This window comes from Serratia sp. CY27727, assembly GCF_052169275.1.
In the GTDB taxonomy this organism is placed as follows: domain Bacteria; phylum Pseudomonadota; class Gammaproteobacteria; order Enterobacterales; family Enterobacteriaceae; genus Serratia; species Serratia sarumanii.
Genome location: NZ_JBJNLB010000005.1, coordinates 1 through 113116 on the forward strand (window position 1 = coordinate 1; position 113116 = coordinate 113116).

104 protein-coding genes, 4 tRNA genes, 1 rRNA gene and 1 other RNA gene (1 of these 110 cut by a window edge) are annotated in these 113116 nt (G+C 60.5%); 29 read left to right on the plus strand and 81 right to left on the minus strand.

Annotated elements, in window-relative coordinates; translation table 11 throughout:
- The 5 genes from ACJ8HB_RS14095 to pepQ all read right to left on the minus strand — a co-directional run.
- A 16S ribosomal RNA gene (locus tag ACJ8HB_RS14095) occupies window positions 1–211 on the minus strand; the annotation flags it as partial.
- A 391-nt stretch (window positions 212–602) separates the two neighbouring features.
- The gene (hemG, locus tag ACJ8HB_RS14100; RefSeq protein ID WP_047569749.1) at window positions 603–1136 is read right to left on the minus strand and encodes a menaquinone-dependent protoporphyrinogen IX dehydrogenase; all 534 of its coding nucleotides are present in this window, start codon (window positions 1134–1136) and stop codon (window positions 603–605) included.
- Window positions 1137–1157: 21 nt separating this feature from the next.
- Window positions 1158–2609, minus strand: a complete 1452-nt coding sequence (trkH, locus tag ACJ8HB_RS14105; RefSeq protein ID WP_004934492.1) for a Trk system potassium transporter TrkH — start codon at window positions 2607–2609, stop codon at window positions 1158–1160.
- Window positions 2610–2644: 35 nt separating this feature from the next.
- Window positions 2645–3259: an IMPACT family protein gene (locus ACJ8HB_RS14110; RefSeq protein WP_033636713.1), complete on the minus strand. Its 615-nt coding sequence runs from the start codon at window positions 3257–3259 to the stop codon at window positions 2645–2647.
- Window positions 3259–4590: a Xaa-Pro dipeptidase gene (pepQ, locus tag ACJ8HB_RS14115; RefSeq protein WP_047569753.1), complete on the minus strand. Its 1332-nt coding sequence runs from the start codon at window positions 4588–4590 to the stop codon at window positions 3259–3261. Before pepQ ends, ACJ8HB_RS14110 begins: the two co-directional genes overlap by 1 nt.
- 430 nt (window positions 4591–5020) lie before the next feature.
- Here pepQ and fadB point away from each other — a divergent pair, with 430 nt between their 5' ends.
- Both fadB and fadA read left to right on the plus strand, forming a co-directional pair.
- Window positions 5021–7210 (plus strand): fatty acid oxidation complex subunit alpha FadB, encoded by a 2190-nt coding sequence (gene fadB, locus ACJ8HB_RS14120; protein ID WP_047569755.1) that lies wholly within the window; start codon window positions 5021–5023, stop codon window positions 7208–7210.
- A 10-nt stretch (window positions 7211–7220) separates the two neighbouring features.
- Window positions 7221–8384 (plus strand): acetyl-CoA C-acyltransferase FadA, encoded by a 1164-nt coding sequence (fadA, locus tag ACJ8HB_RS14125; protein ID WP_025304928.1) that lies wholly within the window; start codon window positions 7221–7223, stop codon window positions 8382–8384.
- Window positions 8385–8556: 172 nt separating this feature from the next.
- On the opposite strand, the gene fre is transcribed toward fadA, so the two are convergent.
- The 3 genes from fre to pepE form a co-directional block, all read right to left on the minus strand.
- Window positions 8557–9258 (minus strand): NAD(P)H-flavin reductase, encoded by a 702-nt coding sequence (fre, locus tag ACJ8HB_RS14130; RefSeq protein ID WP_004934474.1) that lies wholly within the window; start codon window positions 9256–9258, stop codon window positions 8557–8559.
- A gap of 50 nt (window positions 9259–9308) precedes the next feature.
- Entirely contained in the window at window positions 9309–10805 is a 1497-nt protein-coding gene (gene ubiD, locus ACJ8HB_RS14135) for a 4-hydroxy-3-polyprenylbenzoate decarboxylase (RefSeq protein ID WP_025304926.1), read from the minus strand.
- Window positions 10806–10891: 86 nt separating this feature from the next.
- Window positions 10892–11617 (minus strand): dipeptidase PepE, encoded by a 726-nt coding sequence (gene pepE / locus ACJ8HB_RS14140; protein WP_033636709.1) that lies wholly within the window; start codon window positions 11615–11617, stop codon window positions 10892–10894.
- A gap of 246 nt (window positions 11618–11863) precedes the next feature.
- Between pepE and rfaH the strand changes: the two genes are divergently transcribed.
- Complete coding sequence (gene rfaH / locus ACJ8HB_RS14145) at window positions 11864–12352, plus strand: transcription/translation regulatory transformer protein RfaH (protein ID WP_004934466.1); 489 nt, start codon at window positions 11864–11866, stop codon at window positions 12350–12352.
- A gap of 45 nt (window positions 12353–12397) precedes the next feature.
- Here rfaH and hemB read toward each other — a convergent pair whose 3' ends face one another.
- The 12 genes from hemB to udp all read right to left on the minus strand — a co-directional run bounded on the left by hemB (window position 12398) and on the right by udp (window position 23018).
- On the minus strand, window positions 12398–13420 hold the full coding sequence (gene hemB / locus ACJ8HB_RS14150; protein ID WP_033636707.1) for a porphobilinogen synthase: 1023 nt from the start codon (window positions 13418–13420) through the stop codon (window positions 12398–12400).
- 14 nt (window positions 13421–13434) lie between these two features.
- Complete coding sequence (gene tatD / locus ACJ8HB_RS14155; protein WP_033636706.1) at window positions 13435–14217, minus strand: 3'-5' ssDNA/RNA exonuclease TatD; 783 nt, start codon at window positions 14215–14217, stop codon at window positions 13435–13437.
- Between the two features lie 53 nt (window positions 14218–14270).
- On the minus strand, window positions 14271–15041 hold the full coding sequence (gene tatC, locus ACJ8HB_RS14160; RefSeq protein ID WP_033649673.1) for a Sec-independent protein translocase subunit TatC: 771 nt from the start codon (window positions 15039–15041) through the stop codon (window positions 14271–14273).
- Window positions 15042–15044: 3 nt separating this feature from the next.
- The gene (gene tatB, locus ACJ8HB_RS14165; protein ID WP_033649672.1) at window positions 15045–15614 is read right to left on the minus strand and encodes a Sec-independent protein translocase protein TatB; all 570 of its coding nucleotides are present in this window, start codon (window positions 15612–15614) and stop codon (window positions 15045–15047) included.
- A gap of 3 nt (window positions 15615–15617) precedes the next feature.
- The gene (tatA, locus tag ACJ8HB_RS14170) at window positions 15618–15881 is read right to left on the minus strand and encodes a Sec-independent protein translocase subunit TatA (RefSeq protein ID WP_033636704.1); all 264 of its coding nucleotides are present in this window, start codon (window positions 15879–15881) and stop codon (window positions 15618–15620) included.
- Window positions 15882–15961: 80 nt separating this feature from the next.
- On the minus strand, window positions 15962–17593 hold the full coding sequence (ubiB, locus tag ACJ8HB_RS14175; protein ID WP_047569760.1) for a ubiquinone biosynthesis regulatory protein kinase UbiB: 1632 nt from the start codon (window positions 17591–17593) through the stop codon (window positions 15962–15964).
- Complete coding sequence (ubiJ, locus tag ACJ8HB_RS14180; RefSeq protein ID WP_033636702.1) at window positions 17590–18198, minus strand: ubiquinone biosynthesis protein UbiJ; 609 nt, start codon at window positions 18196–18198, stop codon at window positions 17590–17592. The genes ubiB and ubiJ overlap by 4 nt, the downstream gene beginning before the upstream one ends.
- Before the next feature lie 13 nt (window positions 18199–18211).
- Window positions 18212–18967: a bifunctional demethylmenaquinone methyltransferase/2-methoxy-6-polyprenyl-1,4-benzoquinol methylase UbiE gene (ubiE, locus tag ACJ8HB_RS14185; protein ID WP_025304918.1), complete on the minus strand. Its 756-nt coding sequence runs from the start codon at window positions 18965–18967 to the stop codon at window positions 18212–18214.
- 78 nt (window positions 18968–19045) lie between these two features.
- Complete coding sequence (gene rmuC / locus ACJ8HB_RS14190) at window positions 19046–20593, minus strand: DNA recombination protein RmuC (RefSeq protein ID WP_033636701.1); 1548 nt, start codon at window positions 20591–20593, stop codon at window positions 19046–19048.
- A gap of 140 nt (window positions 20594–20733) precedes the next feature.
- Window positions 20734–21264, minus strand: a complete 531-nt coding sequence (locus ACJ8HB_RS14195) for a DedA family protein (protein WP_033649669.1) — start codon at window positions 21262–21264, stop codon at window positions 20734–20736.
- A gap of 79 nt (window positions 21265–21343) precedes the next feature.
- Window positions 21344–22126 (minus strand): tyrosine-protein phosphatase, encoded by a 783-nt coding sequence (locus tag ACJ8HB_RS14200; protein ID WP_033636699.1) that lies wholly within the window; start codon window positions 22124–22126, stop codon window positions 21344–21346.
- Between the two features lie 130 nt (window positions 22127–22256).
- The gene (gene udp, locus ACJ8HB_RS14205; protein ID WP_004934432.1) at window positions 22257–23018 is read right to left on the minus strand and encodes a uridine phosphorylase; all 762 of its coding nucleotides are present in this window, start codon (window positions 23016–23018) and stop codon (window positions 22257–22259) included.
- A gap of 488 nt (window positions 23019–23506) precedes the next feature.
- On the opposite strand from udp, the gene ACJ8HB_RS14210 reads away from it, so the two are divergent.
- Window positions 23507–24334 carry a dienelactone hydrolase family protein gene (locus ACJ8HB_RS14210; protein ID WP_033655132.1) on the plus strand — a complete coding sequence of 276 codons (828 nt, stop codon included), beginning with the start codon at window positions 23507–23509 and terminating at the stop codon, window positions 24332–24334.
- Window positions 24335–24418: 84 nt separating this feature from the next.
- On the opposite strand, the gene metE is transcribed toward ACJ8HB_RS14210, so the two are convergent.
- A complete protein-coding gene (metE, locus tag ACJ8HB_RS14215; protein ID WP_170943492.1) occupies window positions 24419–26707 on the minus strand; it encodes a 5-methyltetrahydropteroyltriglutamate--homocysteine S-methyltransferase in 2289 nt (762 codons plus the stop codon).
- A gap of 90 nt (window positions 26708–26797) precedes the next feature.
- Between metE and metR the strand changes: the two genes are divergently transcribed.
- Window positions 26798–27742, plus strand: coding sequence for an HTH-type transcriptional regulator MetR (gene metR, locus ACJ8HB_RS14220; RefSeq protein ID WP_033649667.1), 945 nt, complete (start codon window positions 26798–26800; stop codon window positions 27740–27742).
- A gap of 21 nt (window positions 27743–27763) precedes the next feature.
- Here the strand turns inward: metR and ACJ8HB_RS14225 are convergent, their stop codons facing one another.
- Complete coding sequence (locus ACJ8HB_RS14225; protein WP_033649666.1) at window positions 27764–28624, minus strand: carboxylate/amino acid/amine transporter; 861 nt, start codon at window positions 28622–28624, stop codon at window positions 27764–27766.
- 151 nt (window positions 28625–28775) lie between these two features.
- Here ACJ8HB_RS14225 and ACJ8HB_RS14230 point away from each other — a divergent pair, with 151 nt between their 5' ends.
- On the plus strand, window positions 28776–29105 hold the full coding sequence (locus ACJ8HB_RS14230; RefSeq protein WP_047569765.1) for a hypothetical protein: 330 nt from the start codon (window positions 28776–28778) through the stop codon (window positions 29103–29105).
- Here the strand turns inward: ACJ8HB_RS14230 and ACJ8HB_RS14235 are convergent.
- The 12 genes from ACJ8HB_RS14235 to ACJ8HB_RS14290 form a co-directional block, all read right to left on the minus strand.
- Entirely contained in the window at window positions 29086–30042 is a 957-nt protein-coding gene (locus ACJ8HB_RS14235; RefSeq protein WP_047569768.1) for an AEC family transporter, read from the minus strand. The genes ACJ8HB_RS14230 and ACJ8HB_RS14235 overlap by 20 nt on opposite strands.
- 60 nt (window positions 30043–30102) lie before the next feature.
- Window positions 30103–30840: a glycerophosphodiester phosphodiesterase gene (gene ugpQ / locus ACJ8HB_RS14240; RefSeq protein WP_047569770.1), complete on the minus strand. Its 738-nt coding sequence runs from the start codon at window positions 30838–30840 to the stop codon at window positions 30103–30105.
- A complete protein-coding gene (locus ACJ8HB_RS14245) occupies window positions 30840–31910 on the minus strand; it encodes a sn-glycerol-3-phosphate import ATP-binding protein UgpC (RefSeq protein ID WP_047569772.1) in 1071 nt (356 codons plus the stop codon). The genes ugpQ and ACJ8HB_RS14245 overlap by 1 nt, the downstream gene beginning before the upstream one ends.
- A 5-nt stretch (window positions 31911–31915) precedes the next feature.
- Window positions 31916–32761 (minus strand): sn-glycerol-3-phosphate ABC transporter permease UgpE, encoded by an 846-nt coding sequence (ugpE, locus tag ACJ8HB_RS14250; protein WP_047569775.1) that lies wholly within the window; start codon window positions 32759–32761, stop codon window positions 31916–31918.
- A complete protein-coding gene (gene ugpA / locus ACJ8HB_RS14255) occupies window positions 32758–33645 on the minus strand; it encodes a sn-glycerol-3-phosphate ABC transporter permease UgpA (RefSeq protein ID WP_015376293.1) in 888 nt (295 codons plus the stop codon). Before ugpA ends, ugpE begins: the two co-directional genes overlap by 4 nt.
- 78 nt (window positions 33646–33723) lie before the next feature.
- A complete protein-coding gene (ugpB, locus tag ACJ8HB_RS14260; RefSeq protein ID WP_033636688.1) occupies window positions 33724–35043 on the minus strand; it encodes a sn-glycerol-3-phosphate ABC transporter substrate-binding protein UgpB in 1320 nt (439 codons plus the stop codon).
- A 188-nt stretch (window positions 35044–35231) separates the two neighbouring features.
- Window positions 35232–36419 carry an aminotransferase-like domain-containing protein gene (locus ACJ8HB_RS14265; RefSeq protein ID WP_047569778.1) on the minus strand — a complete coding sequence of 396 codons (1188 nt, stop codon included), beginning with the start codon at window positions 36417–36419 and terminating at the stop codon, window positions 35232–35234.
- 44 nt (window positions 36420–36463) lie between these two features.
- Window positions 36464–37165 (minus strand): high-affinity branched-chain amino acid ABC transporter ATP-binding protein LivF, encoded by a 702-nt coding sequence (gene livF / locus ACJ8HB_RS14270; RefSeq protein WP_033636687.1) that lies wholly within the window; start codon window positions 37163–37165, stop codon window positions 36464–36466.
- Between the two features lies 1 nt (window position 37166).
- Entirely contained in the window at window positions 37167–37937 is a 771-nt protein-coding gene (gene livG / locus ACJ8HB_RS14275; protein ID WP_033636686.1) for a high-affinity branched-chain amino acid ABC transporter ATP-binding protein LivG, read from the minus strand.
- Window positions 37934–39217, minus strand: a complete 1284-nt coding sequence (locus tag ACJ8HB_RS14280) for a high-affinity branched-chain amino acid ABC transporter permease LivM (RefSeq protein ID WP_047569780.1) — start codon at window positions 39215–39217, stop codon at window positions 37934–37936. The genes livG and ACJ8HB_RS14280 overlap by 4 nt, the downstream gene beginning before the upstream one ends.
- Window positions 39214–40140 carry a high-affinity branched-chain amino acid ABC transporter permease LivH gene (livH, locus tag ACJ8HB_RS14285; RefSeq protein WP_047569783.1) on the minus strand — a complete coding sequence of 309 codons (927 nt, stop codon included), beginning with the start codon at window positions 40138–40140 and terminating at the stop codon, window positions 39214–39216. The genes ACJ8HB_RS14280 and livH overlap by 4 nt, the downstream gene beginning before the upstream one ends.
- 117 nt (window positions 40141–40257) lie before the next feature.
- Window positions 40258–41373 carry a branched-chain amino acid ABC transporter substrate-binding protein gene (locus tag ACJ8HB_RS14290; RefSeq protein ID WP_033636684.1) on the minus strand — a complete coding sequence of 372 codons (1116 nt, stop codon included), beginning with the start codon at window positions 41371–41373 and terminating at the stop codon, window positions 40258–40260.
- A 405-nt stretch (window positions 41374–41778) separates the two neighbouring features.
- Between ACJ8HB_RS14290 and panM the strand changes: the two genes are divergently transcribed.
- Genes panM through ACJ8HB_RS14305 form a run of 3 tightly spaced genes read left to right on the plus strand, consistent with a single transcriptional unit; the run spans window position 41779 to window position 45444 of the window.
- Window positions 41779–42171 carry an aspartate 1-decarboxylase autocleavage activator PanM gene (gene panM, locus ACJ8HB_RS14295; protein ID WP_047569785.1) on the plus strand — a complete coding sequence of 131 codons (393 nt, stop codon included), beginning with the start codon at window positions 41779–41781 and terminating at the stop codon, window positions 42169–42171.
- Complete coding sequence (locus ACJ8HB_RS14300) at window positions 42168–43385, plus strand: DUF3142 domain-containing protein (RefSeq protein ID WP_047569787.1); 1218 nt, start codon at window positions 42168–42170, stop codon at window positions 43383–43385. Before panM ends, ACJ8HB_RS14300 begins: the two co-directional genes overlap by 4 nt.
- 43 nt (window positions 43386–43428) lie before the next feature.
- Window positions 43429–45444, plus strand: a complete 2016-nt coding sequence (locus ACJ8HB_RS14305; protein ID WP_094860102.1) for a hypothetical protein — start codon at window positions 43429–43431, stop codon at window positions 45442–45444.
- 62 nt (window positions 45445–45506) lie between these two features.
- Here ACJ8HB_RS14305 and rpoH read toward each other — a convergent pair whose 3' ends face one another.
- From rpoH to ftsY, 4 genes are all read right to left on the minus strand, one after another.
- The gene (rpoH, locus tag ACJ8HB_RS14310; RefSeq protein ID WP_004934345.1) at window positions 45507–46364 is read right to left on the minus strand and encodes an RNA polymerase sigma factor RpoH; all 858 of its coding nucleotides are present in this window, start codon (window positions 46362–46364) and stop codon (window positions 45507–45509) included.
- Window positions 46365–46681: 317 nt separating this feature from the next.
- Window positions 46682–47635: a permease-like cell division protein FtsX gene (gene ftsX, locus ACJ8HB_RS14315; protein ID WP_033636680.1), complete on the minus strand. Its 954-nt coding sequence runs from the start codon at window positions 47633–47635 to the stop codon at window positions 46682–46684.
- Window positions 47625–48296, minus strand: coding sequence for a cell division ATP-binding protein FtsE (ftsE, locus tag ACJ8HB_RS14320; RefSeq protein WP_004934337.1), 672 nt, complete (start codon window positions 48294–48296; stop codon window positions 47625–47627). The genes ftsX and ftsE overlap by 11 nt, the downstream gene beginning before the upstream one ends.
- A gap of 5 nt (window positions 48297–48301) precedes the next feature.
- The gene (gene ftsY / locus ACJ8HB_RS14325; RefSeq protein ID WP_094860103.1) at window positions 48302–49954 is read right to left on the minus strand and encodes a signal recognition particle-docking protein FtsY; all 1653 of its coding nucleotides are present in this window, start codon (window positions 49952–49954) and stop codon (window positions 48302–48304) included.
- A gap of 242 nt (window positions 49955–50196) precedes the next feature.
- On the opposite strand from ftsY, the gene rsmD reads away from it, so the two are divergent.
- On the plus strand, window positions 50197–50817 hold the full coding sequence (gene rsmD, locus ACJ8HB_RS14330) for a 16S rRNA (guanine(966)-N(2))-methyltransferase (protein WP_033636678.1): 621 nt from the start codon (window positions 50197–50199) through the stop codon (window positions 50815–50817).
- The gene (locus ACJ8HB_RS14335) at window positions 50807–51079 is read left to right on the plus strand and encodes a DUF1145 family protein (protein WP_004934327.1); all 273 of its coding nucleotides are present in this window, start codon (window positions 50807–50809) and stop codon (window positions 51077–51079) included. The genes rsmD and ACJ8HB_RS14335 overlap by 11 nt, the downstream gene beginning before the upstream one ends.
- A gap of 3 nt (window positions 51080–51082) precedes the next feature.
- Here ACJ8HB_RS14335 and ACJ8HB_RS14340 read toward each other — a convergent pair whose 3' ends face one another.
- A complete protein-coding gene (locus ACJ8HB_RS14340; protein WP_047569794.1) occupies window positions 51083–51439 on the minus strand; it encodes a DUF2500 domain-containing protein in 357 nt (118 codons plus the stop codon).
- A 159-nt stretch (window positions 51440–51598) separates the two neighbouring features.
- Between ACJ8HB_RS14340 and ACJ8HB_RS14345 the strand changes: the two genes are divergently transcribed.
- A complete protein-coding gene (locus ACJ8HB_RS14345; RefSeq protein WP_033636676.1) occupies window positions 51599–52225 on the plus strand; it encodes a lysoplasmalogenase in 627 nt (208 codons plus the stop codon).
- A 42-nt stretch (window positions 52226–52267) separates the two neighbouring features.
- Here ACJ8HB_RS14345 and ACJ8HB_RS14350 read toward each other — a convergent pair whose 3' ends face one another.
- A complete protein-coding gene (locus ACJ8HB_RS14350) occupies window positions 52268–52645 on the minus strand; it encodes an AprI/Inh family metalloprotease inhibitor (RefSeq protein WP_038874139.1) in 378 nt (125 codons plus the stop codon).
- 55 nt (window positions 52646–52700) lie between these two features.
- Window positions 52701–54164 (minus strand): serralysin family metalloprotease, encoded by a 1464-nt coding sequence (locus tag ACJ8HB_RS14355; RefSeq protein WP_047569797.1) that lies wholly within the window; start codon window positions 54162–54164, stop codon window positions 52701–52703.
- Between the two features lie 681 nt (window positions 54165–54845).
- Between ACJ8HB_RS14355 and ACJ8HB_RS14360 the strand changes: the two genes are divergently transcribed.
- The gene (locus ACJ8HB_RS14360) at window positions 54846–57164 is read left to right on the plus strand and encodes a zinc/cadmium/mercury/lead-transporting ATPase (protein ID WP_047569799.1); all 2319 of its coding nucleotides are present in this window, start codon (window positions 54846–54848) and stop codon (window positions 57162–57164) included.
- Window positions 57165–57283: 119 nt separating this feature from the next.
- Here ACJ8HB_RS14360 and ACJ8HB_RS14365 read toward each other — a convergent pair whose 3' ends face one another.
- From ACJ8HB_RS14365 to tusA, 3 genes are all read right to left on the minus strand, one after another.
- Window positions 57284–57499 carry a type II toxin-antitoxin system RelE/ParE family toxin gene (locus ACJ8HB_RS14365; RefSeq protein ID WP_052133471.1) on the minus strand — a complete coding sequence of 72 codons (216 nt, stop codon included), beginning with the start codon at window positions 57497–57499 and terminating at the stop codon, window positions 57284–57286.
- Window positions 57499–57696: a type II toxin-antitoxin system RelB family antitoxin gene (gene relB, locus ACJ8HB_RS14370; protein WP_033649649.1), complete on the minus strand. Its 198-nt coding sequence runs from the start codon at window positions 57694–57696 to the stop codon at window positions 57499–57501. The genes ACJ8HB_RS14365 and relB overlap by 1 nt, the downstream gene beginning before the upstream one ends.
- A 61-nt stretch (window positions 57697–57757) precedes the next feature.
- Window positions 57758–58003 (minus strand): sulfurtransferase TusA, encoded by a 246-nt coding sequence (gene tusA, locus ACJ8HB_RS14375; protein WP_025304890.1) that lies wholly within the window; start codon window positions 58001–58003, stop codon window positions 57758–57760.
- Between the two features lie 220 nt (window positions 58004–58223).
- Here tusA and ACJ8HB_RS14380 point away from each other — a divergent pair, with 220 nt between their 5' ends.
- The 3 genes from ACJ8HB_RS14380 to ACJ8HB_RS14390 all read left to right on the plus strand — a co-directional run bounded on the left by ACJ8HB_RS14380 (window position 58224) and on the right by ACJ8HB_RS14390 (window position 60003).
- The gene (locus tag ACJ8HB_RS14380; RefSeq protein WP_033636672.1) at window positions 58224–58883 is read left to right on the plus strand and encodes a 7-cyano-7-deazaguanine/7-aminomethyl-7-deazaguanine transporter; all 660 of its coding nucleotides are present in this window, start codon (window positions 58224–58226) and stop codon (window positions 58881–58883) included.
- Window positions 58884–58924: 41 nt separating this feature from the next.
- Window positions 58925–59359 carry a GNAT family N-acetyltransferase gene (locus tag ACJ8HB_RS14385; RefSeq protein ID WP_047569800.1) on the plus strand — a complete coding sequence of 145 codons (435 nt, stop codon included), beginning with the start codon at window positions 58925–58927 and terminating at the stop codon, window positions 59357–59359.
- Between the two features lie 80 nt (window positions 59360–59439).
- The gene (locus ACJ8HB_RS14390; protein WP_033636670.1) at window positions 59440–60003 is read left to right on the plus strand and encodes a DcrB family lipoprotein; all 564 of its coding nucleotides are present in this window, start codon (window positions 59440–59442) and stop codon (window positions 60001–60003) included.
- Window positions 60004–60038: 35 nt separating this feature from the next.
- Here ACJ8HB_RS14390 and glpC read toward each other — a convergent pair whose 3' ends face one another.
- The 3 genes from glpC to glpA are packed head-to-tail and all read right to left on the minus strand — an operon-like array spanning window position 60039 to window position 64142.
- A complete protein-coding gene (gene glpC / locus ACJ8HB_RS14395) occupies window positions 60039–61238 on the minus strand; it encodes an anaerobic glycerol-3-phosphate dehydrogenase subunit GlpC (protein ID WP_033654019.1) in 1200 nt (399 codons plus the stop codon).
- On the minus strand, window positions 61235–62503 hold the full coding sequence (glpB, locus tag ACJ8HB_RS14400; RefSeq protein ID WP_047569803.1) for a glycerol-3-phosphate dehydrogenase subunit GlpB: 1269 nt from the start codon (window positions 62501–62503) through the stop codon (window positions 61235–61237). The genes glpC and glpB overlap by 4 nt, the downstream gene beginning before the upstream one ends.
- Complete coding sequence (gene glpA, locus ACJ8HB_RS14405) at window positions 62493–64142, minus strand: anaerobic glycerol-3-phosphate dehydrogenase subunit A (RefSeq protein ID WP_047569806.1); 1650 nt, start codon at window positions 64140–64142, stop codon at window positions 62493–62495. The genes glpB and glpA overlap by 11 nt, the downstream gene beginning before the upstream one ends.
- A 364-nt stretch (window positions 64143–64506) precedes the next feature.
- Here glpA and glpT point away from each other — a divergent pair, with 364 nt between their 5' ends.
- Window positions 64507–65862 (plus strand): glycerol-3-phosphate transporter, encoded by a 1356-nt coding sequence (glpT, locus tag ACJ8HB_RS14410; RefSeq protein ID WP_033636663.1) that lies wholly within the window; start codon window positions 64507–64509, stop codon window positions 65860–65862.
- An 82-nt stretch (window positions 65863–65944) separates the two neighbouring features.
- On the plus strand, window positions 65945–67024 hold the full coding sequence (gene glpQ / locus ACJ8HB_RS14415) for a glycerophosphodiester phosphodiesterase (RefSeq protein ID WP_041037198.1): 1080 nt from the start codon (window positions 65945–65947) through the stop codon (window positions 67022–67024).
- 54 nt (window positions 67025–67078) lie between these two features.
- On the opposite strand, the gene yigL is transcribed toward glpQ, so the two are convergent.
- The gene (gene yigL, locus ACJ8HB_RS14420) at window positions 67079–67876 is read right to left on the minus strand and encodes a sugar/pyridoxal phosphate phosphatase YigL (protein WP_047569808.1); all 798 of its coding nucleotides are present in this window, start codon (window positions 67874–67876) and stop codon (window positions 67079–67081) included.
- A 4-nt stretch (window positions 67877–67880) separates the two neighbouring features.
- Entirely contained in the window at window positions 67881–68924 is a 1044-nt protein-coding gene (gene pldB / locus ACJ8HB_RS14425) for a lysophospholipase L2 (RefSeq protein WP_094860105.1), read from the minus strand.
- Between the two features lie 148 nt (window positions 68925–69072).
- Here pldB and rhtB point away from each other — a divergent pair, with 148 nt between their 5' ends.
- On the plus strand, window positions 69073–69693 hold the full coding sequence (rhtB, locus tag ACJ8HB_RS14430; protein WP_025304879.1) for a homoserine/homoserine lactone efflux protein: 621 nt from the start codon (window positions 69073–69075) through the stop codon (window positions 69691–69693).
- Between the two features lie 47 nt (window positions 69694–69740).
- Here the strand turns inward: rhtB and rhtC are convergent, their stop codons facing one another.
- Genes rhtC through pldA form a run of 3 tightly spaced genes read right to left on the minus strand, consistent with a single transcriptional unit; the run spans window position 69741 to window position 73128 of the window.
- Window positions 69741–70361, minus strand: a complete 621-nt coding sequence (rhtC, locus tag ACJ8HB_RS14435) for a threonine export protein RhtC (RefSeq protein ID WP_016929486.1) — start codon at window positions 70359–70361, stop codon at window positions 69741–69743.
- Between the two features lie 12 nt (window positions 70362–70373).
- Window positions 70374–72206, minus strand: coding sequence for an ATP-dependent DNA helicase RecQ (recQ, locus tag ACJ8HB_RS14440; RefSeq protein WP_033636658.1), 1833 nt, complete (start codon window positions 72204–72206; stop codon window positions 70374–70376).
- Between the two features lie 43 nt (window positions 72207–72249).
- The gene (gene pldA, locus ACJ8HB_RS14445; RefSeq protein WP_039568129.1) at window positions 72250–73128 is read right to left on the minus strand and encodes a phospholipase A; all 879 of its coding nucleotides are present in this window, start codon (window positions 73126–73128) and stop codon (window positions 72250–72252) included.
- A gap of 203 nt (window positions 73129–73331) precedes the next feature.
- Between pldA and ACJ8HB_RS14450 the strand changes: the two genes are divergently transcribed.
- Window positions 73332–73802, plus strand: a complete 471-nt coding sequence (locus ACJ8HB_RS14450; RefSeq protein WP_033636656.1) for a thioesterase family protein — start codon at window positions 73332–73334, stop codon at window positions 73800–73802.
- Between the two features lie 65 nt (window positions 73803–73867).
- Window positions 73868–74755 (plus strand): EamA family transporter RarD, encoded by an 888-nt coding sequence (rarD, locus tag ACJ8HB_RS14455; protein ID WP_033636655.1) that lies wholly within the window; start codon window positions 73868–73870, stop codon window positions 74753–74755.
- A 16-nt stretch (window positions 74756–74771) separates the two neighbouring features.
- On the opposite strand, the gene corA is transcribed toward rarD, so the two are convergent.
- Entirely contained in the window at window positions 74772–75722 is a 951-nt protein-coding gene (gene corA, locus ACJ8HB_RS14460) for a magnesium/cobalt transporter CorA (RefSeq protein ID WP_004934262.1), read from the minus strand.
- 445 nt (window positions 75723–76167) lie between these two features.
- Here corA and ACJ8HB_RS14465 point away from each other — a divergent pair, with 445 nt between their 5' ends.
- The gene (locus ACJ8HB_RS14465; RefSeq protein WP_060424199.1) at window positions 76168–76641 is read left to right on the plus strand and encodes a WbuC family cupin fold metalloprotein; all 474 of its coding nucleotides are present in this window, start codon (window positions 76168–76170) and stop codon (window positions 76639–76641) included.
- Between the two features lie 46 nt (window positions 76642–76687).
- On the opposite strand, the gene uvrD is transcribed toward ACJ8HB_RS14465, so the two are convergent.
- From uvrD to lptM, 6 genes are all read right to left on the minus strand, one after another.
- On the minus strand, window positions 76688–78850 hold the full coding sequence (gene uvrD / locus ACJ8HB_RS14470; RefSeq protein WP_033649640.1) for a DNA helicase II: 2163 nt from the start codon (window positions 78848–78850) through the stop codon (window positions 76688–76690).
- A gap of 78 nt (window positions 78851–78928) precedes the next feature.
- A complete protein-coding gene (gene yigB, locus ACJ8HB_RS14475) occupies window positions 78929–79645 on the minus strand; it encodes a 5-amino-6-(5-phospho-D-ribitylamino)uracil phosphatase YigB (protein WP_033649639.1) in 717 nt (238 codons plus the stop codon).
- Complete coding sequence (gene xerC / locus ACJ8HB_RS14480; protein WP_016929495.1) at window positions 79645–80556, minus strand: tyrosine recombinase XerC; 912 nt, start codon at window positions 80554–80556, stop codon at window positions 79645–79647. The genes yigB and xerC overlap by 1 nt, the downstream gene beginning before the upstream one ends.
- The gene (locus tag ACJ8HB_RS14485; RefSeq protein WP_047569813.1) at window positions 80553–81266 is read right to left on the minus strand and encodes a DUF484 domain-containing protein; all 714 of its coding nucleotides are present in this window, start codon (window positions 81264–81266) and stop codon (window positions 80553–80555) included. Before ACJ8HB_RS14485 ends, xerC begins: the two co-directional genes overlap by 4 nt.
- Window positions 81263–82087 carry a diaminopimelate epimerase gene (dapF, locus tag ACJ8HB_RS14490; protein WP_047569816.1) on the minus strand — a complete coding sequence of 275 codons (825 nt, stop codon included), beginning with the start codon at window positions 82085–82087 and terminating at the stop codon, window positions 81263–81265. Before dapF ends, ACJ8HB_RS14485 begins: the two co-directional genes overlap by 4 nt.
- A gap of 71 nt (window positions 82088–82158) precedes the next feature.
- Entirely contained in the window at window positions 82159–82365 is a 207-nt protein-coding gene (gene lptM / locus ACJ8HB_RS14495) for an LPS translocon maturation chaperone LptM (RefSeq protein ID WP_004934241.1), read from the minus strand.
- A 78-nt stretch (window positions 82366–82443) separates the two neighbouring features.
- Between lptM and cyaY the strand changes: the two genes are divergently transcribed.
- Complete coding sequence (gene cyaY / locus ACJ8HB_RS14500) at window positions 82444–82764, plus strand: iron donor protein CyaY (RefSeq protein ID WP_033649637.1); 321 nt, start codon at window positions 82444–82446, stop codon at window positions 82762–82764.
- 36 nt (window positions 82765–82800) lie between these two features.
- On the opposite strand, the gene ACJ8HB_RS14505 is transcribed toward cyaY, so the two are convergent.
- Window positions 82801–85353, minus strand: coding sequence for a class I adenylate cyclase (locus ACJ8HB_RS14505; protein ID WP_019452546.1), 2553 nt, complete (start codon window positions 85351–85353; stop codon window positions 82801–82803).
- 316 nt (window positions 85354–85669) lie between these two features.
- On the opposite strand from ACJ8HB_RS14505, the gene hemC reads away from it, so the two are divergent.
- Genes hemC through hemY form a run of 4 tightly spaced genes read left to right on the plus strand, consistent with a single transcriptional unit; the run spans window position 85670 to window position 89695 of the window.
- A complete protein-coding gene (gene hemC, locus ACJ8HB_RS14510; protein WP_004934233.1) occupies window positions 85670–86611 on the plus strand; it encodes a hydroxymethylbilane synthase in 942 nt (313 codons plus the stop codon).
- A complete protein-coding gene (hemD, locus tag ACJ8HB_RS14515; RefSeq protein ID WP_049195197.1) occupies window positions 86608–87348 on the plus strand; it encodes a uroporphyrinogen-III synthase in 741 nt (246 codons plus the stop codon). Before hemC ends, hemD begins: the two co-directional genes overlap by 4 nt.
- Window positions 87349–87370: 22 nt before the next feature.
- Entirely contained in the window at window positions 87371–88495 is a 1125-nt protein-coding gene (gene hemX / locus ACJ8HB_RS14520; RefSeq protein ID WP_060424195.1) for a uroporphyrinogen-III C-methyltransferase, read from the plus strand.
- Between the two features lie 3 nt (window positions 88496–88498).
- Complete coding sequence (hemY, locus tag ACJ8HB_RS14525; RefSeq protein WP_033649634.1) at window positions 88499–89695, plus strand: protoheme IX biogenesis protein HemY; 1197 nt, start codon at window positions 88499–88501, stop codon at window positions 89693–89695.
- A gap of 726 nt (window positions 89696–90421) precedes the next feature.
- Here the strand turns inward: hemY and ACJ8HB_RS14530 are convergent.
- The 20 genes from ACJ8HB_RS14530 to trxA form a co-directional block, all read right to left on the minus strand.
- Window positions 90422–90550, minus strand: a non-coding RNA gene (locus tag ACJ8HB_RS14530) — RtT sRNA.
- A 32-nt stretch (window positions 90551–90582) separates the two neighbouring features.
- Window positions 90583–90659: transfer RNA gene (locus tag ACJ8HB_RS14535), tRNA-Pro, on the minus strand.
- Between the two features lie 74 nt (window positions 90660–90733).
- Window positions 90734–90820 (minus strand) — tRNA-Leu (locus ACJ8HB_RS14540).
- A gap of 41 nt (window positions 90821–90861) precedes the next feature.
- Window positions 90862–90937 (minus strand) — tRNA-His (locus tag ACJ8HB_RS14545).
- 59 nt (window positions 90938–90996) lie between these two features.
- Window positions 90997–91073 (minus strand) — tRNA-Arg (locus ACJ8HB_RS14550).
- A 135-nt stretch (window positions 91074–91208) separates the two neighbouring features.
- Window positions 91209–92612 (minus strand): bifunctional threonine/serine APC transporter ThrP, encoded by a 1404-nt coding sequence (gene thrP / locus ACJ8HB_RS14555; protein WP_094860106.1) that lies wholly within the window; start codon window positions 92610–92612, stop codon window positions 91209–91211.
- A 365-nt stretch (window positions 92613–92977) separates the two neighbouring features.
- On the minus strand, window positions 92978–93718 hold the full coding sequence (wecG, locus tag ACJ8HB_RS14560; protein ID WP_033636645.1) for a lipopolysaccharide N-acetylmannosaminouronosyltransferase: 741 nt from the start codon (window positions 93716–93718) through the stop codon (window positions 92978–92980).
- A gap of 14 nt (window positions 93719–93732) precedes the next feature.
- Window positions 93733–95100: an ECA oligosaccharide polymerase gene (wzyE, locus tag ACJ8HB_RS14565; protein WP_094860107.1), complete on the minus strand. Its 1368-nt coding sequence runs from the start codon at window positions 95098–95100 to the stop codon at window positions 93733–93735.
- Window positions 95097–96182, minus strand: coding sequence for a TDP-N-acetylfucosamine:lipid II N-acetylfucosaminyltransferase (locus ACJ8HB_RS14570; protein WP_033636643.1), 1086 nt, complete (start codon window positions 96180–96182; stop codon window positions 95097–95099). Before ACJ8HB_RS14570 ends, wzyE begins: the two co-directional genes overlap by 4 nt.
- The gene (gene wzxE, locus ACJ8HB_RS14575; protein ID WP_094860108.1) at window positions 96179–97429 is read right to left on the minus strand and encodes a lipid III flippase WzxE; all 1251 of its coding nucleotides are present in this window, start codon (window positions 97427–97429) and stop codon (window positions 96179–96181) included. The genes ACJ8HB_RS14570 and wzxE overlap by 4 nt, the downstream gene beginning before the upstream one ends.
- 1 nt (window position 97430) lies before the next feature.
- Window positions 97431–98561, minus strand: a complete 1131-nt coding sequence (gene rffA / locus ACJ8HB_RS14580; RefSeq protein WP_033636640.1) for a dTDP-4-amino-4,6-dideoxygalactose transaminase — start codon at window positions 98559–98561, stop codon at window positions 97431–97433.
- Window positions 98548–99279, minus strand: coding sequence for a dTDP-4-amino-4,6-dideoxy-D-galactose acyltransferase (rffC, locus tag ACJ8HB_RS14585; RefSeq protein WP_094860109.1), 732 nt, complete (start codon window positions 99277–99279; stop codon window positions 98548–98550). Before rffC ends, rffA begins: the two co-directional genes overlap by 14 nt.
- Entirely contained in the window at window positions 99257–100138 is an 882-nt protein-coding gene (gene rfbA / locus ACJ8HB_RS14590) for a glucose-1-phosphate thymidylyltransferase RfbA (RefSeq protein WP_047569833.1), read from the minus strand. Before rfbA ends, rffC begins: the two co-directional genes overlap by 23 nt.
- 49 nt (window positions 100139–100187) lie before the next feature.
- A complete protein-coding gene (gene rffG / locus ACJ8HB_RS14595; protein WP_170943493.1) occupies window positions 100188–101261 on the minus strand; it encodes a dTDP-glucose 4,6-dehydratase in 1074 nt (357 codons plus the stop codon).
- The gene (gene wecC / locus ACJ8HB_RS14600; protein WP_047569835.1) at window positions 101252–102514 is read right to left on the minus strand and encodes a UDP-N-acetyl-D-mannosamine dehydrogenase; all 1263 of its coding nucleotides are present in this window, start codon (window positions 102512–102514) and stop codon (window positions 101252–101254) included. Before wecC ends, rffG begins: the two co-directional genes overlap by 10 nt.
- Complete coding sequence (gene wecB / locus ACJ8HB_RS14605) at window positions 102511–103641, minus strand: non-hydrolyzing UDP-N-acetylglucosamine 2-epimerase (protein ID WP_041037227.1); 1131 nt, start codon at window positions 103639–103641, stop codon at window positions 102511–102513. The genes wecC and wecB overlap by 4 nt, the downstream gene beginning before the upstream one ends.
- An 86-nt stretch (window positions 103642–103727) precedes the next feature.
- Window positions 103728–104780 (minus strand): ECA polysaccharide chain length modulation protein, encoded by a 1053-nt coding sequence (gene wzzE / locus ACJ8HB_RS14610; protein ID WP_047569837.1) that lies wholly within the window; start codon window positions 104778–104780, stop codon window positions 103728–103730.
- A gap of 20 nt (window positions 104781–104800) precedes the next feature.
- On the minus strand, window positions 104801–105898 hold the full coding sequence (wecA, locus tag ACJ8HB_RS14615) for a UDP-N-acetylglucosamine--undecaprenyl-phosphate N-acetylglucosaminephosphotransferase (RefSeq protein ID WP_049233749.1): 1098 nt from the start codon (window positions 105896–105898) through the stop codon (window positions 104801–104803).
- Window positions 105899–106194: 296 nt separating this feature from the next.
- A complete protein-coding gene (rho, locus tag ACJ8HB_RS14620; protein WP_004934188.1) occupies window positions 106195–107454 on the minus strand; it encodes a transcription termination factor Rho in 1260 nt (419 codons plus the stop codon).
- Window positions 107455–107854: 400 nt separating this feature from the next.
- Window positions 107855–108181, minus strand: a complete 327-nt coding sequence (gene trxA / locus ACJ8HB_RS14625) for a thioredoxin TrxA (RefSeq protein WP_033636629.1) — start codon at window positions 108179–108181, stop codon at window positions 107855–107857.
- Window positions 108182–108312: 131 nt separating this feature from the next.
- On the opposite strand from trxA, the gene rhlB reads away from it, so the two are divergent.
- Entirely contained in the window at window positions 108313–109599 is a 1287-nt protein-coding gene (gene rhlB / locus ACJ8HB_RS14630; protein ID WP_004934183.1) for an ATP-dependent RNA helicase RhlB, read from the plus strand.
- Between the two features lie 5 nt (window positions 109600–109604).
- On the plus strand, window positions 109605–111101 hold the full coding sequence (ppx, locus tag ACJ8HB_RS14635) for an exopolyphosphatase (RefSeq protein WP_033636627.1): 1497 nt from the start codon (window positions 109605–109607) through the stop codon (window positions 111099–111101).
- Window positions 111102–111278: 177 nt separating this feature from the next.
- Here ppx and rep read toward each other — a convergent pair whose 3' ends face one another.
- On the minus strand, window positions 111279–113116 hold the 3' portion of the coding sequence (rep, locus tag ACJ8HB_RS14640; protein WP_033654001.1) for a DNA helicase Rep. The gene runs 187 nt beyond the window's last position; 1838 of the gene's 2025 nt are visible here — the last part of the coding sequence; the start codon falls outside the window, past its right edge — the gene reads right to left on this strand; the stop codon is at window positions 111279–111281.

Below are 113116 nucleotides of genomic sequence, written 5' to 3' on the forward strand. Positions count from 1 at the left end.
CGAAGGTCCCCCTCTTTGGTCTTGCGACGTTATGCGGTATTAGCTACCGTTTCCAGTAGTTATCCCCCTCCATCAGGCAGTTTCCCAGACATTACTCACCCGTCCGCCGCTCGTCACCCAGGGAGCAAGCTCCCCTGTGCTACCGCTCGACTTGCATGTGTTAAGCCTGCCGCCAGCGTTCAATCTGAGCCATGATCAAACTCTTCAATTAAAAGCTTGATTTGCTTCCACTCGAGAAGCGATGCTCAAAGATTTACTGCATGAATTTTACTTCAGTTAGTCACTCTTCAAGACTTGATATTTTTTTGCATCCGAAGATGCTGGATATCGTCTTGTGGAGTGCCCACACAGATTGTCTGATAAATTGTTAAAGAGCAGTGCCGAGAAACTCATCGGCGCGGGCTGCGTATATTACGCTTTTAGCCCGGAGAGTCAAGCGTTTATTTCGCTGTCTTCTCGCTGACCCGGCGGCTTGTCAGTCGTTGTTCCCGGTCAGTGGAGGCGCATTATAGGGAGTTCTCGGCAGGCCGCAACCCCTAAATGCAAAAAACTTTTCAAGCGCGGATTTTTTCGGCAAAACGCTGGCCAAACCCGCGTTTTTGTCACTTTTCGTACGGGATCTGGCTAAATTCCTGGGCGAAACGATCGACCTGCTGCCAATCGGTGTACTCCACTTCCTTACTGGTATCCGTTTCACCACCCGTCATACGCATAATAAATTGAATCATGATGCGGTCGAACCAGCGATAGCGCGGATAACGCAATGCGCCGGCAAACACCGCGCACTGTTTTGGCTGCCACGGCGAAGCCAGCAGAAACTTGCGGGTATAAGCGTTGGTTTGCGGCGAGCGCTTTTCCGGTTTGCGCGCCGTCAGGTTCACGGCAAAGAACGCGCTCGGCATTCGATTCAGCTGCTCGGCATGACGTTTGACGAATTTATCCAACACCGGGTTAAAGTGCCCGTAACGGATAGAAGCACCGATCATCACCAGCTGATACTGATTAAGGTCGACCTGTTCCGCCTGCAGCAGATCGATCACCTCACAGCGCAGCGTATCCTGCAATTTGCTTGCTATATAAGAAGCGATAGCACGTGTTTGCCCGTCACGGCTCGAATAAAGTATCAATGCCTTCATGGCGTACTCCTTATATCAGGCTCACTCACGCCAGAAGGTTGGCGTAAACAGCACCAGCAATGTAAACACTTCCAGGCGCCCGAACAGCATCGTCACCACCAGGATCCACTTGGCCGCCGCCGGCATCGTGGTGAAGTTATCCGCCACTACGCCCAGGCCGGGGCCGAGGTTATTCAGCGTTGCCGTCACTGCGGCAAACGCGGAGAAATCATCAACGCCGGTAGCAATGATCGCCAGCATGCTGACGATAAACACCAGCGCATAGGCGGAGAAAAATCCCCACACCGCCTCCAGAATGCGTTCCGGCAGCGCGCGGTTGCCCAATTTGATGGTATAGACCGCGTTAGGGTGCACCAGCCTTTTCAACTCACGCGAGCCCTGCAGGTACAACAGCAGAATACGGATCACCTTCAGGCCGCCGCCGGTCGAGCCGGCGCAGCCGCCGATGAATGCCGAACACAACAACAGCATCGGCAGGAACAGCGGCCACTTGGCGATGCTGTCGGTCGTAAAACCGGCCGTGGTCGCCATCGATACCACCTGGAAGAACGCCTGATTGAGCGTTTCCATACCGCTCTTATAGACGCCATGTCCCCAGAGCACCAACGTGCACACCACCACCAGCGTCAGCTGGACGAAGATGAACATGCGGAATTCAGGATCGCGCCCATATACCTTCAGACTGCGGCCGCTGAGCAAAGCGAAGTGCAGGCCGTAGTTACAGCCGGAAATCAGCAGGAACACGGCGATGATGGTGTTGATGGTCGGACTGGCGTAATAACCGATACTGGCGTCGTGGGTAGAAAAGCCGCCGATGGCGATGGTCGAGAAACTGTGGCCGATGGCATCGAACACCGACATTCCTGCTCCCCAGAGCGCCAGCGCACAGGCTACGGTCAGCAACACATAGATTAGCCACAGGGTTTTGGCTGTTTCGGCGATGCGCGGGCGCATTTTGTTATCTTTCAGCGGCCCGGGCATTTCTGCCCGATACAGCTGCATGCCGCCGACGCCGAGTATCGGCAGTATCGCCACCGCCAACACGATGATCCCCATGCCGCCCATCCATTGCAGCATTTGGCGATAGAACAGAATGGCCTTCGGCAGCGAATCCAGTCCCACCAGCGTCGTCGCACCGGTGGTCGTCAGCCCCGAGAAGGATTCAAAGAAGGCGTCGGTCAGCGACAAGTTGGGCCGTTCAGAAAACAGGAACGGCAATGCCCCCACGCTGCCCAGCACGGTCCAGAACAGCACGACGATCAGGAAGCCTTCGCGGGGTTTCAGTTCGTGTTTCTGTTTGCGGTTCGGCCACCACAGCATCAGACCGATGGTCAGCGCCACGAAGAAGGTTTGGCTGAACGCGCGCCCCGCCCCATCGCGGTAAATCAATGCCACCAGGCCAGGAATAAACATCGTCCCGGAGAACAGGATGACCAGCAGACCAACGATACGGGTTATGGCGCGAAAATGCATTTCAGCACGATCCTTAGCAATTCAATTGGGAGGAATTATTGCGAAATGGGGGTTAATTGCAAATTACCGCGACTAAGATCACGCAATTTATTCCCAAACAGCTCGACCTCGGTGGCCGGCAACGCCAGATGCAGCACGACGGCGGCGCCGTATTCGCCCTGCAGGATCCGACCTGCGGTTTGCTGCAGCAAGTTCTCCACCAACGCCAACTGCGCATAGTCGCACTGCAAGATATATTCGGCTTCCGGCACCTTTTGAGTCAACGCCAGCTGCTTCAACGCCTGTTGAACACCGTTGCCATAGGCTTTCACCAATCCGCCGGTGCCCAACTTGACGCCGCCGTAGTAACGAACGACCACGGCGGTCACTTCCCCGATGCCGCTGCCCATGAGCTGCGCGAGGATCGGTTTGCCGGCGGTACCCGACGGCTCTCCGTCGTCGGAGAATCCCAACTGCTGCGAGTCATCGGGGCTGCCGGCGACGAAGGCCCAACAATGGTGCCGCGCCGCCGGGTGTTCATCCCGCACCTGCTGAATAAACGTCTTTGCCGCTTCTACCCCGCTGGTCGGCGCCAGCAGGGTGATAAAACGGCTCTTCTTTATTTCTTCGGTAAAGCAGGTTGCTTCCGCCGGTATCGGATACGGCCGCATCAGGCCAGGTTCAGATCGCGCGTCATGTTCTCGATGCGCTTTTCGTGGATCACGATGTTGTCTTCGATGCGGATGCCGCCATACGGCTTCAGCGCATCGATGCGATCCCAGGCGAAGTGCTGCTTGAACTCACCGCTGCGCCACGGCGCCAACAGAGACTCGATGAAGTACAGACCCGGCTCGATGGTCAATACCATGCCCGGCTGCAACACGCGGGTGCAACGCAGGAACGGATACTTGGCTGGCGCCGCCAGATGGGTGCCTTGCTCGTCCTGCATAAAGCCGGCGGCGTCGTGCACCTGCAGGCCCAGCGGGTGGCCCAGCCCGTGCGGCAGGAACGGCGTGGTGATGCCCGTTTCAACCATCGCCTCTTCGCTGAGGCCGTTCACCAGCTTGTGATTCTTGAGCAGCTTGGCGATGCGCTGGTGCATCTGCACATGGTAGTCGGTATAGCGCACGCCGGTTTTGATAGTGTCGATCAGCGCCAGCTGTTCACCGTTGAGATCTTTCACCAGATGGGCGAATTCGCTGCCGCTTTGCGCTGCGTAGGTGCGCGTCAGATCGGCGGCGTAGCCGTTGTATTCCGCGCCGGCGTCGATCAGGAAACTCAGGGATTCGGCCGGCGGCTGATGATCCAGCTTGGTGTAGTGCAGTACCGAAGCGTGTTCGTTCAGCGCCACGATGTTGTCGTAAGGCACGTCGGTATCGCGGTGGCCTGTCGCCGTGAGGTAGGCCAGATTGATGTCGAACTCGCTCATGCCGGAGAGGAAGGCTTCATGCGCCGCACGATGGCCGGTTACCGCCGTCTTCTGCGCTTCGCGCATGCAGGCCAGCTCATAGCCGGTTTTGATCGAACGGTGGAAATCCATGTAGTTCAACACCGCTTTCGGGTTGATGTTTTCCGAAGGGATGCCGAGATCGCGGGCGCGCTGTTGCGCATAACCGATATAGCCCACGCGCTCGCGCTGCGGCGGAAGCTGCTGGGCGATAGCGTCGGCGTTGGCCAGCGGCATCAATTCAAGGGATTTGGTCCAGAAACTGTCCGGCAGCGGCTCTACACTGTGCCAGTAGTCGACCGGGGAGTAGAACCATAGCTTTGGCTTGTTGACGCCATCAATCCACAACCAGCAGTTCGGCACCGACGTCACCGGCACCCAGGCTTTGAAATGCGCGTTCACTTTGAACGGATAGCTATGGTCGTCCAAAAATACCTTTTGCAGTTCACCGGAGTGAATCAGCAGCGCATCCAACTTGTTGCGCTCCAGCACTTCGCGCGCGCGTTTTTGCAGCTCTGCCAGGTGGTCGTTATACAAAGAAGCCAGCGTTTCCATCACATTACCCTTATGCCTTAGCACGAAAGAAGTCATCTTAACACAGCGCTCCGGCGCACCAACCTCATCGCGTTGGGCATGCGGAGCAGCTCGCAATTCCCGGCAAATGCCGTTACATCCGCAGTTTAACCTTAGCCAGCCGAGTGCCATCGTCAGCCCTGCATCGTCGTCGCCATGACCCCAGCCGCCTTATTCATGCCTAACCTCGCCTGAATGATAAATCGCCGCTGGCAAGTGTATGAAGGCCGACAACCGCCAGCAAATGCCGATAGCACATAAAATATAACTTCGTTTTAAATCAAAACGCTAACTTGGTGAGATGTGATCAGACCAGCAAATATGCAATCTCTCATTTGCATATTTTTAACATAAAAACCACACTCCTCATCATCTGGTCATACCAGATCATACGCTGATTCAGGAGATAGACATGCTCTACCAAGGCGAAACATTACAACTGCACTGGCTCGATAACGGCATCGCCGAGCTGGTGTTCAACGCACCGGGCTCGGTCAACAAGCTGGACACCCGCACCGTAGCCAGCCTGGGCGAAGCGCTCACCGTGCTGGAAAACCAGCCTGAGCTGAAAGGGCTGCTGCTGCGTTCCTCCAAAGCCGCGTTTATCGTCGGCGCCGATATCACCGAATTCCTTTCTCTGTTCGCCGCACCGGCTGAAAAGCTGCAAGAGTGGCTGGTGTTCGCCAACAACGTCTTTAACCGACTGGAAGATTTGCCGGTGCCGACCATTTCGGCCATTAACGGCTATGCGCTCGGCGGCGGTTGCGAATGCATTCTGGCGACCGATTTCCGCGTCGCCTCACCGGACGCGCGCATTGGCCTGCCGGAAACCAAATTGGGCATCATGCCGGGCTTCGGCGGTTCCGTCCGCCTGCCGCGCCTGCTGGGTAACGACAGCGCGCTGGAAATCATCGCCGCCGGCAAAGACGTCAGCGCCAAAGAGGCGCTGAAAGTCGGCCTGGTGGATGCGGTGGTGGCACCGGAAAAACTGGCCGAAGCGGCGCTCAACATGCTGCAACAGGCGATCGACGGCAAGCTGGACTGGCGCGCCGCGCGTCAACCTAAGCTGGAGCCGCTGAAACTCAGCCCGATTGAAGCGGCGATGAGCTTCACCACCGCCAAAGGCATGGTGCTGCAGACCGCCGGTAAACATTACCCGGCGCCGATGACCGCGGTGAAAACCATTGAAGCCGCCGCCAAGCTGGGCCGCGATGAAGCGCTGCAACTGGAAACCGCCAGCTTCGTGCCGTTGGCGCGTTCCAACGAAGCGCGCGCGCTGGTCGGCATCTTCCTCAACGATCAGTTCGTGAAGGGCCAGGCGAAAAAGCTGGCCAAGAATGTGGATGCGCCGAAACAGGCGGCGGTGCTGGGCGCCGGCATCATGGGCGGCGGCATCGCTTACCAATCGGCGCTGAAAGGCGTGCCGGTGATCATGAAAGACATCAGCGACAAGTCACTGACGCTGGGCATGAGCGAAGCGGCCAAGCTGCTCAATAAGCAACTGGAACGCGGCAAGCTGGATGGCCTGAAAATGGCACAGGTGCTGTCGACCATTCAGCCGACGCTGGACTACGCTGGTATCGAACGCGCGCAGGTGATCGTCGAAGCGGTTGTCGAGAACCCGAAAGTCAAAGCCGCCGTGCTGTCGGAAGTGGAAACCCTGATCGGTGAGGACACCGTTCTGGCGTCGAACACCTCGACCATTCCGATTAATCATCTGGCAAAATCGCTGAAGCGCCCGCAAAACTTCTGCGGCATGCACTTCTTTAACCCGGTACACCGCATGCCGCTGGTTGAAATCATCCGCGGCGAACAGACCAGCGATGACACCATCGCCAAAGTGGTGGCCTACGCCAGCCGCATGGGCAAAACGCCAATCGTGGTGAACGACTGCCCGGGCTTCTTCGTCAACCGCGTGCTGTTCCCGTATTTCGCCGGCTTCAGCCTGCTGCTGCGCGACGGCGCCGACTTCCGTCAGATCGATAAAGTGATGGAAAAACAGTTCGGCTGGCCGATGGGCCCGGCCTACCTGCTCGACGTCGTGGGCATCGACACCGCGCATCATGCGCAGGCGGTAATGGCCGCCGGCTTCCCGGATCGCATGAGCAAAGACTACCGCGACGCCATTGACGTGATGTTCGACAACCAGCGCTTCGGTCAAAAAAATCAGCTGGGCTTCTACCGCTATAGCCAGGACAGCAAAGGCAAGCCGCGCAAGGACAACGACGAGCAGACCGATGCGCTGCTGGCCGAAGTGAGTCAATCGCGCCAGACCATCAGCGACGAAGAAATCATTGCGCGCATGATGATCCCGATGATCAACGAAGTGGTTCGCTGCCTGGAAGAGAAGATCGTCGCCAGCCCGGCGGAAGCCGATATGGCGTTGGTTTACGGCATTGGCTTCCCTCCGTTCCACGGCGGCGCGTTCCGCTACCTGGATACGCTCGGCACCGCCAACTACGTTGAGCTGGCCCAGCGTTACGCACACCTCGGCGCCCTGTATCAGGTGCCGGCCGGTCTGCGCGCCAAGGCCGAACGCAATGAAAGCTACTACCCGGTGGCGACACCGCTGTCCGACGTCGCTACCCGCCAACCGGCATGAGGTCATAAAGATGGAAAACGTAGTTATTGTTGATGCCGTACGCACGCCGATGGGCCGCTCCAAGGGCGGCGCCTTCCGCCAGGTGCGCGCCGAAGATCTCTCCGCTCACCTGATGCGTGAAGTGCTGAGCCGCAACCCGGCGCTGGACGCCGCCGAGATCGATGATATTTACTGGGGCTGCGTGCAGCAGACGCTGGAACAAGGTTTCAACATCGCCCGCAACGCCGCGCTGCTGGCCGAGATCCCGCACCGCGTGCCGGCGGTGACCGTCAACCGCCTGTGCGGCTCTTCGATGCAGGCGCTGCACGACGCGGCGCGCGCCATCATGGTTGGCGACGCACACGTCAGCCTGATCGGCGGCGTGGAACACATGGGCCATGTGCCGATGAACCACGGCGTGGACTTCCATCCGGGGCTGAGCCGCAGCGTGGCCAAAGCCGCCGGGATGATGGGGCTGACCGCCGAAATGCTGGCCAAGATGCACAACATCAGCCGCCAGATGCAGGATGAGTTCGCCGCCCGCTCCCACCAGCGCGCGCATGCGGCGACGCTGGCGGGTTACTTCAAAAACGAGATCATACCGACCAACGGTCACGACGCCGATGGCGTGCTGACCCGTTACGATTTCGATGAAGTCATTCGCCCGGAAACCACTGTCGAAAGCCTGTCGGCCCTGCGCCCGGCGTTCGATCCGGTCAACGGCACCGTCACCGCCGGCAGTTCTTCCGCCCTGTCGGACGGCGCTTCCGCCATGCTGCTGATGAGCGAATCGCGCGCCAAAGCGCTCGGTTTGAAGGCGCGCGCCCGCATCCGCTCGATGGCGGTCGTCGGCTGCGATCCTTCCATCATGGGTTACGGCCCGGTGCCGGCCAGCAAGCTGGCGCTGAAACGCGCCGGTCTGAGCGTGCAGGACATCGATCTGTTCGAGCTGAACGAAGCGTTCGCCGCCCAGTCGCTGCCGTGCATCAAGGATCTGGGGCTGATGGACAGCATCGACGACAAGATCAACCTGAACGGCGGCGCCATCGCGCTCGGCCACCCGCTGGGGTGTTCAGGCTCCCGCATCTCGACCACCCTGTTGAACAACATGGAACGTCGCGACGCGCAGTTCGGCCTGGCGACCATGTGCATCGGCCTGGGCCAGGGCATCGCCACCGTCTTTGAACGCGTTTAGCTGTGTCTATCTTGGGATGACCGCGTCACCACTTCAAATCGCGGCATCCCGCCAAGTTTAGTTGCCGTTCTTCCCGCCTGTCAGGGGCGGGTTTTTTATGCCTGACGTTTGCCGGCGCCCAAATAAAAACGGGGCGACCCTCGGCCACCCCGTTCACTGCGCATCGCATCGGTCAGATAAACGAAAACGCGTCACCGAACATATGCGCTTCCAGCGCGCCGCGCTCGGCGCAGAAACGCTCACGGGCGATTTTCGCCATCTCGAAACGCCCGGCGATATAGATGTCGTGCTCCGCCAGCGTGCCGAAATCCTGCAGCACCGCGCTGAGCACGGTGCCGCTGCGGCCGCGCCATTCGGCTTCCGGCTGCTCGACCACCGGGATCACCTTCAGATTCGGATGCTGCAACGACAGCGCTTCCAGCTCGCTCAGATCGTACAGGTGCTTCAGCTCACGCCCGCCCCAGTAGATAGAAATATCGCGATCGGGCTGCTGCTCCAACGCGGTCAACAGGATTGAACGCGCATAAGAGAAACCGGTGCCGCCGGCAATCAGCACCAGCGGACGGCTACCCTCTTCCCGCAGCCAGGCATCGCCGTGCGGCACGTCGACGGTGATCGCCTGCTCTTTCAGGATGCGATCCATCACCGCCATAGCGTACAGATTCAGCTCCGAAGCGCCGATGTGCAGCTCGATATAATCTTGCTGCGTCGGGGTTGATGCCAGCGAGAACGGGCGCTTGTCGCGCTCGTCCATCACCACCATCAGATATTGCCCTGCCTTGAAAGAAAACGGCTGCTCGGGCACCAGACGTACCCGATAAACCGTATCGGTAATGGCCTCTACCGAGGTCACTTTACAGCTCAATATTGTCATGCGTTCCCTCTGTCGGGTCATCAATGCAAAGCTGAGAACAGGGCCTGACGCTACAGCGTCGGTTCCCTGTCACTGAAGATTGCGAGCTCATCCCAGATTTCGTCGACGCGCGCACGTACCTTTTCATCCATCTGAATCGGACGGCCCCATTCGCGATCGGTTTCACCCGGCCATTTATTGGTGGCGTCCAGCCCCATCTTCGAACCCAGGCCGGAAACCGGTGAGGCGAAGTCCAGATAGTCGATCGGCGTATTCTCCACCAGAACGGTATCCCTTGCCGGATCCATTCGTGTGGTGATCGCCCAAATTACGTCGTTCCAGTCGCGCGCATTGACGTCGTCATCGCAGACGATAACAAATTTGGTGTACATAAACTGCCGCAGGAACGACCAGACGCCCATCATCACGCGTTTAGCGTGGCCGGCGTACTGTTTCTTCATGGTCACTACCGCCAGGCGGTACGAGCACCCTTCCGGCGGCAGATAGAAATCGACGATTTCCGGGAACTGCTTTTGCAGAATCGGCACGAACACTTCATTCAATGCCACGCCCAGGATCGCCGGCTCATCCGGCGGGCGGCCGGTGTAGGTCGAGTGGTAGATCGCGTTGCGGCGCTGGGTGATGTGGGTGACGGTGAACACCGGGAACTGGTCGATTTCATTGTAGTAACCGGTGTGGTCGCCGTAGGGACCTTCCGGCGCCATTTCACCCGGCTCGATATAACCTTCCAGCACGATTTCAGCGCTGGCGGGCACTTCCAGATCGTTGGAAAGGCACTTGACCACTTCGGTTTTATTGCCGCGCAGCAGCCCGGCAAAAGCGTATTCAGACAGGGTATCCGGCACCGGCGTCACCGCGCCGAGGATGGTGGCGGGATCGGCGCCCAGCGCCACCGCAACCGGGAAACGCTCGCCGGGGTGCGCCTGGCACCACTCCTGATAATCCAGCGCGCCGCCGCGATGCGACAGCCAGCGCATGATCACTTTATTCTTGCCCAGCACCTGCTGGCGATAGATGCCGAGATTTTGCCGTTCCTTATGCGGGCCGCGGGTCACCGTCAGCCCCCAGGTGATCAGCGGCGCGGCGTCTTCCGGCCAGCAGTGCATCACCGGAATACGGCCCAGATCGACGTCCTCGCCCTGCCATACCTGCTCCTGACAAGGCGCGGATCCCAGCACCTTGGTCGGCATGTTCAGCACCTGCTTGAACTTCGGCATTTTATCGAACAGATCGCGGAAGCCTTTCGGCGGCTCCGGCTCTTTGAGGAACGCCAGCAGTTTGCCGACTTCGCGCAGCGCGCTGATGTCTTCCTGCCCCATGCCCATCGCTACGCGATTGGCGGTGCCGAACAGGTTGCACAGTACCGGCATGTCGTAGCCTTTCGGGTTTTCAAACAGCAATGCCGGGCCGCCCGCCCGCAGGGTGCGATCGGCAATCTCCGTCATTTCCAGGTAAGGATCGATCGGCTGGCTGATGCGTTTTAGTTCCCCTCTCTTCTCCAGCAACGAGAGGAAATCGCGTAAGTCACGGTATTTCATGCTGATCATTATAACGGCCAGTGGGGAGGGCATTATAAGCCCTCTTCACGGTTGTTGCTGCAATTTTGTTAACGCCGCCCGCCATCGGGTAGCCCTCAGCCGCAGTTGAACGGCACCAGCGCAGCCAGCGCACGCGTATCCTGATATTCGCGCGTCTCCTCGCCGTGGCGGAACACCTTGAAGCCCTGCCCGTTGGCGCTGAAGTAACGCAGCTCGTTGCCTTCAACATGCAGCAGGCTGCCTTCACGCAACGCCACCACCGATTCGCTCGGGTTGATCGCGCAGAACTCCGCCAGGCGCTCGTCACGGGTTTCGCCCATGTGGCCGCTGATATGCGCGTCGATGTAATGCGGGTTGATTTGCACCGGGAACAGCCCCAGCGCCGGCAGCACCACGCTGCAGCGCACCGGCATATCATTGGTGGTGCGAATGCTCGGCGTGGCCACGTTGCAACCGGCGCTCCAGCCGACGTAAGGCACTTCACGCTCGCGCACCGCGCGCTGGATGGGCACGATCAGGCCTTGCTCGTGCAGCATTTGGTTCAGCAACCAGGTATTGCCGCCGCTGACCAAAATGCACTCCGCCTGCGCGATCGCCGCCGCCGGCGAAGCGGCGTGGTGGATACTGGTGACTTCGATACCCAGCGTTTGCGCCAGCTCCTGCGCACGCTGGTCGTAGTCGTAACGGATCAGCGCATAAGGAATAAAGACGGCGGATTTGATGCCGCGACGCGCAATCATCGCCAGCAGTTGGCTTTTGGCATACCCCAGCAGCTCGGCTTCGCCAGACAGCTTGCCGTTGCTCAACAGAAACAGCTCCATTTATCTTTCCCTCGGTCAAAAACGATGAATAGCGTCACAGCCGGTAGCGCAACGCCTTGCCATACTGTGACGGTAACAAATTTTTAGCCCTCTGTTATACCAGCGCCGTATCGATAAGTGTGTGACCCCTCGCTAATAGCCGAATATTCATAGAGATAGGTGATGTTACACGCTGAAACTTGCATCACTATGTATCCGGAAGCGCTTTTGATATGCTTACCGGCTGGCAGAAAGGCATGTGAAATTATGGAATCCTGGTATCTACTTTATTGCAAACGCGGTCAGCTGTTGCGGGCGCAGGAACATCTGGAACGGCAGCAGGTAAACTGCCTCAGCCCGATCATCACGCTGGAAAAGATCGTGCGCGGCAAGCGTATCGCGGTCAGCGAACCCCTGTTTCCCAACTATCTGTTTGTGGAGTTCGACCCGGAGCGCATTCACACCACCACCATCAGCGCCACCCGCGGCGTCAGCCACTTCGTGCGCTTCGGCGCGCTGCCGAGCGTCATCCCGAGCAAGGTGATCGATGAGCTGCGCACGCACGCCAGCGAAACCTATGTCGATCCGGAAACCCCGCAGCCGGGGGATACCGTCCTGATCGTCGACGGCGTGTTCGAAGGGCTGCAGGCGATCTACACCGAGCCGGACGGCGAGGCGCGCTCCATGTTGTTGCTGAACCTGATCAACAAACAGGTCAGCCAAAGCATCGACAACCGACAGTTCCAGAAGATGTAATGCAAAAGGCGCCCTCAGGCGCCTTTTTGTTGGCTCATTTCACGCTTAGCGACGCATCGCATCGTCATGCAGCCACTGGGCGACACGCTTGGCGAAGTAGGTCAGCACGCCGTCGGCGCCAGCGCGTTTGAAGCACATCAACGACTCCATCACCGCAGGCTGCTCCTGCAGCCAGCCGTTCTGAATCGCCGCCATATGCATGGCGTACTCGCCGGACACCTGATAAGCGAAGGTTGGCACGCCGAAGGTATCCTTCACGCGGCGCACAACGTCGAGGTACGGCATGCCCGGTTTCACCATCACCATATCCGCGCCTTCCTGCAGATCCTGTGCAATCTCCTGCAGCGCTTCATCGCTGTTGGCCGGATCCATCTGATAGGTCTTCTTGTTGCCACCCTTCAGATTGCCGCTGGAACCCAGCGCATCGCGGAACGGGCCGTAGTAACAGGAAGCATACTTGGCGGAGTAGGCCATAATCTGGGTGTTCACCAGACCCTGTAATTCCAGACGATCGCGGATCGCCCCGATGCGGCCGTCCATCATGTCACTCGGCGCCACGATTTCCGCGCCCGCTTCGGCATGGGAAAGCGCCTGACGCACCAGGATGTCTTTGGTCACGTCGTTAATCACATAACCCTGCTCATCGATTACCCCATCCTGCCCGTGCGTGGTGTAGGGATCGAGCGCTACGTCAGTCAGAATGCCCAGCTCAGGCACCGCGTCTTTCAGCGCGCGCACCGTGCGCTGCACCAGCCCTTCCGGGTTATAGGCTTCTTCCGCATGCAGCGATTTCAGACCTGGCTCAATCACCGGGAACAGGGAGATCACCGGCACGCCGAGTTTGGCGATGGTTTCCGCTTCCTTGACCAGCAGATCGATCGTCATGCGCGATACGCCCGGCATCGAGGCCACTTCTTCCTGACGGTTGCTGCCTTCCATGACAAACACCGGATAAATCAGGTCGTTGACCGTCAGTTGGTTCTCGGCCACCAGGCGGCGGCTGAAGTCATGACGGCGCACGCGGCGCATACGGCGACCAGGGAAGGTGCCCGGAAATGCATAGCTCATAGTTTTCTCCTAGCTCAAACCAGCCGGAATAGCCGGCGGGCGTTCTCATCGGTTTTTTGCCCCAGCCATTGCGGCTCTTCCTGTCGCCAGACGGCGACCTGATGCACGATATGGGGCAGGAAACAGGGTTCGTTGCGGCGAGATGCGGGTTTAGGCTGTAAATCCCGGGGCAACAGATAAGGGGCGTCAGTTTCCAGCAGCAGACGCTCGGCCGGGATCTGCGGCAACAGGGCGCGCAATTCCAGGCCGCGCCGCTCGTCGCAGACCCAACCGGTAATCCCGATCGACAGGCCCAGCGACAGGCAGCGGGTTAATTCTTCGGCGGTGCCGGTGAAGCAGTGCACCACGGCCGCGGGCAGTTTATCCAACCACGGCGTCAGTAGCTCGGCAAAACGTGCGTGTGCGTCGCGGCAATGAAGAAACACCGGCAGCGCCAACTCCGCCGCCAGCGCCAGTTGCGCGGTGAACGCCGCTTCCTGCTGCGCGGGCGTCGAGAAATTGCGGTTGAAATCCAGGCCGCATTCGCCGATCGCCGCCACTTCAGGGCGCGCGGCCAACGCATAAATCTGCTCGGCGGTGTGTTCATCCCAGCCGCTGGCGTAGTGCGGATGCACGCCGGCGGTAGACCAACAGTAGCCCGCATGTTGCCGCGCCAGTTCGGCGGCCTCGCGGCTCTCCGCCAGATCGGTGCCGGTAATCAACATCCCCGTCACGCCCGCGGCGCGGGCGCGTTCCACCACCGCCTGGCGATCTTTGGCGAATTGGCTGCTGGTGAGATTAACGCCGATATCAAACATGGTTTTTTCCAAAGCAAAAGCCGCCCAGTGGGCGGCTTAGCAATCAATGTGGATCATGAGGCTGGGGGTTCGTCACCCTCGTCTTCTTCTTCCGCTTGCGGACGACGCTTGCCGGTATAGAAGCGAGCGAAGAATACCCCCACTTCAAACAGCAGATACATCGGTATTGCCAACAGGGTTTGCGAGAACACGTCCGGCGGCGTCAACAGCATGCCGACCACAAACGCGCCGACCAATACATACGGCCGTTTCTTCTTCAGATCTTCCGGCGAGGTGACACCACTCCAGCACAGCAGAATGATGGCGACCGGCACTTCGAAGGCGACGCCGAACGCCATAAACAGCGCCATGACGAAATCGAGGTAGTTTTTAATGTCGGTCGCAATGGTCACCCCCATCGGCGCGGTCTTGGCAAAGAAGCCAAAGGCCAGCGGGAACACGATGAAGTAGGCGAAGGCCATGCCGAGGTAGAACAGCAGGCTGCTGGACACCAGCAGCGGCATCATCAGGCGGCGTTCATGCTTGTACAGCGCCGGCGCGATGAATGCCCACACCTGATACAGAATCATCGGCGCGGAGACAAACACCGAGACGATCATGGTCAGCTTGATCGGCGTAAAGAACGGTGACGCCACGTCGGTGGCGATCATGCTCGCCCCGGCCGGCAACTGCTTGAGCAGCGGTGCAGAAACCAGCTGGTAGATGTCGTTGGCGAAAAACACCAGCACCACGAACACCGCCAGCACGCAAATAATCGAGTTCAACAGCCGCTTGCGCAGCTCTATCAGATGACTGATAAGGGGTTGGGTATCTTCAACAGCCATGTATTAACGATCGCCACTAGGTTGGTGAGACGCTGGGGTTTTATCCGCAACAGGTTCGACAGGTGCCGGCGCGGTTTCCACCGGTGCTTTGGCCGGTTGCGCCGCCACGGGCGCAGCCGGGGACGCAGCCGCAACGGCCTCAGGCTCCGCTGCCGGTTTTGGCACGGCGGCGGGCGCGCTGGCGCGGGTTGCCGCTTCCGCCGGCGTCACGCCGTCGTGCAAGGCTTCCGGATCGATGGCCTGCGGGTTATGAATGGTGTTCGCCAGCTCTTCTGTCTCGCCCCGGTAGGTGCGTTTCAATGATTCCGCCGCGTCTTTCAGCTCATCCATCGATGCCTTCAGTTCCGGCGTCAGGTTCTGCAGGCCGGCCTGTTCGGCTTTTTTCAGGCTGTCCTGCAGCTCCTGCAGCTTCAGTTCCTGAGACAGTTCGTGCTGCACCGAGGCCGCCAGCGAGCGCAGCGCGCGGATCCAGCCCGACACCGTTCTGACCGCGACCGGCAACCGTTCCGGCCCAAGAACAATCAGGCCGATCACCAGCACCAGCAGCAGCTCACTAAACCCAATGTCAAACACGGTTTATACCTGCTCTTTGTTCTTCGACTCTTCCGGTTTCACTTCCGGCTGCTTATCAGTAATAGGCTTGGCCGCGAAGTCAGCGTCATCCAGGCTGCTTTTTTCAGCCGTGTTGGGGTTCGACGGCGTATCGTCGCCGATCGCCTTTTTGAAGCCCTTGATCGAGGCGCCGAGATCGGAGCCCAGCGTGCGCAGTTTTTTGGTGCCGAACAGCAGCACCACGATCACTGCGATGATCAACAATTGCGTAATACTAATACCGCCCATTTCAATTACCTCTAATTTTAAAGGGTCTTTTAAAGCCAGCCCGCATTATAGGCTCGGCCTTACCAGAGTAACGAATTAAATCAGGTGGTTCGCTTCCAGCCAATCACCCAGCATACGATGCCGGCGGCCATCATCCAGGCGGGAAACACCTCGATTTGCCCCAGCAGCAACAGCGTACCGCTTACTAACAGTGTAGCGCCAACGCCGAACAAATAACGTGACTGCCCCTGACGAACCCGCTGAGCCTGCATTTGGTTGGTCAGCTTATCAACGCTTTGTTGCAACAGTTTATGCTGCTGCAGGCTGTCGTAAAACAGCTCGGGCAGTTCGGGCAGCTTCTCCGCCCAGAACGGCGCTTTCTCTTTCAGCGCGCGCACCACGGCAGGAATGCCGACCTGATCGCGCAGCCAGCTCTCGAGGAACGGCTTGGCGGTAGTCCACAGATCCAGCTGCGGGTAGAGCTGGCGCCCCAGCCCTTCAACATACAGCAAGGTCTTCTGCAATAACACCAGCTGCGGCTGCACTTCCATATTGAAGCGGCGCGCGGTGTTGAACAGGTTGAGCAGCACGTTGCCGAAGGAAATTTCCGCCAGCGGCTTCTCGAAAATCGGCTCGCACACGGTGCGAATGGCGAATTCGAAGTCTTCCACGTTGGTGTCGCGCGGCACCCAACCGGAGTCGACGTGCAGTTCCGCCACCTTGCGGTAATCGCGGTTGAAGAAGGCGATGAAGTTTTCCGCCAGATAGCGCTTGTCATCCTTGTTCAGCGAGCCGACGATGCCGCAGTCGATGCCGATATAGCAAGGATCTTCAGGATGTTCGTAGCTGACGAAAATATTACCGGGATGCATGTCCGCATGGAAGAAGCTGTCGCGGAATACCTGGGTAAAGAACACCTGGACGCCGCGTTCCGCCAACAGTTTCATGTTGGTGCCCTGCCGTTCAAGCGTGGCGATGTCCGAGACCGGAATGCCGTAGATGCGTTCCATCACCAATACGCTTTCACGGCAGTAGTCGGAATAAACTTCCGGTACGTACAGCATTGGGCTGCCGTCGAAATTGCGGCGCAGCTGAATGGCGTTGGCCGCTTCGCGCAGCAGGTTCAATTCGTCCAGCAGGGTTTTCTCGTACTCGCGCACCACTTCACGCGGGCGCAGACGGCGGCCGTCCGGCAACAGCTTCGGCACCCAGCCGGCCAACCGGTACATCAGCCGCACGTCGGCCTTGATGATCGGCCCGATATCCGGCCGGATCACCTTCAGCACCACTTCCTGGCCGGTGGTTTTCAACCGCGCGGTATGCACCTGCGCGATCGAGGCAGAGGCCAACGGCTGCTGGTCGAAATCGCCGAACCAGGTTTCCAGTGGGCCACCCATCGCCAGCTCGATATGTTTACGCGCCAGCGCGCCGTCGAAAGGCGCCACCCGATCCTGCAACAACGTCAGCTGATCGGCAATGTGCGGCGGAAACAGATCGCGACGGGTCGACATCATCTGGCCGAACTTGATCCATACCGGCCCCAGCTCCTGCAGCGCCAGCCGCAGACGTTCGCCCAGCGGCTTGTCCTTGTGCCGATTCGGCATCCAGAACAGCAGACGGCGGCCAAAGCGCAGCGGCAGCGTCAAACGCATTTTAGGGATCAGTTCGTCCAGCCCATAGCTGAGAAAAACGCGGACGATAAAATACAAACGGCGCAGTTCGCCTGGGGTCATCGCTTGCCCTCCAACTTGTCCATGCGGGCAAACAGCGCTTCCGCGCTGCGGGCGAGAGCATCAACTTCTTCGTTGAACCACACCACTTCCAGTGGCCCCGGCGCCAGGCGCCACTCTTCCGTCAACGTCTCCGCCATGTCCTGCTGCCGGCGCATAAAGCCGGCTTTCAGCAGCGAGGCGCCTTTTCCCAGCGCCTGCGTAATGCCCTGGGCGGCGATATCGCCGATGTAAGGCGCCAGCCACTCCGCCGGATCCCACTCCGCCAGATCGAGCAGACCAACCAGCTGTTGCACCACCTGAATATCGCCTTCCACCGTCAATTCGCCGCTGCGCATCAGCACCGGCAACTGCTGGCGATCGCGCAGCTTCAGTAAGACGGGAATGCGGCTGCGCACCGTGCAATCGGCGCTGTCTTCGGACTGCCCAAGCACGTCTACGCGCAGTTCGCTGAACACCAGCACCAGCGGTGAAGCCAGCTCTTCCAGTTCGATGCGCAGCACCTTGCCCGCCAGGCGTTGGCGAGCGGCTTTCATGCTGCGATCGCGAAACAGCAGGTTATTCAGCGAGGTTTCCAGCGCAGCGGTCAGCAGAGGGGTAAACAGCATCGGCATCTCCCTCTCAGAACTTGAAGCCGCGATGCAGGGCGACAATCCCACCGGTCAGGTTGAAATAGGTGACGTTTTCAAAACCGGCGTTGCCCATCATGCCCTTCAGGGTTTCCTGATCGGGGTGCATGCGGATCGATTCCGCCAGGTAGCGGTAGCTGTCTGGATCTTTCACCACCAGCTCGCCGATCTTCGGCAGCACGTGGAAGGAGTAGGCATCGTAAGCCTTGCTCAGCGGCGCCAGCAGCGGCTTGGAGAACTCCAGCACCAGCAGGCGGCCGCCCGGCTTGAGCACGCGGAACATCGAGCGCAGCGCTTTGTCTTTGTCGGTGACATTGCGCAGGCCGAAGGAGATGGTGATGCAATCGAAGTAATTGTCCGGGAACGGCAGCGCTTCGGCGTTGGCCTGCACGTAATTGATGTTGCCGACGATGCCGCGATCGCGCAGCTTCTCGCGCCCCATCTTCAGCATCGAATCGTTGATGTCCGCCAGCACCACCTGCCCCTGCTCGCCGACCATGCGGGAGAACTTGGCGGCCAGGTCGCCGGTACCGCCGGCCAGATCCAGCACGCGCTGCCCGCGGCGCACGCCGCTGCAGTCAATGGTGAAACGCTTCCAGATGCGGTGGATGCCGAACGACATCAGGTCGTTCATCACGTCATACTTTGCCGCTACCGAATGAAAAACGTCCGCCACCATGGCCTGTTTTTCGTCTCTAGCGACGGTGCGAAAACCGAAATCGGTGGTTTCCTGCGGTTGATCTGCCATTGTCCTGCCTGCTATTCAGTCAATTTTGTGTGGATGAGTGTACCAGAAGCTCGGAGAATACCCCACCTCGCCACGGCCTCAGCCGTGCGAAACGAAGCCCGGTTCCCCGGCGGTATCGTCATCGTCTTTCGTCTGCGGCAGCGCGGCGACATCGTCGTCGTTCGCCTCTTCCGCTTCATCGTGTTGCGCGCCGGCTTGCTGCGCCAGCAGCGGGTTTATCGGCCGTTTGACCTCAACCCCCAGCGCGCGGAAACCTTCAATTTGGCCGATAAGATTACCACGGCCTTCGCTCAGTTTGTTCATCGCCTGACGATAACTGCCCTGCGCCTTGTCCAGGCTCTGCCCCAGCGCGGACATATCGTCCACGAACAGCCGCATCTTGTCATACAGTTTCGCCGCGCGATCGGCGATGCGCTGCGCGTTCTGGCTTTGATGCTCATAGCGCCACAGGTTGGTGATGGTGCGCAGCGCCACCAGCAACGTGGTCGGGCTGACCAGCATGATGTTGTGCTTGAGCGCTTCGCTGATCAGCTCCGGTTCGCGATCGATAGCCAGCAGGAAGGCGGGCTCGACCGGAATGAACATCAGCACATAGTCCAACGAGCGCAGCCCCGGCAGCTGCTGATAGTCCTTGCGGCCCAGCATGCGAATGTGGCCGCGCAGCGAGGCGATATGTTCGCTCAGCGCCGCTTCGCGCTCCACCTCGTCTTCACCGTTGAAATAGCGCTCGTAGGCGATCAGCGACATCTTGGCGTCGATCACCACGTCCTTGCCCTGCGGCAGGCGCACGATCACATCGGGCTGCATGCGGCTCTGGTGATCCACCCGCACGTTGACCTGCGTTTCATACTCGTGCCCTTCGCGCAGGCCGGAAGCCTCCAGCACCCGGCTCAGCACCACCTCGCCCCAGTTGCCCTGCGTCTTGTTGTCGCCTTTGAGCGCCTTGGTGAGGTTGATGGCTTCGCGCGCCATCTGCGCGTTCAACTGCTGCAGATTGCGTATCTCGTGCGTCAGCGTGTGGCGCTCCCGCGCCTCCTGGCCAAAACTGTCCTGCACCTGCCGGCGGAAACCGTCCAGCTGTTCACGCAGCGGCAGCAGCAACCGATCCAAGCTTTGCTTATTTTGCTCGTCCACCTTGCGGCCGCTGTGTTCAAAAATGCGGTTGGCGAGGTTTTCAAACTGGGTGGTGAGGCGCTGTTCGCTGTTGATAAGCAGGCGCTGCTTCTCTTCCGCCGCCATGCGCGTCTCTTCCAGACGGATGGTGACTTCGCGCAGCTCGGCCTCCTGCGCGCTGTTGACCTCGCGCTGGGCGCGCAGCTCCTGATTAAGCAGTTCACATTCGTTGCGCCAATGGTTGAGCTGTTGCAGCTTTTCATGCCCGGCCGCCAACTGGCTGTGCAGGTTGCGTAGCTCCAGCTCGCTCTGCCGCAGCTGCTGCTCGTGGCGCTGCAGAGCCTCCTGCCGCGCCGCCGTTTCCTGCTGCGCCTGCTGCAACGCTTGCTCCAGCAACCGCAGTTCGGTTTCATGTTGCGCATTCGTCTGCTGCACCCGCAGACTGGCGATCAGCCACCCCAACAGCATGCCGATCGCGACACCGCCAATCCCATAAATCAGACTGGTATCCACCCTGCCTCCTGTTGCACCTTGCCGTTCCGGCGTTTCGCACGCCCATTGCCCGTCACGTTAAGGGGAGGCTGTATGGATGTCCAGCCTGATTTTGCCCGCCGAGCACAATATTGCGCGGCGCTGCGCAATTTAGCGAGAAATCAGCCCAGCCACTGGCTGAGCCACTTGATGCCGAATGCCCCCGGCGCCAGAATGCCGAACGCCCAGATCATCGCCGACGTGACGTTGGCTAACTGGAAATAACGCTGCGGCATGCCGCAAATGCCGCCCACCAGCGGCACCACGGCGCGCAGCGGGCCGAAGAAGCGGCCGATGAAAATGCCCAGCACGCCCCAGCGTTCAAAGAACGCGTGGCCGCGCACCAGCAGCTGCGGATTGCGCGACAGCGGCCACATATGGGCCACGCGATCCTGATAGTGATAGCCGATCCAGTAAGAGAGCCAGTCGCCGAAAAACGCCCCGACGGCGGCGGCGGCCCAAATCGGCCAAAAGGCGATGCCGCTTTCGCCGATCAGCGCGCCCAGCGCCAGCAGGATCACCGTGGCCGGCAGCAGCAGCGACAAAAACGCCAGCGACTCGCCGAACGCCAGGAAGAAGATGATGGGAATGGCCCAGCCTTCGTGCTGACGCACGACGTCGCTGACCCAGTTGATAACGTCATTGAGGCTCAATGCGGGGCTCCTGATACGCGATAATTCGCCGCCTAGGATAGGCCGGGGCGAGTTAAACCCCGGCTAAACGCGCGGCGATTTACTCGAGGTAGAACGCCTGCAGCGCTTCGCGCTGGGCTGCGCCCAGGCCGTATTCCGCTTCCAGCCAGCGGTCGGTGGAACCGTATTGCTGACGGATGCAGCCCAACGCCGTCATCAGGAACTCCTCGCGCGCGCTGAGCACGTAGGCGAATTGCTCCAGCGCCGCCGCATTCAGCTTGATAGACAGTTGATCCAGCATCTGCTCGCGGAAAGTGGCCAGCGTGGTTTCGGTCAGCAGATAGTCTTCCAGCACCGTCGCTTCGTCGGCCCCCAGCGCGAACAGCACCAGTGCCGAACCGACCCCGGTGCGATCCTTGCCGACCGCGCAGTGCTGCACGATGGCGCCGCCGCCAGGATTGCTCAACAGCTGCGCCAGCCGCTGATAGGCCGCATTGCCGAACGGCAGGCGGCGATACAGCTCCAGCATGAACGCGCGGGCGTCGAAGGCGGCCAGCGTTTCGTTGGTGAGCTTCTCCAGGTTGGCGTTGACTTCGCTGCTCAGCGGGTTAGCCGGCACGTGGTGGTAGTCGGCGCCACTCCACAGAATATCCGGCTTGGCCTGCACCTCGTCGGCATCACGGTAGTCCAGCACCGAGCGCACCGGCACGCCGGCGAGAAAGGCGCAGTCGTTTTCCGTCAGCCGCTCGAGGGAACCGGAGCGGAACAGCAGGCCGCGCTTGATGCGGCGCCCGTCGGCCACGCCGTTGCCGCCGAAGTCGCGGAAATTGATGCCGCCGTCGAGCGGCGCGAGCGAAGGATGAAGCAGGATCTGGGCGGTCATAAACGTCCTCGTTGTTTTTGTTATGACAACGCGCGGCGGCCATCGGCGCAGCGCTGAGGAGTATCACCGTAACAGATTCGCCGCGAATGGAAAAACGGGCCGCGTCGGCGGCCCGTTGGGGGAAAGGCGATTACAGCAGGCGGCGGGCGGCGTCCACCACGATCTGCACCGCTTTGCTTTCGGTGTTTTTCATGGTCTCGGCGTTCGGGATCTCTTGCTGGGTGCGGTTGACGATCACCCCAGCCACCATGCCGGCACGCAGGCCCTGGCTGGCGCACATGGTCAGCAGCGTGGCGGATTCCATTTCATAGTTCATCACGCCCATCGCCTGCCACTCTTCCATCGAGCCTTTGAAGCGGCTGACCACACGGCCGGAGTAAGTGTCGTAACGCTCCTGGCCCGGATAGAAGGTATCGGAGGAGGCGGTCACGCCGATGTGCGTGGTGGCGCCGCTGGCCTTGGCCGCTTCCACCAGCGCGGTGGTGCAGGCGAAGTCCGCGACCGCCGGGAACTCCATCGGCGCGAAGTGCAGGCTGGCGCCGTCGAGGCGTACCGCCGCCGTGGTGACCAGTACGTCACCGACGTTGATGTTTGCCTGAATGGCGCCGGTGGTGCCGATGCGCAGGAAGGTGCGAATGCCCAGCTGCGCCAGCTCTTCCACCGCGATAGAGGTAGACGGGCCGCCGATACCGGTAGAGCAGACGATCACCGCCTTGCCGTCCAGCTCCGCGCGCCAGGTAGTGAATTCACGATGGGAGGCCAGATGCACCGGATTTTCCATCAGCTTGGCAATCTTCTCTACGCGCTGCGGATCGCCCGGCACGATGGCAAGCTGGGCCCCTTGTAAATCGTTCTTGGTGAGGCCGAGATGAAAAACGTCAGACTGAGACATACGAGACTCCTCATGGATCATGTTTATTGGGAGGAACAAAAAAGCACTCTACTGAAAATCGCCGCTTAATTTCGTGACAACAGTCACTATGAAAAGATAAACAAATTACATGCTACATATTTTTTGTGATTTTTATCACAAAAAAAGAACTATGACGCATTCGGAACGCGCCGCTAAACCTCAGTCTAGCCGACAAACTCGGCTGCTCCTCGCCCGTTGGTTGCCGGCTGAAACTATTTAGCTCATCAATCCGAAATAACCCCAACTTATCGGTTGCTTAGGGACAAAAAAGCCCTCTAACGCACCTTATGGCACTTACGCGGGGCAAAACGCGTAATAACATGATAAAACGCGTTTAAAAATGCCGCAAAGCCAGATAATTAGCCGTTTTTTATCGACTTGTCCGAAAGTGCGCCACGCAGCGCCAATAATGGGTAATCTTTCCTATAGTTAATCTCAGCGCTTTTTTCTATTGCACGGAGACCGCAATGAAAACCGAACATGTGATGACATTAGAACAGGCTCAGGGGGGATTCGCCCCGGCCGCCGCGCCGTTGGCCGCCTCCGCGATTATCACCGACGAACAGGGCATTCACGCCGGGCAAACGACCATTCCTTCTCAGGGCGACGCGCTGCCGGCCTACGTCGCCAAACCCGCCGACCAGAGCGGCCCCTTCCCCATCGTGCTGGTGGTGCAGGAAATCTTCGGCGTCCATGAACATATTCAGGATCTGTGCCGCCGCCTGGCCAAGCAGGGCTATCTGGCGATCGCGCCCGAACTCTATTTCCGCCAGGGCGATGCCAATGACTACACCGATATCGGCGAGCTGTTCCAGCAGTTGGTCACCAAGGTGCCGGATCGTCAGGTGCTGTCGGATCTGGATCACGCCGCGCACTGGGCTATCCGCCACGGCGGCGACGCCGGCAAGCTGGCGATTACCGGTTTTTGCTGGGGCGGCCGCATCACCTGGCTGTACGCGGCGCATAACCCGCAGTTGAAGGCGGCGGTCGCCTGGTACGGCAAACTGGTCGGCGAGAAAACGCTAAACTCGCCGAAGCATCCGGTCGATGTCGCCACCCACCTGTCGGCACCGGTGCTGGGGCTGTATGGCGGGCAGGACAGCGGCATCCCGCTGGAGACGGTGGAAACCATGCGTCAGGCGATCCGCGCCGCCAACGCCGAGGCCGAAATCGTGGTGTATCCCGAGGTCGGGCATGCGTTCAACGCCGATTATCGTCCCAGCTACAACGCCGAAGCGGCGGAGGACGGCTGGCAGCGCATGCTGGCGTGGTTTGCCCAGCACGGCGTCAAATAATTTCCCTCGCATAAAAAAGGGCGCCGAAGCGCCCAATCATCACACCAGTAAATCTATAAGCGGCGGTTTATCCGCCGCACGGCATCACGCTTGCTCGCGCAGGCGCTGTGCCGCCAATACCATGTTGGCCAGCGACTGCCGGGTTTCCGGCCAGCCGCGGGTTTTCAGGCCGCAATCCGGGTTAACCCACAGGCGTTCCGCCGGGATGTTCTGCGCCGCTTTACGCAGCAGCGCTTCAATCCATTCCACGCTCGGCACGTTCGGCGAGTGGATATCGTAGACGCCCGGCCCGATTTCGTTCGGGTATTCGAACTCTTTGAAGGCTTCCAGCAGATCCATATCGGAACGCGAGGTCTCGATGGTGATCACGTCGGCGTCCAGCGCGGCGATGGAGTCCATGATGTCGTTGAACTCGCAGTAACACATGTGGGTGTGGATCTGGGTGTCGTCCCGCGCCACGGCGGCGTTCAGTTTGAAGGCGTCCACCGCCCAGTTCAGGTACGCGGCCCAGTCGGATTGGCGCAGCGGCAGCCCTTCGCGCAGCGCGGGTTCGTCGATCTGGATGATGCCGATGCCGGCTTTTTCCAGATCTTCCACCTCATCGCGCAGCGCCAACGCAATCTGCTTGGCAATCACTTCGCGGGTCACGTCTTCACGCGGGAACGACCAGCACAGGATGGTCACCGGCCCGGTCAACATGCCTTTCACCGGCTTGTCGGTCAGCGACTGGGCGAATTTGGCCCATTCGACGGTGATGGCTTCCGGGCGGCTGACGTCACCGATGATCACCGGCGGCTTCACGCAGCGGGAGCCGTAGCTCTGCACCCAGCCGTTTTGGGTAAACACGAAGCCGTCCAGGTTCTCGCCGAAATATTCCACCATGTCGTTGCGCTCGGCTTCACCGTGCACCAGCACGTCCAGCCCGAGGCGCTCCTGCTCGACGATCGCCTGTTTGATGTGCTCACCGATGCTGGTGCGGTAGTTGTTGCCGTCCAAACGGCCCTGTTTGAAGTCCAGACGCAGGCCGCGGATCTCGGTGGTCTGCGGGAACGAACCGATGGTGGTGGTCGGCCAGGCCGGCAGGTTGAAACGTTCGCGCTGCGCCCTGGCGCGTTCGGCGTAAGCGCTGTGGCGTTCGCTGTCCTGCGCGGTGATCGCCGCCAGGCGGCGCTCGACCTGTGGGTTGTGCACGCGGCTCGACTGACGGCGGGCGCGGATCGGCGCGCTGTAGGCGTCCAGTTCGGCCCGTTTCGTCGCGTCAGGCGCGTTCAGCGCCGAGCTCAACAGCGCCAGCTCGGCGCATTTTTGCAGGGCGAAGGCGAACCAGCTTTTCACTTCTTCGTCCAGACGGCTTTCCACGCTCAGATCGATCGGGCTGTGCAGCAGTGAACAGGAGCTGCCGATCCACAGCGGACGGCTGCCCACCAGCGGCTGCAGACGTTCGAACCAGCGGCTCAGATCGGCGCGCCAGACGTTGCGGCCGTTGATTACCCCCAGCGACAGCAGCCAGTCGTTCGGCAGTGCGGCGCTCAGCGCGGCGATATCGTCATGGCCGGCGACCAGATCGACGTGCAGCCCCTGCACCGGCAGCGTGCGGACGGTATCGAGGTTGTGGCCGACGCTGTCAAAATACGTGGTCAGCAGCAGCTTCACCTGCCCCTGCAGCGCGTCGTAAGCCGGTTTGAACGCATCCAGCCAGGCTTGCGGCAGTTCCAGCACCAGCGCAGGCTCATCAATTTGCACCCACTCGACGCCGCGTTTCGCCAGCTCGGCCAGCACCTGTTGGTAAACCGGCAGGATGTCTTTCAGCAGCGACAGGCGGTCGAACGCCTCGCCCTTCACCTTACCCAGCCACAGATAGGTCACCGGGCCCAGCAGCACCGGCTTGATGCGATGGCCGAGCGCCAGCGCTTCGTCCACTTCGTCCAGCAGCTGAGTCCAGCCCAGCTTGAACTGCTGGCCTTGCTGGAATTCGGGCACCATGTAGTGATAGTTGGTGTTGAACCATTTAGTCATTTCCGCCGCGGCCGCCGGCTCGCCGGTCGGTGCGCGGCCACGGCCGATGCGAAACAGCGTGTCCAGATCGATCGTGCCATCCGCATTCTGATGGCGCGCCGGCACGTTGCCCAGCAGCAGGCTGGTGGTCAACACATGATCGTACCAGGCGAAATCGCCGACCGGCACCAAATCCACCCCGGCCTGCTGTTGCTGCTGCCAATGACGAGCGCGCAGCTCGCGGCCAACCGCCAACAGCTCTTCCTGCGTTGAGTTGCCGGCCCAGTAGCTTTCCTGAGCTTTTTTCAGCTCACGTCGTAGCCCAACGCGAGGAAAACCCAGTGTGTGATTCAAAATTGCCATCGTCACATTCCCCATTTAGCCGTCCAGATGTTTACACATCCATAATCAGCAGGTACTGTATTAACCACAAGCGCAATTTATTCACTGTCAATGTGAAGGACTCTCATGATCGAACTGAAACATTTACGGACGCTGCAGGCCCTGCGCAACAGCGGTTCGTTGGCGGGGGCGGCGGCCCAACTTCATCAGACGCAGTCTGCCCTGTCGCACCAGTTCAGCGATCTTGAGCAACGTCTGGGCTTCAAGCTGTTCGTGCGCAAGAGCCAGCCGCTGCGCTTCACCGCCCAGGGCGAGATCCTGCTGCAGCTGGCGGAACAGGTGCTGCCGCAGATCCAACAGGCGCTGCAGGCCTGCCACGAACCGCACCAGACCACGCTGCGCATCGCCATCGAATGCCACAGCTGCATTCAGTGGCTGACGCCGGCGCTGGACAACTTCCGCCGGCGTTTCCCGCAGGTGGTGATGGACTTTACTTCCGGCGTGACTTTCGATCCGCAGCCGGCCTTGCAACAGGGCGAGCTGGATCTGGTCATGACGTCGGATATTCTGCCGCGCAGCGGCCTGCACTATTCACCGATGTTCGATTTCGAGGTACGCCTGGTGCTGGCGCCGGATCATCCGCTGGCCGGCAAGCCGCACATCGAGCCGGAAGACTTGAGTGACGAAACGCTGTTGATTTACCCGGTGCAGCGCCAGCGGCTGGATATCTGGCGGCATTTTCTGCAGCCGGCGGGCGTTAGCCCGGCGTTGAAGAACGTCGATAACACGCTGCTGCTGATTCAGATGGTATCGGCGCGGATGGGGATTGCGGCGCTGCCGCACTGGGTGGTGGAGAGTTTCGAACAGCAGGGGCTGATAGTGACCAAAACCCTGGGTGACGGCCTGTGGAGCCGCTTGTACGCCGCCGTGCGCGACGGCGAACAGCGCCAGGCGGTGACCGAGGCCTTTATCCGCTCGGCCCGCCAGCACGCCTGCGATCATCTGCCGTTTGTGCGCGACGCGGCACGCCCTGGCGCTGCCGGTGCCAAAGCGTTGACGGCCGACGTATAACGTGCCGGGTGGCCCGCCCGCTTAGCCGAGCCGTTTCGGCGCCACCCAGCGCCGGTGCACCCACAGCGAAGCGACGATCACCGCCCCGCCGATGATAAAGCTCGGCCAATGCGGCTGCTGTTGCCAGATGGCCAGGTTGACCAACAAACCGGCCGGCACATGCATGTTGTTCATGATGCCGAGCGTGCCGGCATCCACCTGCGTCGCGCCATAGTTCCACATGAAGTAGCCCAGCCCCGACGCCACCACGCCCAGCCAGATCAACACGCCCCACTGCAGATTGGTGGTCGGCAGCTGCTGCGGATTGCCCCACAGGAACCAGGCCACCACCGCCACCACCGCCGCCCCCAGGTAGAACCAGGAAAATGCGGTGTGCTGCGGCAAGGGGTGCACTTCCATCAGGCGCTTATAGCCGACCATGCCGATGGCGAAGCTGATATTCGCCGCCTGCACCAACAGCAGCCCCCACCAAAAGTGTTCGCTCAGTTGGTGATAGCGGATGATCGCCGCGCCCAGCACCGCCAGCAGCGCGCTGAATACGTAGCCCCACCGCAGGCGTCGGCCACTCAGCAAATCGTAGATCAAGGTGATGTACAGCGGCGTCAGCACGGTGAACAGCAGGAATTCGGGCACCGTCAGGTAGAGATAGGCGCGGAAGCTGAACAGGTACATGATGCCCAGTTGGAAAGCGCCCACCAGCATATACAGCAGGATCACCCTGGGCTTGATATTGCGCCAGCGCAGAAACGGCAGGAACACCAACGCCGCCAGCCCGATGCGCACCAGCGCCGAGAACCCGCTGTCGACCTGACCCGCCAGGTACTCGCCAATCAGGCTGAAAGAAAACGCCCACAGGATGGTGGTTATAACCAAAAGCAGCACGATGGGTTCACCCTAAAAAGACCGAAAGGGCGATTGTAACGGAAGATGCGCGCCGCGTTGGCGAAAAGGCGGTTTACATCTGAACAAAAGACAAACTACCGGCAAAATTTCACCGTTGGGTTAGGCTTGATAAAAAGGCGAGGTAACCATCATGAAAACTTCTCACATCCTGTTTGTTCTGCTGTGGCTGCCCGGCCTGGCTGCGGCGGCCAACGGCGTAACCGACCTGCGCTCACAGCAGCAGTTGCTCAACCAAAACAGCCAACAGGCTCAGCAACAGCGCCTGTTGAACAATCGGCAGATGGATCAACGCCGCCTGCAGCAGCAACGGCAGTTCGACAATCAACGGCAGCAGCTGTTGCAAACCTCGCCGAACGGCGGGCAGCTGCTGCCCAACGGCAACCAGCCGCGCGATCCGTTCAATCGCACCGCGCCGGCGGTGCCGCAGGCGCCGATGCCGGCTACGCCCGCACGCCCATAACGGTGAGGATCAGCGGCGTAGTGATCGCCGCCAGCACGGTGGACATCACCAGGCTGGTGGCGGCCGGGCCGGTGAGCGTATTAAACTGGCGCGACATCAGGTAGACGTTCACCCCCACCGCCATCGAGCCCAGCAGCACCACAACCCGGGTCTCCATCGGCGGCAGATCCATCATCCAGGCCAGCAGCCAAATCACTAATGGCTGCACCAGCAGTTTCAGCACGCAGATGGCGCTGCTCAGCCGCCAGCCTTCGCCGATGCGGTACTCCGCCAGCCCCATGCCGAGCACCACCAGCGACAGCGGCGCCGCCACCTGGCCGAGCATGCTGATCGGCCGATCGACGAAGGCCGGCAGCGGCAGGCCGGTCAGGCTGAACAGGGTGCCGGACAGAATGCCGACGATCAGCGGATTGGTCAGCACGCTGCGCGCGGTTTTGGCGAAGCCGCTCAGCGTCGGCGAGCCGTTGCGCGCCCATTCGATCGACACCGTCACCAGCGTCCACAGGATCAGGCCGTTGAACACCAGCACCAGCGCCACCGACGGGATCGCCGCCTCCCCCAGCATTACGCCGGCGATCGGCAAGCCGAGCATCACGTTATTGGAGAAAATGCCGCCCAGCGCAAACACCGATCCGGCGACGCCATCCAGCCGAAAGAGGTGCCGGGCGACGAGACGGCCGAGCACGAACACGATCAGGCAACTGCCGAAAAACGCGATCAGCAGCCGGGCGTCGACCGCCGGGCGCTGCGAGAAGTCGCACATCATGCGAAACAGCATGGCGGGCAAGGCGAGGGAAAACACGAAGCGCGTCAGGCCATCGGTGATGCCGGCAGGCCATTTCCCCCAGCGAATCAGCCCATAACCCAACGCGATCAGCACAAACAGCGGTAAAGACAGCACGATCTGGTGCCACAGTGACATCATAAAGCCAGGCATCGCATTCCTTCCGGTGGTGCGGCGGCAAGGCTTGTCGTCGCGGGATTCATCGGCGCCGGATTAAAAATCCGGGCCGATCAAATCTATCCGGTCGGTGCAAATGCAGTCAACGCCCCAGTCGAGCAGCAGGCGCGCGCGATCCGGTTGGTTGACGGTATACACCAGAATGCGCAGCCCGGCATCTTTCAACGCTTTTACCCGCTCGGCGGTCAGCGCTTTGTGATCGATATGCAGCGAGACGCAATCCAGGCGTTCGGTCAGCTCGCGCCAGTTGTCGTCCCAGTCCTCCAGCAGCAGGCCGCGCGGCAAATCCGGCACGGTGCGCTGCGCCGCCGCCAGCGCTTCTACCGAGAAGGAGGAAAGCAGCGGATCGGTCTGCCCTTGCCACAGCAGCCGCGCCGCCAGCGCCACCACCCGGCCGGTTTCATCGTCGCTGCCGGTGGTCGGCTTGATCTCGATATTGGCCATCAGGCCGCGTTCCTGGCAGCGTTCCGCCACCTCCGACAGCAGCGGCAGCCGCTCGCCCTTGAAGGCCGAGCTGTACCAGTTGCCGGCGTCCAGCTGCACCAGTTTGTCCCACGGCAGCTCGCCCGCCACGCCCCAGCCGTTGCTGGTGCGATCCAGCGTGTCGTCGTGCAGCAGGAAAATTTGCCCGTCCTGCGCCAGCTTGGCGTCGAACTCGATCATCTTGTGGCCGTGGCGCGCGCCGACGTCGATCGCCGCCAGGGTGTTTTCCGGCGCCAGAGAACCGCCGCCGCGGTGGGCGACGATATGAGGGTAAGGCCAATGTCTGGTCATCAATCCATCCGTAATCCGCTGTCGGTGTCAAAGAAGTGCAGCGCCTGAGCAGGCAGCTGCAAATATAGCGTACTGCCCGCCGCCGGCAAGGTTTCATGCGACAGCCGCGCGATCACCCCGTGGCCGCCCCACTGGCCGTGCGCCAGATTATCGGCCCCCAGCAGCTCCAGCGTCTGCAGCTGCAGCGGCACGCCCTGGCCTTGCGCCACCAACTGAATATGCTCCGGCCGAATGCCCAACGTCAACGGCCGCCCCGCCCACTGCGGTTTGGCCGCCGGCAACGGCAGCGCCATGCCGTCCGCCAGCAGCAGCTGGCCGCCGTCGGCGCTCAGGGTGCCTGGCAGCAGGTTCATCGCCGGCGATCCGATAAAGCCGGCGACGAACAGCGAAGCCGGCCGTTGATACACCTCGCTCGGGGTGCCGATCTGCTCCGCCACGCCCTTGTTCATCACGATCACCCGCTGCGCCAACGTCATCGCCTCCACCTGATCGTGGGTCACGTACAGGCTGGTGGTTTTCAGACGACGATGCAGCTGTTGCAGCTCGAGGCGCATCTGCACCCGCAGCTTGGCGTCCAGGTTGGACAGCGGCTCATCGAACAGGAATACCGCCGGTTCGCGCACGATGGCGCGCCCCATCGCCACGCGCTGGCGCTGGCCGCCGGAAAGCTCGCGCGGTTTGCGCTTGAGCAGCGGCTCCAGCTCCAGGATGCGTGCCGCTTCTTCCACCCGCTGGCGGATATGATCCTTGCCGAAACCGCGGATCTTGAGGCCGTAGGCCATGTTGTCGTACACGCTCATGTGCGGATAGAGCGCGTAGTTCTGGAACACCATCGCGATGCCGCGATCCTTGGGCTCCAGATCGGTCACGCGCCGGGTATCGATATAGATATCGCCGCTGGTGGTGCGTTCCAGCCCGGCCACCATCCGCAGCAGCGTGGATTTGCCGCAGCCGGACGGGCCGACCATCACGATGAATTCGCCGTCCGCCACGTCGAGGTCGATCTGTTTGATCACCGGCGTTTTACCGTCGTAAGACTTGGTGACCGCCTGTAGTTTTAATCCTGCCATCGTCGTTATTTCTCGCTATCAACCAGACCGCGCACAAACAAACGCTGCATCAGAAGCACCACCGCCAGCGGTGGCAATAAAGTCAGAATCATCGCCGCCATCACCTGGTTCCACTGGGTCGGCGCGCCGGAGGTGGAGATCATGCTCTTGATGCCCGCCACCGCGGTGCCCATCGAGGCGTCGCTGGTGATCAGGATCGGCCACAGGTATTGGTTCCAGCCGTAGATAAAGGTGATGACGAACAGCGCCGCCAGATTGGTTTTCGACAGCGGCAGCACGATGTCCCAGAAGAAACGCATCGGCCCGGCGCCGTCGATGCGCGCCGCCTCCAGCAGCTCATCCGGCAGCGTCATGAAGAACTGGCGCAGCAGGAAGGTCGCGGTGGCCGAGGCCATCAGCGGCAGCGTCAGGCCGGTGTAGCTGTCCAGCAGGTTGAGGTTGGAGATCACCTCCACCGTCGGGAAGATACGCACCTCCACCGGCAGCATCAGGGTGAGGAAAATCAGCCAGAAGAACAGGCTGCGCAGCGGGAAGCGGAAGTACACGATGGCGTAAGCCGACAGCACCGACACCGCGATCTTGCCGAAGGTGATCGCCAGCGCCATGATCACGCTGTTCAGCAGCAGCAGCGAGAACGGCACCTTGAGGTTGCCCACGCCGCCCTGCCAGATATTGCGGATGTTTTCCCACAGGTGGCCGCCGGGCACCAGCGTCATCGGCACCTGAAATACCTGCTTGTCGTCCAGCGTGGCGGCGACAAAGGCCACGTACAGCGGGAACAGCACCACCAGCACGCCGATAATCAGCATCACATGGCTGAAGATATCCAGCCCGCGTCGATTCTCAATCATTGATAGCGCACCTTACGTTCAACGAAGCGGAACTGGATCACCGTCAGGCCGATCACCAGCAGCATCAGGATCACCGACTGCGCGGCAGAGCTGGAGAGATCCAATCCGGCGAAGCCTTCGCGGTAGATCTTGTAGATCAACGTGGTGGTGGACTGCACCGGCCCGCCGCCGGTGGCGGCGTCGATCACCGGGAAGGTATCGAAGAAGGCGTACACCAGATTGACCACCAGCAGGAAGAAGCTCACCGGCGCGATCAGCGGCAGCACCAGATGGAAGAAACGCCGCACCGGGCCGGCGCCGTCGATGGCCGCCGCCTCCACCAGCGAGCGCGGGATCGACTGCAGCGCCGCGAGGAAAAACAGGAAGTTATAGCTTATCTGCTGCCATACCGAGGCCAGCACCACCAGGAACATCGCCTGGCCGCTGTTTTGCGCATGGTTCCAGTTATAGCCCAGCCCGTTGAGGAAATGGGTGATCAACCCCAGGCCGGGGTTGAACAGAAAGATCCACAGCACCGCCGCCACCGCCGGCGCCACCGCATAGGGCAGGATCATCAGCGTGCGATAGAGCCGGCTGCCGCGCAGCACGTAGTCCACCAGCGCGGCGAAGAACAGCGAAACCGCCAGCCCGATGCCCGCCACCAGGAAGCTGAAGATCAGCGTGGTGTAGAACGAGTCGAGGTAGTAAGGATCCTGAAACAGCTGCTTAAAGTTATCCAGCCCAACAAACTGGCTGGACAGGCCGAACGGATCGAGGCTCTGCACCGAATACCACAGCGCCTCGCCGGCGGGCCATAAAAAGAAGACGGCGGTAATCAGCAGCTGCGGCAGCACCAACGCATAGGGCAACCAGCTGCAGCCGAAACCGGGACGGGAAGATGACATAGCAGTTAAACCATTAATCGGGTACGGAAGGATCGGCGTGAAGACGCGAGCCCGATCGGACGGGCCCGCGACGCAGGGTTACTTGGTCGATGCTTCGAAACGGCGCAGCAGCACGTCACCGCGCTGCACGGCGGCGTCCAACGCCTGCTGAGGCGTTTTCTTGCCGGTCCATACGCCTTCCAGCTCCTCATCCACCACGCTGCGGATCTGCGGCATGTTGCCGAGGCGCAGGCCCTTGGTGAACGGCAACGGCGGCTTGTTCAGCATCTGGCGAGTGGCGACGTCGGCGCCCGGGTTCTTGTCGTAGAAGCCCTGCTGCTTGGTCAGATCGTAAGCCGCGGTGGTGATCGGCAGATAACCGGTCTTCTGGTGCCATTCGGCGGCGATTTCTGGCTGCGCCAGGTACTGCAGGAACTCGGCCACGCCCTTGTAGGTGGCGGCGTCTTTACCGTTCATCACCCACAGGCTGGCCCCGCCGATGATGGCGTTCTGCGGCGCGTTTTTCGCGTCGGCGTCGTACGGCATCATGCCGACGCCGTAGTTGAATTTGGCGTAGTGCTTGATGTCCGCCAGCGAACCGGATGACGCGGTGGTGATGGCGCAGTCGCCGTTATAAAACTTCTCGGTGGATTCGTCTTTGCGGCCGAAGTAGGTGAAATCACCCTTCTTGTTCATCGCTTCGAGCAGCGCGATATGCTTGACCTGCAGCGGCTTGTTGAACTCCAGCTTGGCGTTGGTGCCGCCGAAACCGTTGTTTTCGCTGGCGAACGGCACGCCGTGCCAGGCGCTGAAGTTCTCCAGCTGGATCCAGCCCTGCCAACCGCTGGCGTAGCCGCACTTCATGCCGGCCTCACGCAGTTTGGCGGTATCCGCCGCCAGCTCCTGCCAGGTTTTCGGCGGCTGATCCGGGTTCAGGCCGGCCTTCTTGAAGGCGTCTTTATTGTAGTACAGCACCGGCGTAGAGCTGTTGAACGGCTGCGACAGCAGATGGCCGCTCTTGTTGTCGGTGTAATAGCCGGCTACCGTCGGCACGAACACCGACTCGTCGAAGTTGATGCCGGCCTCTTTAAACACTTCATAGACCGGTTTGATGGCCTTGCTGGCCATCATGGTGGCGGTGCCCACCTCGTAAACCTGCAGGATCGCCGGCGCCTTGCCGGAGCGGTAAGCGGCGATGCCCGCCGCCAGGCTCTGTTCGTAGTTGCCTTTGTAAACCGGCACAATCTTGACGTCGCTGTGCGACTGGTTGAAGCGATCCGCCAGGGAGTCCACTTCCTTACCCAGTTCGCCTTCCATCGAATGCCAGAACGGGATCTCGGTCGCCGCCAGCGCCTGAGTGCTGACCGCCAGGGTCAATGCGACGCACAGCGTGGTTTTGCGAATAGCGTAGGTGAGCATGCCTAACTCCTGAAAAAAGCTGGTGTAAAAGCGCGTGAGCGAAAAGAATCAGTTTTTTGTTCGGAAGCTAACATGCCATGCGCGGATGACAGAAAAATAACTAAAAAGTGACAGCCATGTGACAGGAGAGTGAAGTGAAGATGGCAGTTTGATGTCGGCGGCGGGCATGCGCTCCGCCGCCGCGGGGATTACAGCGAACGGCGCAGGCGCGCCACCGCTTCCTGCATTTGTTGCTCGGTGGCGGTGGCGAACGACAGGCGGAAGGTCGAACGATCCGGGTTGTCGGAGAAGAAGTATTCCCCCGGCACGAACACCACGCCCTGCTGCAGCGTGGTATTCAGCCATTCGGTGGCGTTGAACGGCTGGCGGAAACGCGCCCACAGGAACATGCCGCCCTTCGGCTTATCGAAGGTGATGTAGTCGCCCAGCTCCTGCTCCACCAAACCGGCCAGGATCTCGCCCTTCTGTTTGTAGGCGGCGCGGATCTTGTCGATCTGCGCCGGCAGGCGATCCAGGCCGAGGTAGCATTCGACGATGCTCTGCGACAGCGCGCTGGCGTGCAGATCCGCCGCCTGTTTGATGATCGCCACTTTATGCAGCAGGAACGGCGGCAGGATCGCCCAGCCCAACCGCAGACCCGGCGCCAGGATCTTGGAGAAGGTCGAGGTATAAATGATGTGGTCGGTGTTGCCCAGCACCTGCTGCGACACCTGATGCAGCGTCGGGTGACGCTCTTCGGTGAAACGCAGCTCGCCGTACGGATCGTCTTCGATGATCAGGAAGTTATGTTCGGCGGCCAGCTTCACCAGCAGTTCGCGGCGCGCGGCGCTCAGGGTGATGCCGCTGGGGTTGCCGAAGTTCGGCACCACGTACACGCCCTTGATGCGCTGGGTTTTCAGCAGCTCGGCCAGCTCTTCCACCACCATGCCGTCGCTGTCTGACGAGACCGACATGATGTTGGCTTCCGCCAGCTCCAGCGTTTGCAGCGCCGCCAGGTAGGTCGGGCGCTCCACCACGAACACGTCGCCGGGGTTGACGATGGCGCGCATCACCAAATCCAATGCCTGCTGCGAGCCGGCGGTGACCATCACCTCTTCCGCGCGCGCGGTGACGCCGCGCTCGGCGCACAGCGCGCAAATGCGCTCACGCAGCAGCGGGCTGCCCTCGGTCAGGCCATACTGGAACGCGCTTTTCGGCTGTTCGGTGATCGCCTGCTGGGTGGCGATGCTCAATCCTTCGAAATCGAACAGCGCATCAGAGGGGATGCCGCCCGCCAGCGAAATGACGTGTTCCATCTTGCTGTGTTTAAGCAATTCACGGATGGCCGAACTTTTTACGTTAACGATGCGCTGCGCGAGTAACCCTTCTGTCTTCATTTCTTCTTCTCGTACCTGATTATTTTAATTCGTAGGGGGGCGGATTAACCGCCCAGATACGCCGACCTCACTGCTTCGTTGGCTAACAATGCAGCCCCCGTATCTTCCAACACCACGCGGCCGTTTTCCAGCACATAACCGCGGTCCGCCAATTTCAGCGCCTGATTGGCGTTTTGCTCCACCAGGAAGATGGTCATGCCCTCTTCCCGCAGCTGCTGAATGATGTCGAAGATCTGCTGGATGATGATCGGCGCCAGCCCGAGCGAGGGCTCGTCGAGCAGCAGCAGCTTCGGCTGGCTCATCAGCGCGCGGCCGATGGCCAACATCTGCTGTTCGCCGCCGGACATGGTGCCGGCACGCTGGTTTCGGCGCTCCAGCAGGCGTGGGAACAGAGTGAACACCCGTTCGATGCGCTGTTGATACTGCCGGCGATCGGCGAAGAAGCCGCCCATCGCCAGGTTTTCTTCCACCGTCATGCGCGAGAAGACGCGCCGCCCTTCCGGCACGATCGCCACCGCTTCGCGCATGATGCGCGAGGTTTGCCACTGGGTGATGTCCTGATCCTGAAAGACGATGCTGCCTTCGCTGGCGCGCGGCTCGCCGCACAGAGTGCCGAGCAGCGTGGTTTTACCGGCGCCGTTGGCGCCGATTAACGTCACGATTTCACCCTGGCTTATCGTGAGGCTGACCTGATGCAGCGCCTGAATTTTGCCGTAATGGGCGGATACCTGATTGAATGACAACATATTATTCTTCGCCCAAATAAGCCCGGATCACGTCCGGGTTGTTGCGGATCTCCGCCGGTGTGCCCTGCGCCAGCGGCGTGCCCTGATTCACCACGTAAATGCGGTCGGAAATGCCCATCACCAGCTTCATGTCGTGCTCGATCAGCAGCACCGATACCTTATGCCGATCGCGCAGCTCGACGATCAGGTGATCCAGTTCGTCGGTCTCTTTCGGGTTGAGGCCGGCGGCCGGTTCGTCCAGCATCAGCAGCTCCGGCCGGGTCACCATGCAGCGGGCGATCTCCAGCCGCCGCTGCTGCCCATAGGCCAGGTTGCCCGCCGAACGGTTGGCCATCTCCAGCAGGCCGACGCGCTCCAGCCACTCCGCCGCGTGCGTCAGCGCCTCGGCTTCGGCGCGGCGGAAGGCCGGGGTTTTCAACAGCCCGGCAAACACGCCGCTTTTCAGGTGCTGATGCTGCGCCACCAGCAGGTTCTCGATCACCGTCATTTCACGGAACAGCCGCACGTGCTGGAAGGTGCGCACCACGCCCATGCGGGCGATGGCCTGCCCCGCCAGCCCTTCCAGGTGGCGATCGCGCAATTTGATGGTGCCGCCGGTCGGGCGGTAAAAACCGGTCAGGCAGTTGAACACCGTGGTCTTACCGGCGCCGTTGGGGCCGATCAGCGACACGATTTCGCCTTCGTTCAGCGTCAACGCCACGTTGTTGACCGCCAGCAGCCCGCCGAAACGCATCGACAGGCCTTCCACCTGCAGTAAAGGTTGAACGCTCATGCCTGCTCCCCCTTGCCCGCCTGAATGTCCGCCGCCTGCAGCTTCAGCTGCGGCCGTTTCATCGGCAACAGCCCCTGCGGCCGCCAAATCATCATCAACACCATCAGCGCACCCAGCAGCAACATGCTGTATTCATTCAGATCGCGCATCAGTTCGCGCGACACCACCAGCAGGATCGCCGCCAGAATGACCGCGAACTGCGAGCCCATGCCCCCCAGTACGACGATCGCCAACACGAAGGCCGATTCGACGAAGGTGAAAGATTCCGGGCTGACGAAGCCCTGGCGCGCGGCGAACAGCGTGCCGGCAAACCCGGCGAAAGCGGCGCTGATGGTAAAGGCGGTCAGCTTGATGCGCGTCGGGCTGAGGCCCAGCGAGCGGCAGGCGATCTCGTCTTCGCGCAGCGCTTCCCAGGCGCGCCCGAGCGGCATGCGCAGCAGGCGGTTGATGACGAACAGCGTCAGCACCACCAGCAGCAGCGCCACCAGATACAGGAATATGATGCGATCGCTCGGATCGTATTTCAGGCCGAAGAAGTTATGGAAGGTATCCCAACCGCCGTCGCGCACGCTGCGGTTGAACTCCAGGCCGAAAAAGGTCGGTTTCGGGATCTGGCTGATGCCGTTCGGCCCGCCGGTGATCTCGGTATTGTTCAGTAGCAGGATGCGCACGATCTCACCGAAGCCGAGCGTCACGATCGCCAGATAGTCGCCGCGCAGCCGCAGCACCGGGAAACCGAGCAGGAAGCCGAAGGCGGCGGTGACGATGCCCGCCAGTGGCAGGCTCTCCCAGAAGCCGAGGCCGTAATAGTGATTCAGCAGCGCGTAGGTGTAAGCGCCGATGGCGTAGAAACCACCGTAGCCGAGCACCAGCAAGCCGGACAAGCCCACCACCACGTTGAGGCCGAGGCCCAGCATCACGTAGATCAGCGTCAGGGTGGCGATATCCACCGTGCCGCGCGATACCAGGAACGGCCAGGCGACCGCCGCGACGATGAGCAGAGCCGCCAGCAGCTTTTGCCGCGGCGTGGTGCCGTCGAAGCTCGGCAGCACGAACGCCGGGCCGGAGATTTTTTTCAATCCCTGCTGCAGCAGCGGGCGCAACAGCTGGAAGAAAAAGACGATGACGCAGCCGATGCCGATCCACATCCAGCGCACTTCCGCCGCGCCGTGCACCACCAGCTTGGTGCCGTCCAGGCTAAGCTGCATGCCCATCAGGAACGACGCCATCACGAACAGCACCGCCGTGGCGATCAGCGCATTGAGCAGATTGAGTTTCATACTTTCTCAACCTCCGGACGCCCGAGGATGCCGGTCGGCATGATCAGCAGCACCACGATCAGCAACGCGAACGACACCACGTCTTTGTATTCGGTGCTGAGATAGGCGGAGGTCAGCGCTTCCGCCACGCCCAGCACCAGGCCGCCGATCATCGCGCCGGGAATGCTGCCGATGCCGCCCAGGACCGCGGCGGTGAAGGCTTTCATGCCGGCCATAAAGCCGATGTAGGGGTTGATGACGCCGTAGAACTGGCCGAGCAACACCCCGGCCACCGCCGCCATCACCGCCCCGATGACGAAGGTCAGCGAGATCACCCGGTCAGTGTTGATGCCCAGCAGGCTGGCCATCTTCAGGTCTTCCGCACAGGCGCGGCAGGCGCGGCCCATGCGCGAATAGCGGATAAACAGCGTCAGCGCCAGCATCGCCAGGAAGGTCACGAGCCAGATGGTCAGCTGCATGGTGCTGATGGTGGCGGCGAAGCCGTTGCTTTCCCCCAGCACCCACTGGCCGGACACCAGGCTGGGCAGCGCCAGATCGCGTGAGCCCTGCGTCAGGCTGACGTAGTTTTGCAGGAATATCGACATGCCGATGGCCGAGATCAGCGCAATCAGGCGCTTGGAGTTGCGCACCGGCTTGTAGGCCACCCGCTCGATGCTCCAGCCGTAGGCGCTGGCGATGACGATCGAGACCAGGAACGCGGCGCCGATCAGCAACCAGCCGACGTCAATGCCGAGCATCATCAGGGCGGCGATAACGATAAAGGAGACATAGCTGCCGATCATGTACACCTCGCCGTGGGCGAAGTTGATCATGCCGATAATGCCGTAAACCATGGTGTAACCGATGGCGATCAATGCATAGGTGCTGCCCAACGTTAAGCCGTTGAACATCTGCTGCAGAAAATAGAGGAGCTGCTCTGACATACTCTGAACCCTTGGCTGCGAAACCCGCCGGCGGAGAACCGGCGGGTAAAGGGAGACGGGGCCGGCAAGCCGACCCGCCGGGCGCAGCGAGCCGCGCCCCACCCTAATCATTATGGCTTATTTGATCGGTGTGGACGTGCCGTTGGCATGCCATTCGAACACGCCGAACTCGAAGCCTTTCAGATCGCCCTTGTCATCCCAGCTCAGCGGCCCCATCACGGTCTCCACCGGCTTGCCGGTTTTCAGATCCTTGACGATGTCCGCCGGCTCCTGGCTGCCGCTGCGCTCCATGCCGGTGGTCAGCGACTGCAGCGCGGCATAGGTGGTCCAGACGAACGGGCCGGTCGGATCCAGCTTCTTGGCTTTCAACGCATCGACGATCGGCTGGTTGGCAGGCACCTGATCGTAGCGCTTCGGCAGCGTCACCAGCATGCCTTCCGAAGCGGCCCCGGCGATGTTGGACAGCGAGGAGTTGCCCACGCCTTCCGGCCCCATGAAGCGGGTGGTCAACCCGGCCTGTTTGGCCTGGCGCAGGATCTGGCCCATTTCCGGGTAGTAACCGCCGAAATACACGAAGTCGATATTCTCTTTCTTCAGGCGCGCCACCAGGGTGGAGAAGTCTTTGTCGCCGGCGGTGATGCCTTCGAACATCGCCACTTCGGTGCCCTGTTTTTTCAGGCTGTCGCGCACCGAGCGCGCCAGGCCTTCACCATATTGCTGCTTGTCGTGCACCACGGCGATGCGCTTCGGCTTGATGTCGCTGAGGATGTATTTGGCGGCGGTCGGACCCTGATCCGAATCCAGGCCGGTAGTGCGCATGATCATTTTGTAGCCGCGGGTGGTCAGATCGGCGTTGGTGGCCGCCGGGGTAATCATGATCACGCCTTCGTCTTCATAAATATCGGACGCCGGCTGGGTGGACGAGGAGCACAGGTGGCCGATCACGTAGCGAATGCCGTCGTTGATCACCTTGTTGGCGACCGCAACCGCCTGTTTCGGGTCGCAGGCGTCGTCGTATTCCACGCCGACCAGCTTGTCGCCCTTGATGCCGCCCTTGGCGTTGATGTCGGCAATCGCCTGGCGCGCGCCGGTAAACTCCATGTCGCCATACTGCGCGACCGGGCCGGACATCGCCCCGACGATCGCCACCTTGATGTCTTTCGCCATGGCCGCCTGGCTCATGGCCATCGCAATACAACCCGCCAGCAGTGCCTTACCTGTTGTTAATTTCATCCGCAAATCCCCATCTGTCGTTGTGAACGTACCTGTTGTGTTTGCCTGCACCGGATCGTTATTGACCGCTTTTGTTATAAGTAATAATGATTTAGGCGCTTTGTCGGCATTATTTTCTAATAAGACTTTATTTTTCATGCCATTAAACAGGAATTTTCTTCTGCAAATCAACTTCATCAGGCAGAAACAAGCGGTGTAAACAGGATAAAATTCGAATTAAATCTGCGCTCTTTACCTTGAGGCGTAGTGCGTTGTGCTGGTTAACAATCCGTTTACTAACTATTTACTCGGAAAATGCCCCGTGCAAAAAACATATTGCACAGTAATCGTACAGAAAAACTTACACAACGCTCTGCACAAGATCTATTACACTGTCGGCATCATTTAGCTGCGCGGAAATTCTGCATGAAACTGACCATCGAGCGCCTGACCGCGCTGTCCCCGCAAGACCTTATCGACCTCGGTAAAATTTGGCCGCACCAGCAGCCGGAACAGTGGCAGAGCTGGCTGAACGACGGCAAGGCGCTGTTCGCCGCCCGCTTCAACGAGCGGCTGCTGGGGGCGGTGAAAATCGCGCTGCAGGACGACCGCGCCGAGCTGCAGGACCTGCTGGTTCGCGAAGTGACGCGCCGCCGCGGCGTCGGTCTTTACCTGGTGCAGGATGCGCAGCGTCAGCTGCCGCAGATCGCCCACTGGCAGCTGTCGACCGCCGGCCTGGCGCCGCGCGAACGCGGGGAAGTCGATAACTTCATGCGCGCCTGCGGCTTCGCACCGCAGGGCGATCTCTGGCAAAAATGAAACGCCGGCTGGCGGCGCTGATCTTGATTGCGCTGGGGCTGGCGGCCGCGCTCCTCGGGCGCCAGCAGGCGCTGCGCCTGGCCTCAGGCTGGGATCAGCAGGTTTATATCTGGCAGCGGGTCTGGACGCCGCAGCACGCCGATGCGCTGGCGCGCAGCCGCGATCTGTTCGGTGGGCTGCGCGTGCTGGCGCTGCAGGTGCATCCGCGCGAGGGCTGGCGGGAGATCCCAGCCGATCTCAGCCTGCTGAAGCAGGACGGCCGCCCGCTCTGGCTGGTGGCGCGCCTCGACGGCCAGCTGCCACAGCTGGACCAAGAAGCCATTATCCAGCGTCTGCTGGCGCTCACCCAACGCTGGCAGGCGGCCGGGCTGCCCGTCACCGGCGTCGAGATCGATCATGACGCCGCCACCGCCCGCCTGCCGGACTACCAACGCTTTCTGCAGCAACTGCGCCAACGGCTGCCCGCCGCTTTGCAGCTCGGCATCACCGCCCTGCCGGCCTGGATCGGCTCACCCGCTCTGCCCGGCGTACTGCAACAGGCCGACAGCTCCGTCCTGCAGGTGCACGCGGTGCTCTCGCCGCAGCAGGGGCTGTTTGACGGCTCCTTGGCGCTGCGCTGGGTGCGGCAGTACGCCTCCGTCACACCGAAGCCGTTTCGCGTCGCGCTGCCGGCCTACGGCATGGCGCTGCTGGGGTTTGATGCGCAGGGCGCGCAGGTGGAGAGCGAGTCCTCGCTGCGCGTGGCGGGCAACGGCCGCGAGCTGACGGTCGCGCCGCAGCAGATCGCCGATTTTCTGCAGACGCTGGCGCAGCAAACGCCGCCCCAGCTGCGCGGCATTATCTGGTTCCGCTTGCCGCTGGCGGACGATCGGCGCGCCTGGTCGCTCGCCACGCTGCGAGCGGTGATCGAACGGCAGCCGCTGAACGTCGACTGGCAGGTAAAATTTAGGCCTCAGCCACAGCAAAACGGGCTGTATGATCTGATAATTCATAACAACGGGCCGGTGGACGCCCCGCTGCCGCAAGAGGTGGCCATCCGCGCCGACGACTGCCTGGCGGCGGACGCGGTCGGCAACTACCGGCTGGAATCCGCACCGCAGCGGCAACGCTTTATTCGCATCAGCGGCGATCAGCTGCGCGCCGGGCAATCCCGGCCGCTGGGCTGGCTACGCTGCCAACAACTGACGCCAGGAGGCACCCTTGTCACACCTTGATACGCGCGCGGCACGGAACACCCGCCGCCTTCTTCCGCTGGCCATGCTGATCGGCGCCGCGCTGCCGCTGAGCGGCTATGCCTGCGGCCCGGATTTCCCTAACCGGCTGCTGATCGACCGCAACGGCACCCTGCTGTATATGCCGGAGGGCAATTTCGCCTTCGAAGCCGGCCGACTGGTGCCGGCGGATAAACAGCTGCCGCGCTGGCAAGCCCCGCCGCCGCCGATGCCGCCGAAACCGATGCCGCAGTCGCCGGAAACGGTGGCGATCGGCAAAATGCGCGCCGCCAAAACGGTGGAAGAGGCCGACGCCGTCAATACTCAGGGGTTGTCCAACGCCGCACGCCTTTATCAACTGGGCGCCGTCGCTTTCGCCAGCCATGATCCGCGCGCCACAGACTATTTCCAGCAGGTGCTGAAGCTCCCGGCCGCCGAACAGGGCGACTGGGGGCTGCGGGCGCAATATTCGCTTGGGCGGGTGTTGATGGCTGACCACGGTACGCCGGTGAATGAATCGGGTGAAGCGGCCCCCGCCGCCGAGCATCCGCCTAAAGCCGAACTTGAACAGGCGCTGGCGGCGTTCCAGCAGGTGATCGATCGGGTGAAAAGCGGCGCCGCCGATCCCGACCAGCTGGCGCTAAGCAGCCTCGGGCAGCAGGCGCGCATCCACCTGTGGCTGGGTGACGTCGCCCCCGCTGCCCACCTGTACGCACAGCAGGCGGCGCAGGGCGATCCGAGCGGCGGGCAGTCGCTGCAGTACGTCTCCAGCTACTTGGTCAATCCCGACCATCTGGAAACGCTGAAGCAGGTGATCGGCGATCCGTTGATCCAGCAGCTGGTGACCATTGAGCTGTTCGCCCGCAGCGGCAACCTGCAAATGGCGGATACCGACGGCAGCGGCCGCTCTGCCCAGATCATCAGCCAGATCCTGACGCTGCTGGACGGCACGGTAAAAAGCGGCTTCGCCGGCAGCGATCGGCTGGCGGCATTGGCCTACCGCTCCGGGCAATACCCGATGGCGGCGAGCCTGCTGAAAAACGCCGGCGACAGCGGCCTGGCGTGGTGGCTGCGCGCCAAAATGGCGCTGCGCGATGGCGACGTGAAAGCCGCCACCGCCGCCTACGCCAAGGCGGCAAGCGCGTTCCCCGCTGACGAAAGCTGGGGCGAACAGCGCAACGCCGACTTCGTCGCGGAAACCATCGTCCCCGAGTGCCGGGTGGCCGGTGAGCAGGCCATCCTGGCGCTGAACCGCGGCGACTATCTGCAGGCGATGGACCTGCTGTATCGCGGCAAGGCGATCTACTGGGCCGACGTGGCCGATGTGGCAGAGCGCGTGCTGACCGTCGATGAGTTGAAAGACTTTGTCGATAAGCACGCCCCGGCGCCGACGACGCCGCTCAAGCCGGTTAACCCGGACGACTACGGTGGCGGCCAGCAAATCACGCCGGAAGTGCAGCTGCGCGAACTGCTGGCGCGGCGCTTGATGCGCGCCGGGCGGGCCGCGGAAGCGCAGGACTATTTCGATATCCCCAACTACCGGCAAGCGGCGCAGCAGTACGCCGATGAGCTGAAGGCCGCCAAGGACAAGTCCGCCGCGCCGCTGGCACGCGCGCAAGCTTACTATCGTGCGGCCAACCTGCTGCGCGCCCAGGGGCTGGAGTTTACCGGCTATGAGATGACGCCGGATTACGCCATCTATGGCGCCGGCTATTCCTATCTGGGGGATGCGTTCGATACTCGCGAGCTGAAGCATAAAAGCTGGATCGACAGCGCAGAAGCGGCGCGCGCCAAGGCGGCACTGCCGGCGCAGGACAACCGTTTCCTGCACTATCGCTGGCAGGCGGTGGGGCTGGCGCAACAGGCGGCCGATCTGCTGCCGCCGAAGAGCCAGGCCTATGCCGCCGTGCTGTGTAACGCCGCCAGCTGGGTTATCAAGCGCGACGCCAAGACCGGCCGGGCGCTTTATCAACGCTACATCAACACCGGCACCCGCTACCCGTGGGCGGCAAAATTCGGCTACGACTGCCCGGCGCCGGACTTCGCCACCGTGGCGCCATAACGCCGAATTTCAGGCATGAAAAAGCCCGGCTTGCCGGGCTTTTTTTCGAATATCGCATCGACTCAGGCTTCGATCGCCATTTTCAATTTCTTCATGGCGTTCTTTTCCAGCTGGCGCACGCGCTCGGCGGAAACGCCGTACTGATCGGCCAGCTCCTGCAGCGTCGACTTGTTATCGTCGTCGAGCCAGCGGGCGCGGATGATATGCTGGCTGCGCTCATCCAGACCTTCCAGCGCATAGGCCAGTTTGTCTGCGGCGTTGCTTTCCCAGTTATCTTCCTCGATGCCTTCAGCGAAGTCTGAGCTCTTGTCCTGCAGGTACAGCACCGGCGCCATCGACTGGCCATCGCGGGCCTCGTCATCCGGAGTCGGATCGAACGTCATGTCCTGCGCCGCCATGCGAGATTCCATCTCGCGCACGTCTTTGCTGGTTACGCCCAACTCGCGGGCCACCAGTTCCACTTCGTCCTGGTTGAACCAGCCCAAACGCTGTTTGGTTTTGCGCAGGTTAAAGAACAGCTTGCGCTGCGCTTTGGTGGTCGCCACTTTCACGATGCGCCAGTTGCGCAATACGTACTCGTGGATTTCCGCCTTAATCCAATGCACCGCAAAGGAAACCAGACGCACGCCGACTTCAGGGTTGAAGCGGCGAACGGCTTTCATCAGGCCGATATTGCCTTCCTGAATCAGATCCGCCTGTGGCAGACCATAGCCTGAATAGTTGCGGGCAATATGAGCGACAAAGCGCAGGTGAGACAGGATGAGCTGCTTAGCGGCATCCAGATCGCCCTGATAATGCAGCCGTTCAGCCAGCTCCCGCTCTTCCTCTGCCGTCAGCATCGGATAGGCGTTGGCTGCCCGGATATAGGCTTCCAAGCTACCTTGGGGTACTAAGGCTAAAGTTTGCATTTCTTTGGTCATTCAAACCCTCTCTATGAGAATACAAAATCATGCAGGTGATTATTACAGCGGGGAAATGATTGATTCTACGGCAGTTGCTGAAGCAAAAGCGGTTCCACACGCCGGGCACCTTAACATTTGCTGCAATTTTTGACCGTACTCCGCCCTAAAAGTTCACCCTTTTTTGCAAGCATTGTTGCTGACAATACGTGACGAGAGTGCAGGCCGATAGGGAATTTGTGCGCTAAGAAGAGAGGTGTTGTGCTGACTTCGCTTGAGGTCACTCTTCTCCCGCAACGCGATCAAAAGCAGCAGGAGAAGAGTATACCAAAAAAATCTTACTGTGGTGTAAATCGGCGTAAATGTTGCACCGTCGCCAGCCAGGCGGCGATCCAACCGATCATCGCGGAGATGATCAGCAGCAACAGCGCCTCGTCCCAGCCCAGCCCGTGCAGGGTGAAGGTGGTGCCGAACACCTTGGCCACCCCGGCGACCACCGACTCCAGCTGCCACACCAGCGCGCCGGACAGCACCAGCGACAGCAGCGCGCCGGCAAAGCCGAGCATCGCCCCGCCGTTAAGGAACGGCCGCAGGATAAAACCGTCGGTGGCGCCGATCAGCTTCATCACGTTGATGGTGTCGCGGCGGCTGAAGATGCTCAGACGCACGCTGTTGCCGATCACCAGGAACACCGCCACGATCATCAGCACGCCGATGATCGCCGCGATCTGGCCCGCCAACCCGGTCAGTGCCGCCAGGCGGGCAAACCAGCTGTCATCCATACGCACTTCTTCCACGCCCTGCACCGCCGCCACGCGATCGCGCAGGGTGTTGAGGGTATCCGAACTCTGGAAGCTCATCTTCGGCGTAACGATCGCCACCGCCGGCAACGGGTTCTCTTCCAGCATGTCCAACGCGCCGCCAAAGCCCGACCAGTTGCGGAACTCGCCGCGCGCTTCTTCACGCGACAGGTAATTCACCTTCTCCACGCCGGCTTCCGCCTTGATGGCGTCGAGCACTTTCAGCGCCGCGTCGTCGTCGAGCGATTTATCCAGGTAGACCGTCAGCTGCGGCGTCGGGTACCACTGGCTGGCCGCGGTGCTGACGTTTTTCCACACGATGTAGCACACGCTCGGCAGCGTCAGGGAGATGGCGATCACCATCACCGTCAACAGCGTCGCCAACGGCTGGCGCAGCATGTCTTTGATGGCGTTCATCCAGGCGTAACGCCACTGTTCGCGCCAGCCGCCGCGCAGCGCCTTGCTCTTGGCGGTTTTTGCGTTATTGGCCATGGTGAGCGCCCCCTTGCATGCGGCCCTGGCTCAGCGTCAGGATGCGGTAATTGCGGCGGGCGATAAGCCCAGTGTCGTGCGTCGCCATTAATACGGTGACACCGACGCGGTTGAATTCTTCAAACAGGCGCAGAATGCCTTCCGACAGCGCGTCGTCCAGGTTGCCGGTCGGTTCATCCGCCAGCAACACCGCCGGCTTGTTCACCACCGCACGAGCGATGCCCACGCGCTGCTGCTCACCGCCGGACAGTTGAATCGGGAAGTTCTTCGCTTTATCCAGCAAACCGACCTTGTCCAGCGCGGCGGAGACGCGGCGGCGGATGTCTTCGGTACTGGCACCGGCGATGATCAGCGGCATCGCCACATTGTCATACACCGTGCGATCCAGCAGCAGGTGGTGATCCTGGAAGATCATGCCGATCTGCCGACGCAGGAACGGCACCTCGCGGTTTTTCAAACGACTGATGTCGTGGCCGCCAAACCAGATGTGGCCGGCGCTGGGCCGTTCGATACCACAAATCAGTTTCAGCAGGGTACTTTTCCCCGCGCCGGAATGGCCGGTCAGAAACGCCATTTCCGCCGGGCGCAGATGGAAATCGACCCCCTGCAGCGCTTGTCGTCCGCCCAGATAAGCTTTACTGACCTGTTCAAAGCGAATCATCCGTATTAATCCTCTCGGGCAAAAAGTGCCTCAATAAAATCGTCAGCCTTAAACGGCCGCAAATCTTCGATGCCTTCCCCAACGCCGATATAGCGAATCGGGATACCGAACTGATCGGCGATGGCGAAGATCACCCCGCCCTTGGCGGTACCGTCCAGTTTAGTCAGCGTGATGCCGGTTAAGCCCACGGCCTCATTAAATAATTTCGCCTGGCTGACCGCATTCTGGCCGGTGCTGGCATCGAGCGTCAGCATAACCTCATGGGGGGCCTGGTCGTCCAGTTTTTTCATGACGCGGACGATCTTCTTCAGCTCTTCCATCAGGTGCGATTTGTTCTGCAGACGGCCGGCGGTATCGGCGATCAAGACATCGATGCCGCGCGCCTTGGCGGCCTGCACCGCATCGAAGATCACCGAAGCGGAATCCGCCCCGGTATGCTGCGCCACCACCGGAATGCGGTTGCGTTCGCCCCACACCTGCAGTTGCTCCACCGCCGCTGCGCGGAAAGTATCCCCCGCCGCCAGCATCACCGACTTGCCTTCCGCCTGGAATTGGCGCGCCAGCTTGCCGATGGTGGTGGTTTTACCCACGCCGTTCACGCCGACCATCAGAATGACATACGGGGTTTTCCCGCTGACATCCAGCGGCTGATCGACCTTGGCCAGAATTTCGGACATTTCCTCCTTCAGCTTGCCATACAGCGCTTCGGCGTCTTTCAGCTGCTTGCGGCTGGCGTGCTGGGTCAGGGAGGTGATGATCTTGCGCGTGGTCTCCACGCCGACATCGGCGATCAGCAGCTGTTCTTCCAACTCGTCGAACAGGTCGTCGTCGATCTTTTTACCGCGGAACAGCCCCATAAAGCCGGAGCCGAGGTTTTGCTTGGTTTTCAGCAGGCTGCGCTTCAGGCGAGCGAAGAAGCCCTCTTTGGTCGGCCGCTCCTGCTCTTGCGCAGCGGCCGGCACCACAGGTTCAAGCGGCGCTTCTTCTTCCGGCTCCGGTTCTGGTTCGACGACCGGCTCGGGCTCGACAACCGGCTCGGGCTCGACGACCGGCTCAGGCTCAACAACTGGCTCGGGCTCAACGACCGGCTCGGGCTCGACAACCGGCTCAGGTTCAACCACCGGCTCGGGCTCAACAACTGGCTCGGGCTCAACCACCGGCTCAGGCTCAACAACTGGCTCGGGCTCAACCACCGGCTCGGGCACAACGACAGGCTCAGGCTCAACGACCGGCTCAGGCTCAACGACAGGCTCAGGCTCAACGACCGGCTCAGGCTCAACGACCGGCTCAGGCTCAACGACCGGCTCAGGCTCGACGACCGGCTGCTGCTGCGCCACTACCTGCTCGGTCACGCTGACAATCTCTTCGGCCAACGCTTGCGCCGTCGGGTGTTCGGCCGCCGCCGGCAGGTTTTCCGCGATGGGTTCGCCGGCCTGGCCGCTATCCCACTCTCCCGGGGTGTCGACGGAGGCGGCAGGTTCAGATTCCTGGGCGGGGAGCTTGTCATCCAGCTTGGCGGCGGCCGGTTCAGCCGGCGTCTCCGCGGCCTGAGGCTCCGCCTGCTCTACCGGCTGCTCAGGTTGCTGTTGCTCTTCTTCCTTTTCCTTCTGGCCAAACCCCAGCCAGGAGAAAAACCCACGTTTCTTATCTTTTGCCATGTTATGACTCTACTCCGTACCGAAGGCTCGCTTACCCTACATACCTGAAGGATATATGCTGACAATAATCCGCCGAGTCTATCACTTTCCCTCGCGCAGCAACACGCATCCGGCATGCTTTCCGGTGTGAAATCAGACAACAAAGTTTTACCGTTCCCCCCGAAGCCCGTCACCGGTAGAATAGGGGCAACTTTTCGTTAACCTCTACGGCTCCGCGCCGCAAAAGAAATCAAACAACGCTTATGACAAGACTCTCGCCACGGGCGGCGGCCAAAAAACCGCCCCAGGCCGCAGCCGGACAGATCCGCATCATCGGCGGCCAATGGCGCGGTCGCAAGCTTCCGGTGCCGAACAGCCCGGGGCTGCGCCCCACCACCGATCGGGTGCGCGAAACCCTGTTCAACTGGCTGGCGCCGGTGATTCAGGGCGCGCGCTGCCTGGACTGTTTCGCCGGCAGCGGCGCATTAGGGCTGGAAGCGCTGTCGCGCTACGCCGGCAGCGCCACGCTGTTGGAATTCGAACGGCCGGTGGCGCAGCAGCTGGAAAAAAATCTGGCGCTGCTGCAGGGCAAGGGGGTGGTTATCAACACCAACGCGCTGAGCTGGCTGGCGGGCGAGGGCCAACCGTTCGACGTGGTGTTCCTCGATCCGCCGTTTCGCAAAGGCCTGCTGGCGGAGACCGCATTGCTGCTGGAGCAGCGTGGCTGGCTGGCCGACGAGGCCTGGATCTATGTAGAAGCCGAGGCGGAAAGCGCCGCGGCGGACGTGCCTGCCAGCTGGCAGCTGCACCGGGAGAAGGTCGCCGGCCAGGTGGCCTATCGCCTTTATATTCGTTCGCAAGAGAAAACCGACCATGCTGATTAATCTGGGCCGCCTGCTGATGCTGTGCGTGTGGGGCTTCCTGCTCTCTAACCTGTTCCATCCTTTTCCCAAGCCGCTGAAGTATTTCATCGATGTGGCGCTGTTCTTTATGGTGGTGATGCACGGCCTGCAGCTGGTGCTGTTGAAATCCACCCAGCCGAAGGATCAGCCAATCAGCTACTGGCAAGAAGCCAAGATCTTTATCTTTGGCGTGTTCGAGCTGCTGGCCTGGCAAAAGAAACAGCCGCCCATCAAGAAGAAATGACCGCTACGGCTGAACGCTGAAAGAGACGAAGCGCGTGCCCTGCATGTTCAACGTGCCCTGCGCGCCTTTTTCTATCGGGTTGTATTGCCACTGTTTCAGCCGAAGCGTGATGTCTTCACCGCCCTGGTTCGGGCTGAACACTACCTCGTAATACATCGGCTCATTGACCAGCGGTTCGCGCTGCGGCGCGCGGGTTTTGGCGACCGGGAAGCTGCGCTTGTCGCTCACCGTCACCTGCAGACTGCGCATCGGCGCGCGATCGTTTTCCGCCTCCCGCTGGCGCTGCTTGAAGTAGCGTTGCGTGGCCAGCACGGCGATCAGCGCAATCACGGCGACAAAAAATAACGGTGGTTTGCTCATCGGTTTCCCATTTCCTTCACGGCCAAATCGGCGTAAACATAGCATTCTCAAGAAAGCATTGTCGATCGTCGGCAGGCTACCTACACTGAAATAAGAAGTGACATTGGTGACAGTTTGGAGCCGGTTGTTGCGGCTCCCTCATGCATAAGGAAGACATAAATGAGTTGGCCGTTCCTTGCCGTATTCTTTTCCGGTTGGCTGTTCGTCGACGCCTCATACCGTGGCCCGCGCTGGCAGCGCTGGGTGTTCAAACCCGTCACGCTGCTGCTGCTGTTGCTGTTGGCCTGGCAGGCGCCGGTGCTCGGCGCCGCGGGTTATCTGATCGTGCTCGGCCTGCTGGCGACGCTGATCGGCGACGCGCTGCTCCTGTTGCCGCGCGAGCGGGTGCTGTACGCCATCGGCGCCTTTTTCCTGTCCCATCTGCTGTATACCCTGAGCTTCGCCAGCCAGATGACGTTTAGCCTGTTCTGGCCGCTGCCGCTGGCGCTGCTGGCGATCGGCGCGTTGCTGCTGGCCACCCTTTGGACCCGGCTGGAAGAGATGCGCTGGCCGATCGTCACCTACGTGGCGATGACGCTGCTGATGGTCTGGCTGGCGGGCGAGCAATATTTCCTGCGCAGCACCGATTTCGGCTTCTCGCTGCTGACCGGCACCTCGCTGCTGCTGCTGGCCAACGTGGTTTGGCTGCTCAACCGCTACCGTTTCACCTTCCGCGCGGCGGACGCCATCGTGGCTTTCTGTTACTTCTCCGGCCACTTCCTGATCGTGCGTTCGCTCTACCTGTAACTCTCTGCCGCGGGTTCGGCGCGCCGAACCCGTTTTTCATTATCAAGCCAGGGCTTTCAACGTCAGGGCATCATCGGCGCCCAGCTGATTGCGATACAGATCGCCGTCGCGCGAGAAGAACGCCAACGTGCTGCCATCCGCCCGCAGCAGAGCGATGCCGTCCGGCGCCGGGCGCCAGCCCACGACTTCCGCCGCAAACACGCTTTGCAAACACCGTTGCCGATCCACCAGCTGATAGCCGTTGGTTTCACTTTGCTCATTCGCCAGAAACTCGATTTGGCATTGCCGCTCGCTGTCGGCCACCTGCCATTGCCCCGCCAGCGACTGCGCGGTCGGCAGCGCCAGGCTGCCGGCCATGACCGCACTCGTCACCATCATGCCGCCCGCCGCCAAAGCGGTGCGCGTTAAAGTACCTTTCATACCGGGCTCCCGCATCACGCCCGGCCGAGACTGCGCCGGGCGTTCCGTTGCTGTGTTACACGATAAAGTCAGTGGCGACGTCAACCTGGCCGACGATTTTCACCAGGAAGTCCGGCGCCTGATGGCCACCGATATTCACCGACAAATCGGTCACGTTGTTGGAAGCGTTGTAGCTCAGCAGCGCTTCGCCGGCCGTGCCGCTGAAGTGATCGACGAAGTGAATGAAATCGCTGCTCTGCGCCTCTTTGTTGAAGAACGACAGGTCAATTTTGTCGATCCCTTTCTGGAAGTCGCGGATCCAGTCTGAAGCGCCCGGTGCGGAATCGCCGGCGGCAGAGAACACGAAGATGTCTTTGCCGGCACCGCCCCACAGCTCATCCGCCCCGCCGCCGCCGAACAGCACGTCGTTACCCGCGCCGCCTTTCAGCACGTTGTTGGCCGCGTTGCCGACGATCACGTCGTTGCCGGAACCGCCAATGGCGTTCTCGATGGTCACACCGGCGGCGATCGAGACGTTGCCCTTCAGGCCGCCCACGTCGGAGAACGATTTCTCGTTCAGATTGATGCGCTGGTTAGCGGTGTAACCGGAGAAATCGAAGGTATCGTTACCGCCCGCATCCCAGGCCGCAAAGATCACTTTCTGCGAGTTGCTGGTGGTGCTGAGGAAGTCGCGACCGGTGTTGGAGTTAAAGCCGTACACGGTGTCGCCGGTGCGGGTCGACAGGTTGGCGCCATACAGATGCTGAATGGCGGCAATGTCATCCAGCAGCGGAGCCGCGGCATAGTGGCCGCCATTGTCGCCACCGGTGTTGGTTTCACTCCAGTAGCTCATCAGGCTGAACTGGCGGGTATCCTCCGCATAGGTGACGTCGCGATAGGTCGGGTTACCCTCACCGGCGTTGTAGTCGCCCGGGTGGCTCAGGCCCAGCGCATGGCCAATCTCATGGGTGAACGTCTGACGGCCGTAGTCTTCGGTCGCCGGATGCTTCACGTTGGATTGGTTGACGTTGTACCAGGTCTGGCCGCCCAGATCCTGGCCCTGCCAAATGGTGTTCGGCAGGAAGGCGTAGGCCTGGGTGCCGTAATCATAGTGGCCGGGACGATCCTGGCTGTAGTTGCCGAAGGTGATGTTGGCCTTTTGTCCGGCCGCCACTTCGGTGAAGGTGATATTGGCGACGTCGGCCCAGGACTGCAGCGACAGCTTAGCCTGCTGCTGCTGTTCCGCGCTGAACTTGCTCAGCCCGGTGTCGCCGGCGACGTTGGTGGAAGAGAACTTATAGTCCGGGAAGGAGAAGGTTAATTTGACCGGCTGGCCAAATACCTTGTAACCGTTCCAGGTTTGGTTCTCACGGGTAATAAACAGCCCAGCTTGCTCGTTAGAAAATGAATCCTTGCCATTAATCTGAATCCCGTTGCCCCGCTCATGATAATGCAGCATGTCGTCTACAGCATCGTAGCCAGTTGTCGCGGCCGCAAGGCTGGATTCAGTAATTTCAATTGCCTTTTTAGTAGATTGCATTGGTTCGATTCCACTCATTACCTGATTGATATCAATCAGACAGATAGACATAACCTCCCCGTAAGCCACGGTTAATGAACCTCAGGCTTGCTGGAAGGGGCTTATGCGCCGTTGCCGGCAGTGTGTTAGGTAGAATTAATGCATATATATCAGCAAATAAGATCACCATTAAAAATGGTAATCGATTCCAATTATAGGCAGGGTCGCAAAACTGCACATAAAATAATCAACCATTTATTATCGCAACGAAAGTTTGTTATGCTGCTTTTTTGGCTTCTTTACAAAACAAATGAAACTTGATGAGGAGAAGTTGGCACCAAACTTCAATAGCAATGCGGCCTGCAGACTCAAGCGAATCATGCTGGCTTTCCCCAGGGCAAAAGGTAAATTTTGCTAAAGCGTTATAGATTAATAACTCTTTATTATTAGGTCGGGCGATTTTTTAGTTTCTATAGGAATATTATTTTCTTATTTAAACTATCGGCGGCGAGCCTGTTTCCCCAAATAGGGGATAAGAAAAGCCGATAGATTAAAATTCGCATTATTCATTATTGAATGAATCCCCCTTTCTACGCTTGAACGCCGTTAGCAATAATTCTCATCCGGCGCTTGACTCTGGAGTGGACTCCAAGGTGTAGAGTCAACTGAGCAAACCCGTTTAACAGCCCGAAGGGGGACGTTATGCACAATCAGCAAAACCTTAATCATCAGGAACATCACCACGCCGAAGACGGATGCGGCTGCAACCACAGCCACAGCAAAACGCAGCATGGCTGCAGCAGCGAACCGAAAAACGCCGCCGCGCAGGCCGAACAGGCCCACCATCATCACGAGCATGGCGATAGCGGCTGCTGCGCCGCCACGCCCGACGATCCGGACGAGGAAAGCGACAGGCTGGCTGCCGCTCCCCCTTCCGGCAGCCAACGTTTCAGTTGGAAAGTCACCGGCATGGACTGCCCCAGCTGCGCCAAGAAAATCGAAAATGCCGTCACCGCACTCCCCGGCGTCGACAGCGCGCGGGTGCTGTTTGCGACCGAGAAACTGGTAGTCGACGCACAGTCCGACATCAGCCTGCGGATCCAGGACGCGGTCGCCCAGGCCGGCTTTACCCTGCTCGGCACTCAAAACGCCAAAGCCGCCGCGCCGAAAACCTCACGCTTCGGCGAATTCGCACCGCTGCTGCTGTTAACTACCCTGATGGTCGTCAGCTGGGTACTGGATCGGGTTAACCCGGAGCTGGGGCGCATCGCCTTTATCGCCACCACGCTGGTCGGATTGGCGCCGGTCGCCGCCAAGGCGCTGCGTTTGATCCGCTCCGGCACGCCATTCGCCATCGAAACGCTGATGAGCGTGGCGGCCATCGGCGCGCTGTTCATCGGCGCCACCGCCGAAGCGGCGATGGTGCTGCTGCTGTTTATGGTCGGCGAACTGCTGGAATCCTATGCCGCCAACCGCGCGCGACGCGGCGTGACGGCGCTGATGGAGCTGGTGCCGGAAGACGCGCTGCTGCTGCAAGGCACGGAACGCAAACGCGTGCCGGTCGCCAGCCTGCGCCCTGGCGACGTGATTGAAATCGCGCCCGGCGGGCGCCTGCCGGCCGACGCCGAGCTGCTCAATCCGTTCGCCAGCTTCGACGAAAGCGCCCTGACCGGCGAATCGGTGCCGGTCGAGCGCCAGCAGGGCGAGAAAGTGGCCGCCGGCAGCCTGTCCGTCGATCAGGCGGCGCAGATGAAGGTGATCTCCGAGCCCGGCAAAAACGCCATCGACCGCATTTTGCAGCTGATTGAAGAGGCCGAAGAGCGCCGCGCGCCGATCGAACGCTTCCTCGATCGGTTCAGCCGTTATTACACCCCGGCCATTATGCTGCTGGCCGTCGCGGTGATCCTGCTGCCGCCGCTGCTGTTCTCGCAGCCGTGGGATACCTGGATCTATCGCGGCCTGACGCTGCTGCTGATCGGCTGTCCGTGCGCGCTGGTGATCTCGACCCCGGCGGCCATTACATCCGGGCTGGCGGCCGCCACGCGGCGCGGCGCGCTGATTAAAGGCGGCGCGGCGCTGGAGCAACTGGGCCAGATACAAACCATCGCCTTCGATAAAACCGGCACCCTGACCGAAGGCAAGCCGATGGTGACCGACGTGCTGCCGATAGGCACACTCACTGAACAGCGGCTGCTGCAGCTTGCCGCCGCGGTGGAGGCCGGCTCACATCACCCGCTGGCGCAGGCGATCATCAACCGCGCCGCTGCAAGCGGGGCCGAGTTGCCGCTGGCGCAGGCGCGCCGCGCGCTGGCCGGCGTCGGCGTGGAAGGGATCGTGGACGGCAAAACCGTGCTGATCAGCGCGCCGGGCAAGCTGGCGCCGGGCCTGCTCGACGTTCAATGGCAGAGCCAGGTAGACAAGCTGGAAAACGCCGGCAAAACGGCGGTAGTGGTGCTGGAAGACGGCGCGCCCATCGGCTTGCTGGCGCTGCGCGACACGCTGCGCAGCGACGCCAAACAGGCGATAGCCGAACTGAACGCGCTGGGTATTCGCGGCGTGATGCTGACCGGCGATAACCCGCGCGCCGCCGCGGCGATCGCCGGCGAGCTGGGCCTCGACTATCGCGCTAGTCTGTTGCCGGAAGATAAGGTCAGCGCGGTCACCGAGCTGAGCGAACTGCGCCCGACGGCGATGATCGGCGACGGCATCAACGACGCCCCGGCGATGAAAGCCTCCAGCATCGGCATCGCCATGGGCAGCGGCACCGACGTGGCATTGGAAACCGCCGACGCCGCCCTGACCCACAACCGGCTGCTGGGCGTCGCGGAGATGATCCGCATCTCGCGCGCCACCCACGCCAATATCCGGCAAAACATCACCATCGCGCTGGGGTTGAAAGGGGTCTTCCTGATCACCAGCCTGCTGGGGCTGACCGGTTTGTGGCTGGCGGTGCTGGCGGACTCCGGCGCCACCGCGCTGGTCACCGCCAACGCGCTGCGGCTGTTGAGAAAGCGCCAATAACGCGGCGCCAGGCCGGGTTCCTCAATGGGAACCCGGCATTATCGATTGCAGCGGCAATATTAAGGATATTGTCGGCGCGTATGTAAAACCCGCAACGCCCGGATGTGAGTTTCCAGCACCTAGTAAACCAGGAGATAATGGGGATGTAGGGGGATTTCATGCGTGCCGTCCACTCTGCCGCGCCGGAAAATTCGAGGATGTCTGGCGGCGGGAATGACGGCCTCCATGATGAGAACCTTCATTTTTCTGGCCGCCAGAGGGTTATCATTGGCGATGAATCCCACAATCTCCGCCAGATCCTGACGTGCGGCTCGAGTCCATTCGATGTTGAGCATTATGCCTGCTTCGCTTTGATCCTGGCTTCTGCAGCAGCGATAACAGCATCCATTTCAGCCATCACGTCATCATGAGGAATGCCGGGCCGCGGCTCATCCATGGCTTCCTGAACTCTTTCAAGAAACCAGCGCTCATAGCCCTGTGTACGTTCCTCATTTTCCATCTTGGCAACCGTAGGCAGTAGTAAAATACTCATCTTTTGTCCCCTTCGAACGCTCCCCGATCGCAGGGAGCTTATCTCACGAGGCGATTAAAAACTATACACCTTTACGTAACAGATAACGGTATGGCGCCTGCTCGGTCTCCTGCGCCACCAGCGTATGCTCCATAAAGCGGCAGAACCCCGGAATATCGCGGGTGGTGGCCGGATCGTCGGCGATAATCAGCAGCGTTTCGCCGTTGTCCATATGGCGCACGGTTTTGCGCACCATCATCACCGGTTCCGGGCAACGCAGGCCCAGCGCGTCGAGCGTCTGGTCTGCCTGGGCAAATAAGTCAGTCATGCAATTTTTCTCGTTCAAAAACGATCGGCGAACGCTCGCCGCATCTCATTAGCGCCTAGTTTACGCCGGTAGTTTTTCTGCGCAAGATGCGTTAACGTTTGCGTTAAATTTAACCATTGCATTGGTTGCGCAAACGCGTATCATGCCGCCGCGCAGCGTTTTTTGCTGTTTTGACAAGACACACTGGGTTCCCTCACCCCACTGCTAAAAAGGCTACAATATGTATTCGTTTACCGCACAGCAGCGCTTCACGGCGTTGGTCTGGCTTTCGCTGTTTCATATCGCCATCATTACCTCCAGCAACTACCTGGTGCAGTTGCCGATCACCGTTTTCGGCTTCCATACCACCTGGGGCGCCTTTACCTTCCCGTTTATCTTCCTCGCGACCGATCTGACCGTGCGCATCTTCGGCGCGCCGCTGGCGCGGCGGATTATCCTGGCGGTGATGGTGCCGGCGCTGTTCATCTCCTACGTGATCTCCACCGTCACCTATCAGGGAGAATGGCAGGGCTTCGCGGCGCTGGGCAGTTTTAACCTGTTCGTGGCGCGTATCGCCGTCGCCAGCTTTATGGCCTACGTGCTCGGCCAGATCCTCGACGTTCACGTCTTCAATCGCCTGCGCCAACGCAGCGCCTGGTGGGTGGCGCCGGCGGCGGCGATGTTCTTCGGCAATATCAGCGATACGCTGGCGTTCTTCTTCATCGCCTTCTACAAGAGCAGCGATCCCTTCATGGCCAACAACTGGGTGGAGATCGCGCTGGTGGATTACAGCTTCAAGGTGATGATCTGCCTGCTGTTCTTCCTGCCGATGTACGGCGTGTTGCTGAACATGCTGCTCAAACGCATCGCGGCGCGCAGCGGCAGCCTGCAGCCGGGCTGAGCCGTGTTATTCTGGGCGGCCCTATCCTTTGGAGGCCGCCCATGATCCCAATCGTCCGCATCGCCACGCTCGAAGAAATCCACCGCCTTTACCAACGCATCCCCGAATTCGGCGGCCTGCATAGCCTGGCCGATCTGCAGCGGCGCATCGGCGGTGCCTCCGCCAGCCTGTTGATCGCCGACATCGACGGCCAGCCGGCCGGTTTCAAACTCGGTTATCAACAGCGGGAAACGGTGTTTTACAGCTGGCTGGGCGGCGTGCTGCCGGCATTTCGTCGCCACGGCGTGGCGCAGGCCTTGTTGGCCGAACAGGAGCGCTGGGTGCGGGCGCAGGGCTATCGCCGGCTGACGGTCAAAACCCGTAACCGGTTCCGCGCCATGCTGACGATGCTGCTCGCCCACCACTATCAGATTGTTCAGCTGGAAAAGAAAGGCGAAGTGGCTGATTATCGGCTATTACTGGAGAAAAACTTGTGACAACATCTGCCTTGCATTTCAGCCTGGAATAGGTTGCGATACGACAGTGAATCCCTACCGGAAAGGAAGAAGGAAGCCCGATGCGTAAAGTAGCGAAATTGATGGGTATCAGCCTGCTGGCGCTAGGCCTCGCGGCCTGCGACGGCGACACCAAAGACACCAAGGCAGCGTCTGACGGCGCGGCGGCCAGCGCGCCGGCCGGGCAGCAGGTCAGCCTGCTGGACGGTAAACTGGCGTTCACCCTGCCGGTCGGCATGGCGGATCAGAGCGGCAAGCTGGGCAACCAGGCCAACAACATGCATGTTTACGCAGACAGCACCGGCCAGCGCGCGGTGATCGTGATCCTGGGCGACAAGACCGCCGACAGCCTGGAGACCCTGGCCAAGCGCCTGGAGAATACCCAGCGCGCGCGTGACGCCAACCTGCAGGTGATCACCAACAAGGCGCTCGACGTCAACGGCGTGCCGCTGCGTCAGTTGGACAGCATCATCACCAGCGGCGGCGAAAAAGCCTATTCCTCCGTCCTGATCGGCTCGCTGAACAACAACATGCTGACCATTCAGGTGACGCTGCCGGCGGACAATCAGCAGCAGGCGCAGGCCGAAGCCGAAGGCATCATCTCCACCCTGAAGCTGAAGCAGTAATCCCACAGAGGGCCGGCTTGCCGGCCCTCTCGTTTTTATACCAGCGCCTGCGCCAGCAGGGTGATCGGATGCTCGCAGCGCTTGCTGGTGGACATTTCTATCTGCCATTTGCAGGTCTCGCAGTCGGTCACCACCAGATCCACTCCGCTCTCTTCGATCTGCCGGAACAGCGGCGCGCCGATGCCTTGCGAAGTGGCGTAGTTCTCCGATTTGAACCCGTAGGTGCCGGCGATGCCGCAGCACTGCGAATCCAGCACCACCAGCTCCAGCCCCGGTATCTGCCGCAGCAGCTCCAGGGTGTAGGCGGTCCAGCCCATCTTCTCCATATGGCAAGGCGTGTGATAAGCCACCCGCAGCGGCGTGCGCTTCAGCGGCAGGCTGCGCCCCTGATTGATCAGGCGATAGAGATAGCGCGTCGCCAGCTCCACCCGATCGCGCACCGGAGTGGTGTCCACGTCCAGCAGATGAGGATATTCGTCGCGCAGGGTGAAGGTGCAGCTCGATGAGGTCGCCACCACCGGGATGCCGCGCTCCAGCACCGCTTCATGCAGCGACTCGGCGTTAACCCTGGCCTGCTTTTTGGCCTGCTCGATAAACCCGTTGGCGATCAGCGGCACGCCGCAGCATTTCTCGCGTTTCAGCAGCTGCACGCCGATATCCAGCGCGTTGAATACCCGGATCAAATCCTTGCCCAGCTGCGGATGGTTATAGTTGACGAAGCAGCCGTGGAAAAACGCCACCTGCTCGGCATAGCGCCGCTGAGCCTGCGCCTGTTGCCGGTACCAGCGGCGGAAGGTGCCGAACGAGTATTTCGGCAGTTCGCGACGGTGATCGATCTTCAGCGCCTTGTCCAACAGCTTGCGCACCGGTTTCAGCCCGGTGGCGGCGTTGACGATCGGCGCGAACGGCGTCGACAGCGAGCCCATGATATCGGTGTGGCTGAGGATGGCGTCGCGCAGCGTCGGCTTGCTCTGGGCGAAGTCGGCGCGGGCGCGCTGAATGATATCGCCGATTTTGACGTCGGACGGGCAGGCCACTTCACAACGTTTGCAGTTGGTGCAGTATTTCAAGGCTTCGTCGTACAGCGCCGGATCTTTCAGCCGCAGCCGCTCGCCGTCCGGCCCCGCCTGTTTTGGCCCCGGATAGAGCGGGTTCACTTTGGCGACCGGGCAATAGGTGGTGCAGACGGTGCATTTGATGCAGCTTTCAAAGCTGTGGTCCTGATGCAGGCTCATGCGTTTTCCTCCGCGGCGATCTGCTGCGCGACGTGCAGCGCACCGATCAATGACACGCCGGCGCCGCAGCCTTGCTGCAGCGGATCGTAGCCGCCGGCGACCGCGCCGATGGCGTACAGATTGTCGAACGGCATGCCCTGCTTCATCGCCCGCAGCCTGCCGTCGGTGCGCACGCCAAACTGCAAATAAGGCTGAGGCGCGAACAGCTCGCGCCGGCTCCAGTCGGAGCGATCCGCGCGGCTGTGTACGTCCAGCCCGAAGATCGGCTCGCGCACCCCGTCGAAATCCGCCACCAGCCCGTTGCTGAAGAAGCTGCCGCTGGCCAACACCACCTGCTGCGCCCGCAGCGGAATATCACCGTGGTTGCGGGTATACAGGCCCGTGACGCGGCCGGCTTCGCACTCGGCGCGCAGCACGCTGTCGCCGGGCATGAAAACGCCGCCCAGCTGTTGAAAACGCCGCCGCAGCGCCTGATGCAAGCGCATGCCGGGCACCGAAGGCGGCAGCGTCGGCAGCAGCCGGACCGGCTTGCCGACCGCATCCTGCAGCACCGCCAGCGACGCGTCGTCCTCCAATCCCAAACAGGCCGGCAGAAAGAGCGCGTCGGCTGCCCCCGCCAACCGCCGCAGTTCCTCGGCCATCGGCGGCAGACTTTCCATCAAATCCAGCACCCGGGCGATGTTTACCGCGCGGAACTCGCTGGGGTTATTGCGCAATCTGTCCAGCGCCGGCATGTGCAGATAGGCCACCTCCGTCTCTACGCCGAGCTCCCGGCTCAGAGAGTCGGCGGCCATCTGCGGCTGGAAATCGAGGAAGCCTTCGATGCCGATCACCGCAATGCGCCGCCACGGCAGTTGGCCGGTCAGCGGCAGCGTCGGGATCGCCTGCGGGCTGAGCCAGGTGGCGCGACGCGTGCCAAGCGGCGTAATGCGCAGATGGTTGTTGGCGCCCTCGCCCTGCAGGTTCAGCCCGCAGCGCTCCAACAACCGCTGCGCGGCGGCGGACAGCGCCGCCACCCGGCCGGGCCCGATCAGGGCATACGGATGCTGCGGCGCCTGCTGCGCCAGTTGCGGTAGCGCCGCCAGCGGCATTTCGACCGGCGTGCCGTCCGGCAATCTCGCCAGCAGGTCGAGCGAGCCGGAGGAGAAGTAGAGCGCGCTCTGGCCGGAACTGACCACCGCGCAGCGCTTGCCCTGTTCGGCCACGGCAATGGCGCAGCTCAGGCCCGCCAGGCCGCCGCCAATCACCACTACGTCAAATCGCATCATCCGCCTCCTGCTCCTTGTCGGCCTGGGCTTCAAGCCCGCATAGCCCCTGGTAAACCCAGCTGGTAAATTCACTCTCGCGCAGCGCGTCGCCCCAGGCGATCGGCCGTACGCCTTTCCACCGTTCGTTGAGGAACTGCGACAGCTGCGCGATGGACTGCTGCGGCGTGCTGACGTTAAAGCGCGTCAACAGCCCGGCGGCGCGGCAGGCACAGAGTTCGCCCTGGCAGGTGCCCATGCCGACGCGGGTGCGGCGGCGCAGATCCACCAGGTTATTGACGGTCAGCGAGTTGACCGCATAACGCACTTCCCCGGCGGTCACCGCCTCGCATTCGCACACCAGGCTGGTGTCGAGCCGATCGGCCGCCGGCACCTGGCTGGCGCGATCGCCGTGGCGGTAAATTGCCGAGCCGCGAATGCTGGCGGGCAGAGAAACCACGCTGCGCACCGTCTCCTCCGCCGACTGGCGGGAGCCGGGCAACGCATCCTGCGCGGTGGTGCACGGCCGGTTTACGCCAAGCTTTTCGCACACCTTGTCGGTGGCCCACTCCGCCATCAGGCGGTAGGTCATCAGCTTGCCGCCGGTGATGGTGATAAACCCTTCCAGCCCGTCGCGGGCGGCGTGATCGAGCAACACGATGCCACGGCTGACGTTGCGCCCGCTGGGGTCGTCGTCGCTGGCCACCAACGGCCGTACCCCGGCGTAGGCGCGCAGAATGCGGGTCTGCGCCAGGGTGGGCGCCAACAGCGCCCCCTCGCGGATCAGAATGTCCACTTCCTGCGGGGTCACCAGCATGTTGTCAATTTGGTCGTAGTCGATATGGGTCGAGGTAGTACCGATCAACGAGATGGTGTCGCCCGGCACCAGGATGTCGGCGTCCGCCGGTTTGCGGCAGCGGTTGATCACCATGTTGTTGATGCGGTGGCCGAGGATCAGCAGCGCCCCCTTGGCCGGGAACATGCGGATGCGCAAATCGGCGTATTCGGCGATCTGCTGGCCCCAGATGCCGGCGGCGTTGACCACCACCGACGCGTGCAGCTCATAGCGCCGCTGATTCTGATGGTCGTAAACGCGCACGCCCGTTACCCGATCGCCGCTGCGCAACAATCCCACCACCTGGTGGTAGGTCAGGATCTGCGCGCCATGCTCGCGCGCGTCCAACATGTTGGCGGCTGTCAGCCGGAAAGGATCGACGGTGCCGTCCGGCACGCGCACCGCGCCGATCAGCGCCGGGTTAGCCGCCGGCTCCAGCCGCAGCGCCAGCTGCGGGTCGATCGCTTCGGCGTTGATGTCGGCCTGGCGACAGGCGGCGATAAACTGTTGCTGATAGTCCAGCGAGTCCTGCGGCAGGGTGATGAACAGCCCATCGGTGCGCTCGATACAGTGATGAGCGATACGTTTCAGGATGCGGTTTTCTTCGATGCACTCGCGCGCCGACTCGCCGTCGGTCACCGCATAGCGCGCGCCGCTGTGCAGCAAACCGTGGTTGCGGCCGGTGGCGCCGGTGGCGATGTCGTGGCGCTCCAGCAAAATGCAGCGCAAGCCGCGCCGCGCGCAGTCGCGGGCGATGCCTGCGCCGGTGGCGCCGCCGCCGATGATGATCACATCCGTTTCGCCGCCGTCAAAATAGCTGCTCATGTCGCTCCCTCAGGATCGGTAGTTATGAGCCTATTGAGCCACGGTTATAAGGGTCTTTGTTTGATAAGGAACAAGAACGAACATCAAACGAAATAAAAATGTCCACAAAAAACCATCAATGTGATCATAATCACGATTTTTGGACGTTTTTCTATTTCATAACGTTAACGAATCGCTCAAAATCCGCCGTGGTTTCATAAAAGTGTAACAATTGCGCCATTCGTCACAGCGACACCAGGCGTATTTGACGACAATGGCGCTCGTTATGGAACACAAAAACACCACATTCGATATCCGCTCAATCATCAAATGAACGTAAAAGGTCATATTGATGTGATAACAGATAAAGCCATCGGAGGCGCTCATGTTGAGTATTTTTAAGCCGGCCGCACACATCGCCCGTGTGCCGAGCGATAAGGTAGACCCGCTCTACCGTAAGCTGCGCTGGCAAATTTTCCTGGGGATCTTCTTCGGTTACGCCGCTTACTATCTGGTGCGTAAGAACTTCACCCTGGCCATGCCTTACCTGATCGAACAAGGCTTCAGCCGCGGTGACCTCGGCTTCGCGCTGTCGGGCATTTCCATCGCCTACGGCTTCTCCAAATTCATCATGGGTTCGGTCTCCGACCGTTCCAACCCGCGAGTGTTCCTGCCTGCCGGCCTGATCCTGGCGGCGGCGGTGATGTTGTTCATGGGCTTCGTGCCGTGGGCCACCTCCAGCATCGCCATCATGTTCGTCCTGCTGTTCCTGTGCGGCTGGTTCCAGGGCATGGGTTGGCCGCCGTGCGGCCGCACCATGGTGCACTGGTGGTCGCAGAAAGAACGCGGCGGCATCGTCTCCATCTGGAACTGCGCCCACAACGTGGGTGGCGGCCTGCCACCGCTGCTGTTCCTGCTGGGTATGGCCTGGTTCAACGACTGGCACGCGGCGCTGTACATGCCGGCCTTCGGCGCCATCCTGGTGGCCCTGATCGCCTTCGGCCTGATGCGCGACACCCCGCAATCCTGCGGCCTGCCGCCGATTGAAGAGTACAAAAACGACTACCCGGACGACTACAGCGAAAAAGACGAAGAAGAGCTGACCGCCAAGCAGATCTTCATGCAGTACATCCTGCCGAACAAGCTGCTGTGGTACATCGCGGTCGCCAACGTGTTCGTCTATCTGCTGCGTTACGGCATTCTGGACTGGTCGCCGACCTACCTGAAAGAAGTGAAGCACTTCGCGCTGGACAAGTCTTCCTGGGCTTACTTCCTGTATGAATACGCCGGTATCCCTGGCACCCTGCTGTGCGGCTGGATGTCGGACAAAGTGTTCAAAGGCAACCGCGGCGCCACCGGCGTGTTCTTCATGACGCTGGTGACCATCGCCACCGTGGTGTTCTGGATGAACCCGCCGGGCAACCCGACCGTGGACATGATCTGTATGCTGGTCATCGGCTTCCTGATCTACGGCCCGGTGATGCTGATCGGCCTGCACGCGCTGGAGCTGGCGCCGAAGAAAGCCGCCGGCACCGCCGCGGGCTTCACCGGCCTGTTCGGCTACCTGGGCGGCTCGGTCGCGGCCAGCGCCATCGTCGGCTATACCGTAGACTTCTTCGGTTGGGACGGCGGCTTCATGGTGATGATCGGCGGCGGCGTGCTGGCGGTTATCCTGCTGCTGCTGACCATGCTGAACGAAAAGAAACACCACGCGGAAATCGCTGCCGGCAAGCGCGGCTAACCGTCACACGACTTTTGCATGATTTAAAGGCCGCCCTGCGGCCTTTTTACTACCCTGCCCCCAACAACACGGAGAAAACGGAATGCGGACTCAAGTCAAAGCCCTGCTGACAGGGATCATTCTCGCTACCTCAATGGTCAGCGCCGCGCAGGCGGCGGACAAAGTGGTGATCGCCCACCGCGGCGCCAGCGGCTACCTGCCGGAACACACCCTGCCGGCGAAGGCGATGGCCTACGCGCAGGGCGCCGATTACCTCGAACAAGATCTGGTGATGACCAAAGACAACGAGCTGGTGGTGCTGCACGACCATTACCTCGATCGCGTCACCGACGTTGCCGAACGCTTCCCGGACCGCGCGCGCAAGGACGGCCGTTATTACGCCATCGACTTTACGCTGGCGGAGATCAAATCGCTGAAATTTACCGAAGGGTTTGAAATCGAAAACGGCAAGAAGGTACAGGGCTATCCTGGCCGCTTCCCGATGGGCAAATCCGACTTCCGCGTACACACCTTCCAGGAAGAGATCGAATTCGTACAGGGTCTGAACCATTCGACCGGCAAAAACATCGGCATCTACCCTGAAATCAAGGCGCCGTGGTTCCACAAACAGGAAGGCAAGGACATCTCCAGCAAAGTGCTGGCGGTGCTCAAGCAATACGGCTACACCGGCAAAAACGACAACGTCTACCTGCAGTGCTTCGACGCCAACGAGCTCAAACGCATCAAGAACGAGCTGGAGCCGAAGCTGGGCATGGATCTGAAGCTGGTGCAGCTGATCGCCTATAACGACTGGCAGGAAACCTACGAGCAGAAAGCCGACGGCAAGTGGGTAGAGTACGACTACGACTGGATGTTCAAGCCGGGCGCGATGCAGAAAATCGCTCAGTATGCCGACGGCATCGGGCCGGACTACCACATGCTGGTGGTGGCGGATAAATCCAAGCCGGGCCACATCGTTCTGACCGACATGGTGAAAGAAGCGCACGCCAGCAAGCTGGCGGTGCATCCGTTTACCATCCGCGCCGATGCGCTGCCGAAGTACGTGACCAACGTGAACCAGCTGTATGACGTGATTTACAACCAGGCCGGCGTCGACGGCGTGTTCACCGACTTCCCGGACAAGGGCGTGCAGTTCCTGCAGAAGCAGGGCCAGCACAAGTAATGCCAAGGGCGCCGCAAGGCGCCCTTGTTATTTCCGAGAAACGTCCGGGTTATGTCAGAGGAACATCTTGCGCAGGTAGTGCGGCACCGCGTTATCGACGTTGGAGCCGATCACTTCCAGCTCCGGCAACATATCCTTCAAGCGCTGATGCGCGTCGCGCATGATGCAGCCCTTGCCGGCCATCGACAGCATCTCCAGATCGTTCATGCCGTCGCCGAAGGCGATGCACTCTTGCAGCGTATAGCCGATGATCTTGGCCACTTCTTCCAGCGCATGCCCTTTCGACACGCCGCCCGCCATCACTTCCAGGCAGGTCGGGAACGAGAAGCTGACGTTGACCCGATCGCCCCAGCGCGCGTTGATGGCGTCTTCCACCTGCAGCAGCCGCTCGTGATTTTCGCAGGTGAAGTAGACCTTGCAGACGCCGTCGGTTTCCAGCAGGCCCGGTTCGAACAGCTGATATTTGAACACCGACTCCTGGAAGAATTCTTCCTGCTCCGGGCTTTCGCGGTTGGTAAACCAATCATCGTTGCGGTAGACGTTGGTGGTGATCTCCGGATCGTCGTGCAGCATGCCGTACAGATCGCGGGCGATATCCTCGTCCAGGTTGTGGCTGAAAATCAGCTCGCCGGCGGTGTTGTGCACCCGCGCGCCGTTGGAGGTGATCATAAAGGCGCTGATCTCCAGGCTGTCGCGGATCTGCGCCACGTCGATATGGTGGCGGCCGGTGGCGAACACGAAATGCACGCCGCGCTGGGTCAGCAACTTCAGCGTTTCTTTGGCGTACGGCGACAGGGTATGGTCGGGAGACAGCAGCGTGCCATCTAAATCGGAAGCGACGACGTGATACATAGCGTTATGTTCTAACCTCTGATGGAGTTGTCGGCGGCAGCGCGCCGCCTAAGTGTTGAGCAAAGAAGCGCAGGATTGCGTTCAGTGCTTCGGCGCGCATCGCGTCCCGCTCGAACAGGATCTCATGGCGTGCGCCGTTGATAACCCACGGAAGCCCCCCTTCGCAAGGGCGCCCCGCGTCTGACAGAGCCTGACAAAAAGCCTGGTGCGAACGGTTGTCGACGACTCGTTCTTCACCGGCTTGCAAAAGCAACAGCGGCGTTGTGATCGCCCCGGCCCGAGCGATAATCTGCCGGCCGGCGCGGATGCTCTCCCGCACCCAATGGTAGGTCGGCCCGCCCACCTGCAGCTCGGGGTAATCGGCGTAATAGCGCAGGCTGCGCCGGTAGCGTTCGCGGCTGTGGGTCAACACGTTGACCACATACGGCAGCGGCCGCCACTGGCCGGTGCCCACCGCGTAATAGTCGCGGATCGCCGGGTGGGCCTCCGCCCAGTCGAGAATGCGTTCGGCCAGCCAATCCGGCATCGGCAACTGGATGCCGAACATCGGCGCGCAAAACGCCGCCGCGTCGAACGCCTGCGGCCGGCGCTGCAGGAACTGCGCCAGGATCGCGCCGCCCATCGAATGCGCCAGCGCGAAGCGCTGCCGATAACCGCGCGATTCGACCTCGCGCTGCCAAAGCTGCTCGAAATCGTCCACGTAGTCGGCGAAGTTTACCACATGACCGCGGTGCGTATCCGCCAGTAAACGGCCGGAGCGCCCCTGGCCGCGATGATCGACGATCACCACGTCGTAACCGCAGTGGAACAGATCGTAGGCCACCTCGGGGTATTTCACGTAGCTTTCGATGCGGCCGGGGCTGACCACCACCACCCGCTGATGTCGCGCGGAGCGAAAACGTACAAAGCGGATCGGCACGCCGTCCACGCCGCTGAACTCGCCCTCTTCCCGCAGCCGCCAGAAGTCCAGCAGCGGCCCGGTGGCGAAGGCAGCGAACTGCGTTTCACGCGTTAACCAGTCATCGGAGCTGAGAGTGAACGAGGTCATCGAGAGCGTTTTCCCTGTGGGGCCGGCGGAAAATGTGACCGCTGGCACAAGAAATCATACTAGCGTATTGTGATTCAATTCTTACAAAAAACGGCGCCGCCTCGGCGCATTGTGGCACAAAACGACACTTTCAGGGAGCCGAAGAACCATGACCTTGGACTGGTGGTTAACCTATCTGCTGACCACGCTTATCCTCAGCCTGTCCCCCGGCTCAGGCGCCATCAACACCATGAGCACCGGCATCAGCCACGGCTATCGCGGCGCCGCCGCGTCGATCGCCGGGCTGCAGGTCGGGCTGAGCGCGCACATCGTGCTGGTAGGCATCGGCCTCGGTGCGCTGATATCGCAATCGCTGCTGGCGTTCGAGCTGCTGAAATGGCTGGGCGCCGCCTACCTGGTGTGGCTCGGCATCCAGCAATGGCGCGCCGCCGGGGCGCTGGATCTGCATGCGCTGGCGGGCAGCATGCCGCGCCGCCGTCTGTTCCGCCGCGCGGTGCTGGTCAACCTGACCAACCCGAAAAGCATCGTGTTCCTCGCCGCGCTGTTCCCGCAGTTCATTTTGCCCAATCAGCCGCAGGCCGAGCAGTATCTGGTGCTCGGCGTCACCACCGTGGTGGTGGATATTCTGGTGATGATCGGTTACGCCACCCTGGCGACGCGCATCGCCGGCTGGCTGAGAACGCCGCGCCAAATGCAGCTGCTCAACCGGGTATTCGGTTCGCTGTTCATTCTGGTGGCGGGGCTGCTGGCGACCGCCCGCAAGGCCTGAAAAAAAGGCCGGGCATCGCTGCTCGGCCTTGGGCATGTCACTGCCGGTCAGCGGGTAAAGATCAGGTGTAACCCGAAGCCGGTGAACAGCACGCCCGCCACCCCGTCGATCCACTTGGCCAACCGCTGGTAGCCGCGGCGCATCGCCGGCAGCGCGAACACCACCGCCACCAGGCTGAACCAGACGAAGGTCTCGGCGACGATCAGCAGGAACAGTCCCCAGCGTGCCCCGGCGCCGACGCTGTCGCCGACGAACAGCGAGAACACGCTGCCGAAATAGATCACCGCCTTCGGGTTGGACAGATTGGTCAGGAAGCCGCGAATAAAGCTGCGCCCGGCCTTCGGCAACGCCACCTGGGCCTCCGCCGCCGGCTGCGCTTGCTGCGCCCGCGCGGAACGCAGCAGTTGCCACCCCATCCAGCACAGGTAAATGCCGCCGCCGACCATGATTATCTGATGCAGCCAGGCCATCTTCTGCAGGATCAGATGCAGCCCCATCAACGCCACGCCGGCCCACACCACGATGCCGAGCGAAATGCCGACCACCCCCATCATCGCCTCGCGGCGCGAGCGGCTGGCGGCGGTTTGCGACACGAAAAAGAAGTCCGGCCCCGGGCTCATCAGCGCAATCAGATGCACCAGCGCCACGGTGAGAAACAGCATCAGCATGATTTATCGCCCTCAGTCTTCGTCATTGTCGAGATGGTCGCGGATCATCGCCATAAAGGGCGCGCCGAAACGCTCCAGTTTGCGCTGGCCGACGCCGTTGACGCTCAGCAGATCGCCGGCCTTGATCGGCATCTGTTCGGCCATTTCCAGCAGCGTGGCGTCGTTGAACACCACATACGGCGGAATGTTCTCTTCATCGGCGATCGATTTGCGCAGTTTTCGCAGCTTGGCGAACAGCTTGCGATCGTAATTGCCGCCGTAGGATTTTTGGTTGGCGCTGCCGCGCGACTTCAGGCTCTGGATACGCGGCACCGCCAGCTGCAGCGCCACTTCGCCGCGCAACACCGGACGCGCCGCCTCGGTCAATTGCAGCGCCGAGTGCATGGCGATGTTCTGGGTGATAAAGCCCAGGTGGATCAGCTGGCGCAGCACGCTGGTCCAGTGTTCGGTGGTTTGATCGCGGCCGATGCCGTACACCGGCAGCTTGTCGTGGCCGTATTCGCGAATGCGTTGGTTGTTGGAACCGCGCAGCACTTCCACGATGTACCCGAGGCCGAAGCGCTGGCCGACGCGGTACACGCAGGACAGCGCCTTGCGCGCATCCTCCAGCCCGTCGTAGCGCTTGGGCGGATCGAGGCAGATATCGCAGTTGCCGCAGTTCTCGTGCTTGCCTTCGCCGAAGTAGTTGAGCAGCACCAGGCGGCGGCAGGTTTGCGCCTCGGCGAACGCGCCCATGGCGTTCAGCTTGTGGCGCTCGATGTCCAACTGCTGCCCGGCGGGTTTTTCCTCCAGACAGCGGCGCAGCCAGGCCATGTCGGCCGGATCGTACAGCAGGATGGCTTCGGCCGGCAGACCGTCGCGCCCGGCGCGGCCGGTCTCCTGATAATAGGATTCGATATTGCGCGGAATGTCGAAATGCACCACGAAGCGCACGTTGGGTTTGTTGATGCCCATGCCGAAGGCGACGGTGGCCACCACCACCTGCAGATCGTCGCGCTGGAACGCTTCCTGCACCTGCGCACGGCGATCGTTGTCCAGCCCGGCGTGGTAGGCGCCGACGCTCAGCCCGCGGCTTTGCAGACGCGCGGCGGTGTCTTCCACCTTGGCGCGGCTGTTGCAATAGATAATGCCGCTCTTGCCGCGCTGATCCTGCACGAAGCGCCACAGCTGATCGAGCGGCTTGAATTTTTCCACCAGCGTGTAGCGGATGTTCGGCCGGTCGAAGCTGCTGACCTGCACCAGCGGATCCTGCAACGACAGCAGGCGCACGATATCGCCGCGGGTGGACTCGTCGGCGGTGGCGGTCAGCGCGATCACCGGCATCGACGGGAAGCGCTGTTTCAGCTGACCCAGCGCGCGATATTCCGGCCGGAAGTCATGGCCCCACTGCGAAATACAGTGCGCCTCATCCACCGCCAGCATCGCCGGCGGGCAGTGGTCGAGCAGGTTGAGGAAGCTTTCCATCATCAGCCGTTCCGGCGCGATGTACAGCATCTTAATGGTGCCGTTGCGGCAGCCGGCCATGACGTCCAACTGCTCCTCGCGGGTTTGCGTCGAGTTGTAGCAGGCGGCGGAAACGCCGTAGGCCAACAGTTGGTCGACCTGGTCCTTCATCAGCGAGATCAGCGGGGAAACCACCAGGGTCAGGCCGTCCATCACCAGCGCCGGGATTTGGTAACACAGCGACTTGCCGCCGCCGGTCGGCATCACCACCAGGCAATCCTGCCCGCCGATCGCGGCGTTGATAATCGTTTGTTGGCCCGGACGGAATTGCTGGTAGCCGAAGGTATCGCGCAATACCTGCTCGGCCAGCAACTCTCTGTTAATCACTGCTGCGGTTGACACACACTTCCCCATTTTTTCATCGGTACACACCCACCGGGTATGATTACATAATATCGTTCAGCATGACACCAACGCCCACCCGTGTCTGCCGGAAGTTGTAGTCGATCAGCGATTCGCCGTAGCCGCTGAACACCTGGGTATAGAATCGCACGTTGCGGGTGATCGGATAGCTCCAGCCCAGTTCCGCGCCGCCGTAGCCGCTGTTCCAGTTGTAATGGCTGTCGACGCTGAACACGCTGTCGCCCCAGGCGTAACCGACCTTCAGCCGGTAGTATCCCATGTATTTGGTGATGTCCGGGTTGTCGTCGTTGCTCGAGCTCTCCGAGAAACGGAACCAGGGCTTGAGATCCACCTGCCAGTTGCCGTTTTGCGCCATCAGCCGCGCATAGCCGCGATTCCAGCTGCGCGACGTCGGGTCCGAGCGGCCATTGGACTGATGGTTAACGCCGATTTCAACATCGCGCAGCGTCCAACCGGCAAAGCGGTAATCGGTCGCCCACCCCACGAACAGCTGCGGCTCGTAGTTGGTCTCGCGGAACGGTGAAGACTCGCCGCGGTTGGACAATTGCCACCAGGAGCGCTGAGTATAAGACGCGCCGAGCACCGAGTTGTCGCCGGCAATGCCCCGCCACAGCGGAAACGCCAGGCTAAGCTGGTATTTCACCTCGTCCTTGCGCGCCTTGTCGGCCCAGTTGTATGTCTTGATGGCCTCTTGGTTGATATCGCTGGTGTCGGTGTACAGCAGATAATTGGGATCGTAAGGGTACAGCGTGAACGGATTATCGTGCTCCTGCAGCAGGTTGGCGATAATGCTGCCGCGCACCGCCGGCTTATCGTGAATCTGCTGCTCTTTGGCTTCCGCAGCCAATGCCAGCGCCGGCATCAGCAGCGTGGCGGAAACGATCCCTGACAAAATGCGCATAACCTCTCCTCACTCCAACGAAAAAGGGCAATCCCGGAAAAAATCAGGCCATTTTACACACAAAGGAGGCTTTACCGCAGCGCAGGCCGGTTTTATTGGAATAGTCTGGAAAGCAACAAAGGTTAAGCATAAAATCAACATTCCATTAACCTGGACTGACCAGTTAGCTCCCTTAAAACGCAAAAGAAAAACGGAAACCCGCTATGTCGACCACACCACTGACCCTGGAAGCCGCCCGCCGCAAGATCGGCGAAATCTTTGTCTACCACATGCCGTTCAACCGCGAGCTTGGCCTGGAGCTGCGCCGCTTCGACGATGATTACGTCGAGCTGAGCTTCACCAACCAGCGCAAGCTGGTGGGCAACGCCGCACAGGAAATTCTGCACGGCGGCGTGATCGCCGCGGTGCTCGACGTCGCCGCCGGGCTGGCCTGCGCCGGCGGGGTGCTGACGCGCATGGAGCCGCTGATCGAAGAAGAGATCGCCGCCAAACTGTCGCGCATGGGCACCATCGATCTGCGCGTCGACTACCTGCGCCCCGGCCGCGGCGAACACTTCGTCGCCTCCGCCAGCGTGCTGCGCAGCGGCAATAAGGTCGCCGTCGCGCGCGTAGAACTGCATAACCACGACGGCCTGCATATCGCGACCGCGACCGCCACCTATCTGGTCGGCTGATGATTGTGTGCGGTGGGCGTCTTCAGTACACTCACCGCATCTTACGTTCCCCACCGAGTGACGTCATGGACGCAAAGCAAACGCGTCAGGGCATTTTCTTCGCCCTGGCCGCCTATTTTATGTGGGGCATCGCCCCGGCCTATTTCAAACTGATTCAGCAAGTATCCGCGGACGAGATCCTCACCCACCGGATCATCTGGTCGTTTTTCTTCATGCTGGCGCTGATCACGCTGGGCCGCAACTGGCCGAAAGTGCGCGCCGCCTGCCAAAATCGCAAACGGCTGCTGCTGCTGGCGGTCACCGCGCTGTTGATCGGCGGCAACTGGCTGCTGTTCATCTGGGCGGTGAACAACCACCATATGCTGGAAGCCAGCCTGGGCTACTTCATCAACCCGCTGGTTAACGTGCTGTTGGGGATGCTGTTTCTCGGCGAGCGCTTTCGCCGCATGCAGTGGGTGGCCGTGGCGCTGGCGTTCACCGGGGTGCTGGTGCAGCTCTGGCAGTTCGGCTCGTTGCCGATCATCGGTCTGGGGCTGGCGTTCAGCTTCGCCTTCTACGGCCTGCTGCGCAAGAAAATCGCCATCGACGCCCAGACCGGCATGCTGATCGAAACGCTGTGGCTGCTGCCGGTGGCGGCGGCCTATCTGTTCCTGTTCGCCGACAGCCCCACCAGCCACCTGAGCGCCAACCCGTGGTCGCTGAACCTGCTGCTGGTCGCCGCCGGCATCGTCACCACCGTGCCGCTGCTGTGCTTCACCGCGGCGGCCACCCGGCTGCGCCTGTCGACGCTCGGTTTCTTCCAGTATCTCGGCCCGACGCTGATGTTCCTGCTGGCGATCACCTTCTACGGCGAAACCGTCGGCCAGGACAAACTGGTGACCTTCGGCTTTATCTGGGCGGCGCTGATCCTGTTCACCCTCGACGCGCTCTACACCCAGCGCAAGCTGCGCTGAGCCCGGCGCCGCCGGGTTACAGCCAGTTCTTGCGCTTGAAGTACAGGTAAGGGGCCAGACCGGCCAGGATCATCAAGGTGATGGCGCCCGGGTAGCCGAACGACCATTTCAGCTCCGGCATGAATTCGAAGTTCATGCCGTAGCTGGAGGCCACCAGCGTCGGCGGCAGGAACACCACCGACACCACCGAGAAGATCTTGATGATGCGGTTCTGTTCGATGTTGATGAAGCCCATCGCCGCCTGCATCAGAAAGTTCACCTTCTGGAACAGCGATTCGTTGTGCGGCAGCAGGGATTCGATGTCGCGCAGCACTTCACGCGCCTGCTCCAGCTGGCCGGTCGGCAAACGCGCCTTGCGCACCAGGAAGTTGAGCGCGCGCTGGGTATCCATCAGACACAAACGCACCTTCCAGCCGATATCTTCCAGCTCCGCCAGCGTCGATAGCGCGGCGTCGTATTCATCGCCCTGATGCCCTTCCATGATCACCCGGCTGAGCTGTTCCAGATCGCTGTAGATGTTCTCTATCTCGTCCGCCAGCTGTTCAATCTTGGTTTCGAACAGATCCAGCAGCAGTTCGTAGGCGTTGCCTTCGAGCATGGTCTGGTTGCGGGCGCGCATGCGGTACAGGCGAAACGCCGGCAGTTCACGCTCGCGCAGGGTATACAGGCGGCCGTCGCGGATGGTGAACGCCACCGTGGAGTTGCCGGCGTGATCTTCCGCATCTTCAAAGTAGAAGAAGGAGTGGATATGCAGACCGTCTTCATCTTCGAAGAAACGGGCGGAGGCTTCGATGTCGTCCAGTTCGGGACGCGTCGCCAGGCTTTGTCCCAGCTCATTCTGCACGCGCTCACGCTCGCCCTCTTCCGGCTCGACCAGATCAACCCACAGCGATGACGTGAGATCATCCGAGTCGTCCAGCTCCAGACGGGACAAGCGGCGGTTATCTAATTTAAAAGCGCTCAGCATGTGCCAAAACTCCGTGAAGGTAACGGGTGCGGACAACGCGTTGAAGCACAGAAACAGAGGGGATGCGTATCACCGATTTGTTTCAGACCATGAAGAGATCTGACTCATAGCGACGCTTTGCGGGGTCGCCGACAACCACGAAGGCTATCAGCAAAAACGGAGAGCCTTAGAAGTTATACCTGCGGCGCAGGTCAGTGAGCCAGTATCTACTGGGTGTGTCCAAGGCGTCTGTCCTCAATGATAATAGTGCGCGCATGTTACGCCGAGAAGAAAAAGCCTGTCAACACGTTAGGCGGGATAATTGCGCAACAAATCATCACGGTGTTCAATGGCAAAAATGGCGCCTAAACCGTACTGAAAAAGTCGCGGCGATCGCTTACCGCCACCAAGAATGTTGCTAAGATGACATCACCCTAATGGTACGACAAGCATGCGGATTTAAACGATGAAACAGATTACCGCCCATGAACTGACCGCGATGAGCGAACAGGCCGCCAACGTGCCCCGCCTGCGCGCGCACCGCACCTTACACGAAGAGTTGAGCGACCCGGTGCAACGCCTGGCGATCGCCATGGAACCCGGCACCTATATCCGCCCGCACCGTCACCCGCAAACCTGGGAACTGCTGACGCCGCTGCGCGGCCGTTTTGTCGTGCTGCAGTTCAACGATGACGGCGTCGTAACGCAACGCACCCTGCTCGGCGAAGAAACCAAAGTGCTGGAGATGCCGGCATTTACCTGGCATGCGGTGTTGTCGGTCGATGCCGGCGGCGTAGTGTTCGAAGTGAAGCAGGGCCCGTATCAGGCGTTGACCGAAGAGGACTGCATGCCGTGGGCGCCGCAGGAAGGCGGTGAAGGCACCGAAGCGGTGATGCGCTGGTATGCCACCGCGCAGGTCGGCGATCGCTACCCTCACTGATCCTGAACGATTGCAGGGGCTGCCCCCTGCAACGCGCCCCTCTCTTTTATACCGTTTCCAGGCGAGCGTAGGCCGCCACCAGCCACTTGATGCCCTCGCCCGGGAAGGCGATCTGCAGCCGGCTGTGCTCGCCGCTGCCCTCCAGATTGACGATGGTGCCTTCGCCAAACTTGGGATGGCGCACGCGCTGGCCCAGCTTGTAACCGGTATCGTTCTCGCTGATCGGCGTGCCCATGCGGCGGTGATTGACCGGGCGCGATACGCTGGCGCGCAGGCGCACTTCTTCCACGCACTCTTCCGGCAGTTCGCCGATAAAGCGCGACGGCCGGTGGTAAACCTCTTTGCCATACAGACGGCGCGTTTCGGCATAGGTCAGCGTCAGCTTCTGCATGGCGCGCGTTACGCCCACATAGGCCAGGCGGCGCTCCTCCTCCAGACGGCCGCCTTCATCCAGCGACATCTGGCTCGGGAACATGCCCTCTTCCATGCCGACGATAAACACCAGCGGGAACTCCAGCCCCTTGGCCGAGTGCAGGGTCATCAGCTGCACCGCGTCCTGATAGGCGTCGGCCTGGCCTTCGCCCGCTTCCAGCGCCGCATGCGACAGGAACGCCTGCAGCGGCATCAGATCCTGATCTTCGTCCTGATAGCTGAACTGGCGCGTCGCCGTCACCAATTCCTCAAGGTTTTCAATGCGCGCCTGCCCCTTTTCGCCTTTCTCCTGCTCATACATGATGAACAGCCCGGAATCGCGGATCACCCGGTCGGTCTGCACGTGCAGCGGCATGTCGGCGGTTTCGTGCGCCAGCGACTCCACCAGTTCGATAAAGCGCTGCAGCGCCGACGCAGCGCGGCCGGCCAACACCTTGTCCTGCATCAGCTCACGCGTCGCCTGCCACAGCGTCAGCTGGCGATCGCGCGCCGCCTGGCGCACCACGTCGAGGGTGCGATCGCCGATGCCGCGCGTCGGGGTGTTGACCACGCGCTCGAAGGCTGCGTCGTCGTTGCGGTTGGAAATGAGGCGCAGGTAAGCCAGCGCATCCTTGATTTCCTGGCGTTCGAAGAAGCGCTGGCCGCCGTAGATGCGGTACGGCATCGCCGTCTGCAGCAGCGCCTCTTCCAGCACGCGCGACTGGGCGTTGCTGCGGTACAGGATGGCGCAGTCGTTCAGCGCCCCGCCGTTGTCCTGCCAGGTCTTGATGCGGTTGACCACGAAGCGCGCTTCGTCGAGTTCGTTGAAGGCGCAGTAGATGGAGATCGGTTCGCCTTCGCCGCCTTCGGTCCACAGGTTTTTGCCCATGCGCCCGTCGTTGTTGGCGATCAGGGTGTTGGCCGCTTTCAGGATGTTGCTGGTGGAACGGTAGTTCTGCTCCAGGCGGATGGTTTCCGCGCCGGGGAAATCTTTCAGGAAGCGCTGGATGTTTTCCACCTGCGCGCCGCGCCAGCCGTAGATCGACTGGTCATCGTCGCCGACGATCATCACGTTGCTGTTGCCGCCCGCCAGCAAACGGATCCAGGCGTACTGGATACTGTTGGTATCCTGGAATTCGTCCACCAGCACGTTGGTGAAACGTTCGCGGTAGTGGTTGAGGATATGCGGCTTGTTCAGCCACAGCTCGTGCGCGCGCAGCAGCAGCTCGGCGAAATCCACCAGCCCCGCGCGATCGCAGGCTTCCTGATAGGCCTGGTAGATGCGCAGCCAGGTGGCTTCTACCGGGTTGTTGTAGGTCTCGACGTGCTGCGGCCGCAGGCCCTCGTCTTTCTTGCCGTTGATGTACCACATCGCCTGACGCGGCGGCCACTGCTTCTCGTCGACGTTCAGCGCCTTGATGATGCGCTTGAGCAGCCGCAGCTGGTCGTCGCTGTCGAGGATCTGGAAATCCTGCGGCAGGTTGGCTTCCAGGTGGTGGGCGCGCAACAGACGGTGCGCCAGGCCGTGGAAGGTGCCGATCCACATGCCGCCCTGGCTGGTGCCGATCAGATGTTCGATACGGTGGCGCATTTCCGCCGCCGCCTTGTTGGTGAAGGTCACCGCCATGATCGAATACGGCGAGCAGTTCTCCACCGACAGCAGCCAGGCGATGCGATGCACCAGCACCCGCGTCTTGCCGCTGCCCGCTCCGGCCAGAACCAACAGGTTGCTGCGCGGCGCCGCCACGGCTTCACGTTGTTTTTCATTCAGGCTGTCGAGCAGATCGGAGACGTCCATAGGCACCACTAATGGTTAAGGGAAAACCCGCCGCTGACGGGTTTTTCACTGGAAATTTATACAGAGTTCTGGCAGGGATTATAACAATGCTGTCAGCGATGCCAACTGCGAAATCTCAATATGCGGCAGCAGGCGGCTGTCGGCGGCCTGCATCAGGCAGCGTTGCCGATCGTTGATCCAACAGGCCTGCAGCCCCGCGCGCAGCGCGCCGGCGACGTCGGTGGTCAGATCGTCGCCCACGTGCAGGATCTGCTCGGGCGCCACGCCCAGCCGCTCGACGGCCAGGTGATACATGTCCTGATACGGCTTGGCGCGCCCGTCCGGCCCGGAGCGCAACACGAACTGGAAATAACCGTCCAGGCCGCACTGCGCCGGATCGGCGTTGCCGTTGGTGATCGCCACCAGCGGGTAGCGCGCGGCCAGCGCCTTCAGCGTGGCGTGGGTCGCTTGCGGTACCTCGATGCGGCTGCGCCACAGCGCGAAGTTTTGCATCGCCGCATCGGCCCCGATCGCCGCGTCGGCATCGCGCAGCCCCTGCCGGCTCAGCGCCAGATGAATAGCGCGCCAGCGCCACTGGGTGACGTCGTGGTAAATCTCCGGATCCTGCTCGCGCAGCTCCTGGCGCAGGCGGTGGAAATCCGCCGACTGAAAGCTGTTCAGACCGGGGTGGTAGCTCTGCAGGAAGGCCACCGACTGTTGTTCGGTTTGCCGGATCACCGGGCGATTGTCATACAGCGTGTCGTCCAGATCGAAAGTCAGCGCCGCCAGCGGGCGCAGCGGGCGATAAAAATGCATCAGGATTTCCCCCGTTTGGCGCGCGGATGCGCGGCATCGTACACGTTCGCCAGATGTTGAAAGTCGAGGTGGGTATAAATTTGCGTGGTGGTCAGGTTGGCGTGGCCGAGCAGCTCCTGCACCGCGCGCAGATCGCCGCTCGACTCCAGCATGTGAGTGGCGAAGGAGTGACGCAGCTTGTGCGGGTGAATATGGCTGTTGACGCCCTGTTTCACGCCCCATTCGGCGAAGCGCTTTTGCACGTTGCGCGTCGAGATGCGCCGCCCCTGATTGGACAGGAACATCGCGTCATCTTCCGGCCCGAACAGATCGCGCATCGCCAGCCAGTGTTCCAGCCAGGTGACGGCGGTGCGCCCGATCGGCAATTTGCGCTCTTTGCTGCCTTTCCCCATCACCCACACCTCGCCGGCCGCCATATCGACATGGCGGCAATCCAGCCCCACCAGCTCGGAGAGGCGCAGGCCGGCGCCGTACATCACCTCCAGCATGGCGCGATCGCGCACCGCCAACGGATCGTTGAGATCGATCTCCAGCAGCTGGTTCATTTCATCGACGTCGATGTTTTTCGGCAGATGGCGGCCGCTGCGCGGCGTGCGGATGCCTTTGGCGGGGTTGGCGTGCAATACGCCCTGGCTGACCAGCCAGTCGAGGAAACTGCGCAACGAAGAGAGCCGCAGCGCCAGGCTGGCGGACTGCAGGCCGGCGCGTTTGCTGCGCGCCGCCAGCATGCGCACCCGGGCGGCGTCCAGCGCCGCCCAGTCGGTGACGCCGATCTCCTGCGCCAGGCGCATCAGCGCCGCCAGCTGGCGCGAATAGCTAAGCTGCGTCAGCGGGCTGAGTTGCCGTTCTACCTTGAGATAACGCAGAAAAGCGTCCACCGGCTGCTGCAGGCTGGGCGCAATCGGCGTCATGCGCGTTCGACCCAGCGTTCCAGCAGCGCCGGCAGCATGCGCGCCAGTTGATTGAGCATCACCGTGCCCATGCCCTGCTGATAGTGTTGCGTATCGCGGCTGCTGAAGATCACCATGCCCAGTTCGCCATTGTCGCCCAGCATCGACAGCGCCACCGAGCCAATCTGGCCAATCTGTTTGGCCTGCGGCAACAGCAGCAGCAGTTCGGGGCCGTTCAGGCCGCCGAGGTAATGTTGTTCGCTGCCCAGCCGCTGAATGCGAAACGGCTCGAACGCCGAACGCGTCAGCGCCAGGTGGGTAAAGTCGGAAGGCGCGCCGATCTTCCAGCGCTCGGCGAACAGGCGCACCGTGGCGCCGGCCAAACCAAAGCCGCGCGCCCAGCGCTGCAGCCGGTTGAGCATGTCCTGCAGGCTGTCGGCGGTGGCCAGATCGGCCTGCAGGTGCAACAACCGGGCGAAGAGCCCTTCGTTGGCGCTGGCCTGCTCCATCAGCAGCGTGATCTCTTCTTCCAGCCGTTCGATGTGATTGCGCTGGCGGGCCAGATGCCATTCCACCAGCGAAACGGTGCCGCGCACCGGGTGAGGCACGCGCATCTGCTCAACCTGGCGCGCGTTGCGAATAAAGAAATCCGGGTTCTGCAGCAGGTACTGCATCACGGTGTCGTCATCCAGCGCCAGGCCGGCGACGCTCTGTTCTTCTACGCTTTTCATAGATGAATAAATCCGTCATAGACATGGGTTGCCGGGCCGGTCATAAACAGCGGGTTGCCCGGCCCTTTCCAGCGAATATGCAGGCTGCCGCCCGGCAGTTCTACATGCACCTCTTCTGACAGCAATTCCTGTTGGATCCCCACCGCCACCGCCGCACAGGCGCCGCTGCCGCAGGCCTGCGTTTCGCCGGCGCCGCGCTCGTAAACGCGCAGCTTGATATGATCGCGGCTGACCACCTGCATAAAACCGATGTTGGCCCGTTCCGGGAAGCGCTCATGCCCTTCCAGCACCGGCCCGAGCAGCTCCACCTTGGCGGTTTTTACATCGTCCACCTGCAAAACACAATGCGGGTTGCCCATCGACACCACGCCGCACAGCACGGTGTGTTCCGCCGCGCGCATGATGTAGGTCTTTTCCGCCTTGGCGGCGCGGAACGGCACCGCCTGCGGATCGAAATTAGGCTCGCCCATGTTGACGCACACCAGATCGTCGTCGGTGACGCTGAGCACCATGCGCCCGTTTTGGGTGCTGACGCGGATGTCGCGTTTGTTGGTCAGCCCTTTCAGCCGCACAAAGCGCGCGAAGCAGCGCGCGCCGTTGCCGCACTGCGCCACTTCGCTGCCGTCGGCGTTGAAAATTCGGTAGTGAAAATCCAGCTCGGGATCGTAAGGCGGTTCTACCACCAGCATCTGGTCAAAGCCGACGCCCAGGTGCCGATCGGCCAGCCGGCGGATCAGCTCAGGTGAAAAATAGACATTCTGTGTAACGGCATCGACCACCATAAAGTCGTTGCCCAGACCGTGCATTTTGGAGAACTGCATATCATACTCCGCTATCTGGACGCGCTATCCGTCTTGATTTTACGGCGGCGCTCGCCACCGCAAACAGGGTGTTACTGGTCGACCATCGACGGTTTTTGCTGAGAGCCAGACTGCTCCTGCTGGTTCTTTTGCACCTGATCGCCCGTTTGCACCGGCGGCTTGGCCGGTTTTTGGCTGGCGGGATCGGCAGGCGGGAAGTAAAGCGGGCCTTTCAGACCACAGCCGGCGAGGCCGGTAACCAGAACTGCCATCAGCGCATAGCGTAGTTGTTTTTTCATTTGCATTAATGCCTGTAATTCATGCGTCCAAGGTCTCTATAATCGCAGGTGGATCATGAAAAGCAATAGGAATTGAATATGAACGACAGCGAGTTTCACCAGTTGGCCGACCAGCTGATGCTGAATATTGAAGAGACACTGGACGATTTTGACGGCGATGCGGATATCGATTACGAAACCAATGGTGGCGTAATGACGCTGAGCTTCGAAAACGGCACCAAAATCGTCATCAACCGACAGGAGCCGCTGCACCAGGTGTGGCTCGCCACCAAGGCCGGCGGCTACCACTTCAACTACCGCGACGGCGCTTGGCTATGCGATCGCAGCGGGCAGCCGTTTTATCAGCTGCTCAGCGAAGCGGCCAGCGCGCAGGCCGGCGAGGAACTGCGTTTTTCCTGAGGCTAAGCAGGGCTCGGCAACCGAGCCCTTGCGGCGTCAATGCAGCTGGAACTGCTGTTTCAGCGGCTGCGCGGCGCCGTCGGCCACCGTCACGCACAGGCTGGACAGCACGTTGCTGCGGAACGGGATCACCTGCGTGCGCCCGTCGAGCTGCACGATCTGATAGAACTGCGGCAGGTTGAAGTTGATGAAGCTGGAGCCGTAGGTGAAGCGATCGTGCGACGAGGAATAGAAGCGGCTGACGTCGCGCACCAGCTCCTCTTTACTGCCCTCGCAGTGGTGATACACCTCCACCCGATTCGACTCGTCCAGAATATAGATGTTGAAGCCCTTGTCGTCTGAGGTGTCTTCGAAGAAGAACTGGATGATCCCCTCGCTGGCGAAGCCGTCCACCACCGGCGGCAAATGCACCTGATCGGTTTCCACCTTGATAGACAGGCCGTGCAGCTTGTTGTTGGAGATAGCGCCGTAAAACTCCACCGCGTTCTCCAGCTTTTGCACCGATACGCTCAGGCGCTCGAAGAACAGCCCCCAGGTCTGCCCGGCGACGCGCACCGCCTTGAAGCGGCCGGGCTCCAGGCGGGTGCTGGACAGGCGCAGCTCGATGCACTCCGACACCAGCTGCTGGATACGGGTGCGGATCAGGCCGCGCAGGTGCTGGCTGTAGCAGAACACTTCCACCGACTCCGGCGGCGCGGCGTCCTGGTGCATTTTGCCGAGAATGGTTTTCAGCGCTTCCAGCACCGACTGCTCGCCGCTGAAATGCAGGGTGCGCACTTCATTCCAGGAGTTGCGGTACAGCAGATCGATGCTGCCGACCAGGCACTGCTGCTGCTGGCCGAAGCTGAACACGTCCAGCTTGCGGAAATCGAAGTGCACCACCTGATTGCGGAAGGCGGCGGTCGGATCGTTTTCCAGGTTGACGATGATCGCCAGATGGCGAATTTCGCACGGGCTGTACAGCGCTTTCGGCGTCGGCGCCGGCAGGCGCAGCGGGAAGTGATGGGAAACGTCAGCCACCAGCTCCTGCAGCTTGGCGGTGTCGCACAGGTTGCCGCTCTTGATGTGCAAGCGGGTCTGCGGCGTCAGCAGGCCGTTGAAATAGGCCCAGGCCACCAGCTTGTTCAGGTAGCGGTTATATTCCAGCGGCTGATGGCTGACAATAGAATCCATGGCCGGCGCCTGATTATACAGGTACCAGCCGGTGCGGTTGGCGCGGCCAACCGGCACGTGAATAAAGGTTAAGTCGTTTTCCGACAGGTCCGGCGAAATCTGTGGGTTCACCAGCGTCACCTTGCCGGGCAGCGCTTCGAACGCCGCGTACAGTTTGCGGGTCAGCACGCCGATATCCTGCGGGCTGGCGCTGACGCTGAGGTTGTTGCGGCGGGCGAAACGGATCAGGTTGCGGTAGCTCTGCATCATCGCGTCGAGCAGCTCGTTATGCGCTTCGCGCACCCGTTCGATTTTCCAGTTGGCGCGGTTGTCCAGCATCGCCAGACGCTCTTCGCTCCAGCCCCATTCGCTGACCAGCTGGCTGAGGATCTCGCGCCGCCAGCCGACGCAGGCCTTGGCCAGCGACAGCTTTTCACACACTTTCAGGTAGAAACAGCGGCGGGCCAGATCGAGGCGGGTGGTGTCGTTGATGTCGGTCAGGTAGCGGGTGACGCGCTCAAGCATCATGCAGTAGGCGTCGAGCCCGAAGCTGACGATCTCGCCCTGATGCAGGCGATGTTTGATGTCCGTCGCCAGCAGTTGGGTATTGGGATATTCCCAGGAATAGGCTTCCAGCAGCAGGGTCTTCAGCACCGCTTTGTAAGGCGAATCGATGCTCTTGTACAGCTGCCACAGGCTGGCGCCGAAGTACTCTTCCGCCGACAGCGAACTCAGGCCGCCAAGATCCAGCCACTCGTTCGGCGTCAGCGCGCCCTGCGCGTACAGCGACAGCACGTATTCATCGTAGTGCGCTTCTTCTTCACCCGGCACCATGTTCCACAGGATGCGCTTGCCGGCCAGGCGCACCGCGGTGCGGTAGAATTCGTCGAGCAACAGGATATGCTGCGTCGAGCCGCAGTCTTCGCCGCCCAGGCTGCCGCTTTCATTATGGCGGAAGCGGTTTTCGTCGATCAGGAAGAAGCTGACTTCCACCCCCATCGAGGCGGCCCACTTCTCAAGCAGGCTGCATTTTTGCTGCAGGCGGGTGCGTTCTTCGTTGTCCAGCCAGGACTGGTGGCAGACCCAGATGTCGAGATCCGAGCTGCAGCTTTGGCCGATAGACGAGGTGCTGCCCATCGAATAGACGCCGGTGATCGGCAGTTCACCGCTGGCCGGTTTGTCAAACGGGCTGCCCCATTTGTCTTCTAAATCGTTCAGGTAATCTTGCTGAGTTTCATCAGGCGTGTAGAGGCAAATGCCGTGGGGAACGTTACCGTTCAGGTAACCCGGCATCAGCGGGTGGTGGTGGTGCAGTAAGGTGGGCAGCAGACTGTATACCCGTTGAAACGCGGGCTTCATAGCCGCCAGGGCGCGATCGACGCGTAGCTGATTGATCGCATCCAGTCTCTGCTTCAATGTCTCGATGTAGAGGTACAAGACGTCTCGCCTGATTATCCCGGTGTTTAGAAAAAAACCCGTATTCCATAAGCGCCGTTAGTGTAAGAAGAATATTTGGCGACTTATTGCTGGAAACGTGATCAATTTAACACCTTGCTGATTGACCGTAAAGGAGGTAACGCTTCACAATTATTGTAGCGCTTCCCTAAACGATTTACCCGCAGTGTTAACTGCCCCAAAGCACATCACACGTCCCTTTGATTCCGTTGTCCTTTTTCCGCCTCCGGCTTCTTGCACTGACAGTATTGGCTCTCAGTGGTAGGATGGATGGCGAAATATAAAAACGGTAACAAGCATGTTAGACAAAATTATTCGAATTGCCACCCGACAAAGCCCGCTTGCACTCTGGCAAGCACATTATGTGCAGCAACGTCTGATGGCCTGCCATCCCGGCCTGCAGGTCGAGTTGGTGCCGATGGTGACGCGCGGCGACGTTATTCTGGATACGCCGCTGGCGAAAGTCGGCGGTAAAGGCCTGTTTGTTAAAGAACTCGAGCTGGCGCTGCTGGAAGGCCGCGCCGACATCGCCGTGCATTCGATGAAAGACGTGCCGGTCGATTTCCCCGCCGGCCTGGGTTTGACCACCATTTGCGAACGCGAAGATCCGCGCGACGCTTTTGTTTCCAACCGTTTCGCCTCGCTCGATCAACTGCCGCAGGGCAGCGTGGTCGGTACTTCCAGCCTGCGCCGCCAGTGCCAGCTGCGTGAACGCCGCCCGGATCTGATCGTGCGCGACCTGCGCGGCAACGTCGGCACTCGCCTGGCCAAGTTGGACAACGGCGACTATGACGCAATTATTCTGGCGGTGGCCGGCCTGAAACGCCTGGGGCTGGAGCAACGCATCCGCAGCCCGCTGAGCGCCGAAGAGTGCCTGCCGGCGGTCGGCCAGGGTGCGGTCGGTATTGAATGCCGTCTCGACGACAGCGTCACCCGCGCGCTGCTGGCGCCGCTGAACCATGCGGCCACCGAAACCCGCGTGCGCGCCGAACGGGCGATGAACACCCGTCTGGAAGGCGGCTGCCAGGTGCCGATCGGCAGCTATGCCGAACTGGATGGCGACAGCCTGTGGCTGCGCGCCCTGGTCGGCGCGCCGGACGGCAGCCAGATGGTGCGCGGCGAGCGCCGCGGCCCGGCCGCCGAGGCCGAACGGATGGGCGTTGAGCTGGCGGAAGAGCTGCTGGCGCGCGGCGCGCGCGAGATCCTGCGCGAAGTTTATCAGGGAAATCCGCCGGCATGACGATCCTGGTAACCCGCCCATCGCCTTCGGGAGAGCGGTTAGTGAGCCGGCTGCGCGCACTCGGCCGGGTTGCCTATCATGCACCGCTGATCGACTTCGCCCCCGGCGGCGATCTGCCGCAGCTGCCGCAGGCGTTGCAGCAGTTGAACGCCGGCGATCTGGTATTCGTGCTGTCGCAGCATTCGGTGAACTATGCCGATTCGGTGATTGGCCGCGCCGGGCTGAGCTGGCCCGCGCACCTGACTTATTACGCCATCGGCCGCACCACCGGGCTGGCGCTGCACCGCATCAGCAGTTTGCCGGTGGAATACCCGCGCGAACGCGAGATCAGCGAAACGCTGCTGCTGCTGCCGGCGCTGCAAAAGCTGGCGGGCAAACGCGCGCTGATTTTGCGCGGCAACGGCGGCCGCGAGTTGCTGGGCACGACGCTGAGCGAGCGCGGCGCCGACGTCAGCTATTATGAATGCTATCAACGCAGCCCGGTACACTACGACGGCAGCGAGCAGAGCGCCCACTGGCAGCGCGCCGGTGTGGATACGCTGGTGGTGACCAGCGGTGAAATGTTACAACAGCTCTATACTTTAGTTCCTGATTACTATCGTTCTTCATGGCTGCTGCGTTGCCGCCTGGTAGTAGTGAGCGAACGCCTGGCTACCCTCGCCCGGGATTTGGGCTGGCGTACGATTCGGGTAGCTGACAACGCCGATAATGACGCGCTGATCCGCGCGCTACAATAATCTGACTATGGGATGTGCCACTATGACGGAACAAAATACCCCATCCGCCCCGGTTGAAGAGCCAACCACCGCGGTTGAGAGCTCCCAGCAGCCAGCCGCTGCCAGCCGCAAAGGCAAGAACACCGGCCCGGTGCTCGGCGCGATCGCTATCGTGCTGGTCATCGCCCTCGGTGCGGGCGGCTATTACCACACGCACCAGCAGGCGCAACAGCTGATCGCCGCCAATCAGGCGCTGCAGCAGCAGCTTGAAGGCGTGAAGCAGAGCCAGCAGCAGGAAAGAAATGCGCTGGAAGGCCTGTTGCAGCAGCAGGGTAAATCCCTGGACGCCGCCGATCGCGAGCAGGCTAACCTCGCGCGCCAACTGAGCGAGCTGCAGGAAAAAGTGGCGACCATCTCCGGCAGCGACGCCAAAACCTGGCTGCTGGCGCAGGCCGATTTCCTGGTGAAAATGGCCGGCCGCAAGCTGTGGAGCGATCAGGACGTGACCAGCGCCGCCGCGCTGCTGAAAAGCGCCGACGCCAGCCTGGCGGACATGAACGATCCTAGCCTGCTCGACGTGCGCCGCGCCATTACCGAAGACATCGGCACGCTTGCTACGCTGACCCAGGTCGATTACGACGGCATCATCCTCAAGGTCAATCAGCTGTCCAATCAGGTGGATAACCTGCGCTTGGCGGACAACGACACCGACGAAGCGCCGATGGATCAAAACAGCAGCGAGCTCTCCGGTTCGCTCGCCGAGTGGCGGCAGAACCTGGCCAAGAGCTGGCGCAATTTCATGGCCGACTTCATTACCATCCGCCGCCGCGACGCCAGCGCCGAACCGCTGCTGGCGCCGAACCAGGACATCTACCTGCGCGAAAACATCCGTTCGCGCCTGCTGGTGGCCGCACAGGCCATCCCGCGCCACCAGAACGAGACCTACAAGCAATCGCTGGAAACCGTCTCCACCTGGGTGCGCGCCTATTTCGACACCACCGATCCGGCGACCAAGGCCTTCCTGGAAGAGCTGGACAGCCTGAGCCAACAGTCGATCTCGATGGACGTGCCGGATCAGCTTAAAAGCCAGCCGCTGCTGGAAAAAGTGATGCAGACCCGGGTGCGCAACCTGATGACCCAGTCCCCTGCCGCTCACCAGGAGGGTTAAGCCATGTTACGCGTGCTATTTCTGTTCCTGGTGGTGATCGCCAGCGTGGTGCTCGGGCCGATGTTGGCCGGGCATCAGGGCTATGTGCTGATCCAGACCGACAACTACAATATCGAAACCAGCGTCACCGGCCTGGCGATCATGCTGGTGCTGCTGTTCGTGGTGCTGCTGGCGATCGAGTGGATCCTGCGCCGTCTCTTCCGCACCGGCGCCCGCACGCGCGGTTGGTTTATCGGCCGCAAGCGTACTCGCGCGCGCCAGCAAACCAAAGCCGCGCTGATCAAGCTGGCGGAAGGCGACTACAAGCAGGTCGAGAAGCTGATGACGCGCAACGCCGATCACGCCGAACAGCCGGTGGTGAACTACCTGCTGGCCGCCGAGGCCGCACAGCAACGCGGCGATGACTTCCGCACCAACCAATATCTGGAGCGCGCTGCCGAAGCGGCCGACACCGATCAGCTGCCGGTGGATATCACCCGGGTTCGCATCCAGCTGGCACAGGGCGAGAACCACGCCGCGCGCCACGGCGTCGATCGCCTGCTGAACCAGGCGCCGCGTCATCCGGAAGTATTGCGCCTGGCGGAACAAGCCTATCTGCGCACCGGCGCCTATGCGTCGCTGCTGGAAGTGCTGCCGTCGATGCGTAAAATCGAACTCCACAGCGAAGAGCAACTGCAGGCATTGCAGCAGCAGGCTTATATCGGGCTGATGAATCAGGCGATGGCGGACGAAGGCAGCGAAGGCCTGAAGCGCTGGTGGAAAGATCAGAGCCGCAAGACGCGTCACGAAGTGCCGCTGCAAATCGCGATGGTGGAACACCTGATCGAATGCAACGACCACGAACTGGCGCAGGAGATCGTGCTCGACAGCCTGAAGCGCCAATACGACGAGCGCCTGGTGCTGCTGCTGCCGCGGCTGAAGTCCGGCAACCCCGAGCAGTTGGAGAAAGCGCTGCGCCAGCAGATGAAGCAGCACGGCGCGACGCCGCTGCTGAACAGCACGCTGGGGCAGCTGCTGATGAAACACGGCGAGTGGCAGCAAGCGGCCGACGTCTTCCGCGAAGCGCTGAAACAGCGCCCGGATGCCTACGACTACGCCTGGTTGGCCGATACGCTGGAAAAACTGCATCGTTCGGATGAAGCGGCGCAGATGCGGCGCGAAGGACTGATGTTGACGCTGAAACAGAACGGCGGCGAATAGCGCCCTGCACGATTGAAGAACAGCGCGGCTCTTGATGCCGCGCTTTTTTTTGCCAGTTAACATCCTGAGGCGCAAAAAAAAACACTTGCCGCAGGGCAAGTGTATAAAGAAGCAATCAGGTCTAGGACAACAGGGGCGGTGCCTCACTCAACGTTTTGCCCTGAGCGTGATGACGGGTTAGTCATCGTTCTCGTGGGCGATAGGCACCCTAAATCGGCTCTGCGTCATTCCCAGGGTTTATGAGGCCTAAGGCGAACATAAGAGGTGGAATGAGCATCTACGCTATAGATATTGCACTTGGCGTGCCAACTTTAAGGTTGAGGCCATTCCCAATATAAAATAGGTCTCAATGCATTGAAATATATTAATTTTTAATTTAACCCTGTCTTTCCTGTTATATGCCACTCTCTGGCATTCCATGCCAGCAGCCGTAATAAGAATGTCGCCTCAAAACGACGACTTAAGCCAAAGCCCATTTTATCTTTTTAAATCAATCAATTATTTGTCTCAACCTGACGACAGCGCTGGATGGCGCTGTCGCTAAAAACCAACACGCTTGCCGACAGAGACAAAGTGCCCATCCTTAGATACGCAAAAAGCCCGCGCACTGCTGCACGGGCCTACCTTCGTCTCGCTTCGCGAGGCTCGAACCTCCTGCGGAGGTACTCATCCTCATAAACTACAGACGAAAAAAAACCTGCTTTAAAAAAGCAGGTTTTTCGAATGTGGTCGGCGAGAGAGGATTACGCGCATCTTTGATGCGCGCCCTGCGGGCCGTTGCTAAAGCAACGTTGTCTCGCTTCGCGAGGCTCGAACCTCCTGCGGAGGTGCTCATCCTCATAAACTGCAGGCGTAAAAAAACCGACTTACGTCGGTTTTTTCGAATGTGGTCGGCGAGAGAGGATTCGAACCTCCGACCCACTGGTCCCAAACCAGTTGCGCTACCAAGCTGCGCTACTCGCCGATTTGTATTGCTCATACTACCCGATTTATCAGACCATTGTCCATATAAATCTTATATTTATCAGATATTTTGCGTGGTGCGAAGAGAGGGACTTGAACCCTCACGTCCGTAAGAACACTAACACCTGAAGCTAGCGCGTCTACCAATTCCGCCACCTTCGCACTGTCACAAAATACTGCTAAATCGTCACTTCGTCAGGAAGTGGGGTGGCTAATGGGACTCGAACCCACGACAACTGGAATCACAATCCAGGGCTCTACCAACTGAGCTATAGCCACCATTACTACTTCTTACTCACGCGGTAATATACCACCGCAGCTCCTGCGCACAAACTTAATGGCGCGCCCGACAGGATTCGAACCTGAGACCTCTGCCTCCGGAGGGCAGCGCTCTATCCAGCTGAGCTACGGGCGCGTAGCGCCGTTGCGGGAGGGGATACTACGGATTTACGCCAATCCTGTCTAGTGCTTTTTCGCAGAAATGTTGCGTTTGATTACGCTTTGCTCACTCCCGCGCACAAAAGCGCACTCCGTAGCCCCTTTTCGCCGTTTATTGGCGCGTTTCTACCCGATTTTCAACCGGATGATGTTTCTTGTGCATGCCGAAAGCGAAGTAGCACAGGCTGACGCCGGCTAAGAAAATCGCCCCGACCAGCAGGGAAACGCGCGTATCCGGGTTGATTCCCATGCCGACCAGCACGCAAACCAGAAAAGCGATGGTCAGATAGTTCACATACGGGAACATGATCGACTTAAAGCTGTGGTTTTTGATCGCTTCCTTATGGGCGCGGCGGAAATAGAGTTGGCTTATCAGCACCACGAACCACGGCACCATGCCCGGCAGCACGCTCGCGCTGTAGACATAAACGAACACCTGCTCCGGATTCGGGATGATGTAGTTCAGCGCGGAGCCCACCAACAGGCAGCCGATGGTGACGGCGATGCAGTTCACCGGCACACCGCTGGCGGAAAGCTTGGTGAGCGCCGCCGGCAGTTGGCGGTTCTTGGCCAGGGCGTACAGCATGCGGCCGCCGCTGTACATGCCGCTGTTGCAGCCGGAGAGCGCGGCGGTCAACACCACGAAGTTGATGATGCCGGCGGCAGCAACGATGCCGATCTTGGCGAAGGTCAGCACGAACGGGCTGCCGGTGGTGCCGATGCCGTTCCACGGGAAGATGGTGACAATGACGAAGATCGCACCGACATAGAAGATCAGGATGCGCCACAGGATATTGTTGATCGCGCGTTTCAGCGTCACCTGCGGGTTCTTGGCTTCCCCGGCGGTGATGCCCACCAGTTCAACCCCCTGATAGGACGCCACCACGATGCACAGCGCAAACAGGAAGCCTTTCCAGCCGCCGGCAAAGAAACCGCCGTGCGCCGTCAAATTGGCGAAACCGATAGGTTCACCGCCGTTGCCGAAGCCGAAGAAGATCACCCCCAGCCCCACCAGAATCATCACGATGATGGTGGTGACCTTGATCATGGCAAACCAGAACTCCAGCTCACCGTACAGGCGCACCGCCGCCAGGTTGGCCAACGCGACCATCGCTACGGCGATCAGCGCCGGCACCCACTGCGGTATTTCCGGGAACCAGAACTGCACATACACCCCGATGGCGGTGATTTCAGAAATGCCGACGGCAATCCACATAAACCAGTAGCCCCAGGCGGTCAGATAACCGAAGTAGGGATTCATGTACTTATGCGCGTAAACGGCAAACGACCCGGCGACCGGCTCGAGGAACAACATTTCCCCCATCGAACGCATAATGAAGAACACGAACAGCCCGGCGATAATGTAAGCCAGCAGCACCGACGGCCCCGCCCATTTCAGCGTACTGGCCGAGCCCATAAACAGGCCGACACCGATGGTGCCCCCCAGAGCGATAAGCTCGATATGCCGGGCCTCAAGGCCCCGGTGTAGCCCTTGCGGTTTCTCTTTGTGTGCCATAAATCCTCAATAATTTTTCTCGGGTCGTGTTTGCCTGCCGGCCGCTGCCGGTCGTTATTGTCATTATTAAAAGAATAAATCATCCCCTGCCGATCGGATTGGCATCAACGGGTAGTCGGAGCGAAGTGACCGTGAGAAGGACATCGTTCAGCGCTGTCGCATCAAGCTTCAGCGGCCAGGGATAATTTCCGGGCGGTATCGTTTCGCATTTCGCCGCTATAAGCAAACCGCAATTTAAAACTTTATGGAATAAATGCGACGACGTTTAGGGCCGAGGGTTATAGATATGCGGGAGAAACGCGCAAAAGCAGATTATTGGTACAGCAGACCGGAGCGGAACAGCACTTTCCGCCCCGGATGAGGGGTTACATCTTGCCGCTGTAGTAGTAGCCGACAAACTTCAACAGCTTCAACTGCCGGCCGATGCGGCTGGGTTGGCTGAGCAGGCGGTAGAGCCATTCCAGACCGAGGTTCTGCCACACCTTGGGCGCACGCTTCACATGGCCGGTAAAGACGTCGTAGGTGCCGCCCACGCCCATATACAGCGCCTGCGGATGCACCTTGCGGCAGTCGCGCATCAGAATCTCCTGCTTCGGCGATCCCATCGCCACCGTCACGATCGCGGCGCCGCTGGCACGAATACGCTCGAACAGCGCCTCGCGCTGATCCGGTTTGAAGTAGCCGTCCTGGCTGCCCACCAGGTTGACATTCCACTGGCTGCGCAGCTTTTGCTCGGTTTCCGCCAAAACCTCCGGCTTGCCGCCGACCAGGAAGACCGGCGTGCCTTCACGGCCGGCGCGTTGCATCAAGGCTTCCCACAGATCGGCGCCCGCAACGCGCGAAACGTCCGCCGCCGGGTATTTGCGGCGAATCGAGCGCACCATGCTGATGCCGTCTGCGTACTTGTACTCCGCCTCATCCAGCAACGCATGCAGCGCCTGGTCCTCTTCCGCCTTCAGGATCTTTTCCGCGTTCATGGCCACCAGCGTGCCCTGTTTTACCCGGCCGCCGTCGAACAAAAAGTCCATGCAGTGCGCCATATCGCGAAAGCCCCACAGGCTGAAACCGCGCAGCTCATACTGCGGCACCGAAATCTTTGCTTCCATCGTTCTCATTACCCTTACAAAAGACCGTTGACCCGAGGCGGCGACGCCAGCGCGCGGGTGCGCGTCACTCTGGCCTTGATCAGCCCGGCGGTATCGAACAGCCAATACAGCAACTTCGCCAGCACCAGACAGGCGCCGAAAATAATGCAGAAGAACACCACGCGCGACACGAATGAATCCACCCCTTCCCGCGCCAACACGATCATGTTGAACACCGCGCCGAAGCAGAACCCCTGCAGAATGGCCGCCTTATAGCGGTTCGGCTCGGTTTTGCCCAGCTCATACAGCCAGTCGAACCACTTGATGATCATGCCCACCAGAATCGCGCCGAACGGGATAAACAGCGCGCCGCCCATCACCACCAGCGAACCGATCAGCGTCGGCGAAATCGCCAGCCCGGAGTGGTTGTTCAGCACTTCCCAGGTGAAGTAGTTGGCCGAGTTCAGCACCACGTCCGGCCGGCCGGGCCAGAGCCAGGTAGGGATAAAGACGTAGAAATCACGCAAGATCGGCGCCAGGCCCTGGAAATCGATCTTGTCGTAATTTTGCAACAGCAGCGCCAGGTTTTCCCACGGCGAGAAGGTATCGCGGGTCAGGTAGAGGAAGGTATAAAACGCCTCCGCGCCGCTGACGTCCAGGCTGTAGCGCTTCAACGCCAGCCAGAACATGCCGACCACGCCGAATATGCCCGCCGCCGCCAGCATCCACAGCGTGATCCAGCCGCGTACGATGCCGATAAACAGGAACAGCGCGAAGGCGATGATGATGTTGGCGCGGGTGCCGCCGACGATCACGTAGGTCAGAATGCCGAACGCCACCGTCGCCACCAGGAACAAGAACCAGGCGCGCAGATCCTGCCGCAGAAAATAGACCACCAGCATCGCCGGAATGAAGAAGTAAAAGAACCGCTTGAGCGCCACGCCGGACACGTCGCTGGAGAAAATCTGGCTGTAGGAATTGAGCTTGAACAGCAGGAAGCCGTTCTGCATGAAGAAGATCCCAACGGTACCGATCGCCACCAGCGCCAGCAGCACCCAGGTCATATGGGTTTCCACCCGGTTCATGGTAAACAGCGCAGCGCGCGGCTGCGTGCGGCGCTTGCGCAGCCGGGTCTTGTAGGTAACGTAATAGATGGCGTAAAACGCCGTCGCCGACAGCAGGGCGTACAGCAGAAACTCCACCGGCACCACCTCGACGTCAAACTGGAACACCAGCAGGCAGGTCAAAGGAAAACCGAAATAAAACGTCAGCAAATACAGCAGCGAGAAGAAGACGTTGAAGTTAAAGCGCACGCGCCGAAACTCCTGATAGGTCAGCGTCAGGATAAACGTCAGGCTGACCAGATAGACGACGAACAGGCCGCCGAATTGCGCCAACGTCATGAGTGCTCTCCCGCCGCCAACGCCAGGGCTTGCTGCCAACCGTCGACATAGTTCGGATTGAAGAAGGCGATCGCCTGTTTATCCACCGCCGCCAGCTGACGCTGCGCTTCACGCACCACCGCCTCGTCCAGCGAATCGCCGTAGAACAGCACCGGCAGATGCTGTTCCGCCAAATCCTGCCAGAACGGGTTTTGCCGGCTGAGCACGAAAGGCACGCCGAACTGAATCAGCAGGCACAAGGTGCCAATCCCCTGCTGGCGATTGAAAATGAAATAGCCGAGATCGCAGGCGCGCAGAATATTGAGGTAGTCCTCAAACGCCACCTGCTGCGTGAGCAGCTGCAGGTTTTTCTCGCCGAACAGCGGCAACCCGGCGGCGCGCACCTGCTCGATGTAGGCGTCGTTATTGGCCGGATAGCCCATCGGCAGGATCACGCGCACGTCGGCGCCGAACTGCTGATGAATCGCCTGCAGCGCTTCGATATGCCGATTGCTGCGATCGCCGGAGTTACCCACCAGAATCGTCATCGGCCCGGCCAGGTTTTTCTCGACGTGAACGTCGGTCAGCGCCGGATCCATGCGGGTCGGGAAGTACAGCAGCGAGGCCGGCACCCGCGCATGGCGCTGCTGGTAGTGGATCACGTCGCCGCGGGTAGCAAACACGTTCCCCACCCGCCCCTGCGCAATGCGGCGCAGCAAATAGAACAGCCGGAATTTCCAGCTGGTGGCGTCTTCATACAGATCGGCGCCCCAAATATGCCAACTGACCTGACGCGCCTTGATCTTGCCGCTCAGCAGCGCCAACCACAGCCCCGGATTGAACTGGCCGTGCAGGAAGAAGCGCGCATCGCGATCGGCCTGAGCGCGCGCGATGACCGCCGCCGCCAGGCTTTTCTTGTCCGCATAGGGCGCAATATTCAGGGCGGGGAAATCTCCCAGTGCCGCCACATCCTTGGCCGCCACCATAAAATGCCGCGTCTGCTCAGCCGGCAAACGCGGCGCCAGCACGTCGTTGAAGAAGCGCAGCACCGTCTGGTTATGATGCGGGATATCGGATCCCAGAACGTGAATCAGTGTGGTCATACTCGTCTACGATAGATAAGAAATACGCAGCTACAGAGCGCGAAATACACGATGTAGGTTGCCATATAGGCCTGAGCCGCCCCCAGCGCGCCGTGCAGCGGGATCAGCCAGTGCGAGAACAGCGTCAGCAGCAGAAACTGGCTGACTTCCGTCAGGATATAGAAGCGCAGCGACGCTTTGGCGATCACCAGATAGCCGAACACATAAGCCCCGACTTTCAGCACGTCGCCCACCAGCTGCCAGGCAAACAGATCGCGCATGGCGACGAATTTGTCCGAAAACAGCAGCCAGATGGCGAAATCACGCAGCAGCCACACCGTAAAGCTCGCCGCCGCTACCGCCGGCAGCACGAATTTCAACGAGCGCACGATCTCCCGCGAGATGGCGCCCTTGTCCGTCAGCCGCGACAGCGTCGGCAGCAGATAGACGGTAAACGAGGCGGTGATGAACTGCAGATAGGCATCGGAAATGCTGCTGACGCCCTGCCAGATCCCCACTTCATCCCAACCGTAATGCGCGGCCAACAGGTTACGCATCATCACATAGGCCACCGGCAGCGTCACCGAAGTGATCAGCGCCATGACGGTGAACTTGCTGAGGTTGCCGGCCACGAGTTTGTCCCAGCGCGGCGCCAGGTAGCGCAACGGCAGCGTTTTGCGCCGCCACAGCATCAGCCCGGCCGGCAGCACCACCAACGCCGGCACCAGCGCCAGCCCCGCCAGCGCGCCTTCATAACCGCCCAGCTTGAAGCACAGGTAATAAGCCACCACGCCGATCAGGCTGCCGCCGATCACCGCCAGCGCATTGCCCATCGCGTCGCGATAGCCTTTCAGCACCGCCATAAACAGGTTGGCGTAGGCGATGCCCATCTGAATGAAAGCGACGGCGCGCACCACATCGACGTAATCGGCATGCCCGAACAGCCCGATGCTAATCGGTTCGGCGGCGAACAGAAACACCAGCGCCAGCAAGGTCGAAAAGCCCAGCACGATGCTCGACCCGGTGCCCACCGCCAGACGCAGACGCTGCGGATCCTGGTGGTACTCCGCCACGTATTTGGTGATACCGTTAAAAATGCCCGCGCCGGACAGCACGCCCAGCACGGTAATCAACTGGCGGAAGTTACCCGCCTGCCCCACCCCGCTGGGGCCAAACGCCACCGCCAGCAGTTTCACCACCAACAGCCCCACGCCGATTTTGATCAGCGTGGAGCCGGCGGTCCATATCGATGCTTTTGCCAACGACATATCAGGCAAAGAAACTCAGGATGGTATTGATTACCGTACGCTGATTGACATCAGACATATTGTAGAACAGCGGCAAGCGCACCAGGCGCGCGCTTTCCTGCGTGGTGTAACGATCTTCGCCGGCAAAGCGGCCAAAGCGTTCGCCGGCCGGGCAATCATGCAGCGGGATATAGTGGAACACCGCCATGATTTCGGCTTCCTTCAGGTAGTCGATAAAGGCCGTGCGCTCTTCGATATCGCGCAACTTGATATAGAACATGTGCGCGTTATGCACGCAGTCGGCCGGGATTACCGGCAGTTCGATGCGGCCTGACCGGGCCAACGGCAGGAAGCTGTCGTAGTACTTCTGCCACAGAGCCAAACGGCGCTGGTTGATGCGCTCCGCCACTTCCAGCTGGCCCCACAGGTAGGCGGCCTGCAGGTCGGACATCAGATAGCTGGAACCGATGTCGCGCCAGGTATATTTGTCTACCTGGCCACGGAAGAACTGGCTGCGGTTGGTGCCTTTTTCGCGGATGACTTCCGCCCGATCGATCAGAGCCGGATCGTTCACCAGCGTCGCGCCGCCTTCGCCGCCGGCGGTGTAGTTTTTGGTTTCATGGAAGCTGAAGCAGCCGATATGGCCAATGGTGCCCAATGCCTTGCCTTTGTAGGTCGACATCACGCCCTGCGCGGCGTCTTCCACCACGAACAGGTTATATTTCTTCGCCAGCGCCATGATGGTATCCATCTCGCAGGCCACGCCGGCATAGTGCACCGGCACAATCGCGCGGGTTTTATCGGTGATCGCCGCTTCGATTTTGGTTTCGTCGATGTTCATGGTGTCTGGACGCAGGTCGACGAACACCACTTTGGCGCCACGCAGCACAAAGGCGTTGGCGGTGGAAACGAAGGTAAAGCTTGGCATGATCACTTCGTCACCCGGCTGGATATCCAGCAGAATGGCGGCCATTTCCAACGACGCGGTGCAGGAAGGCGTCAACAACACTTTCGCGCTGCCGAAACGCTGTTCCATCCACTGCTGGCAGCGGCGGGTGAAACCGCCGTCGCCGCACAATTTGCCGCTGCCCATGGCAGCCTGCATATATTCCAGTTCAGTGCCAACAACCGGTGGAGCGTTAAATGGAATCATGTCTACCTCTGTATAACCAGTACGCGGTGCTTTCAATCACGGCACCCTGTCGTTGATAGAGTCGTAATGCGGCGATATTGCCCACCTGGGTCGCAACCCGCAGGCGCTGCATCCCCTGCTGCCGACATTCGGCGATCGCCGCCGTCATCAGCCTGGCGCCCACGCCCCGGCCGGATGCGCCGGGGAACGCCGCCAACAGGCCAATGCGCATTTCCTGGCCGCCAATGTCACGCAGGCTGACAAAGCCTTCGGGTTGCCCCTGGCTATCCAGCACCAGCAAGCATTGATGATCAAAGGTGCCCAGAACGGCCTTTTCGATCCACAAAGCATAAAACCGGCCGCTGTCATCAGGTTGATACCAGGGCGTGCGAAAGCGGCTGACGGTGAACGCCTGAGCCGCCGCGGTGCGCAATGCCGGGATATCGGCCTCGGTTGCCAGACGGGAGATCTGGGCGGCGGAACCCGGTTCAACCGCTAGATCACTCTCAAGAGCCAGAACCAGATCGACTTCGCCCTCAACCAGGCGAAATCCCAAATCAGCCAGGCCGTCCGCCAACGCGAGGTGCTGCGCGGGAATTTTGGCCTGCACCAGGTTATAAGCCGCCAGATCGGCCTCGGCAAGCGCCGGAGCCGAGGAGGAAAAACCGAGTTTCGCGCTGTCGAGCGCGAAAAACTCGCTTTCCCATGACAAAGGCTCAATAGTGGCGTGGACGCGCATGCAGCAGATCCAGCAAATACTTGCCGTAGCCCGTTTTGGACAATGAAGTGGCGGCGCGTTTCAGTTCCTTATCATCCAGCCAACCGTTACGCCAGGCAATCTCTTCCAGACAGGCGATTTTAAAGCCCTGGCGTTTTTCTACCGTCTGCACAAAGCTGCTGGCTTCCAGCAGGCTGTCGTGAGTCCCGGTGTCCAACCAGGCGAAACCACGTCCCAACAGCTCGACGGTCAGTTCACCGCGCTCCAGATACATCTGGTTGATGCTGGTGATTTCCAACTCGCCGCGCTCGGAAGGTTTCACCTGCTTGGCAAACTCCACCACCTGGCTATCGTAGAAGTACAGGCCGGTCACCGCCCAATCAGATTTCGGTTTCTTCGGTTTTTCTTCGATCGACAGCGCACGGAAGTTGTCGTCAAACTCCACGACGCCAAAGCGCTCAGGATCCATGACCTGATAACCGAACACGGTGGCACCTTCGGTGCGGGCCGCGACGGTTTTTAATTTCGGGCTGAAAGATTGGCCGAAGAAGATATTATCTCCCAACACCAGGCAGCAAGAATCGCCGTTGATAAACTCCTCGCCGATCAGAAACGCCTGCGCCAAACCTTCCGGCTTAGGCTGCGCAGCGTAGCTGAGATTGACGCCGAACTGTTCGCCGTTACCCAGTAAACGCTCGAAGGACGGCAGATCTTCCGGGGTCGAGATGATCAAAATGTCGCGGATCCCCGCCAGCATCAGCACCGACATAGGGTAATAGATCATCGGCTTGTCATAAATCGGCAGCAGTTGCTTTGACACGCCACGAGTAATCGGATGCAGACGCGTACCGGAACCGCCGGCCAGAATAATACCTTTCATACGTACTCCAAAACCCGCCGCGCCGCCGCAAAGCGCGCGCGGCGTTAAATTAATCTGACAACCCCAAACGCTCGCCGGCATAAGAGCCGTCTTGCACCCGGCGCCACCAGGTTTCGTTAGCCAAATACCAGGCTACCGTCTTGCGAATGCCGCTTTCGAACGTTTCCTGCGGCCGCCAGCCCAGCTCACGATCGATTTTGCCGGCGTCGATGGCGTAACGCATATCGTGGCCCGGGCGATCCTTCACGTAAGTGATCAGATCGCGGTAGTTCGCCACGCCCTGCGGCTTGTTCGGTGCCAGTTCTTCCAGCAGATCGCAAATGGTCTGCACCACTTCGATATTCTTGCGCTCGTTATGGCCGCCGATATTGTAAGTTTCGCCTACCACGCCTTCGGTCACGACCTGATAGAGCGCGCGCGCGTGATCCTCGACATACAGCCAGTCGCGCACCTGTGCGCCGTTGCCGTATACCGGCAGCGATTTGCCGGCCACCGCATTCAGGATCACCAACGGGATCAGCTTCTCCGGGAAGTGATAAGGGCCGTAGTTGTTCGAGCAGTTGGTCACGAGGGTCGGCAAACCGTAGGTGCGCAACCAGGCGCGCACCAGATGATCGCTCGACGCCTTGGAGGCGGAATACGGACTGCTCGGCGCATACGGCGTGGTTTCGGTGAACAGATCGTCGGTGCCGTGCAGGTCGCCGTACACTTCGTCGGTGGAGATATGATGGAAACGGAAAGCCTGCTTCTTCTCCGCTGCCAACGGCTGCCAGTAATGGCGCGCCGCTTCCAGCATGGTGTAAGTGCCCACCACGTTGGTCTCGATAAAGGCCGCCGGGCCGTCGATAGAGCGATCGACGTGGCTTTCCGCCGCCAGGTGCATCACCACGTCCGGCTGATACTGGGCAAATACCCGATCCAGTTCGGCACGATCGCAGATGTCGACCTGCTCGAAAGCATAGCGCTCGCTCTCGGCCACCACCGCCAGCGACTCGAGGTTACCGGCATAGGTCAGCTTATCCACCACCACCACGCTATCGCCGGTGGCCTCGATGATGTGCCGCACGACTGCGGAGCCAATGAAACCGGCACCACCGGTCACTAAAATACGTTTCAACGCCATACTCCTTTGGTATCAACAACCCATGTTTGTTTTACATCTTCCGGCCGGATGGCCTTGAACTGCTGGTGATCGACCAACATCACGATCACATCAGCCTGCTGCAACGCTTCCGCGATTGGCGTCAACGTCACATGGCCAGCCAGCGACTTCGGCAACTGTTCGACGTTCGGTTCCACCGCCAGCGTTTCGCCGACGTGCCATTCGGCGATCAGGTGCGCCACTTCTACCGCCGGGCTTTCACGCAAATCATCGATATTCGGTTTGAAGGCCAGGCCGAAGCAGGCAATTTTCACCTCGGACGCGCGCTTGTCGGTGGCGGCCAGACAATCGGCCACCGCCGCTTTCACCCGGTCGACCACCCACAGCGGTTTGCCGTCGTTCACCAGGCGTGCGGTGTGGATCAGGCGCGCCTGCTGCGGATTCTGCGCCACGATAAACCACGGATCGACGGCAATGCAGTGACCGCCGACGCCCGGCCCCGGCTGCAGAATATTCACCCGCGGATGGCGGTTCGCCAGGCGGATCAGTTCCCAGACGTTGATCCCCTGCTCGGCGCAGATCAGCGACAGTTCGTTGGCAAAGGCGATATTCACGTCGCGGAAGCTGTTTTCCGTCAGCTTGCACATCTCGGCGGTGCGCGAGTTGGTGATCACGCATTCGCCCTCGAGGAAAATCTTGTACAGCGCGCTGGCACGTTCCGAGCACTTCGGCGTCATGCCGCCGATCACGCGGTCGTTTTGAATCAGCTCCACCATCACCTGCCCCGGCAACACGCGCTCCGGGCAGTAGGCGATATTCACGTCCGCCGCTTCGCCCGCGTGCTGCGGGAAGCTGAGATCGCTGCGCGCCTGCGCCAGCCAGTCCGCCATTTGTTCGGTGGCCCCCACCGGCGAGGTGGACTCCAGGATCACCAGATCGCCTTTTTTCAGCACCGGCGCCAGCGATTTCGCCGCCGCTTCGACATAGGCCAGATCCGGCTCGTGATCGCCCTTGAACGGCGTAGGCACCGCGATCAGGAACGCATCGGCCGCCAGCGGTTTGGTCACCGCCCGCAGGAAACCGCCGTCGACGGCGTCCTTGACCACTTTGTCCAGATCCGGTTCGACGATGTGGATCGCGCCGCGGTTAATGGTATCTACCGCATGTTGGTTAACATCTACACCCACCACTTTTTTCTTGCGGGAAGCGAACGCCGCCGCCGTTGGCAAGCCGATATAACCCAGGCCGATAACCGAAATAGTGTCAAAACTCATAGTGTCACCTGATGATTCTTTAAAGCTTCGAGGATACGCTGACAGGCATGTCCGTCACCGTATGGGTTATGCGCCCGACTCATCGCGTGATATTCGCTTTCGTCCGTCAACAGCCGGGTCACCGCTTCAACAATTTTGGCCACATCGGTGCCGACCAGACGCACCGTGCCCGCATCTATCGCTTCCGGGCGTTCGGTGGTGTCGCGCATCACCAGCACCGGTTTACCTAACGATGGCGCCTCTTCCTGAATGCCACCGGAATCGGTCAGGATCATGTAAGCCTGGGTCATCAAATAGACAAACGGCAGATAATCCTGCGGCTCGATCAGCATGACGTTGTCGATGCCTTTCAAAATGCGATTCACCGGCTCACTGACGTTCGGATTGAGATGCACCGGATACACCACCTGTACTTCCGGGTGATTGCGGGCGATCTCCGCCAGCGCGCTGCAAATTCGCTCAAAGCCGCCGCCAAAGCTTTCGCGGCGATGACCGGTGACCAGGATCAGTTTCTTGTCGGCGTCGAGGAACGGATAACGCTGTGCCAGGCCAGCCCGCAGCGCGGCATCGCTCATCACGCGGTCACGCACCCAGAACAGCGCGTCGATCACCGTATTGCCGGTCACGAAAATACGGTTGTCCGGCAGCAGCTCGCGCAACAGATTTTGGCGCGAGTTCTCGGTTGGCGCGAAATGGTACATCGCCAGGTGGCCGGTCAGTTTGCGGTTGGCCTCTTCCGGCCAGGGAGAATACAGATTGCCGGTGCGCAGCCCGGCCTCGACATGCCCGACGGGGATGCGTTGATAGAACGCCGCCAGGCTGGTCGCCAGCGTGGTGGTGGTATCGCCGTGCACCAGCACTACGTCCGGTTTGAAGTCTTCCAGTACCCCTTTCAGCCCTTCCAGGATGCGGCAGGTGATTTCCGTTAGCCCCTGGCCGGGTTTCATGATGTTCAGGTCGTAATTCGGCGTGATCTCAAACAACCGCAATACCTGATCCAACATCTCACGATGCTGCGCCGTTACGCAGACTCTTGCGTCAAAAGCCTCATCCTGGGCCAGTGCATGTACCAGCGGCGCCATTTTGATGGCTTCAGGTCTGGTGCCGAAAACAGTCAACACTTTCACAGCGACTCTCTTTTGGTCGGTTAATCGCAGGCCCCGCCTGCGAATCGGGCGCTCACGCGCCCTGCATCAGATTATTATATTATTTTTTAACTACGCGGCCGACGCGCCAAGGCAACGCCCGCGCCAACCAAAGCGCCCATCGCGCCCCACAGAATCAGCCAGAATACCCGGCGCGGGCTGTCGCGTTTTACCGGCTCTTCCGGCGTGCGCAAATAACGATAGGTCTGGAACTTCTCATCCAACGTCGGGCCAACGTTCAGCGTCGCCAGCATCGCACGGTTCTGATCGTAATCCAGGTCATAGGTCGGGCCGGAGGCCTGCAGACCTTCCAGACGCGCCTGCAGCATTGGCCGGCCCAGCAGGAACAGATCCGAATCCGGCAGTTGCTCGGCCGGGGTGTCGGTCTGCGCGCGGCTGATCCCCTGGCTTTCGGCGATTTTCAGCGCCTGCTGCGTGGTGTTCAGCTCGCGCTTGTAAACCGAATCCGCCACCGCTTCCTGCCGCTTGACCTGCGCCTTCATTGAGGTAGTGCGAGCGGCCCACGCCCCCTGGATCTCTTCGTTCAGGTGCAGGGCAGCGCGGTGGCTGGCGAAGGCCACGTATTGACGCAGCAGGCGGTTGGCGTCCGCGGCAGTTTCCGCCGTCAGCTTCACGCCGTCGTTCGGCACTTTCTTGTCGTCGCGCGGCGTGAACAGGATGTTGTTGATCAGCTCGTCGAGCAGCGCCGCATCCGCGCGGGCATCCCCTTCCTGACGTTGCTTGTAGTAATCGCTCTGCAGCCAGAAATCGCGACGCGTATCGTAAGCCGCCAGCTGCATGATGAACTCATTGTAGGCTTCGTCCGCGATGCTCGGCTGATCGCCGGCCGTCGCCGGCAGCGTGCGCACATCCAGATTGCGCAGGAACTGCTGCTGGGAGTAGTAACCGCCCAGCGCATTCACCGTGGGTTTGTCGGTGATTGCGGTCGCGCTCCATTCTTGCTTTACCAGATAAGAGACGATCAGCGCGACCGCCGCGAACAGCACCGCAATGCCGATAATCCACGGTTTGCCGCGCCACAGGGTGCAGCACAGGCCGCGGATATCGAGTTCGTTATCCACCGCCGGGGTATGCTTGTCAGACGTTGTTTCTGGATTCATCACAGCCAAAAAGCCTCTGGTTAAGATACTTGCTTGTTATCGCTCGAACGCCGCAGGCGACGCTTGATACGCTTAATGTACCGCGCAACCCGCCAGGCGCGCTTGATGCAGTAACCGTACAGGAAGAAAGCAAGCAAGAATAATGCCAACATAACCCACTCTGGGATAAAAGTCAGGCGTTCGCCGATCACGCCAACCGCCGCCAGCAATGCGGCCGCCAGGGTAATCAACACAAAAGCCTGCCGCGGCGTAAAGCCGGCTCGCATGATCAGGTGGTGAATATGTTGACGATCGGGAGAGAAGGGGCTCATCCCCTTGCGTAAACGACGATACATGATTGCTATCATGTCCATCAGCGGAATAGCGATGATCCACAGTGCGGTCACCGGATTAATCGAGTGTGCCTTGCCCTGCGAGCTTTGCAGCAGCAGCCAAATGGCGGTAAAGCCGATCAGGGTACTGCCGGCGTCCCCCATGAACACCTTATAACGGCGGCCGAGAATGCCGAGGTTGAGCAAAATATAGGGAACGATGGTGGCGATCATCGCAAAGCACCAGAACGCCATCTCATGGTGGCCGCTCAGGTACAGCAACAGACCCAGCGCGCCGAAGGAGACGCACGACAGCCCACCCAGCAGGCCATCAATGCCGTCGACCATGTTGAAGGCGTTGATCGCCGCCCATACCGCAAACAGCGTCACCAGATAGCCGAACGGCCCCAGCAACATCTCCCAGTCGCCCAGTACATGGCCGAAGCTGCGCAGATACAGACCGGCGAACACCATCATGGCGATGCCGACCAACGCCTGCACCAGGGCGCGGATTTTAACGCTGATGTCGAAACGATCGTCGAGCGCGCCCACAAACACCAGAATGCCGGCGCAGGTCAGATAAAGCTTGGCGTGCGCGATAGGTTGTTCGGAAATCCAAAACGCGAAGCACAATCCGGCATAAACGGAAATACCGCCGACCAGTGGAATCAGCCCCTGATGGCGTTTGCGATAATTGGGTTTATCTACCAGACCAATACGTTTTGCCGCCTTGCGGGCAACAAAGAGAAAAGCCAAAGAAAACAGGAAAACAAATAGAATTTCAGTACTCATAGTGAGTAAGTTCACAGTTAACAGATCTCTGTAGAAGATAAGGCAGCTTACCACGGGCAATAGCTTGTGCCATCGACCCCCGCCACCTTTCGGTCATTTCCTATGACAACGGTGATTCATGCCTATTTTCTTCGCATCGGCTGACAAAACGACAGCAGCAAAGCCGACCGGCGCAGAGCCGACCGACAAACAAGATGAATTCTCAATAAGTCGAGGAAACAACTTACTTTTCCATTACTGCTACTTATCGTATCCGCCAAAAGCGAAAAACGCCACGACTAGGCGTGGCGTTCAGCGAATTTTTTAACGAATTATGAGCGTTTCATCATATCGAAGAATTCATCGTTGGTTTTAGTCATCGCCAACTTATTAATGAGGAACTCCATCGCATCAATCTCACCCATCGGGTGAATGATTTTGCGCAGGATCCACATTTTTTGCAGCTCTTCGGAAGTGGTGAGCAGCTCTTCTTTACGGGTACCGGAGCGGTTGTAATCGATCGCAGGGAATACGCGTTTCTCGGCGATTTTACGCGCCAGGTGCAATTCCATGTTGCCGGTACCTTTGAATTCTTCGTAGATCACTTCGTCCATCTTCGAACCGGTATCAACCAGCGCGGTCGCGATGATGGTCAGGCTGCCGCCCTCTTCCACGTTACGTGCCGCACCGAAGAAACGCTTCGGACGATGCAGGGCGTTGGCGTCCACACCACCGGTCAGCACCTTGCCGGAAGCCGGTACCACGGTGTTGTAGGCACGCGCCAGACGGGTGATGGAGTCGAGCAGAATGATCACGTCTTTCTTGTGCTCAACCAGGCGCTTGGCCTTCTCGATCACCATTTCGGCCACTTGCACGTGGCGCGAAGCCGGCTCGTCGAAGGTCGATGCGATCACTTCGCCTTTCACCAGACGCTGCATCTCGGTCACTTCTTCCGGACGTTCGTCGATCAGCAGCACCATCAGCACGCAGTCTGGGTGGTTGTAGGCGATGCTCTGCGCAATGTTCTGCAGCAGCATGGTTTTACCGGCTTTCGGCGGCGCCACGATCAGGCCACGCTGGCCACGGCCAATCGGTGCCGCCAGATCCAGTACGCGCGCCGTCAGGTCTTCGGTCGAGCCGTTGCCGCGCTCCATCCGCAGACGGGAATTGGCGTGCAGCGGCGTCAGGTTCTCGAACAGGATCTTGCTGCGGGCGTTTTCCGGCTTGTCGTAGTTGACTTCGTTGACTTTCAACAGGGCAAAATAGCGCTCGCCTTCTTTTGGCGGGCGAATCTTACCGGAAATGGTGTCACCTGTGCGGAGGTTGAAGCGGCGGATTTGGCTAGGGGATACGTAGATGTCGTCGGGACCGGCGAGGTAGGAACTGTCTCCAGAGCGGAGGAAACCGAATCCATCCTGCAATATCTCGAGCACGCCGTCGCCGAAGATATCTTCTCCGCTTTTCGCATGTTGCTTCAGAATGGAGAAGATAATGTCCTGCTTGCGCATGCGGGCAAGGTTTTCCAGCCCCATATTTTCGCCGAGAGTAATCAGCTCAGAAACCGGCGTATTCTTTAATTCGGTAAGATTCATAGTGGTGGGTTCTTAAACTCGGGGTATGTCTCGAACTTGTATCGTGAATGGTATGGCAGCGAGATGCGTGCCTGTTTACTGGACGTTCGATCACCGGGCGCAGAGCCGTCGCGGTAAGAAATGGCTTACATCGGGCGCACGCATTGACGGTTGAAGATCGAAGGTACCTTAAAAATGATTTTTGCAAAACCGTTTGATTGCCAAAACACGGGCTGAGTTCAGTTTACTTTCAACGCCAGTGATTCGACACAGAGTATAGCTTTAGATTCAAACTCTTTAGATTTAAAACTTCGGGCAAGTTCTATATGCAGTGTGGTTAAACTTAACACGCTTCTTGGCAGGCGTCTAGCGGTGAATTGAACATCACCGCCAGGCGCCTGATACTGGGCTTCCCGCCCGATTACAGATTCGCGTTCAGGAAATCTTTGAGCTGACCTTTGGACAACGCGCCAACCTTGGTCGCGGCCACTTCACCGTTCTTGAACAGCAACAGCGTAGGGATGCCACGGATACCGTACTTGGGCGCGGTAGCCGGGTTCTGATCGATATTCAGCTTGGTGATGGTCAGTTTGCCTTCGAACTCTTCGGCAATCTCATCCAGAATCGGAGCAATCATCTTGCACGGCCCACACCATTCAGCCCAGAAATCGACCAGGATCGGCCCTTCCGCTTTCAGCACGTCAGCGTCGAAGCTGCTGTCAGTCAGGTGAATAATTTTATCGCTCATGTTCTACTCCACAGGATTATGTCTACCTTGTTGGTGTAGCATTAACCAACTCAAGGTGATTTTATTGCACCGCGTTTATTTCAACGGATGTGCTTTCGTAAAGCAATAGTTAGCTGATATTCTACCACACTATGAGCAAAACACACTTGACTGAACAGAAGTTTTCCGACTTCGCCCTGCACCCGTTAGTCCTTGAAGCCCTTGAGAAAAAAGGGTTTCACAATTGCACGCCCATCCAGGCGTTAGCATTGCCGCTCACGCTCTCCGGGCGTGACGTTGCAGGTCAGGCGCAAACCGGTACCGGAAAGACGCTGGCGTTTTTGGCGTCTACTTTTCACTATTTGCTGACTCACCCGGCGAAACAGGATCGCCAGACCAATCAGCCGCGCGCCTTGATCATGGCGCCTACGCGTGAACTGGCGGTGCAAATCCACTCCGACGCAGAAGCGCTCTCCCAGAGCACCGGCCTGAAACTGGGCCTGGCCTACGGCGGCGACGGCTACGACAAACAGCTGAAAGTGCTGGAAAGCGGCGTGGACATTCTGATTGGCACCACCGGCCGTTTAATCGATTACACCAAGCAGAACTATGTCGATCTCGGCGCGATGCAGGTTGTCGTGCTGGATGAAGCCGATCGCATGTACGATCTCGGCTTTATCAAAGACATCCGTTGGCTGTTCCGCCGCATGCCTGCGGCCGATCAACGCCTGAACATGCTGTTCTCCGCCACCCTGTCCTATCGCGTACGCGAGCTGGCCTTCGAGCAGATGAACAACGCCGAATATGTTGAAGTGGAACCGGAACAGAAAACCGGCCACCGCATTAAAGAAGAGCTGTTCTACCCGTCCAACGAAGAAAAAATGCGTCTGCTGCAGACGCTGATCGAAGAAGAGTGGCCGGATCGCGCCATCATCTTCGCCAACACCAAGCACCGCTGCGAAGACATCTGGGGCCATCTGGCCGCCGACGGTCACCGCGTGGGCCTGCTGACCGGTGACGTGGCGCAGAAAAAACGCCTGCGCATCCTTGACGACTTCACCAAGGGCAACCTCGACATCCTGGTCGCCACCGACGTCGCCGCGCGCGGTCTGCACATCCCTGCCGTCACGCACGTCTTCAACTACGATCTGCCTGACGACTGCGAAGACTACGTGCACCGCATCGGCCGTACCGGCCGCGCAGGCGCCAGCGGCCACTCCATCAGCCTGGCGTGTGAAGAGTACGCGCTCAACCTGCCGGCGATCGAGACCTATATCGACCACAGCATTCCGGTAAGTAAGTACAACAGCGATGCGCTGCTGACCGATCTGCCGGCGCCGAAACGCCTGTCGCGCCCGCGCGGCGGCAACGGCCCACGTCGCAACTCCGCGCCTCGTCGCGGCGGCGCGCCGCGCAACAACCGTAAACGCTCGAGCTGATCGCCATGCTCAGCTCCAGCACGCTTTATGCTGCCATCGATCTCGGCTCCAACAGCTTCCACATGTTAGTGGTGCGCGAGGTGGCCGGCAGCATTCAGACCCTGGCGCGGATCAAGCGCAAGGTGCGCCTGGCGGCCGGGCTGGATCAGAACAATCACCTGTCGCATGAGGCCATGCAACGCGGCTGGCAGTGCCTGCGGCTGTTCTCCGAACGCCTGCAGGACATTCCGCGCGAGCAGATCCGCGTCGTCGCCACCGCCACGCTGCGCCTGGCGTCCAACGCCGATGAGTTCCTGCAGGCCGCCGAGCAAATCCTCGGCTGCCCGGTACAGGTGATCAGCGGCGAAGAAGAAGCACGGCTGATTTATCACGGCGTCGCGCACACCACCGGCGGACCGGATCGGCGGCTGGTCGTCGACATCGGCGGCGGCAGCACCGAACTGGTCACCGGCACCGGCGCACAAGCATCGCAGCTGTATAGCCTGTCGATGGGCTGCGTCACCTGGCTGGAGCGCTACTTCAGCGATCGCAACCTCGGGCAAGAAAACTTCGAGCGCGCCGAACAGGCCGCGCGCGAAATGGTGCGCCCGATCGCACCGCAGCTGCGCCAGCAAGGTTGGCAGATCTGCGTCGGCGCTTCCGGCACCGTACAGGCGCTGCAGGAGATCATGGTGGCGCAAGGCATGGATGAGCGCATCACCCTGCCCAAGCTGCGCCAGCTGAAACAGCGCGCCATTCAGTGCGGCAAGCTGGAAGAGCTGGAGATCGAAGGGTTGACACTGGAGCGCGCGCTGGTGTTCCCGAGCGGCCTGTCCATTCTGTTGGCCATATTCCAGGAACTGGGCATCGAGAGCATGATGCTGGCCGGCGGGGCGCTGCGTGAAGGCCTGGTTTACGGCATGCTGCATCTGCCGGTGGAGCAGGATATTCGCATCCGCACCATCCGCAACCTGCAGCGCCGCTACCTGATCGACACCGAGCAGGCCGAACGCGTCAGCCAACTCGCCGCCAACTTCTCGCAGCAGGTCGCCAACGAGTGGCAGCTGGATGCGCGATGTCGCGAGCTGTTGCACAGCGCCAGTCTGATCCACGAACTCGGCCTCAGCGTCGATTTCAAGCAGGCGCCGCAACACGCCGCCTACCTGATCCGCCACCTGGACTTACCCGGCTTTACCCCGGCGCAGAAAAAACTGCTGGCCACCCTGCTGCAAAACCAGAGCAACCCCCTCGACCTGTCGCTGTTGAACCAGCAAAACGCCCTGCCGCCGCGCACTGCGCAGCGTCTGTGCCGCATTTTGCGCCTGGCGATCATCTTCGCCAGCCGCCGCCGCGATGACACGCTGCCGGCGGTGCGGTTGCGCGCCAATCAGGACGATGAACTGACGGTGATCTTGCCGCCGGGTTGGCTGGAACAGCATCCGCTGCGCGCCGAGGCGCTGGAGCAGGAAAGCCACTGGCAGAGCTACGTCCACTGGACGCTGCGGTTGGAAGAACAGCGTTGAAATGACCAGGGCGCGATTCACGCCTGAGGTTAATGGCAAACCTGATGACATTGCCAAGTTTACATAAGACAGCATATAAAAAATAAGGAAAATCAATTCATTGATTTTCGACTGATAACCACAAAGGAGGAAAAACCACGCTTTTTCCTCCTTTGTCAGTCATCTAGCCCTGTCTTTTTAATTCCCGCCTTTGGCCTTGGCCAGCTGGGCGCGGATATTGGCCAGATGGCTCTGCCCTTTCTGCATCCGCTCCTGCGGGCTCACCACTTTGCGCTCGGTTTCCCATGCCAAATCGTCCTGCGGCAGCTCCAGCAGGAAGCGGCTCGGCTCCGGCCGCACCAGCTCGCCGTACTGACGGCGCTCGCGGCACAGGGTGAAAATCAGCTCTTTTTGCGCGCGGGTGATCCCCACATAGGCCAGACGCCGCTCTTCATCGACATTGTCTTCATCGATGCTGCTCTGGTGCGGCAGCAGGCCCTCTTCCATGCCCACCAGGAACACGTAGGGGAACTCCAGCCCCTTGGAGGCGTGCAGCGTCATCAGCTGTACCTGATCCAGCTCTTCTTCGCTTTCACCGCGTTCCATCATGTCGCGCAGGGTGAAGCGCGTCACCACCTGGGTCAGCGTCATCGGCTCGTCCAGATCGCTGCCTTCCAGCATCTCCGTCATCCAGCCGAACAGCGTATTGACGTTCTTCATTCGCATTTCGGCGGCCTTCGGGCTGGTCGAGGTTTCAAACAGCCAGCTCTCATAATCCACGCCGCGGATCAGATCGCGCACCGCCGCCACCGGCTCACGTTCCGCCTGCTGGGCGATGCCGCCCAGCCAGTGGGTGAAACGCTGCAACGATTCCAGCCCGCGTCCGGTCAAGTGCTGGCTCAGCCCCAGATCGAAACTGGCGTGGAATAAACTCTTGTTGCGCTGGTTGGCCCATTCGCCGAGCTTCTGCAGCGTCGCCGGGCCGATCTCGCGCTTGGGGGTATTGACGATGCGCAGGAAGGCGCTGTCGTCCTCCGGGTTGGTCAGCACGCGCAGGTAGGCCAGCAAATCCTTGATCTCGGGGCGCGAGAAGAATGAGGTGCCGCCGGAAATCTTGTACGGAATGCGGTTCTGCATCAGCATCTTTTCAAACACCCGCGACTGGTGGTTGCCGCGGTACAGGATCGCATAGTCGCCGTAGTTGGTCTTTTTCACGAAGTGGTGGGCTATCAACTCTCCCACCACCCGCTCGGCTTCGTGATCCTCGTTGTTGGCGGTCACCACCTTCAGCTCTTCGCCATACCCCAGCTCGGAAAACAGCCGCTTTTCAAACACGTGCGGGTTATTGGCGATCAGAATGTTGGCCGCCTTCAGAATGCGCTCGCTGGAACGGTAGTTTTGCTCCAGCTTGATCACCTGCAGCGCCGGGAAATCTTCCTTCAGCAGCACCAGGTTCTGCGGCCGCGCGCCGCGCCAGGAGTAGATCGACTGGTCGTCGTCACCCACCACGGTAAAGCGCGCGCGGTTGCCCACCAGCAGCTTAACCAGCTCGTACTGGCTGGTGTTGGTATCCTGGTACTCATCCACCAGCAGATAGCGAATACGCTGCTGCCAGCGTTCGCGCACCTCTTCGTTGCGTTGCAGCAACAGCGTCGGCAACAGGATCAGGTCATCGAAGTCCAGCACGTTGCACGCCCGCATATGGGCGTGGTACAGACCGTAGCAGTGGGCGAACAGCTTGTCGCGCTCCGAGCGCGCCAGCGCCGCTGCCCGCTGGGGATCGATCAGGTCGTTTTTCCAGTTGGAGATGGTCGAAATCAGCTGCGCTACCAGCGTTTTGTCACTTTCCAGCCACTTTTCGGTCAGCTCTTTCAACAGCGCCAGCTGATCCTGATCGTCAAACAGCGAAAAGTTGGACTTCATCCCCAACGCCACGTATTCCCGCTTGATGATCTCCAGCCCCAGGGTATGGAAAGTGGAAATCATCAGCCCGCGCGCCTCTTTGCGCCCCAGAGTTTGCGACACGCGCTCTTTCA

Excerpts from the sequence above, each read along its gene's own strand:
- ubiJ (WP_033636702.1), bottom strand. The coding sequence starts at position 18,198 with ATGCTGTTTACCCCTCTGCTGACCGCTGCGCTGGAAACCTCGCTGAAT.
- ACJ8HB_RS14300 (WP_047569787.1), top strand. The coding sequence starts at position 42,168 with ATGAAACGCCGGCTGGCGGCGCTGATCTTGATTGCGCTGGGGCTGGCG.
- hemC (WP_004934233.1), top strand. The coding sequence starts at position 85,670 with ATGTTAGACAAAATTATTCGAATTGCCACCCGACAAAGCCCGCTTGCA.
- ACJ8HB_RS14385 (WP_047569800.1), top strand. The coding sequence starts at position 58,925 with ATGATCCCAATCGTCCGCATCGCCACGCTCGAAGAAATCCACCGCCTT.
- dapF (WP_047569816.1), bottom strand. The coding sequence starts at position 82,087 with ATGCAGTTCTCCAAAATGCACGGTCTGGGCAACGACTTTATGGTGGTC.
- glpQ (WP_041037198.1), top strand. The coding sequence starts at position 65,945 with ATGCGGACTCAAGTCAAAGCCCTGCTGACAGGGATCATTCTCGCTACC.
- rpoH (WP_004934345.1), bottom strand. The coding sequence starts at position 46,364 with ATGACCAAAGAAATGCAAACTTTAGCCTTAGTACCCCAAGGTAGCTTG.
- ACJ8HB_RS14345 (WP_033636676.1), top strand. The coding sequence starts at position 51,599 with ATGAGTTGGCCGTTCCTTGCCGTATTCTTTTCCGGTTGGCTGTTCGTC.
- trxA (WP_033636629.1), bottom strand. The coding sequence starts at position 108,181 with ATGAGCGATAAAATTATTCACCTGACTGACAGCAGCTTCGACGCTGAC.
- hemD (WP_049195197.1), top strand. The coding sequence starts at position 86,608 with ATGACGATCCTGGTAACCCGCCCATCGCCTTCGGGAGAGCGGTTAGTG.
- glpT (WP_033636663.1), top strand. The coding sequence starts at position 64,507 with ATGTTGAGTATTTTTAAGCCGGCCGCACACATCGCCCGTGTGCCGAGC.
- glpA (WP_047569806.1), bottom strand. The coding sequence starts at position 64,142 with ATGAGCAGCTATTTTGACGGCGGCGAAACGGATGTGATCATCATCGGC.
- uvrD (WP_033649640.1), bottom strand. The coding sequence starts at position 78,850 with ATGGACGTCTCCGATCTGCTCGACAGCCTGAATGAAAAACAACGTGAA.
- ACJ8HB_RS14230 (WP_047569765.1), top strand. The coding sequence starts at position 28,776 with ATGAAAACTTCTCACATCCTGTTTGTTCTGCTGTGGCTGCCCGGCCTG.
- ftsE (WP_004934337.1), bottom strand. The coding sequence starts at position 48,296 with ATGATTCGCTTTGAACAGGTCAGTAAAGCTTATCTGGGCGGACGACAA.
- ACJ8HB_RS14305 (WP_094860102.1), top strand. The coding sequence starts at position 43,429 with ATGCTGATCGGCGCCGCGCTGCCGCTGAGCGGCTATGCCTGCGGCCCG.
- ftsY (WP_094860103.1), bottom strand. The coding sequence starts at position 49,954 with ATGGCAAAAGATAAGAAACGTGGGTTTTTCTCCTGGCTGGGGTTTGGC.
- rhtC (WP_016929486.1), bottom strand. The coding sequence starts at position 70,361 with ATGCTGATGCTGTTTCTCACCGTGGCGCTGGTGCATCTGATTGCGCTG.
- ugpB (WP_033636688.1), bottom strand. The coding sequence starts at position 35,043 with ATGCTCACCTACGCTATTCGCAAAACCACGCTGTGCGTCGCATTGACC.
- ugpA (WP_015376293.1), bottom strand. The coding sequence starts at position 33,645 with ATGTCATCTTCCCGTCCCGGTTTCGGCTGCAGCTGGTTGCCCTATGCG.
- rarD (WP_033636655.1), top strand. The coding sequence starts at position 73,868 with ATGGACGCAAAGCAAACGCGTCAGGGCATTTTCTTCGCCCTGGCCGCC.
- ACJ8HB_RS14200 (WP_033636699.1), bottom strand. The coding sequence starts at position 22,126 with ATGACCGCCCAGATCCTGCTTCATCCTTCGCTCGCGCCGCTCGACGGC.
- livH (WP_047569783.1), bottom strand. The coding sequence starts at position 40,140 with ATGTCAGAGCAGCTCCTCTATTTTCTGCAGCAGATGTTCAACGGCTTA.
- yigL (WP_047569808.1), bottom strand. The coding sequence starts at position 67,876 with ATGTATCACGTCGTCGCTTCCGATTTAGATGGCACGCTGCTGTCTCCC.
- relB (WP_033649649.1), bottom strand. The coding sequence starts at position 57,696 with ATGAGTATTTTACTACTGCCTACGGTTGCCAAGATGGAAAATGAGGAA.
- rhtB (WP_025304879.1), top strand. The coding sequence starts at position 69,073 with ATGACCTTGGACTGGTGGTTAACCTATCTGCTGACCACGCTTATCCTC.
- hemB (WP_033636707.1), bottom strand. The coding sequence starts at position 13,420 with ATGAGCTATGCATTTCCGGGCACCTTCCCTGGTCGCCGTATGCGCCGC.
- glpC (WP_033654019.1), bottom strand. The coding sequence starts at position 61,238 with ATGAGCCTGCATCAGGACCACAGCTTTGAAAGCTGCATCAAATGCACC.
- wzyE (WP_094860107.1), bottom strand. The coding sequence starts at position 95,100 with ATGACGTTGGCGCAATTCGGCGGCCTGTTCGTCGTCTATCTGGTCAGC.
- ACJ8HB_RS14380 (WP_033636672.1), top strand. The coding sequence starts at position 58,224 with ATGTATTCGTTTACCGCACAGCAGCGCTTCACGGCGTTGGTCTGGCTT.
- hemX (WP_060424195.1), top strand. The coding sequence starts at position 87,371 with ATGACGGAACAAAATACCCCATCCGCCCCGGTTGAAGAGCCAACCACC.
- ACJ8HB_RS14280 (WP_047569780.1), bottom strand. The coding sequence starts at position 39,217 with ATGAAACTCAATCTGCTCAATGCGCTGATCGCCACGGCGGTGCTGTTC.
- livF (WP_033636687.1), bottom strand. The coding sequence starts at position 37,165 with ATGTTGTCATTCAATCAGGTATCCGCCCATTACGGCAAAATTCAGGCG.
- fadA (WP_025304928.1), top strand. The coding sequence starts at position 7,221 with ATGGAAAACGTAGTTATTGTTGATGCCGTACGCACGCCGATGGGCCGC.
- ACJ8HB_RS14210 (WP_033655132.1), top strand. The coding sequence starts at position 23,507 with ATGAAAACCGAACATGTGATGACATTAGAACAGGCTCAGGGGGGATTC.
- ACJ8HB_RS14265 (WP_047569778.1), bottom strand. The coding sequence starts at position 36,419 with ATGAAGACAGAAGGGTTACTCGCGCAGCGCATCGTTAACGTAAAAAGT.
- corA (WP_004934262.1), bottom strand. The coding sequence starts at position 75,722 with ATGCTGAGCGCTTTTAAATTAGATAACCGCCGCTTGTCCCGTCTGGAG.
- pldB (WP_094860105.1), bottom strand. The coding sequence starts at position 68,924 with ATGACCTCGTTCACTCTCAGCTCCGATGACTGGTTAACGCGTGAAACG.
- rffA (WP_033636640.1), bottom strand. The coding sequence starts at position 98,561 with ATGATTCCATTTAACGCTCCACCGGTTGTTGGCACTGAACTGGAATAT.
- ACJ8HB_RS14350 (WP_038874139.1), bottom strand. The coding sequence starts at position 52,645 with ATGAAAGGTACTTTAACGCGCACCGCTTTGGCGGCGGGCGGCATGATG.
- ACJ8HB_RS14465 (WP_060424199.1), top strand. The coding sequence starts at position 76,168 with ATGAAACAGATTACCGCCCATGAACTGACCGCGATGAGCGAACAGGCC.
- ftsX (WP_033636680.1), bottom strand. The coding sequence starts at position 47,635 with ATGGCCAATAACGCAAAAACCGCCAAGAGCAAGGCGCTGCGCGGCGGC.
- rfaH (WP_004934466.1), top strand. The coding sequence starts at position 11,864 with ATGGAATCCTGGTATCTACTTTATTGCAAACGCGGTCAGCTGTTGCGG.
- ACJ8HB_RS14485 (WP_047569813.1), bottom strand. The coding sequence starts at position 81,266 with ATGAAAAGCGTAGAAGAACAGAGCGTCGCCGGCCTGGCGCTGGATGAC.
- ACJ8HB_RS14365 (WP_052133471.1), bottom strand. The coding sequence starts at position 57,499 with ATGCTCAACATCGAATGGACTCGAGCCGCACGTCAGGATCTGGCGGAG.
- lptM (WP_004934241.1), bottom strand. The coding sequence starts at position 82,365 with ATGAAAAAACAACTACGCTATGCGCTGATGGCAGTTCTGGTTACCGGC.
- wecG (WP_033636645.1), bottom strand. The coding sequence starts at position 93,718 with ATGGAAGCAAAGATTTCGGTGCCGCAGTATGAGCTGCGCGGTTTCAGC.
- tatC (WP_033649673.1), bottom strand. The coding sequence starts at position 15,041 with ATGGCTGTTGAAGATACCCAACCCCTTATCAGTCATCTGATAGAGCTG.
- ppx (WP_033636627.1), top strand. The coding sequence starts at position 109,605 with ATGCTCAGCTCCAGCACGCTTTATGCTGCCATCGATCTCGGCTCCAAC.
- ugpQ (WP_047569770.1), bottom strand. The coding sequence starts at position 30,840 with ATGACCAGACATTGGCCTTACCCTCATATCGTCGCCCACCGCGGCGGC.
- ACJ8HB_RS14390 (WP_033636670.1), top strand. The coding sequence starts at position 59,440 with ATGCGTAAAGTAGCGAAATTGATGGGTATCAGCCTGCTGGCGCTAGGC.
- ACJ8HB_RS14450 (WP_033636656.1), top strand. The coding sequence starts at position 73,332 with ATGTCGACCACACCACTGACCCTGGAAGCCGCCCGCCGCAAGATCGGC.
- udp (WP_004934432.1), bottom strand. The coding sequence starts at position 23,018 with ATGTCTCAGTCTGACGTTTTTCATCTCGGCCTCACCAAGAACGATTTA.
- tatD (WP_033636706.1), bottom strand. The coding sequence starts at position 14,217 with ATGTTTGATATCGGCGTTAATCTCACCAGCAGCCAATTCGCCAAAGAT.
- ubiB (WP_047569760.1), bottom strand. The coding sequence starts at position 17,593 with ATGACCCCAGGCGAACTGCGCCGTTTGTATTTTATCGTCCGCGTTTTT.
- metE (WP_170943492.1), bottom strand. The coding sequence starts at position 26,707 with ATGGGGAATGTGACGATGGCAATTTTGAATCACACACTGGGTTTTCCT.
- wecC (WP_047569835.1), bottom strand. The coding sequence starts at position 102,514 with ATGAGTTTTGACACTATTTCGGTTATCGGCCTGGGTTATATCGGCTTG.
- ubiD (WP_025304926.1), bottom strand. The coding sequence starts at position 10,805 with ATGATCAGCATGAAATACCGTGACTTACGCGATTTCCTCTCGTTGCTG.
- xerC (WP_016929495.1), bottom strand. The coding sequence starts at position 80,556 with ATGACGCCGATTGCGCCCAGCCTGCAGCAGCCGGTGGACGCTTTTCTG.
- thrP (WP_094860106.1), bottom strand. The coding sequence starts at position 92,612 with ATGGCACACAAAGAGAAACCGCAAGGGCTACACCGGGGCCTTGAGGCC.
- hemY (WP_033649634.1), top strand. The coding sequence starts at position 88,499 with ATGTTACGCGTGCTATTTCTGTTCCTGGTGGTGATCGCCAGCGTGGTG.
- ACJ8HB_RS14360 (WP_047569799.1), top strand. The coding sequence starts at position 54,846 with ATGCACAATCAGCAAAACCTTAATCATCAGGAACATCACCACGCCGAA.
- rsmD (WP_033636678.1), top strand. The coding sequence starts at position 50,197 with ATGACAAGACTCTCGCCACGGGCGGCGGCCAAAAAACCGCCCCAGGCC.
- fre (WP_004934474.1), bottom strand. The coding sequence starts at position 9,258 with ATGACAATATTGAGCTGTAAAGTGACCTCGGTAGAGGCCATTACCGAT.
- metR (WP_033649667.1), top strand. The coding sequence starts at position 26,798 with ATGATCGAACTGAAACATTTACGGACGCTGCAGGCCCTGCGCAACAGC.
- panM (WP_047569785.1), top strand. The coding sequence starts at position 41,779 with ATGAAACTGACCATCGAGCGCCTGACCGCGCTGTCCCCGCAAGACCTT.
- rhlB (WP_004934183.1), top strand. The coding sequence starts at position 108,313 with ATGAGCAAAACACACTTGACTGAACAGAAGTTTTCCGACTTCGCCCTG.
- rffG (WP_170943493.1), bottom strand. The coding sequence starts at position 101,261 with ATGGCGTTGAAACGTATTTTAGTGACCGGTGGTGCCGGTTTCATTGGC.
- ACJ8HB_RS14355 (WP_047569797.1), bottom strand. The coding sequence starts at position 54,164 with ATGCAATCTACTAAAAAGGCAATTGAAATTACTGAATCCAGCCTTGCG.
- hemG (WP_047569749.1), bottom strand. The coding sequence starts at position 1,136 with ATGAAGGCATTGATACTTTATTCGAGCCGTGACGGGCAAACACGTGCT.
- tusA (WP_025304890.1), bottom strand. The coding sequence starts at position 58,003 with ATGACTGACTTATTTGCCCAGGCAGACCAGACGCTCGACGCGCTGGGC.
- ubiE (WP_025304918.1), bottom strand. The coding sequence starts at position 18,967 with ATGGCAGATCAACCGCAGGAAACCACCGATTTCGGTTTTCGCACCGTC.
- pldA (WP_039568129.1), bottom strand. The coding sequence starts at position 73,128 with ATGCGCATTTTGTCAGGGATCGTTTCCGCCACGCTGCTGATGCCGGCG.
- tatA (WP_033636704.1), bottom strand. The coding sequence starts at position 15,881 with ATGGGCGGTATTAGTATTACGCAATTGTTGATCATCGCAGTGATCGTG.
- ACJ8HB_RS14335 (WP_004934327.1), top strand. The coding sequence starts at position 50,807 with ATGCTGATTAATCTGGGCCGCCTGCTGATGCTGTGCGTGTGGGGCTTC.
- pepE (WP_033636709.1), bottom strand. The coding sequence starts at position 11,617 with ATGGAGCTGTTTCTGTTGAGCAACGGCAAGCTGTCTGGCGAAGCCGAG.
- ACJ8HB_RS14245 (WP_047569772.1), bottom strand. The coding sequence starts at position 31,910 with ATGGCAGGATTAAAACTACAGGCGGTCACCAAGTCTTACGACGGTAAA.
- yigB (WP_033649639.1), bottom strand. The coding sequence starts at position 79,645 with ATGCATTTTTATCGCCCGCTGCGCCCGCTGGCGGCGCTGACTTTCGAT.
- ACJ8HB_RS14570 (WP_033636643.1), bottom strand. The coding sequence starts at position 96,182 with ATGACCACACTGATTCACGTTCTGGGATCCGATATCCCGCATCATAAC.
- rho (WP_004934188.1), bottom strand. The coding sequence starts at position 107,454 with ATGAATCTTACCGAATTAAAGAATACGCCGGTTTCTGAGCTGATTACT.
- glpB (WP_047569803.1), bottom strand. The coding sequence starts at position 62,503 with ATGCGATTTGACGTAGTGGTGATTGGCGGCGGCCTGGCGGGCCTGAGC.
- cyaY (WP_033649637.1), top strand. The coding sequence starts at position 82,444 with ATGAACGACAGCGAGTTTCACCAGTTGGCCGACCAGCTGATGCTGAAT.
- ACJ8HB_RS14110 (WP_033636713.1), bottom strand. The coding sequence starts at position 3,259 with ATGCGGCCGTATCCGATACCGGCGGAAGCAACCTGCTTTACCGAAGAA.
- rffC (WP_094860109.1), bottom strand. The coding sequence starts at position 99,279 with ATGCGCGTCCACGCCACTATTGAGCCTTTGTCATGGGAAAGCGAGTTT.
- wzzE (WP_047569837.1), bottom strand. The coding sequence starts at position 104,780 with ATGAATCCAGAAACAACGTCTGACAAGCATACCCCGGCGGTGGATAAC.
- ACJ8HB_RS14290 (WP_033636684.1), bottom strand. The coding sequence starts at position 41,373 with ATGAAATTAACAACAGGTAAGGCACTGCTGGCGGGTTGTATTGCGATG.
- wzxE (WP_094860108.1), bottom strand. The coding sequence starts at position 97,429 with ATGTCGTTGGCAAAAGCATCGATATGGACCGCCGGCTCCACGCTGATC.
- ACJ8HB_RS14235 (WP_047569768.1), bottom strand. The coding sequence starts at position 30,042 with ATGCCTGGCTTTATGATGTCACTGTGGCACCAGATCGTGCTGTCTTTA.
- fadB (WP_047569755.1), top strand. The coding sequence starts at position 5,021 with ATGCTCTACCAAGGCGAAACATTACAACTGCACTGGCTCGATAACGGC.
- ACJ8HB_RS14340 (WP_047569794.1), bottom strand. The coding sequence starts at position 51,439 with ATGAGCAAACCACCGTTATTTTTTGTCGCCGTGATTGCGCTGATCGCC.
- pepQ (WP_047569753.1), bottom strand. The coding sequence starts at position 4,590 with ATGGAAACGCTGGCTTCTTTGTATAACGACCACCTGGCAGAGCTGCAA.
- rfbA (WP_047569833.1), bottom strand. The coding sequence starts at position 100,138 with ATGAAAGGTATTATTCTGGCCGGCGGTTCCGGTACGCGTCTGCATCCG.
- livG (WP_033636686.1), bottom strand. The coding sequence starts at position 37,937 with ATGAGCGTTCAACCTTTACTGCAGGTGGAAGGCCTGTCGATGCGTTTC.
- ugpE (WP_047569775.1), bottom strand. The coding sequence starts at position 32,761 with ATGATTGAGAATCGACGCGGGCTGGATATCTTCAGCCATGTGATGCTG.
- trkH (WP_004934492.1), bottom strand. The coding sequence starts at position 2,609 with ATGCATTTTCGCGCCATAACCCGTATCGTTGGTCTGCTGGTCATCCTG.